Below are 115343 nucleotides of genomic sequence, written 5' to 3'. Positions count from 1 at the left end.
CACCCAATCCCGGACCACTTGGAGGAGAAATGAAACCACCGGTCCGCGATGGCGCTGCAGGATCAATTCTGGGTGCAACATAGCCGGACAAATCGCAGACATTCATGATGCCCTGGCGGGGAGTTGCGGCGGCGACATGAAGCGCTGAAGCTGTTGCGATGTCCGAACCCCAAGTATCCTCAACACACATGCGCGCGCCGGCATAAAGACACAGATCCCGGGCCTTCCGGAGTTCGGTAATCCCACCGAATTTGGACAGTTTCAGAGCTACCGCATCCATGCAGCCAAGTTCATAGGCCTTCAAAAGGCTGGTAGTGTCATGCGCGTTTTCATCGAGCTTCATCGGCAAACCGGTTGCAGCCCTGACTGCAGCGCACTCTTCCAGCGTTTGGCACGGTTGTTCCAGCATGATGTCGAGGTCGGCGACGGCACGCCCGACGCGGGTTGCGTCCATCCGGGTCGCACCGCAATTCCAGTCGCCATAGACGATCGGGCCAGGACCAACTGCTTCCCGAACGAGCCGCAAGCGGGCAACGTCTGCTTGCCAATCATCGTCCGCGCCAAGTTTGACCTGGATCTGGGTCATGCCAGCTGCAATCGCGTCTTTTGCGATCCGGACCATGTCGTCCGGCGCAATGCATGTGATGGAGTGATAGAGCGGGAGTTCATCTGTCTGCAATCCGCCAAGCAGGGTGTATATTGGCAGCCCGCAGGCCTTACCGGTCAAATCCCATAGCGCAATGTCGATGGCAGATTTTGCATAAACATGACCGATCAGGTGCTTGTTGCAGGCCGCCATCGCAGCCTCCGCGCCAATCGGGCTCCGCCCAATCAGGACGGGCGCGAGTTCTTCAAGGGCCGGAGCAACACCGTTGGCATAGGCGGGCAAGTAATGAGGGATCGGGCAGACTTCGCCCCAACCGGAGACGCCTTGTTTGGTCTCGATGCGCACAACCATGCTGTCCACGGTGGCACAGGCCTTGCCGGATGCCATGTAGTAGGTCTCGTGGCTTGTCAGTGGAACCCGCCACAGGGACAGACCCGAGATTTCAAGATCGGGCACGTTTTTCATGCGGCGTCTCCATATACCGCGATCGGGTCGCCAAGGATTTCAGGATCAGGTTCGACACCGATGCCGGGGCTCTGGTCGAATTGAACCGAGCCTTCGACATTGCGCGCGCCCTGGCCGGGAACTGGATCAACAGCAAGATGCGCATGGCACAGCCAGCTTGCCAGTCTGTTGGCCTCCGGCGTAGCAGCCGCCAGATGTAAGGCGGCTGTGTCCGCGAACGCGGTTCCGCCCGTGTCTTCTATGTGCATCTGCCAACCGACCGAGATGCCGAAATCCCGGATCTGTTTCGCCTTGGTCAGTCCACCGACACGGTTCGGCTTGACCTTGACGCCCTGACAGATGCCCGCCTTCCAGGCATCAAGATGATCTGCAAAGGAATGCAGACATTCATCCAGCATGATCGGCTGAGGCACTTTGGCGGCCACAAGCGCACACTCAGACAGAGTTTCACACGGCTGCTCGATCCAGTCGCGGGCGGCAACCGAGTTCAGCACCTGTAGAGCGACACCTGGTGTCCAGGCCCGGTTCACATCGAAGGTCACCTGTTCGTCCGGCGCCAAGGCTGCTGAGATTGCCTCAATGCGTTCGATGTCGGCCTTGAAATTGCTGCCACCGACCTTGGCTGAGTGGGTCTTGTAGCCCTTGGCACTGGCGGCCTGAATATCCGCGATCATTTCGTCTGGCGTACCAGTTGAAATTGACGAATTGATCGCGACCTCTGCTGGATTTTCCGCACCAAAGAGCCGCCAAAGAGGGGAGCCGCCTGATTTGCCAAGGATGTCCCAGCAGGCAATGTCCAAAGGTGCTTTTGCGTACGGGTGTCCGGGCAATTGCAGATCCATCGCCCGATTGACCGTCTCCAGAGCCCGCGGGTCCTTACCTATCAAAGCAGGTGCCAGGAGCTCCAGAGCCGCGCGCAAACCCGAACCATGGGCTGGCAGGTAAGTATGACCCCACGGGCACCCCTCGCCCCAACCAATCAGCCCCTCATCTGTTTCAACGCGCACGAAGGTGCTGTCGAGCCGCTCGAATTTCAGCCGCCCACCGGAAAGCCAGTAGGGTTTGGAGAGCGGCAGATCTATCTGCCAGACGGAGATCTTGATGATCTTCATGCGGCCTCTCCATAGGTGGCGACCGGATCTCCAAGGGCTCCAAAGTCTGGGGCAACGCCGAGCCCCGCCATGTCAGAGGCGAAGAGCTTTCCATACTTCGTCTTTGGGGCCGGTGTTCCTGTCGAACGGGTGTTGTAGTTACAAAGGTCCGTTGTGTTTTGCAGGTAATCCGCTGGAGTGGACGCTGCGAAATGGGCGAGCGTTGCGGTTGCGATTTCGCCGCCCCATGTATCTTCGGCAACAACCGGGATCCGGTTGTCGAGGAAAAAGTCCCGAACCCGCCGAGCTTTGGACAGACCGCCAAGATTCGATATTTTCAGGCACACCAGATCCGCACCCTGATCGGCAACAATCCGTTGTGCGGCCCGCATGCCGGTCACGCATTCGTCGAGCTTCATTGGCAGATCGATCCGCCGACGGACCTGAAGGCACTCCTCATAAGTCCGGCAGGGCTGTTCGAAGATGAAGTCGAGATCCCGTGTTGCCCGGGCCACCCGGAGCGCATTGTCTATGCGCCAGCCCTGATTGGCATCGGCCATCGCTTTTTCGCCGGGTTTCAGAAGCGGAACGGTTGCGCGGATGCGGTCTATGTCGCTGGACCAGTCCGCACCGACCTTGATCTGGAATTGCCGGTATCCCGCAGCCCGGTGCCGGTCCAGCTCGGCGACCGTCTCTTCGGTTCCTCTATGCGGCGCGACACGGTACATGGGCGCGCCGTCCGTCAGTTTTCCGCCGAGAAGAAGCCAAACCGGCGCATCGAGAGACTTTCCAAAAATATCCCAGCACGCGGCGTCGAACGGGGCCTTGGCATAGCCGTGGCCCTGAATGGTGTGATCGAGGATCTGCTCGATCCGGGCCACCTGCCTCGGATCTTCTCCGATCAGAACCGGCGCTACCAACCGCGCGAGCGCTTCAACCCCCTCAGAATGGGCGACCATGTAGTTCTCGCCGCAGGGCGTGAACTCGCCGCAGCCTTGCACACCCGCATCCGTGTCGATCACGACAACCGAGGCCTTTGCCACTGTAATGGCATTGCCCGCTCCCCAGCCGTATGCGCCATCGACATAGGGAAGATCTGTCTTGTAGACACGGATGCGGGTGATCTTCATGGGGTCACCACAATGTTGCCCGTGTGCTTCTTTTCGATAAAAGCGGTTTGTGCCGCGTGAAAATCCTTCAGCGGATAGGTTGCAGCCAAAGCCGGTTTGATTTCACCCCGCTCAATGTACCCGACGATGTCTGAGAAGATATGCGGAGCAATGACAGTCGAGCCGGTAAATGTCAGGTCACGCAGGTAGAAGGTCCTCAGATCGAGCTCCACGATCGGGCCCGCAATGGCGCCGGAGCACGTGTACCGACCACCGCGTTTCAAGACATTTATCAAGGTGCCCCAATAGGGCCCGCCAACAATATCTGCAACAACGGAAACCGTGCCTTTGCCGGTTGCTGCATTCAAAGCGGCTTTGAGATCCGCCGGTGCGCGTTCAAGAACGTGATCCGCGCCGAGCGCCTCAACTTCTGCATGTTTGGCGGGCGACGCCAGAGCAATAACAGTCGCGCCCCGACGTTTTGCGAGTTGGACCAGGGCCGATCCAACACCGCCCGAGGCACCAGTCACCAGAACCATATCCTTTGCACCGACATTGGCGCGGCTGAGCATCCCTTCTGCGGTTGTGTAGGAACAGGAAAATGTTGCCAGTTCTGCATCAGATAGTTTGCTGACGATGGGGCCGACATTCCGGGCATCAACAACCGTGTATTCGGCAAAGCCGCCGTTGCACTCGGAGCCGAAATAGCCGGTCTTGTCCATGTTGTCCGGATCGGACCAGTCGCGTAGCCAGCAGTCGACCATGACGCGCCTGTTCAGGAGGTCTTCAGAAACTCCATCTCCCAACGCGACGATCGTGCCGACCGTATCGGCGCCCTGAATCCGCGGGAAGGTAATGGGGCGTCCGCCCCAGGTCGGGTCTTCCTCTGCGACTTCCTGATAGGCTCCGCCGGTGGTCGCCTCGGAGACTGTTTTTGAATACCAGCCGGAGCGGGTGTTCACGTCGGTGTTGTTGAGGCCGCAAGCTCCGACTTTGATGAGGACTTGACCGGCTCCCGGTTCGGGTGTCGGCCAGTCTTCATGCCAGACGATCTTGTCCAGACCGCCATGCCCCTCCAGAACCATCGCTTTCATTGTGGCGGGAATGCTCATTCCGCAGCCACCCCGACTGGTGCATCTGTGCGCGGCAAAATGCTATCCGGATCGTAAGCAGGGACATCAAGAACCCGCGCGGATCGCGGCCCATTCATGACGACGACTTCCAACTCGGTTCCCGCGTTCGCAGCCTCCGGTTTGACGTAGGCAAAAGCCAGGATCTTGCCGACTGAATGACCGTAAGCAATCGAGCTTGTTGCCCCAACGACCTTCCCGTCCATCAGGACAGCTTCTCCGCCATGACCATCAGCAACGCCATCCGGCTCCACTACAAGATAAACACAGACCCAGGGAAGTGCGCTTTCCGCGCTTTTTGCGGTTTCTTCACGGCCGAGGAAGTCACCCTTGTCGAGTTTGACGAAGCGCATCACATCCGCTTCCGGCAAGGTGACTTCGTTTGTCAGTTCGCCGGCGCCCTTAAAGCCTTTTTCGAGCCGCAGGGCATTCATTGCAAAGGACCCGTAGTCCACGAGACCCAGACTTTCCCCGGTCACCCAAAGTGCGTCGTACACCGCCAGCATGTCTTCCCGGGGAACGTGGAACTCCCAACCAAGCTCGCCAGCATAGGACATGCGGAAGGCCCACAGTTTGCGGCCTGCCACTTCGATTTCTTGTGCCGTCAACCACCGGAACGACGCATTGTCCAGAGCGGCCGGGGTATTGGGAGCCAGAATATCGCGGGCCCGCGGCCCGTTCAGCGCCATCGCCCCCCAGTCGGTCGAGAGGTTTCGGACCATTACAGTTTCACCGTCAAGGTGTTGGGCCAAGTGATCAAGCAGACGCTGCTCGAAGAACGCCGCGCAGACGAGATAGAACCGGTCCGGGCCAAGCCGCACCACGGTCAGCTCCAGCTCAATCCGGCCACGCCGGTTGAGCATATGGGTCAAGGCGATGCCGCCAACTTTCCTGGGAAGCTTGTTGGCAACGAGACGATCGAGATAGGCTTCTGCGTCCGGACCGGACACTTCGATCTTGGTGAAAGCCGAGATATCCATGATGCCGGCAGCGTCCCGCACTGCCTTCATTTCCTTCGCCACGACGCCATGCCACTCAGGCCGGTTGAAGGAATAATAATCGCGCTGCTCCAAGCCGTCCTTTGCGAACCAGCGCGGCCGTTCATGACCATAGACTTCTTCGTAAACCGCACCCTTTTCTTTCAAACGTTCATAAAGCGGGCTGGGTTTGATCGGCCGGCCTTCCAGGCGGTTGAAGTGCGGGAACGGAATTTCGTGGCGCAGGCAATAGTCTTCCTTGGCCTTGATCACCTGCCAGTCCTTGTCGGCATAGTCGCCGAACCGGCGTGGATCAAACTCGCGCATGGAAATGTCGGCGGCGCCATGCACCATCCATCTGGCCAGTTCGCGTGTCAGACCCGGGCCCCAACCTATGCCGATCTGGGTGCCACAGCAGCACCAGTAATTCTTGACGCCGGGAGCTGGGCCAATCAGCGGATTGCCGTCCGGCGGGTGTGAAATCGCACCGTGAACTTCCCGCTTGATGCCGAGCTCAGCGAAGATCGGCATCCGGTCCATGGCGTTTTCCAGCCAGGGCATGATCCGGTCATAATCGGCCTCAAACAGCTCGTTTTCAGCTTCCCAAGGGCAATGGTCTTCCCAAACCGTGTTCGGGTTTTCCTTTTCGTAAATTCCGATCAGACCGGATTTCTGCTCCATGCGGATGTAGCCGGAGACAAGCTTGTCGTCGCGAATTACCGGGAGTTCTTTATCTAACTCCAGGAACTCCGGAACCGTGTCGGTAACGATGTAGTGGTGGGTCATGGAGGTCATCGGCAATTGCAGGCCACTCCATTCACCCATCTGGCGCGCATAGGTGCCACCAGCATTCACTACATGTTCGCAGGTGATATCACCAAGTTCGGTGAAGACTTTCCACTCCCCCGTCGGCAGCTGCTTGATGTCCTTCGCCCGGCAGCGGCGAATGATCTTCACACCCAGCTTGCGTGCACCGATTGCCAGCGCCTGGGTGACACCCGACGGATCCGCGTGTCCGTCATCCGGCGTGTGGAGTGCGCCGAGAACGCCGTCGAGATTATAGTATGGATGCAACTCCCGGATCCGGTCCGGCCCCACAAGTTCCATCGGAAATTGAAGCGCACGGCCAACGCTCATGGTGTGGCGCAGCCAATCCATTTCGTCTTCGGTGTAGGCGAGGCGGAAAGACCCGCAGCCATGCCAGGTTACGGATTGGCCTGTCTCTTCTTCCAGCTGCCCGGAATAAAGATCAATGTTGTAACCGACACATTTCCCAAGGCCGAAGCTGGAAGTGGAATGCGTGATCTGGCCCGCCGCGTGCCAGGTCGACCCGGATGTCAATTCCGCCTTTTCCAAAAGCACAACATCGGACCAGCCCTCATGCGCCAGATGGTAGGCAAGGCCGCATCCCATAATGCCGCCGCCAACAATGACAACACGTGCCGAAGACGGCAGTTTCGTAGCTCCAAGTTCTGACACGTCGCATCTCCATGGACCGTGATTTTTCGATGGACAGCGTAATTGTACAAATGTACTCTCGTCAATCATGAATGATATGAATGTACCAAAATCTGATTTGAAGGCACCGCAGACTGTGCTGGACGACCTGGCTGCCGAGCTTGAGGTGTTGACCCCAGAGCTGCGCAAGGCGGCAAGCTATGTGCTTGAAAATCCGAATGATGTCGGCGTCAGCTCAATCCGCGAGATCGCAGATGCTGCCGGGGTAAAACCCAACACATTTGTTCGCATGGCACGGTCTGTGGGTTTTGAAGGCTATGAGGACTTCCGGCAGCCGTTCCGCGAAGCGATCCGCAGCAGAGGTACAGATTTTCCGGACAGGGCCCGTTGGCTGCAGTCCCTATCCAAAGGCGGCCAATTGGGTGAGCTCTTTGCCGAAATGGCGGCCTGTGCAATCTCGAACATCGAGAATACTTTTGCGGCAACCAATGCGAATGCCATGAAAGCGGCGGCCGATGCGATCGTGAATGCACGGCACACCTATGTGCTCGGCGTTGGCGTCAACAACTCCAACGCTCGCAACTTTACCTACCTTGCAGACATGGCCGTTGATACGATTTGGACGATCCCGCGTATGGGATCTGTCGCAACGGACGACTTGGCCCGGGCAGACAAACGCGATGTACTGCTCGCAATGACCTGCAAACCGTATCGAACCGACGTGATTGAAGCGGTTGAGGTTGCCCGCGAACAGGGCCTGACAATCGTCGCAATCTCCGACAGCCCGGCTTCCCCCATCGTGGTCGGCAGCGATCACGCCTTCATCATCGACGCCGAGACTCCGCAGTTTTTCCCCTCGTCTGTGTCAACGATCGCGTTGTTGGAAACGCTGCTTGCCTTTGTCATTGCCGACGCACCACCCGATGTCGTTGCAAACATTGAGAAATTCCACACCCGCCGCCATGCCATGGGGCTCTATCAGGAAGAATGGAAGGACCGCTCATGAACGTTCACAGCCAGCTGATCCATTCGCTCGAAGCACGGTACTATACCGACCCTGCTCACTTTGAGCGGGAGAAGGACGGTCTGCTGGCACGAACGTGGCAGTTTGCAGGACATGCGTCTTTGCTGCAAAGACCAGGCGATTATTTCACGATCGATATCGCCGGTGAAAGTATTGTCTGCCTGAAGGATCGCGAGGGTGTGCTGCGAGCCTATTTCAACGTTTGTCAGCACCGGGCCCATCAGCTGGTTCAAGGCGAAGGCAACACCAAGCTGCTGGTGTGCCCTTATCACAGCTGGACTTATGAACTCACTGGCGGTCTGCGGTCCGGACCGAATGTCAAATCAGTCCCAGGATTCGACCGCAACCAGATTTGCCTGAGCACCGTCCAAATTGAGGATTTCTGCGGCTTCCTGTTTGTAAACCTGGATCCCAATGCCAAGCCTATGGACGAATGGTTTCCCAATGTTCGGGAAGAGCTAAGATCCTTTGTTCCGCATATCGATCGGCTACAGCCGCTCGAGTGGGTCGAAATCGAAGAAAACTGCAATTGGAAAGTCTCGGTCGAAAACTATTCCGAGTGCTATCACTGCCCCATCAACCACCCGACTTTCGCGACCGGTGTCATCAAGCCCGAAACCTATGATATCCAGCCGCAAGGGTATTGCCTGCGCCACACAACAGAATGTCAAAATCTGGAGCGCATGACCTATGAGATCGACCTCGATTCCAACGAACATGCGGGAGACTATTCTTCCTGGTTCTTGTGGCCGTTGTTCTCATTCCAGGTCTATCCGGGCAACATCTTGAACACCTATCACTGGCGCGCGGTCGGTGTGGATCACGTCGTTGTCTGGCGCGGTTGGTACACCATCGACGGTGTCGACAGTGAAGTGGCGCGCCGTCTTGCCGTGCAGGACCGCTCGACCACGGTCGAAGAAGACATTTACCTTGTGGAATCGGTACAGCGCGGTCTCAAAAGCCGCGGATACAAACCCGGACCTCTGGTGCTGGATCCAGCCTGCGGTGTGCATTCCGAACACTCGGTACAGGCACTCCAAAGCTGGATGCGTGAAGCATGACGAGCGAAACAGCGTCCAAGGCTTCCTGGCACATGCCGGACGTCTGGACGGCTGATCAGAAGCTGTTTCCGCATCAGGTTGGGTTTACCTGTCCGCCCCGGGACTGGGATGCTGCCCCATCAGACTTTCTGCGCATCGCACCCCCCTCAGTTGGAGTGCACGGATGGATGCTCCATGCGCCGGACTACGGTCACCAACTCGACCAGCGGAAGCAAAACTTTGCAATGCTGGAAGAATTTGCCGCGCTGATGGCAAACAATGGTGCGGACGTGTGCGGTCAGGTGGGGTCCAACTGGGTGCACGCCTCTGGCCTGGGCGTTGAGGGTATCTCTGACTTCTGCAAAAAGATGAGTGATAGACATGGTCTCGCGTTCCACATGGCCGGCTATGCGATGGTTGAAGCCTTGCGTGCCATGAACGTTGAAAAGGTGGCCTTGAACGCAGTCTATCACTGGCCAAAGTGGTGGCAGGGCACGGTCGGGTTCTTGAAAGATGCCGGGTTCGATGTGCTTTGGGCAGGCAATTTCGTGGACCAAGGCTGGTTTTCCACTCAGGACGACGTCAACAAACAACGCTGGATCTTTGATGGTAAACTTGCAGCAAAAAGCTTCGATTACATCGCCGAAAAGGCCCCGCAGGCAGATGCCTACCTTGCCAACGGCATGGTCAATTTCCGCACAGGTCCCAACCAGCAACCGCAACGGATGCTCCAACTCACAAGCATGCTTGAAGACCGCCTTGGCAAACCGGTAATCGCGCATGATACGGCTCTTTACTGGCGGATTTTCAAATCATTGGAGCTGGCTCCGGCTGGCGAGAACGGGCGACTCTTGAGGTCTTTGAATGCATAAGATCATTGCTCTATGGGCCGTGCCGCGCTCGACCTCCACAGCCTTTGAATGGATGATGCGCCAAAGGGGAGATCTGGATTGTCTCCACGAACCCTTTGGCGAAGCCTGGTATCAGGGAGAAGACCCGTTCTGGCCGAGATGGAGACCTGGCGACAAGACAACGCAGGGACTTACTCTGCAAAGCGTTTGGCAGGACATTCAAGAGCGCACTGAAAAAGGCCCGGTATTCATCAAGGACTTCCCCCATTACGTGAACCACATGTGGGATCCGGAGTTTCTATCGAACTTCACCCATGCCTTCCTGATCCGCGATCCAGCCCTCACCATCACTTCGATGTATGACAAGTGGCCGGATTTCGACGCCGCCGAAGTCGGGTTTCCAGAACAACGGGCCCTCTACGATCTGCTCACGGCCTTGAACGGCACACCTCCGCCGGTGATTGACAGCAATGACTTGCTTGAAACGCCGGAGAAAACGGTGGAAGCCTTTTGTGAAGCCGTCGGCATTCCGTTCATAAAGGAAGCCTTGTCTTGGGAGCCGGGTGCCGACACTGGACAATACAGCTGGTGGGATGGCGGGTCGTTTCATGAGAACCTGAAGCGGTCCACAGGCCTAACAACCCAGAAGAGGAAATACGTGGACATTTCAGAGGCTCCAGCAAGGGTCCAGCATGTCCACAAACGCATGAAGCCGCATTACGACCGGCTCTACGCCAACAGGATTATACCCTCGTGACCCAAGTACCAGCTTACTGGCAAAACTTCATCGACGGCACGTTTGTTGACGGTGGCGGAGGACGGCTCGACGTTCTCGATCCGGGAACCGGAGAGAAACTTGCCGAGCAGGCGCTGGCGGATGCCACTGATGTAGACCGCGCGGTCAAGGCTGCCAAACGGGTCAGCGATAGCCGCACGTGGATCGATCTTCGCCCTGTAGAGCGAGGACGGATTGTCCGCAAAATGGGTGTTTACCTTCTGGATCGCATCGATGAAATCGCCCCGATCCTGACCCGGGAAGCAGGAAAGCCACTCTGGGAAGCGAAGCTCGAAATCGAGGGCGCAGCCCGGTATTTCGAATACTACGGCAACCAAGCCGAAACTATGGAAGGCCGGTCGATCCCTTTGGGCGGCGGGTATTTCGACTTTACCGTCCACGAGCCTTTTGCCGTTTCCGCCCAGATCATTCCGTGGAACTATCCGATGGAGATGACAGCACGGTCTGTTTCCGCCGCGCTTGCGGTGGGATGTGCTGTCGTTGTCAAGACGCCGGAACTTGACCCGCTCACGAATAAATACTTCGCGGATGCTGCCCTCGCCTGCGGCCTGCCGGCAGGGGCATTGAACATCCTCTGCGGTCTTGGCAAGGAGGCAGGAGCGGCTTTGTCCGCCCACACTGACGTCAATCAGATCGTCTTTACCGGGTCTGTTGCTACAGGCTCGGCAATCGCAACGTCAGCGGCCCGGAACGTCGTGCCCTGTGTACTTGAACTTGGAGGGAAATCGGCTGCGATCGTCTACGATGACGCCGATCTCGACGCTTTCCTTTCGGATGTCCGCTGGGGCATCTACTTCAACGCAGGCCAAGTGTGTTCGGCCATGTCCCGCGTCATTGCCCATGAAGCCATCCATGACAGGTTGGTGGACGGCATCGTCGGTATGGCGGAAGGCCTCAAGGTCGGTCCGGGCCTCGAGTTTCCGGAATTTGGCTACAACATGGGCCCGATGATCTCTGAAGGCCAATGCCAGCGGGCGGCAGGCATGGTCTCTCAAGCGGAGCGCGAAGGTGCCCGGATCGCGACCGGTGGCCGGCGCATGAACCGCCCCGGTTATTTTCTCGAGCCGACGGTTCTGACCGATGTTTCACCTGACATGACAATTGCGAGCGATGAAGTTTTCGGTCCGGTGCTGTCTGTTCTGAAAGCACGGGACGAACGTGAAGCGCTCGAGATTGCCAACGGTACACCCTATGGCCTGGTGGCCGGGGTCTTCACCGCCAATGTCGACCGAGCCATGCGCGCCTCCCGGCAGCTCCGGGCAGGTCAGGTGTTCGTCAATGAATGGTACGCTGGCGGAGTCGAAACGCCGTTCGGCGGCTTTGGCAAATCCGGCTATGGCCGGGAAAAGGGCCGCGAGGCTCTGCTCAACTACGTTCAAACCAAAAACATTGCAATCAGGATAGGCTGATGGATCAGGATCTATTTGAAAAAGGACTTGCGCAACGCAAGGCAACCCTTGGCGCGGAGTATGTGGAGAAAAACCTTGCGGCCGCCGATGGTTTTACACGGCCGTTTCAGGAAGCAATGACGGCCTGGTGCTGGGGCTTTGGCTGGGGCGATGATGTCATCGACGCCAAGACCCGCTCCATGATGAACCTCGCCATGATCGGGGCGCTCGGCAAGATGACCGAGTGGGAAACCCATTGCCGCGGCGCTGTCACCAATGGCGTTTCCAAGGAGGAGATCCGCGCCATCATCCATGTGATCGGCATCTATTGCGGCGTACCACAGGCTTTGGAATGCTTCCGGGTGGCCAAGAAGGTTCTGGAAGAAGCGGAGCTCTGATAACGCCGCATAAACGTAATTGGAAAACGTGCACTTTTCTCGCGATCATTGAACCTTTTGAGAGACCGGGAGCCGATAGCCCCGGTCTCCAATCTAAATCAGTCGGCTTTTGGGAGCGGTTTGTACGCGACCGCATCGATCTCGACCTTTGCGTCGACCATCAGCTGGGAACGAACCGTCGAGCGGGCCGGACCACCAGTCGGGAAATAGCTGGCGTACACCTTGTTGAAGGTCCAGAAGTCCCGGGTGTCGTCCAGCCAGACGCCGACCTTCACGACATCATCGAGCGTGCAGTCCGCAAGAGCGAGCGCCGCGATGACGTTTTCCATGGTGCGTTTGGTTTGGCTTTCCACGCCGCCCGGTTCGATCTCGCCATTTTCCTTCATGGCGACCTGGCCGGAAATGAAGACAAAGTCCCCAGCGCGTACGGCTGTTGCAAAGGGAAGAGGTTGTCCGCCGGCACCTGTTTTGCGGCCGCCGAAACGTTCAATCGTGGCTTGGCTCATGTTCAAGCATCCTTTTTGGTTTTTAAGAGGAAAGGGTCATGTTCGGTGCAGTGACAGCACCGAAGGCAGTGGTCGAGCGCGCAGCGGCGCGATTGGCAATCGCCGCAGCTTCTACGGCATTGCCAGAACGCAGCCACACGGCCATGAAGACACCGTTGAAACAGTCTCCGGCACCGGTCGCGTCTACCGTCTCCACGGCTTCACCCGGGATCGTCTTAACTCCGTCCCCGCAAGAGACGGCAACACCATCGGCACCGAGCCTCAGGGCAACAACGCGCGCTCCAAGAGTGTGGTAGAACCGGACGATCTCTTCCGGGCTTGTGTGACCCGTCAGCGCACGGGCATCCTCAAGGCCCGGCAAGGCGATATCGCAGTGTTTCATGACCTCATGCGTCACCGCGCGGGCTTCGTCCAGCGACCAGAGCGCGGTCCTTAAATTCGGATCAAAGGCCGCTGTCCGGCCGTTTGCGACAGCGACTTCAATCGCGTGGCGCGTGGCGTCCCGCATATCATCCGATACCGCAAGGCTGATGCCCGAGGCATAAACCAGCGAAGCGTCCGCGATGGCGGATTGTGGAATGTCTTCTCGAGTCATACAGGATGCAGCCGAGCCCTTGCGGCGGTAGAGGAACCTGTGTCCGTTCGCATCATGCTGGACAAAATAGATCCCAGTATCCTCACCCGGTTTTGACGTGACGTACTTGGTGGACACACCTTCGCGCCGCCAGGTTTCCTGAAGGCTTTCACCAAAGGTGTCTGCGCCGATATTGGCGATCAATCCGACATAGGCCTGCTGACGCGCTGCCGCGATACAGACGTTGGAGACATCGCCGCCGCACCCGGGCACGAAAGAGCCATCGGGCTGCTCGTTGAGCTCATAGAGCGGTTCCCCGATACAAAGTATATCGACCATGGATCAGACCACCTTGCCACGGGCAGATACGGGCGACGGCCCCAAACCATGTTCACCGCGGACAAGCTGGACCTCGTCAACCATATTGCTGACCACGCAGGCGTGATTGGGCACGATCCGGATCCGGTCACCCACCTCAAGGCCAATGGTTTCGGCGCGCAGCACGCCGTGCTCTTCCGACAATGCGTCGACGGTTATGTCCGGGCGGCCAAGAACATGGCCATGACCGTTCAATCCGAGGAGATCGGAGGTGAGGACCTTGGTACCGGCATCAATGACAGCCCGGTCTGGAGCTGGTACAGACACAACCGTTGCAAGTACCGTCAAAGCGCAGTCGCCCCAGTCACAAACTCCCCGGCTCACTAGGGAGCGGTCGTTGTAAACGTATGTGCCGATCCGGTACTCGGTCGTAACCGGCACTTCTTCCGCCTGCCACATTCCCGGTGATCCACCGTTCGAGATTGTCGCGACCTTCAGGCCATCTGCCTCGATCATGTCCCGGGCTTTGGTGAGCCAGTCCTGAACCTCTGCTTCTCTACCAGCTGGTGGATAGGTCATCAGCCCGCCGAAGGTGAGGCCGGGGCTCTGGTTAATGATTTGCGCCAAGTCCCGCGCCGCTTCCGGACTGGTGACGCCGCACCTCTCTGCGCCGGTGTCACATTCAACCAGCACGGTAAGCAGGCTGGCGGTGTCTGAAAAAGCGTCCGACAAACCCGTCACGGTTGAGGTGTTATCCGCAACGACACTCAAGCGGACCTTCCCGGCCAGCGCCTTCAGCCGCTCCAGCTTCTCTGCTCCCAGGATATTGAATGTGATCAGGACATCATCAATGCCACCGTCCGCGATCATCGCTTCGGCTTCGCTGATCTTTTGGCATGTGATGCCAATCGCTCCCGACTCAAGCTGGCGCTTTGCCAGAAACGGCAGTTTGTGGGTCTTGATATGCGGGCGCAGGGCAAGACCATGTTTCGTGCAATAGGCCTGATAAGCGTCGATGTTTGCCTCGGCGATGTCGAGATCAACTAGAACTGCCGGCGTTTGGATATCTTCAAAAATCATGCAAGGGCCATTTCGAAGGGGTTGGAGACGATCGGCCACAGCGGGCGCGTCAAACGGGTATAGGGCGTCGTTTTCGGGTCATTGGGGTAAGGACCGTCAACAGAGGCATAAAGTACCTCCGCCGCAACCTTTGAAAATGCACCGTAGAAGTGGTTGGTCGACTTCACCACCAGAACTTTTTTGGCTGTGATGTCGATGCCGAGATTGGTGTACAGGTCCGGCGAAAATGCCTGGCTGCGATTGGAGTTCAGCACCACATCGATGCCGCCAAGTCGGATGACAGAACAGTCGCCCAGCGGAACAATCGATGTGCCGAAGCTTTGCACGGCATCCCGCTGGTTTTTCAGAACGTTCACGGTGGCGTCGACCGGATCGCCAGCGGTCGAGGACGTTTTGCCGCCGAAGCGCAAGTTGAGACGTGCCCCCTCCCCGGCCGCATGACAGAGCCGCACGGCCATCGGGTCCCAAATGGTTCCAAACGCCGCCGATTGGAGGTCCTGGGCGATAGCTTCGCGCAATATCAAGGTGGAATCACCGGCAACGCCACCACCTGGATTGTCCCAGACATCTGCAACGACCACTGGGCCCTTGTCCGCTCTGGCTGCCTTGGCCAAGGCAGCCGATGCTGTCAAAAACTGAGGTTTCGTTTGCCCCCGGAAGGAAAACAATTCCTCGCCCAGACGCGTCGCAATTTCAGTCCCCTTTGACCGGTCATTGTCGGTCACAACAACGATCTTGGCTCCGAGGTCCGGAGAATCTCCGGCCATGAACCCATGAATGGCCGACACGGAAAGGACGGTTCCGTCTTCTTCCAGCGCTTTCATGCGGTCGACAAAACCGCGCATTGGAGCCTGACTGGTCGGCAGGATATCGATCATGCGCACATCGTAGGCGGATACGACCGGTTTGATTTCGCCCCTCAAGGCCCGCAAGACAAGTGCGACACAGGCTTCGCCCGTTTCGGCAAAATCCGTATGCGGGAATTCCTTGAACACCGTGATGATGTCCGCATTGTCGACCCGCTTCTGGCTAAGGTGACTGTGCGGATCAAACGTGACACCGATGATCGTCTCTGGTCCGACAATGCCTCGAACGGCTTCCAGCAGAGCACCTTCGCAATCGGTGCAGCCGTCTGCGATCATCGCGCCATGTAGGCCCAGAACAACGCCATCCAGCGGCAAGGCTTCACGGACCTGCTCCAGAATCTCGTCACGCAAATAGACCCAGGTCCCGGCGTTCAAAAGCCCCCCAGGCTCGGCCCAGGTGGCAGTCCCCTCGATAAGGTCAAAATCAAGGTCCTGAGATGCCCGGCGAAGCGCGGGGAAAACACCGCTGCACAGAGTTGGCGTTTCCGGATGAGCACCGGGAGCTGCATAAAAACTCTGTTTGAAGTCAGAAAAGTCGGTCCGCAGAGGCGAAAACGTATTTGTCTCTGTGGCGAGCGATGCACAGAAGATCCGCATGGATTGGGTCCTGTCCGGGTTATTATTATATGCCGGAGACCATTTGGCAGCCTCCGGCAAGTTCTTCAGACGGCCATCCGGCCGTGCCGATCAGTTCAGATAGGAGGCTTCGTTTGCCTTGTTGACTGCATCGCGGAACTTCACCAGAAGTTCGTTGGCCTTCGGATCGAGATTTTCCGCAACATGCGTTTCGAATGCCGGCTGTGTGGCTGCAGCCATCTCTGCACGTTGCTCATCGCTGAGCGCGGTGACCTTGATGTCATCGGCGAGCCCTGCAAGACCGCGGTCGGAAGCTTCAATGATGCGAGAAAGACCCCGGCTGGCTGCAACACAGTTCTCGGCTGCAGTGTGCACGGTGGCTTTTTCGCTGTCGGACAGGCCCTCGTAGAAGGCACGGTTCATCAAGAACGTGTACGGCGAGAACAGGTGATTGGTTAGCGTCAGATATTCCTGGACCTCTGCGAAATTGGCGAAGGAAATGATCGGAACCGGGTTCATCTGACCATCAATCACGCCTGTTTGCAGGCCGGAATAAACCTCGCCCCAGGACAGCGGATAAGCTTCTGCTCCAAGCGCCTTGACGATGGTCTGGTGTGACGGAAGGGTCATCGTGCGGATGCGGATGCCGTCAAAATCGGCCAGGTTGGCAATCTCGCGCTGCGAGTTCGTGACGGCAAAGAACCCGCCCGTGTCGGGGAAACCGAGCACTACAACATCACCAAGTTCAGCCTCAATGTCTGCTGCAAGCGCCTTACCGAAATCTCCGTCGAAGACTTCATAGGTCGCAGCATTTCCGTTGAAGGCGAACGGCAGGTTCAGAACATCAATGCGCGGATAATAGCTGGCAAGCGCTCCGGTAGAGGTCAGCGTCGCCTGAAGCAGGCCATCACGCACCTGCTGAACATGTTCTGCCGCTGAACCAAGCTGGTTAGAGCCGAAGACTTCGACAGAAACACTGCCGTTGGTGCCGGAGGTGACGAGGTTGTCAAAGACGGCGGTGCAAGCATGAGCCGGATTTTCAAACGGGTCGGTCTTGTTATCGTGACCGAAGCGAATAACGCCTCCGTCCGCATAGGCGGTGCTGGCGATCAAGGTGGCGGCAAGCGCCGCAGATAATGCAGTCCGTTTCATGTGATTACCCTCTCTGGTGTTTGTTTTAGTTAGTTGGAAAAGCCAAGGAGTCTGGGCAGGAGCAGGGCGGCGTCCTCCCAGAAAGCGAAGATGAAGAGAATGGCGACCTCGGCGATCAGGAATGGCATCAACTTCACCGAGATGCGTTCCAGGCGCTCTCCGGTCACGGAGGAAAGAACAAACAGACAGGCGCCGACGGGCGGCGTCATCAGCGAAATGTTCAGCGCAAGAACGAAGATGATCCCGGCGTGGATCGGCTCGAGACCAACCTGCTCGGTCAAAGGCACAAGCACTGGCGCAAGGATGATCAGGATCGCGGTGATATCCATGACCATGCCGACAACCAGCAATAGACCGATGATAATCGCGATGACGGCATACCGGTTGTCTGAAAGGCTCAGGACCGTCTCCGCCATGAGCTGCGGAATACGTTCAAAGCTCATCCACCAGCCAAGCACGCTGGCAAAGGCGATGATGACGAAGATGACCCCGGTGATCCGTGCGGTACGAACCAGCATGGAATAGAAGTTCTTGAAAGTTAGCGTGCGGTAGACGACGGCGCCAATGAAGAGCGCATAGGCAACGGCAATGGAAGCTGCCTCTGTCGGCGTGACGATACCGCCAAGAATTCCGCCAAGGATGATAACCGGCATGGCGAGTGCCGTCAGGGAGGAGACGAATGTCTGCCAGACTTCCTTGAGGCTGGCCCCGCGCAAGGCTTGCGGCAGGTTTTCCCGCTTGCCCCCGACTACGATGACGCCCATGCATACGGCGCAGATCACGAGGCCCGGAAGGATGCCAGCCGCAAACAGCCCCGCGATCGAGACCCCCATAAGGGAACCATAGACCACCATCAGACCGGATGGCGGAATGGTTGGGCCAATGATCGAGCCGGCGGCAGTGACAGCGCAGGCGTAGTCCCGCTTGTAGCCTTCCTTGACCATGGCCGGAACGAGTGTCCGCCCGAACGCTGCGGCATCAGCGGTTGCAGATCCGGTCAGACCGGCAAAGAAGACGGATGCCAGCATGTTCGTGTGGGCAAGACCGCCGCGAAAGCGACCAACCAGGACCTGAGCGAGTTTCACCAAACGGGTTGTTATGCCCGTCCCGTTCATGATCTCACCGGCCAGAATGAAAAACGGCATAGCAAGGAACGGAAAGATGTTCAGTCCGTTGAAGATCTTGCTCGGCCCAATCGCAAGGAACGAACCGCCGCCCATATCGATCAGACCGATGACACCGGCAAGACCAATGGCAAATCCGATCGGCATACCAAAAAGGATCAGGACGACAAATGAGATGGCGACGATCATTGGCCGTCCTCCAATACAGGTTCGGCAAACACGGGTTTGTCGAGGTAACCGCCGAGGTCCCGCGAGAGGACAAGAACAAGCTGAACCGAACACAATGCAGCGGAGACGGGAATCGCCGCATAGAAGGGCGCCAGCCTCATGCCGAAGATCATGGCGTGCCGTGGAGCACCGCTTTGGGCAAAAGCTATTCCGTACCAGGTGACATAGAGGAAGAGTGCCAGCGACAGCAGATCCACCGCGATCAGCACTATTCGCCTGACGGAGACCGGAAAGATCATGACAAAGGCCGTAAGCCCAATATGATCGCGCCGGGCGATACCGGAGGAGACCGCGAGCATGGCGGCCCAGATCATCAGATAGCGGGCCAGCGTTTCCGGCCAGGGCAACTGCCAACGGAAGTAGTAACGGTCGACGACGCCGAGCCAGACGTCGAGCACGAGTGCGAGCATCAAACCCGCAACAACAAACTCAACAACCTTGTTCACCCGCTCGCTTGTTATGGCTGCCCAATCCTGAACCAACATATTCCTCCCAGAATGCGGCCTGTAACTAAGTTACGCTTATGACATCGAAAGACCTCAAGATCAACGCCGAAATGAAATTTAGTTACATTTCTAGTTTTGTTTCGCTTGATCATTCGGAGTTTCTTGATTGTTTAGACAGAGATATGTAATTTAGTTTCATGACAAATCACCCTGAAGTTACACTCGAAACTGAAACACCTGATGCGGCCGACGCTCCCATGCGGCCACCTCAAAAAGGCGGACCGGGTGTTTTTGACGTTCTGTCCGCACTGAACAATCTGGATGGGAACTTTGCCGCCCAGGAGCAAAGGGTCGCGACCTACGTCAAGAACCATCTTGATGCGATCAGCAACATGACAATCGGTGATTTGGCCGATCACTGTGCGGTCAGCAAACCGACGGTAATCCGGTTCTGCCGCAGTCTGGGATGTTCAGGTTTCCGGGACTTCAAGCTGCGCCTGGTGCAGAATCTGGCTGTGAGCGCTCAATACATGAGCGCGAACACAATACCCGACGTTCCAGACACCAACACGGCCATCGACCAGGTGATCGGCGCGCTTTATGCCTCTGTCGACACTCTTCGAAAGCAAGTCGAGACGGACATACTGGATGCAGCCAGGGACGTTATCCTGAATACACGGCAAATCCTCTTTGCCGGCATCGGCGGTGGCTCGTCCATGATCACGCAAGAAGCGGCAAACCGGTTTTTCCGGCTTGGTATACCGTCCTTCCATGTAAGTGACAGCTATCTGCTCCAGATGCGGGCCGCAACGCTCGGTCCCGGCGACACCCTGTTTCTTGTCTCGGCCAGCGGCGAAGCAGACGCCATCGTCGGCGCTGCCGAAATTGCAAATGGTTATGGCGCGACGACGATATGCATCACAAAACCGGGAACCAGACTTGCAGCCGCAGCCAAAGTTCCAGTCCTTATCGACGTCCCCGAAGACCGGGCGATCTTTAAACCGACAGCCTCACGATATGTGCACCTGGTGGTGATCGATGCATTGGCGACTGCAGTGGCGCAGGAATCTGCGGACACGACGAAAGAAAACCTCCGCCGCATCCGCGCCTCCCTCACCGCCTATCACGGCCGCACCGGCCCACAGCCACTTGGCGACTAGGGCAAGACCTGGCGTTGCGCTTCTGGAAATCTGCAAGGTTTCTTCACCAAGCGGCAACTGGAGCTGAAGCTTTCTTCCCCGCAGCTGACATTTGGGACGCGCGCCAAAACGCGCTCCCAATCAGCCGCGGGCAACTGTGATATCGATCTGTATACAAACATTCTAAATCCCGCGAATGCTGCCGCCGTCAATACGGATCTTGCTGCCCGTCACATAGGACGCACGCTCTGAACAGAGGAAAGTGACGACATCGGCAAATTCATCCGGCCGGCCATAACGCCCCGCCGGTATGGCGGCCGCAGACTGTGTTGCAACGTCCTCAACGCTCTTGCCAAGGCGTTTGGCCGCCGCTGCATCCAGCTCATCGACACGGGTCGTATGAATGCGCCCGGGCATTGCGACATTAACGGTGATCCCCTTCGACGCGACTTCCGTGGAGAGCGTCTTGGACCAGCCGACAAGCGCCGATCTGAGACCATTGGACAGGGCCAGATTCGGGATCGGCTGCTCAACACCGGACGAGGAAATCGTTACGATCCGGCCCCAGCCGGCCTCTTCCATTCCCGGCAGACACCGGTTGGCAATATGGATCAGGTTGGCGACCATGGTTTCGAAATGTGCCATCCAGTCGGCACGCGCCGGATCCGTGCTGCGTCCCGGAGGTGGGCCACCCGCGTTATTCACCAGAATATCAATGTTTCCAGCTTCCAGCAGGCTGTCGAGCACCGCATCGACTTCAGCGGCATTCGACACGTCCAGCTTTTGAGCCGTGACAGAGCCATCTGTCGTCTTTGCCCACTCTGTGATCGCATCCGCATTCCGGGCCGCGGCGATCACATCGGCGCCTTCTGCCGCAAGGCTCTTGGCAATGGCAGCCCCCAAACCGCGGCTTGCACCCAGAACAAGCGCCCGTTTTCCTTTGATCCCAAGATCCATCAGTTCAATTCCTTCAGTCTTTCTTCTTGACGTGACAAGAGCGCATCGACTTCGGCCTGCGCCGCTTTGGTGAGCCCGGCTCCTGGCCGCCGCAAGGCAGCGCTGCCGATCACACCCCGCTTGGCAAGCACGTATTTCCGCACGGCCAGGCCAAGACCCGGCTGCTGCTCGTAACGGGCCAGCGGCAAATAAGCGTTGAAAAGGTCACGCGCCCGCGCTGCGTCTCCGGCGTTCGTATAGCGCACAACGTCCCGCATCATTTCCGGGTAACAAAAGCCGGTCATCGCACCGTCTGCTCCACGGTCCATTTCCTCCGGCAGGAACAAACCGCCATTGCCGCACAGGATCGAGATTCGGCGGGCAAGCGTTCCTTCTGCCCGCAGTGCGGAGATCTTTTCAAGGCCCGGCCAGTCCTCATGTTTGAGGCACACACAGGTCGGGACGTCTTCAACGATCCTGGCAATGGCGCTCACCGGAATATGCACCCCCGTTGCCAACGGGAAATCCTGCAAGACAAACGGCACATCGCCAATGAATTCCGCTGCCTGGGTGTAATAGGTCACAACCTGGGCATCGGTCTTGAGGTTCCGGGGCGGTGCAATCATCACACCTCCTGCGCCAGCATCCATCGACGCTTTGCTGAGTTCCGCCATCTGAGCGAACCCCGGTGCCGAAACACCTACGACCAAAGGACTGCGGCCATTCAGGCGGGTCAGTATGCGCTTCACCACCTCAAGAGACTCCGCTGTTGTCAGCTTGGGTGCCTCTCCCATCATGCCCAGCGCCGTTAATCCGGTCGCACCGGCCTCCAGATAGAAATCCACCATCCGGTCGACACTTTCCAAATCGAGCGCGCCATTATCGTTGAACGGCGTCACAGCGATCACGTAGACGCCCTGCGCCTCTTCCGTCAGTCGGGTCATGCCCGATCCTCCCCTATTTATACGCAGGTTCTCAGCGCCAGTTGACCAATCGCGGCAGCTGTTGCTGCCTGGCACGGATCGACAACCGGCAAACTTGTCTTTTCTTCAATCAGTGTTCGATATTGCGCCATCCCCGCACATCCCGTGATGAGGACATCGGCGCCAAATTGATCTCTCAGCGTTTCGCCAACCTCTGCCAATCGGGCGACGGTCCTGTCCGCATGCGCGAGATCCAGAACACCAAGCCCGAGCGGCAGATCTGCGGCCAGCCGATCCCGAATGCCAAGAGCGCCGAGATACCGTATATGCCGCTGAATGGAAGCGCGCCCCAGAGACAAGATACCAAAACGTTGACCCAGCATCATGGCCTGGAGATAGGCGCTTTCAGCAATGCCGAGAACCGGCACGGTCTGCGCCTCCCGAAGCGCCGCCAGGCCGGGGTCCGAAAAGCAGGCCACCACAAAAGCAGATGCATCTTCTTGCAAGCCGCTGGCAAGCTTCAGGAGGGGACCAACAACGCCATCGACATGCGCCTGCGTTTCAATCCCCGGAGGACCCTCCTTAAGGGTGAGGCAGGAAATCGGCTCCGGTGATATCTGACGCATTGGAGCAATGGCATCATCAATCCCGTCTGTTAAATGTTCTGAACTGTTGGGGTTGATCACATAGATGGTCATGCGGGCATCTCCAGGCACCGGGGCGCGATTGCATCACTTTTGCGGCCCCAAATCACGCTCCTGGAACGCCTACTATCGCGCACCATCGCGGCTACACAAGAGCCTAATTTGGAGCTGCTGTGATGCCGTTTCATCAAAGGCTATTGCTACAACACTCTCCTTAATTGCTTCTTGGTATACCAACGGAACTCCAAGTGTCAATGCAGCAAAAACCCTCGCGAGAGACTTGCGCGGATCAAAAATTGGGTTTGACTAATATTTAGTCAGGAGAGCCGATGAATGTGCGCCAGGATCGCTTCGCGGGCATTTTCGATATGCCGGCGCATGGCAGCTTCGGCCGCACCCGGATCGCGGGCAAGAATTGCGTCTATGATTTCAAGGTGCTCACGAGCTCCAGGCTCAAAACGCGACGGGATTTCCCCCTGATCGAATATACGGGTTTTAAGCTTCAGGCCCTGGATCATCTCTGCCAGCAATTTGGATCCAGCGGTTTTGGCAATATGCATGTGTAAATCAAAATCAAAATCGGCATGAGTGACGGCATCCGGTCGATCGTTTGCAAGGAATTTCTCGATCGTAGCCTTGAAGTTCAGCCAATCCTCGGGGGCCGAGTTGACGCTGGCCGCCTGCCGCGCCGCCTCGCATTCCAACAAACGCCGCACGTGTAAGATCTCAACGATTTCGGAGACTGAAATCCGGGAAACAGTCGGCGTCCCCCGCGCACTCCGAGTGACAAGACCTTCCGTAATCAATCGGGTTATCGCTTCCCGAAGCGGTGTACGCGACACACCGAGACGCTCCGCAAAGGCGCGCTCTTGCAAAGGCGTACCAGCCGCGAGATCACCACAAAGGATCATCTTGCGAAGCCGTTCTAAGGTATACTCTGTTAAATTTGGCTCTGCTGCCTGTTGTAACGGCATGAGTTTCCTACACCTAAAATGCGCCTTTTGCAGGTCGTGTTTGCATCTTTGGTATACCAAGCGTATTCTGATTTTGCAAAGAGGAGCGATGCATGATCCCACCCGTTTACGACACAGTGATCCGCAATGGCGTTCTTGGAGATTCACTAGGGCACGCCGAGGGTGATATTGCCATTGTGAATGGGCGCATTGCAGCAACCGGCCTCAACTTACCAAGAGGAGACACGGAAATCGACGCCCGGGGGCGCATTATTTTGCCTGGCGGCGTGGATACCCACTGCCATATCGAACAGATGTCCGGAGCTGGCGTGATGAATGCCGACACGTTCGAAACAGCAACCCGGTCGGCACTCCATGGCGGCACAACAACCACAGTGTCCTTTGCCGCACAGCACCCGGGCATGCGCATTCGCGATGTCTTGGCCGACTACAGCAAACTTGCCGCTGCTGGCGCAATGACGGATTACGCCTTTCACATGATTGTTGCGGACACGTCCGGCGAGAACGTCAGCGATCTGAAGACAGCCATCGCTGACGGGCATCGGTCGATCAAGATCTTCACCACCTATGACAAGGTCCGCCTTCAGGATAGCGAAATCCTGACCACTTTGCGCACGGCGAGGGATGCGGGCGCGCTGGTATGTGTGCATGCGGAAAACGACGCCATGATCCGGGATGCGACAGCCACCCTTCTAGCGGAGGGCAAAACCGCGCCGCGATACCACGCCCAGTCTCACCCGCGGTTTGCGGAAATCGAGGCGATCGAGCGCATGTGCCGGTTCTCGGAATTCACCGGTGCGCGCGTGATGATTTTCCACATCTCAACAAAAGAAGGTGTCGAAATCGTCCGCAAAGCAAAAGCACGCGGCGCCAACATTCACGCCGAAACCTGCACGCACTACCTCTTTCAAACTGAAGAGATTCTTGATCGGCCGGACAGCGCAAAATTCCTCTGCAGCCCGCCGCAAAGACAGAAAGAAGATCAGGACGCCCTGTGGGCCGCACTCGGCCAAGAGCTCGAGCTCGTGACCTCCGATCACGCCCCTTACCGAATGGATGAAAGTGGCAAGTTCCGGCACGGGCCAGATGCCCCCTTCCCGAAAATCGCAAACGGTCAGCCAGGATTGGAGCTGCGCCTGCCTCTCTTGTTCGACGCGATAGTGTCGAACGGCCGGGGTGGTTTGGACAAGTTTGTCGAACTCACATCGGCAGCGCCCGCGAGAGTTTTTGGTCTCAAAACAAAAGGCTCTCTGGGCATCGGCAAAGACGCAGACTTTGTGATTTGGGATCCGGAACGGAAACACAAACTCCCCGACGCGCTGCATGACAACGTTGGCTATAACCCCTTTGCCGGCGAAACGCTCAAGGGATATCCGGAGAAAGTCCTAAGACGCGGCGAAATCGCCGTCGATAATGGCGAACTTTTTACACGGCCCGGTACCGGCCAGCATGTGAACATGACCGCCGTGCAGTGATCGGTAGAGGTTTTCGAAGAGTTACCGAAGAAGCGTGTGTTCGCTTCAGTTACAGCTTACAGAGCGCATAGCCATCTTGCGCCGCACTGTTACAAGAAACATCATAATCGATCGCTGACAGAGTAATGTTCTCCCACTATTCGGATATGTAGAAAACCGGACCTTGACCTTCCAGCGACTAGAAACTCCATCTTGGGTTTAATAACCAATTCAAAGATGAAGGATGGCGCGTCATGGCGGCCGACTCCAGTTTTCAGAAATCCATATCTCTACCAATTGAAGGCATGCATTGCGCGTCCTGCGTTGGCCGTGTCGAGCAGGCCTTGAAAAATGTTCCTGGCGTTGCGGACGCCAATGTCAATCTTGCTACCGAACGCGCGCAGGTTCGCTTTGACGGCGCAGTTGAAACCCAAACTCTGATCGCCACGATCGAGGGCTTGGGGTACGAGGTCCCAAGACAGACAACTCACCTTGCGATTGACGGGATGACCTGCGCCGGTTGCGTCCGGCGTGTGGAACAAGCGCTGCTGTCTGTTCCCGGCGTGTCTGAGGCCAGCGTGAACCTTGCCACAGAACGTGCAGAAGTGACAGGAAACGCCGATATCGCAACACTCATTGCAGCGGTCTCAGAGACCGGCAAATCCGCACGCCAGATCGGGCAAGACGACCATCCCGCGCAAGATACGGCATCGAAACGGGACGACGAAACACGCCACCTGAAGAACCGCGTGATACTCGCCGGGATGCTAACATTGCCGGTGTTTATCCTTGAAATGGGCAGTCATCTTGTCCCCGGGATGCATCACCTGATCGCGCAGACGATTGGCATTCAGGCCAGCTGGCTGTTGCAGTTTGCGCTTGCCAGTGCGGTGCTGTTCGGTCCAGGCCGGTCTTTCTACCGGCAAGGCCTACCGGCCCTCTTGAAGGGCGCTCCCGACATGAACAGCCTCGTGGCTGTCGGAACAGCCGCCGCCTATTTGTTTTCGGTGGTCGCGACGTTTGCACCATCCCTTCTGCCGGACGGAACGGTCAACGTCTATTATGAGGCGGCTGCCGTCATTGTTACGCTCATTTTGATCGGACGCTGGATGGAGGCGCGGGCCAAGGGACGCACCTCTGAAGCAATCCAACGGCTGGTGAAACTTGCTCCAAAGACGGCGCGCGTCCGGCGGGATGGCATGACTGTTGAGGTCGAGGTCTCCAACGTTGCAGCCGGTGAGATCATCGAAGTGCGTCCCGGCGAACGGCTCCCGGTGGACGGCGAGGTGATCGAAGGGGCAACATTTGTCGACGAGAGCATGATCACGGGCGAGCCTGTACCGGTTTCAAAAGAACCCGGAGCAACCGTCATCGGCGGGACGGTCAACCAGACCGGAAGCCTGGTGTTTCGTGCCACGGCTGTCGGCACCGACACGATGCTTGCCCAAATCATCCGGCTTGTAGAAGAGGCTCAGGGGGGCAAGCTGCCAATCCAGGCGATGGTGGACAAGGTCACCATGTACTTTGTGCCCGCAGTCATCACGCTGGCTCTTCTTACCTTCGGCGTCTGGATTGTGTTCGGGCCGGATCCTGCTCTGACGTTTGGTCTCGTGAACGCCGTTGCCGTCCTCATTATCGCTTGCCCGTGCGCCATGGGCCTTGCGACACCAACGTCAATCATGGTCGGGACGGGACGGGGCGCCGAAATGGGGGTCTTGTTCCGCCGGGGCGAAGCCCTGCAGGTCTTGAAGGAAGTGCGGGTCGTTGCCTTTGACAAGACGGGAACACTCACTGAAGGCACACCGAGCCTGACCGACCTTGAGGTCACGAACGGCTTCGATGCTAAAATGGCGCTGTCCCATATCGCAGCTGTTGAAGCCAAGTCGGAACACCCGATCGCACAAGCGATTGTGGAAGCCGCCGGGGCACAAGGTCTGGCATTTCCGTCTGTGCGTGATTTCGAAAGCCTGACCGGTATGGGTGTTGCTGCAAATGCAGGTGGGCGATTGGTTCAAATCGGTGCGGACAGGTACATGGCCGAGCTCGGACAGGATGTGTCGGTCTTTGATGACATTGCCGAACGTCTTGGCCATGAGGGCAAATCCCCGCTTTATGCCGCGCTGGACGGCCAGCTTGCCGCCATTATCGCCGTGTCCGACCCGATCAAGCCGACCACCCCCGCCGCAATAGACGCCCTGCATGCGCTCGGTCTCAAGGTTGCAATGATCACCGGGGACAACAGTCGCACGGCACAGGCAATTGCAAACCGGCTTGGCATTGACGATGTCATCGCAGAAGTTCTGCCGGAGGGAAAGCTGGAAGCGGTCAGAGCGCTGAAGGCCGCACATGGCCAGCTTGCATTTGTCGGTGACGGGATCAATGACGCGCCAGCCTTGGCCGAGGCAGATGTCGGCCTTGCGATCGGGACCGGAACGGATGTGGCGATCGAGGCGGCGGACGTCATTTTGGTGTCCGGCTCGCTCGCCGGTGTGTCGAACGCGATCGCTCTTTCCAAGGCGACGATCCGCAACATCAAGCAGAACCTCTTCTGGGCCTTTGCCTACAACACTGCCTTGGTCCCGGTGGCGGCAGGGATATTGTATCCGGCCTTTGGCATTCTCATGTCGCCTGTCTTCGCAGCAGGCGCGATGGCGCTCAGCTCCGTTTTTGTCCTCGGCAATGCATTGCGGCTGAGAACTTGTTCGCCGAAGATGCCGGACGCCTCCGGCAGCAGCGTAAATTCCGGAGCGCTGAAGGTCGCACCGGCCGAATAGAACGACGACCGAGACGGGGCACTTGGCCAAGTCGTGCCCCGCCAAGCATTAGAACCGGTCTCACCAGCGTTTCATGCAATGAGATTTGGTTCGGCCTGCTCACGGTCAAACAGCTTGTGCGCCATGATACCGGTGCGCGTTTCGATCGCTTCCAGTGCGTCAAGGATCATGTCCTCGCGAAAGCGTCGGCCAACCATCTGAACGGCAACCGGAAGTCCGTCATGCATGCTGGGTGACACGATGCCGGCCGGCAGGCCCATGTAATTCATGGCAAAGGACCAGATCCCACAACCGAGCACTTCCATGATGCCATCCTTGCCCTCCGCATCCCGGTTCCAGGCATAGGTCGGTGAGGGCAGGAAGGGGGTCAGCACAAGCGGGTAGTCCTCAAGCAAGAGGTTCCACTGGCGGATGAAATGCGAGCGCCGCGCCATTTGGCGGAGCAGCTCCTCCCCCTCAAACGGGGGGAAGAGTTCGAAGTACTCGTCAAACATGCGGTTGATTTCGGCGCTGCCATGCGTCCGGATATCGTTCAGCATCAGGACATTGATCTCGCCCATGAGTGCCCGGTATCCGGTCTCGCCGATCTCGCCAATGTCCGGCGTTTCGATCTCAACGACGTCATAACCGGCATCAACCAGACAATCGCGTGCTGCATCCAAGGCTTTTGTGACCGCAGGATGGGCTTCGAACTGATAGGTGTTTTTCGTAAAACCGATGCGAATTGGCTGGTCCAGAGCAGGGCCTTCAAACGGTACGGGAACCTGCCAGGGATCATGCGGGTCATATGTAACGGCGGACTTCATGGCGAGGCGTACGTCCCGCACCTCCCGGCAAATGACACCCTGGACAGACATCAGTTGCGCGAGCAAACCGCGCTCGGCGCTTTGAGAGGGGTTCCAGGCAGGTGTGCGGCCGAGCCCCGGTTTGACCGTCACCGCACCCGTGGCTGCAGAGGGAAACCTCAAAGAGCCGCCGATGTCATTGCCGTGGGCGATGGGCCCCATCCCGCTCATGACAGCTGTGGATGCGCCACCGGACGACCCGCCGGAGGAAGCCCACTCGTTCCAGGGGCTAAATGTGCGGCCATACAGGTCGTTTGTCGTTGTCGCCCGGAACGAAAATTCCGGTGTGTTCGTCCGGCCGATAGCGATTGCACCTGCATTGGTCAGGTTTTTGACGAACGGCGCATCATCTGGAGCCATGACCTCGGAGAATGCTTTTACGCCATTCGTGGTTGCCTTGCCCTTCTGGTCGACATTGACCTTGATGGTCACCGGCACCCCGTGGAGTGAGCCGACCGGTCCGGAGTTTTCCATGTGCGCATCCAGAGCGCGTGCACGCTCAAGCGCCTCATCGCCCATGTCATCGACGACGGCATTGAGATGACCGTTCACTGTCCGCATGCGATCGACGGTGGCTGCCGTGGCCGCTTCAGCCGTGATTTGGCCGTTGATGATTTCCGCGACAAGTTCGCTTGCGCTCAATTGCCAGACTGGTTTTTCCGCCATCCTTGGGCTCCCACTCACAACGGACATTTGCAACCGATCCGTTGGAAAAGCTTCTTTTGCCAATTGGTAGTGAAGCCAACCGATTGAAACAACACCGTAGGTGCACGGTTCCAAATGGCCAAGCTGTTGGGGTGAGCAGCCGAAATAGCTCTAAGATGTAGAAAGCCTACGTTAGCGAATTCACCTTCCAGCAGGTTGATTGCGCTCGAGTTGTGTTCCAATCAGCGTTCCGTTAGATCCAGATGGTCGGCAGAATGTCCGAATGAGCGAAGGGTAACACTTGATCGACTTCATGAACGCAGCGGACGCTTTGGCACACGAAATGGAGCTCCTGGATGACGTAAGCCACAATCTGGATCGCCGGCATTTGTGGTTTTGGGAAAGCCCGCAAAGTCTCGTCTCCCCCAAAAGCCTCAGCAACAAAAAGAACTTCGATAAAGCATCACGACAGCTCGAAGACGAAGGCTGGCCGATCAATTTGCGCAGCACGGGCGGTGACGTCACACCTCAGGGCGCGGGCATCTTAAATGTGACCCATGTCTACGCGACACAGCCTGGAAAAGCAGTTGATCTAAAGAAAGAATACGATCGCTTATGCTCTCCGATTGAACAAGCGCTGGGCAACGGGGCAAGCCGGGGATGGCAACCGGGCGCATTCTGCGACGGAGAATTCAACGTCCAATTCAACGGCCGGAAATTCGCTGGTACTGCCATGCGCATCCGCCGCGGAAAGGCAGACAGAACCCGCAGTGCAGTCCTTGCTCACGCGATCATGTTAATTGAACCTGTGTCTCTTGATGCGATTGCCGCCATCAATCGGTTTTTGCGATTACTGGATGAAGACAGACAGATCGATCCAGACGCTCATGCAAGTCTACCTGCTGGTTACGACAAGTCTGACTTCATAAGCGCACTGAAAGATGCTTTCGACGCGCAAACATAAAGTCTTTAACCCCGAAGCACGTCCAGCATTGGCTCTACCTCTGCAGTTCAGACGCAACCGCGGTTGGTTCAACGGAGCATTACGGCTCGGCTTAGCCGTTATTTTGGAAAAGATGTTTTGCACTTTCAATGCTGAGATAGCCAGAAACCTGAGAACCAATTCAATCAAAATATTGATTTCAAACACTTTTTCAAAAGAACCATCATCACGAACAGCCCCATAACCACCACAACTCGACTTCTAGGCAAAAGGTCGCCTTGAATGCACGCATTCAAATTGGTAAGAAAAGTATACCAATAATGAATTACCGATTTCGGACATAGGGAGTTCCGGTGTGAGACTGAGCGATTGCCATAATTTTCAAGACTTCCGGAAACTCGCAAAGAAGCGCCTCCCCGGACCCATTTTCAACTACATCGATGGTGCTGCCGACGATGAGGTGACCTACCGGCGGAACACAGAGGCCTATGAATCCTGTGATCTGGTGCCGAACGTGCTCGCAGGTGTTGAGAATGTCGACATGAGTGTCGAGGTTATGGGACAAAAACTCGATATGCCGATTTACTGCGCGCCAACGGCGCTGCAGCGGTTGTTCCACCACGACGGTGAGCGGGCCGTTGCTCGTGCAGCAACAAAATACGGCACAATGTTTGGTGTATCATCACTGGCGACCGTCACGGTTGAGGAAATTGCCAAAATCGCCAACACACCAAAGATGTTCCAGTTCTATTTCCATAAAGATCGCGGATTGAATGATGCGCTATTGGAAAGAGCGCGCGAAGCAAACTTCGAAGTCATGGCCCTCACGGTCGATACCATCACCGGCGGCAACCGCGAACGCGACCTCAGAACCGGCTTCACCTCACCTCCAAAACTCACACTCGGCTCGCTGATGAGCTTTGCCATGCATCCCATGTGGGCCTGGAACTTCTACACGAAGCCCAAGTTCGACATGCCTCACTTGTCTGGATACGTGAGCGAAGGAACGAACGTTGCCGTTTCTGTCGGCAATTACTTTTCAACCATGCTGGACCAGTCGATGAACTGGAAGGATGCGGAAGAACTGTGTGCAAAGTGGAACGGGCAGTTCGCTCTAAAAGGCATCATGAGCGTTGAGGATGCCAAACGTGCCGTTGATATTGGCTGTACAGGGATCATGGTTTCCAATCATGGCGGCCGGCAACTGGACGGTTCCCGCAGTCCCTTTGATCAATTGGCCGAGATCGTTGATGCGGTTGGCGACAAGATCGATGTGATTTGTGAAGGCGGCATTCAGCGCGGCACACACGTTCTCAAAGCCCTCTCGGTTGGTGCCAAGGCTTGTTCCGGCGGAAGGCTCTATCTTTACGCCCTCGCAGCAGCTGGGCAGCCAGGAGTTGAACGCGCACTTGGCAACCTGCGCACTGAGATCGAACGGGACATGAAGCTCATGGGTATCACAAGCCTGGACCAGCTGAGCCTGGAAAACCTTCGGTTTCGCGAAACAGCTTGATAAGATGATTACCCGGACCGGACCTGAATTCAGGAGACGATAATGCAGGCGAGTGAAACTGCGGGAAACGGCGAGCAACTGGTTGCCAAACTTAAGGCTATTGTCGGCAACCGGCATGTGATCACAAACCCGCGGTCGATGGAGCGCTTCTGCAAAGGCTTCCGGTCCGGCGAAGGTACCGCCCTTGCAGTGGTCCAGCCCGGCACACTCCTCGAACAGTGGCATGTTTTGAAGGCCTGTGTTGAAGCCGACAAGATCGTCATCATGCAAGCAGCCAATACCGGATTGACCGAGGGGTCGACCCCTAAGGGAAAATATGACCGCGAAGCCGTTGTTCTGAGCACCAAGCGCATGGACAAGATACAGCTTATCGACGGGGGTAAGCAGATCGTCAGCTTCCCCGGCGCGACTTTGTTCTCCCTGGAAAAGCTGATGGCTCCCCTTGATCGGGAACCGCATTCAGTCATCGGTTCGTCCTGCATCGGGGCGTCAATTATTGGCGGCGTGTGCAACAATTCGGGCGGGTCTCTGGTCGAACGCGGTCCTTCGTATACGGAATTGGCCCTGTTTGCTCAAATCCGTGAGGACGGGACTCTGGAACTCGTCAATCACCTTGGTATTGCACTTGGTGACGATCCGGAAACAATCCTTAGCCGTCTCGAGGCCGGCGACTACTCGGATAAAGATATCGAGGACACAAACCTCAAAGCATCCGACACCGAATATCACAGCCGAGTTCGCGAAATCGATAGCCCGAGCCCGGCTCGATTCAACGCGGACAAAAGACGGCTCCACGAGGCATCAGGCTGCGCAGGCAAACTCGCAGTTTTTGCGGCCCGGCTGGATACCTATCCAAAGCCCAACGCAGAAGCCGTTTTCTATATCGGAACCAACGACACACAGGTTCTGACAAGACTGCGCCGACATATCTTGGCGGAATTTGAAAATCTGCCCGTATCAGGCGAGTACATGCACTCGGAGATCTATGACATCTCCAAAAATTACGGCAAAGATACCCTGGTCCTGATCGACAAATTGGGCACGGACCGCTTGCCGGGCATCTTCGCCATGAAGGGTTGGGTTGACGCACGATTGTCGAAAATCCCACTGCTCCCCTCAAATTTGACTGATCGCTTCATGCAGGTCGTGACCAAACTATGGCCGAATGTTCTGCCCGATCGCATGGAAAGATTTCGGAACGACTACGAGCACCATCTCATCCTGAAAATGCGAGATGGTGGCGTTGAAGAGGCAGAGGCGTTTCTGGAAACCTTCTTTCAGAAAGAAGAAGGCAGCTACTTCTCCTGCACCCCTCGAGAGGGCAAAATTGCCGGCTTGCACAGGTTTGCTGCAGCTGGCGCTGCGGTTCGCTATCAGGCTGTACACTCCAACCAAGTGGAGGACATCCTAGCGCTCGATATCGCCCTACGCCGCGATGATCGAGACTGGTTTGAACAATTGCCCAAGGACATCGAAGACGGCCTGGTACACAAACTCTATTATGGCCATTTCTTCTGCCATGTCCTCCACCAGGATTACATCGTCAAGAAGGGCCACGACCCAAAAGCGCTGAAAGAAAAGATGCTGAAAATCCTCGATCAGCGCGGAGCAGAATATCCGGCAGAGCACAACGTCGGGCATCTTTACAAGGCCAAGCCGGACTTGGCTGATCACTACATGCGTTGCGATCCGACGAACACACTCAATCCGGGCATTGGAAAGATGTCGCGGCGCAAGTGCTACCACTAAAAACTGGGGCGCTAGATAAACTTCCAGAGCTGGGACGTAGCCCGCACAAGCGCAGCTGTGATTGGCTTTTCAATCATTTAAAACCGGCGCATCAGCATCGGTATCTTATGCAAATTGGCAATTTACCGCGAACCCGTTGCCCATAAGTCAAACCAGCCCGCTAGCACTGAAATCCGCTGCGGTGGGAGCCGTAATGCCTTGTGGGAGGCCGATTAGCAGGAAGTGTTCCATCGCGTTAGTGCCGCTATCAAGCCCTTGCTCGTTCCGGTACGCGGCAGTGTCAAAGTGGATCGACGCAGCTCTGCCTTCCTTATCGCCGTGGTCAAGGAAATGCTGATAAGCGCTGACGAACACACCGTTGGCAATCGCTTGAGCAACATCCGTGTTTTGCGCCAGATAATACTCAGGATCAAACAGCGGATTGACGGACCGGTTCTCGGAAGAACCGAACAACTCGTAATGCTCTGAGGCCGAAGAAAAGATACCAGCGGCAACCGCGGCTGCGACATCCGCATTGTCCGCGAGATAAAACTCAGCATCGAACAGAAGGTCCGCGGCACGGCCCTCAGAATTGCCATGCAATGCATAGTGTTGCGCACCACTTGAGAACGCGCCAGCTGCGACAGCTGCTGCAACATCCGCATGGCTGCTCAAGTAAGTCGCCTCGTTAAATCCGTAGGTTCCGGTTACCGTTGAACTGTCAGGATTGATGACCAGAACCCGGTCCTGACCGGTTCCGTTCGCACCGGTGAATACAACCAATTCAACCGCGACCAGCGTGTCTGTGCCATCCCCATCCGTAACCGTGACCCCGCTTCGGGTGCCCGACAGTCCCACGTCATCCGTCGTGCGGTTATAGACAACCGTGTCCAGTTTGTTGCCGCCATTCAGCGCGTAGTTGTTGGAGCTGCCAAGAAGCACATCATCATTGCCGCTGCCGGCGACCAAATCGTTTCCGGTCGCGCTCCGGCCTGTGTCAAACGCGATGACAAGATCTGCATAATCCGCGTCAGACCCGCTTGTTCCAGAGCCGTTTTCAAGACCGAACGTGTTCTCTCCCAAGATCCGGATCTGGCCAGCACCATCCAGCGTGCTGTCACCGATGAAATACGGCGACCCATCGTCGGCAAAGAAGATCGGCGCATAGAATCCTGTTGCACCCGATACAGTCCAGGCCGCCGTCGCAGCCGAGCCTGAATAGAGATATTCAAAACCGCCATCCACAAGGTCTTTGGCTTTGGCCCCCAATGCCCGGACTTCGGCCAGCGTTTTTCCGTCAATCTTCAAGCTGCCGTCGGTTCCAACATCGACGCGTACAAAACCGAACTTGTGTTGCAAAGTGCTGGTTCCCGACGCGGTGATATCATGGAGTGTGCCCTGTTCCAGATATATAAGCGGAATGTCGGTTTGCCGCTGCGCGTCGGCGAGGATCGCTGCTTCATCTAGGGTGTTTTGAACTGCCGCACTGAGCGTGACATCACCCAGGGTAATGTCATATCCGTCACCGCCGGCGGCCTGGAACGCAGCTGTCACGGAGGTGTCGACCGTGTCTTGACCGGTCAGTTGGGCGAAACGGATCTCCTGCCCCATCTCCAGATAAACAGATTGCTGGGCTGCAGCGGCTCCCGATTGCCCGGCACCCAGAACACCCCGGATGGCCTCCGCTAGGGTGACATCTCCTCCTGTTGAACCATCACGGCCGACATAATTGCCAGATGCATCCACGACATAGAGCAGAACGGCCGAGCCGGACGCTGGACCTTGCGCGCCAAGGGTAAACTCAATCCAATTGCCAGCAGATTGGCTGTCAGGATTTGACACGGTCTCAAAGGTCAAGCCTGCATTGGTCGACGACTGCACGAGAGACAACTCATCCAGAGCAACCGTGACTGTGAGTTCCTTCGACGTCCGGCCAATCTGACTGCCGACTTGATTGTCCGTGTTGAAGTATTCGGTCATCAGCACCGTGTAGATGCCGTTGCCGAGCGCCTTGCCGGTTTCTGTGCTCCAACGGCCGTCGATATCTGCAGTGGCGAGGACCGGTGCGAGGTCTGGACTGCCGGTCTGCTTAAAGGTGATTTGCGCCAGGTTTTGCGCGCTGATTTTGTTGGTGTAATTCTTCAACCACTCATTTGTGCCAGACGTGGCGTTCGGGTTCTCCCCGGTCCAGCCGAACACCAAACTTGACTGGTTGGTTGTCACAGCATTCGTATCGACACTGGTTTGTCCGGCGATTGCCTCGAAACCACTCTCGCCCAAGACACCTACAACCACCGCAGTCGGCTCTGCCAGTTGAGAAAGGTGGGTTTGATTAGAGTTCCAGGTAAACAGGGAAGGGTGCAACGTCGTACTGCCGCTGTAGAGAAAGTCCAAAGCAAAATTGACGATCGTGTCCTCGGTTGACGTTTCCGGGGAAACCATCACGAGGCCATCAGCTGCTACACTGCCACTCTGTCCCGAGACTGCAGGATTCACAAACAGGCTGTCCTGTGTCTCTGCGTAGACATTGACTGTCTTTGCAGTATCTCCCGAACCAATGACCAGCTGATACCAAACCGTCCCATTTTCGGCGATGGGCATGCTGGAGATGACCATGGCTCCTTCGGTTTGTGGCGGACCGGATTGAGCTTCCCATGCTCCCGTTGTGGTGTTTTCTGTAATCGTCCAATTCTGCCAGAGCGTTTCGTTGGCGCCTGGTTGAAACTCAATCGTGCGGAACGTCGGAATACCGTCCTCATTGCCAACAAACACTTTGAGGGCAACCGGGGTATCATCCTTCAAGATGATGTTCTGATTGAAAAAATTAAGGCTTATGTTTGCGCCTTTTAGGTTGCTCAAATCAGCAGGCGAATAGGATGTCTCATCGAACTGGTCACGAAACAGATCGCTGTGTCCGGGCGGGGCGATGTAATTGTAGATAACAGGCTGGGTGTACCCGGACGGCGTCTCACTATCATCGTAAATGGTCAGATCAATCGTCTCGACGTTGGCGCCATCGTAATACACTGGAATGAGAGGCCCGCCTTCCGCATAGGCGCTCATCAGATTGTCGGAGTAACCGGATCCGTATGAATTCGACTGGAAGAAAAAGAGTTCTGCGTACGGATCCTGAAAGACCGCAGCATCTCCGGAAAGGTTTTTCCCGAAGGCGTACGTCGGATCCCAGTTCCAGTTCTTGTTCAGATCAATGCTATCGGTGACATTGGAATTGAGCGATTTGCCTGATGTACCGTAGTAGCCAGCGGTAAACCCCGTCAGAAACTCTGTAAGAACTTCACCCCATTGATTGTTGGCCCCGGTGTTCATCTCCGCGCTAGAGGCGCCTTGGATTGTGTAAGGCGTTGCATCGTCGCGGTTTGAATAGATTTCGACATCGCCGAGGGTCGAATAGATGCTGTTGGCAAGTTGCTCAGCAGTGATCTTTATCGAGCCCTTGATATGACTTTCAGCAACCGGGTTCAGCCAGAACGCGTTATCTGTTGCAGACCACTCCAGCTCGTATCCGAAAAAGCCGCCATTGTGATAAATCCCGTTGGCATCGGCAGCTCCGTTGAAGAACCCCGACAGCATAATGCCTGTGTCTTTTTTCAAGCTGTCGACATAAGCAGTCCAGTCGGATTGGGAAAAGACATCCGGAATCTGGTTTTGCTCGGCCAGAGCAACCGCCTCAGCTGGCGAAATCGCAGCGCGATAGGTCCCGGCCAGCGGCCCGGTTGTGAATTTTTCAACTGCATTTGCGTGGATATCCGAAACTGACGTGAAAATCGTCTCGCCGTCTACATCGTACCCTCTGCTCTGCGTGATCAGTGCCCCGGAACTGTCCTGTCCATATGGGATGTAGAGCTCCATCGGCAGCCCGAAGCCCTGCACAGAGGTGAGGTTTCCAGCATCCCCTGTCTGGTTAAGCAGGGACACTTCAAAACTGTCGACGCGGTACTGATTGGTTTGCGCATTCTCCCAGTTGATATCGCTCTCTTTGGTGATGATATTTGTGAGATCGGTCTGCGTTGCGGTCGGTGATTGGCTTTGAACAAGAACGTAGACTTTGCCCCCATTATAAGGTTCTGGAAGGTCCAGTGTTGCAGAGTATCCTGACTGCCCTTCGAAAGAGCTCACTCCATTGACAACCCCGTTGTTGATGAGTGTTGTCCAGAAGGGTTGGATTGTTCCATCTGTTCCTGGTGCGAAGTAAACGGCATACGCATAAGCGCCGGGATTGGTGAGCTTGGTTGTAAGTGTCTCTGTCAGACTGATATTGAGGGCAGTCATAATAAGCTCCAATTCTTCCCGGCGTTGGCATCGAAGGTTTTAAAAAATCGCTTTAAATCCCAATCTGGCGCTCAGTCATAAGCGTCAACCAATGCTCTTCCCTACTTGATGTGCCTTTTCGGAAACTGACGTCCTTGCGCTCGAACTGCACACGGAACATCACTTGCCGACACTGTACCATCCGCATCCAAATCACTGTTTGCTAGTAAAAGAGTATCGGGGACCGACGTATCAGGAAGGTAAACACCGGTTTTTTATATTATCGTGAAACCCACACTCGGCTCGGGCGATCATCGTCTGCAATCCAACGGCAGCAAGAATTTAGAAAAAACGAGGCCCCAAAGCCGCTGCCATTGTGTCCAGCAACCCGATGACGAGTATTAGCGGTGCTTCGTATGAGCAGCTCAACCGTCCTTAAGGGTCTCGGAAATTGATAAGAATTATCACGCGCTGCGCGCATCTGAGAGTTGATTCCGAACCGCCTGGGTACGATCGTATTCAGATCGGATCTTGGCAATAAACGGGATAATTTCTGCTTCAGGTGTCTCAGCCTGACGATGATACTTTTCAGTCTCGGCGACAATAATATTTATGATGTTAGGAAAACAACTGCAGCATTGGCCGCGCTTCTTCATGGCGTGATACACCCGCCCCGGCGTAATCAACTGCCACTGATCCTCATCAAGCAAGCTCTGGATGACACTTTCAACGGCCGACTTTGAGATAACATTGCAACTGCAAACAAGCATATCTGAGGACTCTATAATCTGAGTTTTGCCTTCAGGTTATAGGACCACAATATTATCCGGAGCCTGCGAGTCAAGTTTTCTGAAATCAAAGATGAAAGCCCGGCATTAACAGTGGGGCACAAATGGTTCAGAGTGATTGGCAGACTACTTGGACATCAGATGCTGGTGTCATTTGGCTGGAGAGCAAACGAGACCAGCACTTCAGAACGGGCTTCACCCAAGTGATTGCAGCATTGCTTGTCAATATCATGCAATCACTTGAGTTCTGGCGAACACGAGACCGGCCTCAATTCGGATCTTGCACCGAGGCCTACTCGCCAGCTCCAGCTTCAAGACGATGGGACAACAACGTTAGCAGATCGATGTCCGCCCGTTCGGTCAGCGAAACATACGTGAATGTCATGGTTTCACGCTGCTCGACCATGGCACCGGGGAACGGCATGTAGACCAGTTCGCGCGATGCAAAGGCAGGCGAGGCAGTGCCGATCTGCCAATTGCTGACGATCTGCGCGTCGACAAGATGCTGCACTAAGCCGTCAGCACCTTCCTTGTGAAACGGGATACCGGCGATCCGGAGATAACTGGTCTTGTCCTCGGCTTGCCGGAAACCGTCGATGAAACTCGCTGACAGAGTTTGCAATTCCTCAGCGCGTTCAGACGCAGACGTCCCGTGGACATGGGAATGCAGATGATCCGGGCCCCCATGATTATGATCGTGCGGATGCGTATGATCGTGATCATGGTGGTGGTGATGGCCGTGGTGTGAATGGCTGTGACCCATGTCGTTACTCCACGTCCGGTCCGGCCGGGATCGAAACCGGCTTGTCGATGATGGATTTATGCGACCCCATCTTGCCATGAGAGACGAGAGTGCCCAGCACATCGACGATCACGCGCGTTGCCAGAAGAGCTGTGATGTCGGAGCAATCGTAAGGCGGCGAGACCTCAACGACCTCAAGCCCGCAAATGCCTTCCTTGGCAACGAGGGAAACCAGTTCCAGCGCCTCTCGCGGCAGGAAACCGCCCGGTTCCGGCCAGCCGGTTCCGGGAACGAACCCGCAGTCGACACTGTCGATATCAAAGGAAATGTAGACGGCATCCGCATCTTTCCAGGCGAGCTCCAAAGCCCTTGCTGCGGTTTCCGCCAAACCAAGTTCCTCAACATCGCGCATGGTGAAGATGTTGGTGTTGCGGTCGCGGGCAACTTCCACCCCCTCGCGCGGAACCTGCCAGCCGCCAATACCGATCTGGACCAGATTGACCGCAGGCACATTGACCAAATCCGTTGCATGGAACCACGGCGTGGTGTGCATGCGTTCATCAAGATCCTTCTCCTGGATATCAATATGCCGGTCGAAGTGGACAATGCCGATGCGCTTGGATGTGCACTGGGCAATGCCCCGAACGCATGGGAAGCCGATGGAATGATCGCCGCCAATCATGATCGGCAACGCACCTGATGAGGCAACGTGCGACACGGCCCGGGTAATCTGGTCGAAGGTCTTTTCGATATTGGCGGGGATCGTGAAGATATCGCCGACGTCGCACAGCGTCATTTGCTCGCGGAGATCGACACCCATCTCGTAATTGTAAGGCGTATAGAGCGCAGAGATTTTACGGACGCCTTGCGGGCCAAACCGGGTTCCTGGCCGGTAGGTGGTCCCGCCATCAAACGGAATTCCGATGACCGCGGCATCATAGGCACCAACCTGCGTGACGTCTTCGATGTACGGTGCCTTCAGGAATGTGTTGATGCCGGCATAGTGAGGCAGCTCCCCCCGTGCAAACGTTGGAATGGACTTGTCTGTGAGACTATCCGAGCCGGTCAGACCCATGCGCAAAGCCCAGGCCTTTTCCTTTTCCCAGGCAGCTGAGGGCAGCAATCCCTCTTTTTCCGCCGCCTTCCAGCCGCGCAGCTGGAGCTTGTCGAAATCAGGGTGGTGGTGACGTTCGGTCTTGGTTCGTCCCAGTAACCCGGCTGCGCGTTGCCGGGTAGATGGACCGTCTGGACGAAAGATGCTCATGGCGTTCCTCAATGCGTCTTTTGTGAAACCTGAATGTCGGGTATTGGGGCCGATCGGATGGTACTCGCGATATCAGCCGGTGCGTTTTGCTCGCCGCCGGACTGGTCGCAGAGTGGAAGGTCGTAGGTGATGGTTGCCCCGTAGGCCTCTGGCGCTTGCGGGTCGTGCCGGATCTTGTCGAAAACGAGCAGCCGTGTGCCGAGCTTGAAGGCCTCATGGATGTCGTGGGTCACCATGAAAATCGTCATGCCTGTCTCTTTCCAAAGACTAATCAGAAGGTCGTGCATGTCGAGGCGGATGCCGGGGTCGAGCGCGCCAAACGGCTCATCCAAAAGCAAAATTGAGGGCTTCTTGATCAAGGCCTGCGCGATGGCGAGACGCTGCTGCATCCCTCCGGAAAGCTGCGCTGGGTATTTGTCTCTCGCCGCTGCCAGACCGATCCGCTCAAGGACATCTTCAATCTCCTCAATGGCCACCTTCCGGCGCGCACCAAACAGTTTGCCTAGGCGCGGTGCTTGTTCGAACTCCTGGGCCAGGATCAGGTTTTCAACGACAGTCAGGTGGGTAAAGACCGAGTATTTTTGGAAAACGATCCCGCGATCCGGGGTTGGCTCCTTGGGCAGCAGCGTCCCGTCGAGCAGAATTTCTCCATGGGTCGGATGCTCCTGGGAAAGCAACATCCTCAAGAACGTGGATTTGCCACATCCGGACGCGCCTACGATCGTGCAAAACGATCCGGCATCCACCTCAAGAGCGATCCGCTCCAGGACGGGATTGCCGTCATAGTATTTCGACAACCCTTGAACGGAGAGTTTTGCAGAGGCGGTCATAGCGCGGCACCTCCCATGTGGTTCCAGCGGAAGGCCCGCTTGGACAGAAGGAGCAGCAGCCGGTCCAGTATGAATGCCAGCAGCGTGATCCAGACGACATATGGAAGGATGACATCCATCGCGAGATAGCGCCGAACCAGGAAAATGCGATAACCAAGGCCCGTAGTAGACGCAATCGCCTCTGCAGAAATGAGGAAGATCCAGGCCGGCACGAGCCCGAGGCGCAAAGCGGTGATCAGTTTTGGCAGGACTTGCGGCAACACCAGCCGGGTTATCATCTGCCAAACCGAAGCGCCAAGGGTCTCGGCCTTGATGATCATTTCACGGGGGATGTCGAGCACAGCTTGCGCCGTCGCACGGATCATCACCGGCGCAGTCCCGATCACGATCAGAGCAATCTTCGAAACCTCTCCAAGTCCAAACGTGATGAAAAGGATAGGCAGGATGGTGATCGGCGGAATGAGTGAAAACGTGGCGAGGTAAGGGGCAAGGGCACTTCGTATGTGCGGAATGAACCCGATCCCTATCCCGAAGAGGATTGCCAGGAGCGTGGAGACCGCCATTCCGGTTCCCAGGCGCATCAGACTGTCGAAGGTGTCGATCCACAACAACAGATCGCCGGATCGCCGATCCGGAACAGCAGCCATCCGCCAGAACGCCTGCCCCATGCTTTCAAGAGAGGGCAAAAGCTTATCGGCTGGATTGTCGAGCCGCCTGTAGTGACTGGCAATCGCGTAAGTCACGATAGTCGCTACAAAGGGAAGCAGTCCCAAGGCAAAAGCGGTAAACCGCGACGGAGTTCGGTTTATGAGGCGCATGAAGGGTCTCGAAGCCGGGCGAGGGAATTTGAGAACCTGTCCCGGCAAATACCGGGACAGGTTAAGACGGCCTTAGAGCGAGCCGCTGGCAGCCATTTCCATGAAACTCGGATCGAAGCGGAGTTTCACGTTGTTGCTGTCGCCATAAACCGACCCGTCAGCAAAGGAGACGCCGACAAATTCCGGGCTTGGCGCGCCCTCACCCAGGATGCCCTTGTCAAACAGGAATTCGGCAACGAATTTCATCGTCTTGGGCAGCTCAGCTGACTTGGCGAACTCCACAGCCTCGGCTGGCGTGTAGAACATCTTCGTTGTGGCGAGTTGCGCCTTGTAGCCCGCAAGGTCGGTCCCGGAAGCTTCGGCCATCGCGGTCAAGGCTGCTTCATCGCCCTCTGCCATGAGATCCATCACTTCGTACCAGGCACCGGTGAGTGCTTTGCCAAAGGCGGGATTGTCGGCCAATGTTTCCGTGTTAACCATCATGATGTCGATGATTTCGCCCGGGATCCCGGCACTGTCGAACACCTTGGTTGCGTTGGGCTGCGCTTCGATCTCAGACAAAAGCGGGTTCCAGGTGACAACAGACGTCACATCCGGCGTTGCATAAGCTGCGATCATGTCAGCGTCGGAGGTGTTAACGACGGTCAGATCCCGCTCGGTTAGCCCCACGGTGTCAAGAGCCCGCGCGAGCAGGTAATGGGAAACTGAAAGCTCGACCAAGTTGACCGTCTGACCCTTGATCTCGGCAAGCTCAGTCTTGTCTTTCAGGATGATCCCATCATTCCCGTTGGAGTAGTCACCGACAATCAGCGCCGTTGTGTCAACGCCACCGCCTGCCGGGATAGAGAGCGCGTCCATGTTCGTCATGGAGCAGCCATCATATTCACCCGCCGTATATTGGTTGATGGATTCCACATAGTCGTTGATCTGCACGATCTCGACATCAATTCCGTATTTATCGGCCCACTTCTTCATGATGCCGCTGTCCTGCAGATAGCCCCAGGGCATCCAGCCAACATAGATCGACCAACAGACTTTGAAGTCAGTCTTGACTTCCGCCTGCGCGGAAAATGAGAGGGGCATTGAAAGCGCTGCAGCGAGCAGGGAAGCCTTGGCGATTGATTTCAGCATCTGTGCGCGTCTCCTGTCTTGGGCCCTTGGAGATCCCGAGGGCTTCCGTCATGAGGCTTTTTGCGCACGTCCGGGAGGAAGGTTCGCGCGCGCGAAACCTCGTGCAGTTGTCTCCCGGGTTTTTGTCCCGCCGTGTCACCGGGCTATGTGAGATCCTCACGATCTGCTCGCCCGGCTTGCACCTCTCGGTCCTGCGTCATCTGACCGGATCCCTAGGCGCGCTGCACACTCACAACAAAGCAAGGGCGGTGCCAAGTACGGCAAAATTAAAGATATATAAACAAAAACAGCACATTAGGCGAATTGCAGGTCGCACCTCCTCAATAGACTAAATGCTAAAATCATATGCACGGTTAAAAATCAGGCACCAATGAGCGAGAAACAGGCAGAAGAGAAAGAGACGCAAACGCGTCATTTCAGAAAAGCGGCAACCTTTTCTTTGACCGTCTCAATATAATTCGTGCGGCTTTCCAGTGTTGAACTGTCCATCTTGTAGTGCGCCAAGTACCGGGTTTTGCATCCCGGTTTGGCAAGCAATTTGATGCCGCGCATGATCGTCTTGCGCCCGGGTTCGCCCACCAGCTTGGACACCCACCAACTGGCCCCGCAGGTCGTTACGATCGCGATGCGGGAAATGTTCTGCATGTTGGGCTGCAGCCCCTTCGTGTCCGTTGGCATGATGAAGGTTTCATGCGGCACCCAGACTCGCTCCAGCCACCCTTTCAACATGGCAGGCAAACCGAACCACCAAGTCGGATAGACAAAGACAATTGCTTCACACCACTTGATGTCTGCCAAATCATCGGCGACGGGGATGGTGTTGGCCTGAGGCGTATGATAGCCCCGCCGCTCCTGCGCGCTCATGACAGGGTCAAAGCCTTTGGAATAAAGATCCGTCAACCGGATGTCATGACCGCCCGCCTCGAGCGTCTTAACAACAGCTGTACACAGCGCCGCATTGAAACTTTCTTCGCAAGGGTGACAGAAAACCACTAGAACGCGCATGCGTTTGGCCTTTTAAATCGCTATTCGCCGGAGCACGGCCGGCATTTGAACTGAAACTTGGTATCAGGCCCGTTGCAGACCCGGAAACAGGAACACCTGACCGCTTTCGAAATCATAATCCGGATTTTCCCAAGCAATCATTTTGCCCGGATTGAGCAACCCCTTCGGATCGGCCTGCTTTTTGAAAGCGAGCTGGACTGCATCCGTCTGCTTCATCCCCCCCTCTTCAAGCGTATACCGGTGTGGGTTGAAAATCGGGCAGCCATTGTCTTCGTGAAGGCGGATGATTTCTTCGAGCCGGACCTCGTTGGAATAGCGAACAATCGGCAGGCCGAAGCATGTGACATTGCCATCAAACCGCACGTATTCGAGATGGCCCGGAACCTCATCTCCAAACATCTCATGCATCCTGCCAACCAGCTCGACCTGATTGGGAAATGGATAAAGAACCTGGAGATAGGTGATTGAGGGGTCCACTCTAAGCCCCCGCAAGGTCGTGTGGTTCCACGAAAGCTCGTAAGCCGGCGGGAGCCGTTTCAGATCTTCCTCGGACCCTTTGTCTGACCGATAGAGCACCTCCCCCTTGGACTGCCGCTCCATGAACGCATCGAATGCAGCCATCGCGAAAGGGGCGACCATCAAGACAGCAACGGACTGGTCCTTGCGGATGAATTTCTGGTGCCGGAGGAAATAGTCATGAGGAACTGGTGCTGCGATCGGCGCAATGTTCTTCGTCAGCAAACCATCCAGATTGGCCAGTTCATCTGAAAACCGCACCGCATCCATAAAGTCGTCAAACCCGACCAAAACATCCACCCAGTCGTAACTGGCGGTCAAAGGCATCTCGACTTCGGTGATAATGCCGTTCGTGCCATAGGCATGCATCACTTTCTGCAGTTCATCGCCCGTCATTTCAAGAACCTGCGGCTCAGCCTCCATCGTGACAACGCGCAAACGAATGACGTTTCCGAGATCCCTCAAGCCACCCCAGTTGATCGACCCAACGCCGCCGGACCCGCCCGCAATAAACCCACCGATCGTCGCGGTCCGGTAGGTTGATGGATGCATCCGCAATTCCTGTCCGCTCTTGGCTCGGGTGATCGCATCAATATCCGCTATTATGGCACCAGCCTCTGCAACGACAGATCCGGTGCGCACTTCCTTCACGGCGGTCATTTCGGCAAGGTTGAGCACGACCCCACCCGACAACGGCATGGCTTGGCCATAGTTTCCAGTCCCGGCACCGCGTGTCGTAACAGGCACATCAGCCGCAAAACACGCCTTAAGGATCCGGATGACCTCATCCTCGGATTTAGGAGTCACGATCAGGTCGCCCGTCACGTTTTCAAGCTGAGCCTTTAGCACTGGCGAATACCAGAAAAAGTCCCGGCTCTTCTGCTTCACGATTTGCGGGTTGTCCTCGATCTTGATCCCATCGAGATCGGCTATCAAAGCGGCAATGGCGCTCATGGTCAGGAGGTCCCTTTCTGAAGAAGTCGATCGAGTTCACGATAGTCGGGCAAGGTCTGATCAATGCTGCACCCTGCTCTCAGCACGCGGCGCGGGCCGGCGGGGCGGGACAGAAGCTCATTCCAGTTCCGCGCGTTAAAAAGCAGAAGATCGGCGGCCCCACCGACCGCAATCTGGCCCATGGTCAACCCCATGATATGCGCTGGCGTTGTCGTAACCGCACGGATCCAATCATCAACCGGATGATCAAGATGCAGGATCCGGGTTGCCTGGGTGTACACCTCGACAAGATCCATATCGCCATAGGCATAAAAGGGATCGCGCGTGTTGTCCGAGGCGACACACACTTGAATGCCGCGCGCGCGCATTTCATGCAAAAGTGTCACGCCGCGCATGCGTGGTGTCCGTCCTTGCATACGGTCCTGCAAATACATGTTGCACATCGGCAGTGAAACGACAGAAATCCCAGCTCCTGCGACCAAGTCCAGAGTTCTGGAAATGGCGTCATCGGAATGCACCGACAGGGAGCAGCAGTGTCCGCACAGGATCTTGCCATCAAACCCCAAGCGCAGCGCGACTTCGGCGATCCGGCGTAAAGTGTCCGCGACCGGATCAAGCGTTTCATCGACATGAAAATCAAGATCCAGCCCGCGATCCATTGCCGCTTTAAATACGGATTCCAGATGCTGATCCACATCCGGCACCATATACGTGACAGCCCCCAGGACCCCGCCGGCAGCTGAAACACGATCGGCAATGCTGTGAAGGTACCCATTGTCTTCGGCCAGCCGGTCAATGCCGAACAAGCACACACCTTGAAGCTCAATGCGTCCGGCCCACTCAGAACGTACTTCCGCAAAGACCGGCCACGTGATGTCATCTTGTGGAGGAAGACTGTCTAGGTGAGTGCGGATCGCGCCCGTCCCATGGGCATAGGCACACTCTAATGAGAAATCCATCCGGGCCCTGACATCCTCGGCGCACCAATACGCGGTCCGGTCTCGTCCCACCGCTTGAAGTGCACCTTGAAAGGTCCCGTCGGGATTGGGCTCGCGCGGCCAGATATGCCCCTTGTCCAGATGTGTATGCACATCCACGAGTGTCGGCAGGATAAGCCCACCATCGAGATCAAGGCCGCCCGCGCCTTCCGGCAGCGTCCCAGCTGGAGCAATCTTTGTGAGCTTCCCATTCTCGAACACGATATCACGAACCGTCAGCTCCGAGACCGAGGTTTGCTGCACACCCTCCAGAAGACAAACGGGCACAGTCGCATTTCTGATGATGCCGGTCCCTTTAAACCCGGCGCCCCACCCCGGCTTCATCTACATCTCCCGCTTCAACGCGCTTTCGTGCCACTTGCGCAGAAGCAGATGCGACAGAAGGTTCATGGAAAGGAATATCAATATACCGGTCACGGAAATCAGGATCAGCGCAGCAAACATGCGCGGCATGTTGAGACGATAGCTCGCCTCAAGGATTTGGTTGGCAAGACCGGATCCCGACCCCGCTGACCCGGCGACAAACTCGGCAACAATGGCGCCGATCAAGGACAAGCCACCTGCAATCTTCAAACCACCCAAAAAGTACGGCATGGACGCAGGCAATCTCAAGAAGCGCAGTGTTTGCCACCGGCTCGCGCCATAAAGGCGGAACAGGTTTTGAAGATTATGATCGGCTGAATTCAAGCCCAAAGTCGTGTTGGAAAGGATCGGAAAAAACGCAACAATCCACGCGCAGATCAAAAGCCCCGCGGTAATTGAATCCACGTAGATGAGAATCAAAGGCGCAATCGCAATGATCGGTGTGACCTGCAAAATGACCGCAAACGGAAAAAACGAAATCTCGATCCACTTGGACTGAGTGAAGAGGACTGCCAAACCAAGCCCACCGAGCGTGGCGATCAAAAGCGCACCAAACGTGATCTTGAGCGTGTTGATTAAAGCAATGCTCAAGATGCCCCAATCAGCAAGAAGCGTTTCAAAAACAAGCCCCGGGCGCGGCAGGATATAGTGGGGTATCTCATTCCAGACACACAGCCTGTCCCAAAAATATACCGACAAAACGAGGATAACGATCGGCAGGACCCAACGGCCAACAGCCTCCCGCCGTGCCGCGCGCGCCCGCTTGAGCTCCTCCGCATCAAGTGGAACAGACTGCGGGGCAGGTGCAATAGCTTGCTTGTCGGCGATCTCGAGTGTCATGAACTGCTACCGCCTTTGTTCAGTATGTATCGGGACAGACACATCAAAGATGATCTCCCACAATCATTGCCTTATGCAGCGCATCCGAAACATCCCGGCAAAAACCGGCGTAAACGGATGATGTCCGGAAGGACTCGTCCCTCGGGTAAGGCGCGTCGATCGCCATGTCGTTGACCACACGGCCGGGCCGCGCCGCCATTACCACGATCCGGTTGGACAGATAGACGGACTCAAATACCGAGTGCGTAACGAAGATGACGGTCCATCCAAAGGTTTCCCAAAGACGCAAAAGATCGTTGTTCAGTTTGAAGCGTGTAATCTCGTCGAGCGCAGCAAAGGGCTCATCCATCAAGAGCAACTTGGGTTTCGTGACCAGCGCACGGGCAATGGAGACCCGCATTTTCATGCCGCCAGACAGCTCGCGCGGGTAGCTGTCGGCGAATTGCTCCAACCCGACCCCCTGCAAGGCTTCCATAACCCGGTCATGCGCCGCTTTTCTGGAAACACCCTTCAAGCGGAGGGGCAGCCAGACATTGCCGAAAACCGTTGCCCACGGCATCAGCGTCGGTTCCTGGAACACGAAACTTAGCTCATGTTCCTTTTGCTTGCTTTCTTCGAGCGGCCATTCGACCCGGCCCGTTGTTGGACTGGTCAGGCTGGTGATGATCCGCAAGGCCGTCGACTTTCCGCATCCGGAGGGCCCGAGCAGCGAAACGAATTCTCCTTGGCGAATGTCGAGCGACATGTTGTTGAGTGCGACGGTTCCGTTGGAGAAGGTTTTTGAAATGCCCTTCAACGAAACGATCGGCGAACTCGAAACGATATCTGATTGCATATTTGTATTTACCATGGCCGTCATTGCATCAATCTCCGGCCATGGTTGCAACATTCCAATGAAACACGAAACAGGTCCGCCTCAGTTTCCAGCAAGTTCTTTCTTGAGGTCCACTCCGACCCCTTGGTTGACGAACTGAAGCGTGTACGACTTGGTGTAATCGACATCGCCATTCACCACACCGGCGGCGACCATCTTCTCAAAGAAGGATTTGTTGCGCTCGTCGGTCATCGCACCGATCCCCATGGTGAGCGCATCACCGCTGTCTACGATGCCGTACGACTTCAGCTTGTCGATGGAGAACGCCAGCTGTCCGTCGGTCATGCCCGGATTGTCTTTTTTGATCAGTTCCAAAGCTTTGGAGTTATCTCCATAAAGGAAATTGACCCAACCGATGGCAGACCCATCAACGAAACACTTCACAACCTCTGGCTTGGTTTCGATGAGGTCGAGCCGGGTCTCAACGGTGGTGGAATAGGTGTCGTACCCATAGTCTGCGATCAGGAAAATGTTGGGTTCAAACCCGCCCTCGGTCTCGATCGAATAGGGCTCAGAGGTAATGTAGCCCTGCTGGCCAAGCTTCTTGTCTGCAAGGAACGGCGCGGAGTTATAGGTATAGGGCCTAACCTGCTCATCCTTGAAGCCGAACTCAGCTTTCATCCATTGAAAATAGGAATTGAGGCCACCCTTACCGATGAGGAGATTGATATCCTTCAGGCTCTCCCAGGTGTCGAGACCCTGATCCGGGTGGGTCATCAAAATCTGAGGCTCTTTTTGGAAGTGCGCAGCCACCACAGTCGTGGGAATGCCCTGCTCAACGGCTGAGAACGCTTGCAGCATATTGCCGCCCATCAGGAAATCGATCTTGCCGACAGGCAACAAAATCCGATTGTTCGCCTGAGGTCCGCCGGGCTTGATTTCCACTTCGATCCCGCAGTCTTCGTAAGTGCCGTCGGCAACAGCCTGATAGTATCCGCCGTGCTCGGCCTGAGCGACCCAGTTGGTACCGAATGTCACCTTCTCAAGCGCATGCGCACTTGTCGACGCCATGACGGCAAGCGTTGCAAGTCCAATTTTCCGAGACAAATCCATTTCCGCGTTCCCCGTTTTCATCACACACCACGCAGGTCAATCCGCCCACCACAGGCCGAATGCTCTGCCGCTGTGCTCGAAAGCCCTGAGAGCGGAACAGGCAAGAAGTGAGCCTCTATATTAAGATCATGGCCCGCTTAAATTGCTACCAGGAAGTTTGCTCCCGGCAGCAAAAACAGACTTGCATATATCCCACAGCCTGTCAGCTCAAAAAATAGACATGCTTTCAATTTATGCAGAAGCTTGCAAATTACGCAGAGCGGGAAATTGCCTCTGCCCGAGCCGCGGGATAGGCTCCTGCGCAATTCCTCAAGGAGAAAAATATTGAAGAAGACTCACACACCGCCGGACATTCGGCCGCCGTTTGCACGCTACAGCCATGCGGTGGAAGTGCCACCTGGGCAACGCCTTCTTTTTGCCTCTGGCCAACTCGGCATTGATGCCGAGGATCAAATACCGACCGGCGTTGAGGGCCAAACAGCGCTCTGTTTTGATAACATTCGGGCAATTCTGGCATCAGCGGGCATGACTTTGGAGGATATTGTGCGCATCAACGCCTATGTAACCGGCCGAGAACACTTGCCGGGCTATATGAAAACCAGAGACCAATTCATCACTGACCCGCCACCGGCTTCCACGCTCATGATTGTGTCCGGATTTGCACGCGAAGAGTTCGTGGTTGAGATTGAAGTCGTTGCCGCTGCCGACTAGGCATAGATTGCAAATACAAGTTATTAGGAAGACGAATAATGCTGCCGAAACCCTATTGGCAAGATATGACAACAACGGACTTCGATCGTCCTGACGTCAAGGATTGGATCGCCGTTCTGCCAGTTGCAGCAATCGAGCAGCATGGGCCTCACCTTCCAGTCTATACCGACACCGCGATTGCGGAAGGGCAGATTAGCCGAGTGATAGAACTGCTTCCAAATTATATTCCGGCCAGCTTCTTGCCGGTCCAGGCGGTCGGCAAATCCAATGAACACATTTCGTCCGCCGGCACACTGACAATGACCTGGGAAACGGCCTTGCAGGCGTGGCTTGCGCTCGGCGACAGCATCCTCAGAGCTGGCGTGCGCAAGGTTGTTGTGGTCAACTCCCACGGCGGCAACGTTCCCCTGATTGGCATTCTAACGCGCGAATTGCGTGTCCGGCACAATATGCTGGCCGTCGGAACAGCCTGGGCAGCTTTTGGTCAACCCGACGACATGTTTTCAGATCACGAACTGACCTTCGGCATCCATGGCGGAGACGTAGAGACTTCAATCATGCTGCACCTCCGGCCTGACCTCGTAAACATGGACAAGGCTCAGAACTTTAGATCTGCACAGGAGGACTTTGCCTCCATGTTCAAACACCTTCGAGCGCACGGCCCTCATGCTTTTGGCTGGAAGGCTCAGGATCTCAACCCGGCTGGAACGGTTGGGGACGCCTCAATCGCGACCGCAGAAAAAGGCAAAGCGTCGTTGGATCACGCTGCAAGAGGATTTGTTGAACTGTTGCAGGACGTGCATGCCTTTGACTTGGCGCATTTTGATTAAGGCTAGATCTTCAACAACTCAGCTACACAGCTTGCTGATTGCCAGAAGCAGCTTCTGGTAATCCCGCTTTGCAGGTTTCCGCTCTTCAAAGAACACACGCATCCCGACACCTTCAATCAGATCCAAGACAAACTCCGCTGCGTCACGATCCGAAAGATTACTCTCAGCCCTCTCGCTGTTTCTCAGCTGGTCGAGCAGGCCCTCCAAACCTGCCAAAAGCTTCTCACGGTTTTCCATGAAACCGACCGTTATCTCCGGCTGCCGGATGGCTTCTGCTAGAATTTCAAGCGTCAACGCGGCATGGCTGGGGGCGCTGCAGGTCTTCAAGTATGCTTTCAAGAATTGATCAAGCGCCTTGTGCGGATCCTTGCCGTTTTTCTCAAACATTGATCCAAAGGCATCGATTTGCGCCGCTTCGAGGCTCGCAATTTCAGCAATGATCTCAGTCTTTCCGGGGAAGTGATTATAGATGTTTCCTAAGGAAACCCCCGCGCTGCGCGCGATGTCCCGAATGCTGGTTTGGTGAAACCCCTTCGCAATAAAACACGCCGCTGCGACCTCCACGATGTGTTTCCGCCGCGCATTTGTCGTCTCTTCCCGGGTCGGTTTTTCACTCATTCCTGTATCGGCTCCATTGCATTTCTTCAAAATCCGATTATGTAATTCAACGAACGAACGTTCACTCGATTCTTATTCGAAACAGATTTGTTTGTTAGCGACCTCTCAAATCTGAACTCAAGCACCTTGTGGGAAATGACCGTAAAATGCGGATGGCGATTGATCTAGATTATATCTTCCAGATGTTCAGGGCAAAAATCGCAATCACTTGGACAATTGTATTTGCCGAAAACTGCCTGATTGCCCTGATCCCGTTGTTGATCGGTCTATCGATTGACGGCTTGCTTGCAGGCAGGGTTTCCGAACTCGGCTGGATGATGGCCGTATTGTGTGGCCTTTGTTTCCTGGCTGTCGGACGCCGGATTTACGACACCCGCGCCTACGGCACAATACGGCTGCATCTTGGAGACGAACTCCATCAGCGATGCTCCTCGCTGCACGTTTCGAGACGAAATGCCCGGATCGACATGTCCCGCGAACTGGTCGACTTTTTGGAGCATGAAGCACCGCAACTGATCGCAGCGCTCATACAACTGGGCGTGAGCCTGACCATTTTGACTTATTTCGATATGTCGCTCGGTCTCTCATCGCTGTTGGTGCTGGCCGGGATGCTTCTGGTTTACGCCTGCTTTCACAGGCGCTTCTACAACGTCAACCGGCAACTCAACGAGCAGCGCGAACAGCAAGTGGATGTCCTCACACGGGGCGAGCGGCTCGGCATCTTCCGTCACCTGCGCGCCCTGCGCCGCCATGAAGTCGCAATTTCGGATACCGAGGCTTTTGTCTATGGCGGCATTTTCCTGCTTCAGGTCGGCTTCATCGTTTTCAATCTCTACCAGGCAGCAGGGCTGGCCGGCATCACCGCAGGACGCATCTTTTCAATCGCAAGCTACTCCTGGGAATTTGTGGAAGCGGCCCTCACCCTTCCAATCGCTCTGCAAAGCTGGTCCCGATTGAGCGAAATCACGCGCAGGATCAACTCAAACGGAGACCTTTCCCTTGGCTGAGTTCCCGTTTCAATCCCCACCAGGCATTGGCACCTGCGAGGAGGCCGGGCGCTGCCAAGCTATCAAAATGCCAACGCAGCCGGTCGCGGAAATTGCGTAAAAAAGGCCAGCAAATCATGAGAAAAGGCATCTGGATTGCACTCGCCTTCATGGCACTGCTTGCCGTGGCCGGGGCGTTGAGCGAGTTGGAAGACACAGCTGATGTCAAATTGACATCAGCCCCGCAACCACTTCCTCCAGTGACGGTAGTGAATGCTGAAATTGGCACTCATACCGGGGCGGTTACGGTGTTCGCAGAGGTTACTCCGCGTTGGCAAGTCGATCTGCGATCCCGCATATCAGGTGTTGTCAGCAATCAAACGCCCCCCGCTCTCGCCGGATCCCGAGTATCAAAGGGGGACGTCCTCCTGCAATTGGAAGATGCCCCTTACGTGGCCAACGTAGCGGATGCACGATCGGCTTACGAAAGCTCGAAACTTGATCTTCGAAAGGCACAAAACAAGCACCGCATCGCCATGAAGGACTGGACGGCTGCCAAACCCAGAGAAACACCCCCGGAAATGGCCGTTCACCTTCCGCAAGTTCATGTTGCCGAACGCGCCTTGAAAGCAACAGAAGCGCGCGTCGCGGCATCCGAATATGACCTGCACTCCACAACACTGCGGGCTCCCTTTGACGGCATCGTGATCCGGCGCAACGTCAGCCCTGGCGCAACGGTCAATGAAGGGGATGTGCTCTTTCAAATCCTGGACGACAGCCTGCTGGATACTCAAGCATCGGTGGGCCCACATGAGTGGGCACTGCTGTCCAAGGACTGGTCTGACCTGACCGTGGGCGTCTTTGATGAGCGTGGCGTAAAAATCGGCACTGCAGGAGTTCGAGAAAGCGGCGGCTTCCTGAATCCGCAATCTCGGAAATACCAGCTTTTTCTGGAAGTGAAACCTTTGAAAGAAGGTCGCATTCTACCAGGAGCTTTTGTGGAGCTGCACCTGCCCGTGCGCCCTATCGGAAACACTCTGCGGATTCCCGAAAGCGCTCTCACCCAGAATGGTTTCGTTTGGCATGTTGATCGCGGCAATCGGCTGCAACGCTTTGCGGCACAGCCTCTTTTCCGCGACATAGGAGACGTCGTGGTCGCCGCTCCGGAAGAGCTCGCGCAAGAAACTGGCCTCCGGATCGTTGCGTTTCCGATGAGCTCGTTTTTGCCCGGACGAAAGGTTGCACCGATGGATCTGGAGCAAGGCAAATGACTTGGCTCACAAACTGGTTCATTCGTAACCCCGTCGCCGCCAATCTTTTGATGGTGTTCATCCTCTTCGCCGGCATCACATCTGTCTTCACCGTGCGGATTGAAGGGTTCCCTAAGATCCCGGCCGACACGGTTACAGTGGCAACATCCTTGCCAAATGCGCACACCGCCCAGGTGGATGAGCAGATCACGCGCAAGGTTGAGAAAGCTGTCGAGGGTCTGGAGGGGGTGAAATCGATCAGGTCCCAATCTCAGCCTGGCCTCTCAGTGATATCGACCCAGAAAACCGACGGCACAAAGCTTACCAAGCTTCTCGATGACGTTCGGTTGAAAGTCGATGGCATCTACGATTTGCCAAAGGACGCCCGGCGCCCCGTGATCGAAACGAACGACTTCGACCTTCCCGCGCTCTACATCCAGATCTACGGAGACATTGACCTTAAATCCCTCCAAAAGATTGCCCGCGACCTGCGCGCCGATCTCTTAGCAAGCCCTGAAATTACCAGGGTCAATGAGTGGGGGCTGCGGACGCAGGAAATCTCGATCGAATTCACGCCGGGCACGCTGCAACGTCATGATTTGACGATTTCAGACGTCATGGAACGCATTCAACATTCGTCTCTTTTCTTCCAAGGCGGAACGCTGAGAACAGAGGGCGGTGACATCACCCTGCGCGCAGACAGTCAGGCTTATTCTGTTCGCGACTTCGAAAAGATCCCCGTTGCAACATGGCCGGATGGCACGACCACCCGCCTCGGTGAACTGGCAACCATCACAGACGGTTTTGACGAGGCTCCAATCGAGACACGCTTCAATCAAAAACCCTCTGTCGGGATGGAGGTTATCATTGGGCGCAAGGACAATCTTTTGCGAGTTTCGGATGCTGCAGAGGCCATTGTCGCCAAAACGCAGGAAAGCTTGCCGGAAAGTGTCCAGATTGCGATCTGGGGCAACTCACGCGACTACATATCTGACCGACTTCAACTGTTATCCAGCAGCGCTGTCCAGGGATTGATCCTGGTAGCGTTGATGCTCGCGCTGTTCCTGAACGTGCGGCTTGCCTTCTGGGTCGCAATGGGCATTCCGATTTCTTTGGCTGGCGCCTTTGCGGTCTCTACAAGCGGATGGGTCGACTATTCCCTCAATGACATCACGACATTCGGCTTTATCATCGTGCTCGGCATCTTGGTCGACGACGCTGTGGTTGTTGGCGAAAGTGTGCACGAGCAGCGGAATAAATTCGCCGATCCGATCAAGGGCACGGCAGTCGGCGTGGAAAAAGTGTCCGTTGCAACAGTCTTCGGTGTGCTGACCACAGTTGCCGCGTTTTTTCCTCTCCTTCTCATTACCAGCCCTTTGGGTAAGGTTCTTGGGGGATTTGCAGGCGTTGTCATTCTGGCGCTGCTGTTTTCCCTTGTTGAAAGCAAGCTCATCCTGCCAGCGCACCTGGCCCACATAAATCCAATCCCCGATGATAGAAGCGGATGGATGACACGCAGTTGGGGCTGGCTTCAAAAAGGTGCCAGGTCCGGATTGCTGGGCTTCCGTGATCGTATCTACGCGCCGATCCTGAGATGGGCACTTCTAAATCGTTACGCTGTTTTCATCACATTTGTTGCCGCGGCGGCCTTGGTTTTTGGGCTCATGGCGAAAGGTCAGATCAAGTCTATTTTTTTCCCGAACGTGCCGGGCCAGGTGATCTCGGTGTCCCTTCAAATGGATCAGAGAGCACCGGCTGCACTCACCCGGAAAAACGTTGCGATCCTTGAAGAAGCTGCTGTGGCGCTCAACCAGGATCCGGAGCTGACCACGGCCAATGGCAGTGGAGCCGTCGCGCATGTGTTTGCGTTTGTTACCGGCGCGACAACGGCTGAGCTTTATATGGAAGTGATACCGTCTGCCGACCGCCCTCTCCTGACAACCAGCGACATCCTGGAAGCATGGAAGTCGCGTGTTGCCCCTCTAGAAGGCGTCTCGGAAATCACCTTTTCTGCATTTGAAGACTTTGGTGGCGGTTTCCAGATCCGCCTTATGGCAAAGGATCAACAGGTGCTTGAGGCCGCAAGTCTGGAGGTCCGTGACCGGCTTGACCGTATTATCGGAGTTTCCAACACCCGGGACAGTCTGCTTACCGGCCAGCCGGAGCTGCGGTTACGCCTCAGGCCAGAAGCAAAGTCGCTGGGTTTTACTTCGGAGAGCCTCGCGCGTCAGATCGGATATGCTTTCGGCGGTGGAGAAGCTCAGCGGATCCAAAGGGGTGATGCCGAAGTCCGTGTGGTCGTCCGCAACGCATTGACCGCTCGGGATCGCATTGAAGACCTGATGGAGATGCAGCTCAAAAGCACCAAAGGCCAGTGGATCCCTCTCTCGACTGTCGCTGAGATCACGCCCAACTATGTTCCGGACCAAATCATAAGGCGCAACGGCTCATTGATTACGACCGTCATGGCGGACATCAACAGGAACATCGCGGCACCTGAAGAAGTCGCAGACACGGTCTTTGGAGAGTTTTCTGAAAGTCTCGAAGCAAAATATCCGGGCCTCAAGATCGACACTGGCGGGGAATTGGAAGAAATCGGTGAGATGCGCGGCGGGCTGTTGCGCGCCTTTCTGATCGCGGGTCTTCTGATTTACATCTTGATGGCAGTGCCGCTGAAATCCTACTGGAAGCCGGTCATTATCATGTCCGTTATTCCTTTTGGTTTCGTTGGTGCGGTAATCGGGCACGCAGTGATGGATCTGCCTTTTTCATTGCTGTCGTTTTTTGGCGTGCTCGCCTTGATTGGGGTCGTGGTCAACGATTCCCTGGTTATGATGACGCACTACGTGCAGGCTCGCGAGGAAGGTACCGAGCATGAGGATGCTGTCTTCAACTGCGGCGTTGCCCGCTTTCAGGCCATCTTCCTGACGACAGCGACGACGGTCGTCGGCCTCGTCCCCCTCATGAGCGAGACGTCCGAACAGGCGCGTTACTTGATACCAGCCGCCGTCTCCCTCGTATACGGAGAAGTCTTCGCGACACTGATCACCCTCATACTCATCCCGGTCTTGCTGTCCATTGGCAATGATATCCGCAAGCTGTTGAACCCGGCCAACGGCTTCACACGACCGAGACGCAGCCTCACGGAAAGCACAGCAATCACGGCAACAAATCACTGAGACGGCTCAAGAAGTAACCCAAGAGTGTGTCTCAAGTTGTTCGCACCCGGCCATTTTCACGGCTGATGCGCAAGTGGCTCTGACGCACTCTTGGTCGTATCGGCAATGGAAACACGAAAGACGCTGCGTCATGTCGGAAAATGCATAATTTGAACCACTTCGTAGATCTACTTAACCCTTGACTCCCACCAGCCATAGGGGTCTGTTACCGCCAGGATGCCGCAGGGTGGCTGGCGCTTAAAGCCAACTGACTAATGACCTTGCGAGTAAGTCCGTATAGGCAAACTGGGGATCATCATAAGATCACGCCGGGAAACGGCCCCAGTGACAACCGAAGGGGAAAAATATGACGAAGACTTTCCTGAAATTGACTGCTGCAAGTGTGGCCCTTTGTGCCGGGCTGAGCGCAGTAAACGCTGAAACACTTCGCTGGGCGCGTGCTGGCGACTCTCTCACTCTGGACCCGCATGCTCAGAACGAGGGCCCGACCCACACTCTTGCGCACCAGATGTATGAGCCGCTCCTGCAGCGCGACATGGAAGCACAGATCATTCCGGCACTTGCAACCAGCTGGGAGCCGACCGAAGATCCGACCGTTTGGGAATTCAAGCTCCGTGAAGGTGTGAAGTTCCATGGCGGCGAAGACTTCACTGCTGACGACGTTGTCTTCTCCTTTAAGCGCGCCATGATGCCGACATCCGCGATGAAAGAGTTGCTGAACTCCATCAAGGATGTGCGCAAGGTCGACGATTACACTGTCCATTTCGAGACAGATGGCCCGAACCCGCTTCTGCCGAACAACATGACGAACCTGTTCATCATGGATTCCGGCTGGGCAACCGACAACGGCTGTGAAGCACCGCAAGACATTGCGAATGGCGGTGACAACCCGTGTGTGCGCGCAGTCAATGGAACCGGCGCATTCGTTCTGGAGAGCCGCAAGCAGGATTCCGAAACAATCCTGAAGCAGAACCCGAACTACTGGGGCAAAGGCGAGTTCCCGCTGGAAGTTACTGAAATCATCTACACACCGATCCAGGAAGGCGCGACCCGCGTTTCCGCTCTTCTGTCTGGTGAAGTTGATCTGATTCAGGACGTTCCGGTGCAGGATTTGCCGATCGTTGAGCGGACCGACGGCTTGAAGCTCAACACTGCAGCTCAGAACCGGACGATCTTCTTCGGTATGAACCAGGGCGCTGACGACCTGACAAGCGACACGGTCGACGGCAAAAACCCGCTCGCCGACAATCGCGTTCGTGAAGCGATGAACATCGCTCTCAACCGTGATGCGATCAAAAAGATCGTTATGCGCGATCAGTCTGCTCCGACCGGTGTGATCATGCCTCCGTTCGTAAACGGCTGGACCGAAGCACTGGACGCATATCCGGAGTATGACGTTGCGAAAGCAAAGGCATTGATGGAAGAAGCTGGCTACGGCGACGGTTTCGGCATCACGCTGAACTGCCCGAACGATCGCTATGTCAACGACGAAGGCATCTGTCAGGCTGCCGTTGGCATGCTCGGCCAGATCGGTGTCAAAGTTAACCTGGACGCAAAGCCGAAGGCACAGCACTTCCCGCTGATCCAGAACAAGGAAACAGACTTCTACATGCTCGGCTGGGGCGTTCCGACGTTCGACTCTGAGTACATCTTCAACTTCCTGACGCACACCTCAACCGACAAGCTCGGTTCCTGGAATGCGACCGGCTACTCCAACCCGGAGCTCGATGCGAAAATCAAAAGCCTCGCATCTGAAACAGATCAGGAAGTCCGTAACGCCACGATTGCTGAAATCTGGGATACGGTGAAGTCTGAAAACCTGTACCTGCCGATCCACAACCAGGTCCTGAACTGGGGCATGGCTGACAAGATCAACTTCGCAGTACAGCCGGAAGATCAGCCGCACTTTAAGTTCCTGACTTTTAACTAAGTCTCGCGCTATCACCACCGTACCGTTTGAAGTTCATCCGGTACGGTGGTGATGTTTTTAGCTTGTCAGCCAAATGAGTTTTACGGCTTTTCCCGCCAGCATGACTGTTGAAACAGTGGAAAAACGGTAGACTCTGCGCATCGCGCAAGTATAAGCACGTCCTTATCGGAAGACTTAGCAGACTGTCGCGGACGCCACAGTCTCTCGATTGGCTTGAAAAATGCTCGCATTCATCATTCGCCGCCTCGGCCAGGCACTTCTAGTCCTGATGGCCGTCGGTTTTGTTTCATTTGCCATGTTCAAATTCATGGGCGACCCCGTGGAGAGCATGCTCGGTCAGGAAGCGACAGCTGCCGACCGCGCTGAACTTGAGGAACGGCTCGGACTGAATGATCCGATCATCGTTCAATATGTCCGCTACTTCCAACGAGCCATGTCTGGCGATTTCGGCGTCTCCTACCGCGTAGGATTGCCGGTTGGAGAGGTCATTCTGGAACGCCTCCCCGCAACGCTCGAATTGGCCTTCCTATCAGGCGTCATTGCGATATCGCTCGGCTTCGTTTTGGGGGTCTATACAGCCATACGACGAGATGGCTATGTGGCCAACTTCATCATGACCGCCTCGCTGATCGGTGTTTCGCTTCCAACCTTCTTGATCGGCGTTTTCCTGATCTGGCTGTTCGCGGTGAATCTTGGCTGGCTACCTTCCTTCGGGCGCGGCGACACCCGCAGCTTGTTCGGGGTCGACCTCGCTATTCTGACCGTGGACGGGCTGAAGTCCATGATCCTGCCGGCGATCACGCTTGGTCTTTATCAGATGACCTTGATTATGCGTCTGGTACGCTCAGAAATGCTTGAGGTCTTGAGAACAGACTACATCCGCTTTGCAAGGGCCCGCGGACTAAGCCAGAAGACTGTCAATTTCGGTCATGCAATGAAGAACACTATGGTTCCGGTCATTACCGTGACCGGTCTTCAGTTCGGTTCGATTGTCGCCTTTGCGATCATCACGGAAAGCGTGTTCCAGTGGCCAGGTGTTGGCCTTCTCTTCATCAATGCGGTGAACTTTGTCGATATCCCGGTCATGTCAGCGTATCTGCTACTCGTTGCCGTCATTTTCGTGACCATCAACCTGATCGTCGACCTGCTCTATTTCACCATCGACCCGCGTCTCAGTGTGGGCAGCAACTGAGGACAAGAGGCATCATGGAAACCCAATCCCCCAAGGGCGCAAGCGCCCGCCCGGAGTTTAAGGAAACGGTTGCCACATCGACCTGGCAACGTTGGATGGACTCCGATATCTGGCATTCCTACAAGTCCAAACCGGTGATCGTCGTTTCGTCACTCGTGTTTGTTACGCTTGTTCTAGGAGCGATCTTTTCGCCGTTTTTGTCACCCTACACACCGTTTGACCCATCCAGTCTCAATCTGATGAATGGCTTTACAAAGCCCTTCTCAGCGAACGATTTCACCGGTGACTACTTCTTTCTTGGTACCGATGATCAGGGGCGCGACGTTTTCTCAACCATCCTCTTCGGATTGCGCATCTCCTTGTTTGTAGGCTTGGTCGCGGTCCTATTCGCGATGACCCTAGGAGTGATCCTTGGTCTTTTGTCCGGCTATGTCGGCGGATGGGTAGACGGCATCATCATGCGCGTTGCCGACATCCAGATGACTTTCCCGTCCATCATGGTTGCCATGCTGCTTTACGGGATCGGCAAGGGCCTGATCCCGCCGGATCTGCGGGATGAAATGGCCATTTGGGTCTTGATCATCTCCATTGGTCTTTCTGAATGGGTACAGTTTGCCCGGACCGTCCGCGGTGCCACCATGGTGGAGCGGCAGAAAGAATATGTTCAGGCAGGTCACCTGATTGGCCTTAAGCGCTGGAGCATCATGGTTCGCCACATTTTGCCGAATGTCACAGGACCGATCCTCGTGATCGCGACGATCAGCCTGGCACTGGCCATCATTGCAGAAGCAACTCTGAGCTTCCTCGGAGTGGGTGCGCCGAAAACACAGCCATCTCTTGGCACGCTGATCAATGTCGGCCGGCAGTACATTCTCTCCGGTGAATGGTGGATCCTGCTGTTCCCGTCACTCACCCTTCTGGCCCTTGCGCTTTCCGTGAACCTTTTCGGCGACTGGCTGCGCGATGTGTTGAACCCGAAATTGCGATAATCCAGTGTCAGATACTCCACTTCTTAAAGTCTCCGACCTCATCGTCGAGTTTCCGACCCGCAATGGCGTGTTGCGTCCCGTCGACCGGGTTGGGTTCGAAGTTCGCGCTGGTGAGATCCTTGGTCTCGTTGGTGAGAGCGGCGCCGGCAAATCCATGTGCGGCTCTGCGATCATCGGCCTGATCGACCGCCCCGGGCGGATCAGCGGCGGAGAAATCCGCCTTGATGGTGAGCGCATCGACAATCTTCCCGAAGAGCGCATGCGCCGCATCCGGGGCAAGAAGATCGCGATGGTCTTCCAGGATCCGCTGACCAGTCTCAATCCGTTGATGACGGTCGGCCAGCAGCTGATCCAAACCATCCGCACCCACCTTCCCCTCTCCCAAAACGATGCTCGAGCAAAGGCCATTGCGCTGCTTGAAGAAGTGGGCATTCCGGCTGCGGCGACACGGATTGACGCTTACCCGCACCAATTCTCTGGTGGTATGCGCCAGCGCGTGGTGATTTCACTCGCTCTGGCAGCAGAGCCGGAACTCATCATTGCGGACGAACCAACGACAGCGCTTGATGTATCCGTTCAAGCGCAGATCATGGCGCTGCTCAAGCGCCTCTGCCGGGAACGTGGGACCGCGGTTATTCTGATCACGCACGACATGGGCGTGATCGCGGAAACAACAGACCGCGTTGCTGTTCTTTATGCGGGCCGGATTGCGGAAATCGGGCCGACCCGGAATGTTTTGAGCACACCGTCGCATCCCTACACTGTCGGCTTGATGGCCTCGACACCATCAACGACCGGATCGTTGCAGACGCTCAGCCAAATCCCCGGTTCCATGCCGAACCTTCGGGCCATTCCGAAAGGTTGCGCATTCAATCAGCGGTGCACCAAAGCCATTTCGGCTTGTTTCAATGACATTCCGGTTCTCGAACCTGTGAATGGCAGTGAAGTCGCCTGCTGGCTCTACGACCCGGCCTACAAACAAATCGAAAAAGAAATCTCCGGAGCGTCCGAATGACCGGCGAGACCCCTTTGATCAGTGCGCGGAGCCTGGGCGCAGTTTTTGACGTGTCCAAGCCATGGCTGAACCGCATGCTGGCTATGGAATCCAAGCGATTTCTGACAGCAGTCGACACCGTGGATTTCGACATTCCGAAGGGCAAAACGTTTGCTCTGGTGGGTGAAAGTGGATCAGGCAAATCAACCATTGGCCGGATGATCGTTGGTCTTCAAAAGCCGACCAGCGGCCAGGTTTTGATCGACGGGGAAGATTTCTTCGCCATCAAGGACCAAAAGCGCAAGCTGGCCATGCGCCGCCGCATCCAGATGATCTTCCAGAGCCCGTACGCCTCGCTCAACCCGCGCTGGCGTGTACGTCATATCATCGGTGAACCGATCCGGGCCTTTGAGCTGATGCCAGCAAGCGAAGTCGACAAACGGGTCGCAGAGTTGCTTGATCAGGTGGGTCTTGCGAAATCCGATGGCGAGAAGTTCCCACACGAGTTTTCCGGCGGCCAGCGGCAGCGGATCGCGATCGCGCGAGCGCTTGCATCCAATCCGGAATTCATCGTCTGCGACGAACCGACCTCCGCGCTTGATGTATCCGTGCAAAGTCAGGTCTTGAACCTGATGAAGACATTGCAGCGAGAACTCGGTCTAACTTACCTCTTCATCAGTCACGATCTTTCCGTGATCCGCTATATGGCCGATGAAATTGGTGTCTTGTATCTCGGTCGGCTGGTCGAAGTTGCGGACCGTGACTCGCTATTCGAAAACCCGCGTCATCCCTACACGCGCATGCTTATGGATGCCGCTCCGCATATCGACGCTTTTGGGCGGACCGCGGAGATTGTGTCCGGTGAAATTCCGGATCCGATCAACAAACCTTCGGGGTGCAGCTTCCATCCCCGGTGCACGTTGACCGAGGACCGCTGCCGTCAGGAACGTCCGGCCGTGCGCGAGTTCGACAATGGCAAGGCCAAAGTCGCTTGCCACCTCTGTACCGCTTAACTTGCACAGGCCTTCGCATTCCGTTTCCTTGAGAGCTAAGCTGTTTTTCAGCTAGTCTAACCTCCAAGCAGAATGACGAAGGCCTGATCATTCAATCTGACGCACACAACCAAGCCGCTACCAAGAAACCGCTTCAGCAGAAAAGAAGCGCGGTAACCCGCACCAAAATATTGTGCGCTGCTGTCGAGGTTCTCATCGAACTCGGCCTTTCCAAAACAACAACCTTGGAAGTCCAAAAACGCGCTGGTGTCAGTCGTGGCGCGTTTCTGCACCATTTCCCAACACACGCCGATCTGTTGTCCATGACGATCAGCCAGTTAATTGAACTCAATGAGAACGCGGTCTGGAGCGAAGCTGAAAAGCTCAAAGATATAGCCGACCCACTCACAAGATCCGTACGGACACTGGCCAACGCCTACGCGCATCCTTCCTTTGTTGCCGAACTCGAACTCTGGATTGCCTCCCGCTCGGACCCAGCGCTCCGAACCGCCCTCAGATCTGCCGAACAAGACGCCATCGCAGACCGCGATCGCGTCCTGGCACAGCTTTTTGAGGGCCTGCTTGATCACCCCGTGGGCACGAAAGCAATCGGTTTGACGATCGAATTTGTCCGGGGCCTCACCATTTCCTCCCTGCTTAGGAATGACCAAACCCTCCGCAATCAGTTGATCGAAGACTGGATCGAGACCCTCAGGAATCTGCTGTCTGCAGATCGCGCATAACCAGACGAACCCAAAATCAAAGAAGAAACAGTCAGTATTGACTGTTTCTTCTTTAGTTGCAAACATGAAGCCTGCTCTACGGTCTTGGGAGGAGGATTACATGCCCGCGTTTTCAACACTGCGTATTGACCTGTGTCCGGGAAATGAACGTGTTGCGAGGCTGCTGTTGAACCGGCCTGAGCGGTTCAATGCGATCAACGACGACACCCCCCGGGAAATCCGCGCTGCTGTCGAGTGGGCTGAGAGTAACAGGGACGTCCATGTCGTTATTGTTGAGGGCGCAGGCAAGGGCTTTTGCGGTGGCTACGATCTGACACACTATGCTGAAAATGAAGTCGACCACCCCTGCCAGCAGGAGAGCGATCCCTGGGATCCAATGGTCGATTATGCGGTGATGAAGCGGAACACAGAAGACTTCATGTCCCTTTGGCGCTGCCGAAAACCAACAATCGCTAAAGTCCACGGCGCTGCCGTTGCCGGTGGCAGCGATATCGCGCTTTGTTGCGATTTGCTGGTCATGGCAGAGGATGCCCGTATTGGATACATGCCGACCCGCGTCTGGGGATGCCCGACCACGGCAATGTGGACTTATCGACTTGGTCCCGCACGAGCCAAACAGTTGATGTTCACCGGGGACCTGATCACAGGCACAACGGCTGCCGAGTGGGGACTGGCCAACATCTCATGTCCGTCGGTTCAGTTGGATGAAAAAACAAATGCGCTCGCGGCGCGGATCGCAGGCGTTCCATCCGGCCACCTTGCCATGCACAAGATGGTCGTCAATCAGATCATGCTGACCATGGGACTTGAACAAGCTCAGATGTCAGCAACGATCTTTGACGGCATCACCCGGCACAATCCGGAAGGCCTGTGGTTCCGGCGCTACGCGCAAACAGAAGGTTTCAAGGCGGCAATCGAATGGCGTGACAGCGGTCGCCCAATCCCCGAGGGCGATGAAGCCCGAGCGCTCATCCGTGAAATGGACGAAAAACTACAGACCCGATAGCCGACCTGGTTCAACGTGCTCCAATTGGCAAGGTGAACGTCCAAGAGGCGCGTTTGGCGGCCGCCGGGATCGCGGGGTAAGGCGCAGCACGTTGCACGGACTTGAGGGCTGCCTGGTCGAACGTTTTGTTTCCAGAAGATCTGACAAGACGCACGCCAGTTACACCGCCATTAGCTTTAACCGTGAAACGGACGTGTGCGTCCTTGGCCAACCGCCCAAGGCTGCGCGGTGTGCGTACGGAGCGCAGCACCTTGCGATGGACCTTGGCCGGATAGTTGGTAACCTCCGAATTCCCGGCAGCCTTTGCTTTCCCTTTGCGCGCTGATCCCCCCTTTTGCGCTGTTCGATTGGATTGCCCCCCCGCACCTGCACGACGTGCCGTTTGCGCCTTTTCTTTTTTGTCTTTCGCAGGTTTTTTTGCTGCTTGCTTTGCAGGTATTTTCTGTGTCTTGGGAACCTGCGTCTTTGGCGGCGAAGGTTTCCGGCGGGGCGATGAAACAACGGTTTCAGAGGGCTCAACCGGCTTTGCCGGTTCCGCCGGAGTTACCACCTCTAGTACCGGGTCAACTTCCTTTATGGTCTGCGTGTCGTTTGCCGGGACTGCTTTGACACGGTCCTTTGGAACCGTTGCAACATGGTTCTGTGGCGGCTCTGCCTCCGGGGCGACAGCATCGGCCGGCGACTTTTCGGGAGCAGGCTCCTCGGTGATTTCAGCAACGGATTTCTGTTCTGTCACCGCTTGAAAGCTGCCATTTAACTCTGCGATCGGAACGGCCACTGCTGCTGGTGCACTATCCACTGGCGATGCTGGCTCTATCTCCGGCACAGAAACAGGTTCAGGCGGTGGTACGACCTCAGCTACGGGGACAGGCTGAACCGGAGCTGCCTTTTCGACTGCTGGTTCGGCCGTTGGAGAGGCTTCTGCTTGCGGCATTGAACCTGCTGAGATTGTGCTAAAGGGAGCGTTCCCAAGCGTGATCGTGATCGTCTCGCCTGCCCCGGCAACCTCCACTTCCGGTTTGGCCTTGAGTGTCAGCGCGACGGCACCGACATGAACTGCAAGTGAAACACAGATGGCTAGCCCGAGTGCGTTTCGGAATGAGCTCATGGATCTGCCTTGCGGGTTACAATCAGCACCTTGCGCGCTCCGGCAGCATAGAGTGCCGCGACATGGTTCAGCAGCATATTTGCTGGCAATGCTGCATCTGCGCCCAAACGCACAATCCCGTCTCCGGTCGGGGCCTGGCGCCCCAGAAATGCTTCTGCACTAATCTCCTCGTCTCGATAAACCAGAAGTCTATCGGCCCGAGCGTAAAGCGCATCAGGCGGCGGCAAAGGCGGCGCCTTCTCAGACTTTGCCAGGTCGACTTGCCCGTCCAGAGGCGGTGCCAATTGTCCGGCGACCAGAAAGAAGATCAGCATCAAAAACACGATGTTGATCAATGAGATCGTGGTCTCAAGCGGTCGCTTCTCGGATTTCCGGGGCAGTGTGATCATTTGGTCCCTGCAACAGTGACGTTCAGCCCGGACACCGATTTCAAGTCCGACATGACCGTAACAAGCCGCTGCGTGCTGCTCGATCCTTGAATGTAAACAAGAAGGTTGTCGTTGCCGGTCTCAGTGAGAGCAGAGACTTTAGTTGCAAGATCGTCTTGCGCGACAACTGTCCCATTGAGACGCAAACGGTCCGGCTCGACCGTCAAAATCGCCTTTGGCAAGGCCTTCGATCCGCCTGCAGCTGCAGGCGCACCAATTTCCACTTGCCCAAACTGCGTGAACGTCGATGACAGCATGAAGAACAACAGCAAGAGGAAAATCACGTCCACCAAGGGAGTGAGCGAGATTGCGCGGTGTTTTTTGGGAAGCGGTTCAACGCGCATAGGAGAGCGCAGCTCCTGCCGGCAGACCTTCCGATTGCTCAATACCGCGATCTATGGAGGGCAGAAGCAAGGCTGATGTCAGTGTCTCAATCGCGACCCGTTCTGCTTCAAGCCGTCCCTCCAACCAAGTCACAACCAGCGACACGGGCATTGCAACGGCGAGCCCGGCTGCCGTGGTCATGAGGGCAACCCAAATTCCACCGGCAAGCGCGGATGGGTCAACGTTGCTACCGGCAGATTGCAATGCTTGAAAGGCCTCGATCATGCCAAGCACCGTCCCGAATAGACCAATGAGTGGTGCGATTTGTGCAATGGCCTCAAGGGCACGAACACCCTTTGCAAAGTGGTGCAAGTCGCCAGCCGCCTGGACCCCGACCCGCTCCTCTATTTCCGATTTGCTGTTCCGGCTTTCCAGGAGCTTGCAGGCAGTCAGGACGGCCTTGTCAGCCGCACTTTTCGGCACACCGATCGCCGCGAGTGCGTCCCCTGGCCTGTGTGCCAACCAAAGCTTTACCCCTGCCTTGGCACGGCGGTTCGACCCGACACCCAAAACCAAAAACTCAAACGCTTTGACCAGGATTAAAGCCAAAGCGATCACTGACAATCCAGCAATGACGGTAACCACGGGCCCGCCAAGCTGAAGAAACGATGCGATTTGATGGGTTAGTTCTGAGATCATGCCGTCAACCTTTCTAGAGTGAGCCCAGCTCAGCATCTTCCGCAACAATTCGTCGACCGGAGATGCTGAGCTGGCCAACAATTACCTCACCAGCTGATTTCCTTGTTCAGGGTGAGTTTGAAGGTCCGGCCGCGGCCTCTGTCGCCGGCCAGATTGTTTTGGTAAGACTTGTCAAAGATGTTCTCGACCGCCGCCCGCAGCTCCATGCCGGCAAAGTGACCTTCCTGGGGCTTCCAGCTGGCAAAGACATCGTGAACGGCATAGCCGGCAAAGGGCCCTGCGGTCGCGCCTGTGTCGATGCTCGCGGCAAAGAGGCCGCGCCATCCAAAATCAAGATCATATTGCGGCACACGTCCGCCCAGCGTCACGGCAAGCGTGTCTGCCGGAATGGACGTCAGCGTTTCGCCGGTAGCCTTGTCTTCACCCCGGACAATGCTGAAGGCGACGGTGCTGTAAACGTACTCGGAGTTATAGGCCGCCTCCATCTCGACACCATAGATCTCTGCCTCATCGATATTGACGTAGTAGCGGACCGGCGAGGTCTGGCCCCGGTCGGGATTGGTCGAAATCAGGTCTTTCAGGTCGTTGTAGAAGGCCGTGGTCTTCAGCTGCAGACCGTCTCCGTCCTGAACAAGATCATAAGCTGATACGGAAAACCCGGCTTCAACGGCGTTCGACTGTTCCTTGTCAAGATTCAGACTCGCAAGCCGGCCGCCCGGATACGTGCTTGTGGAACCGGATGTGGAGAACATCTCATCCAAAGTCGGCGCACGTTCGGTATGGGCAACCGATCCGAAAATGGAGAACGTGTCGTTGAACTTGTAGAGCGCAGCAAGTTTTGGCGAGAAAGCAACCTCAGACTGATCCGACGCGCCATCAATCATACTATCTGGCGACAGGTTGATCGAATCCACGCGGACACCAGGAATGAGTGTCAACCGATCCTGCCAAATGAATTCGTCCTGTACGTAAACCCCAATCTTGGTATCTGTGCCTTCCGGATGAAATCCGATGGCACCGCTTCTCGTCTGTGCCGTGCGCTCTTGATAAGAGAGCTGGGTCCCGACAGTCAGGAAGTTCTCAAAGGCTGATCCGGAATGCTCGAATGTGTTCTCGACCTTTCCCTGCCAGGTACGATAACCGTACTTTCCATCTTCAAAGAGCTGAGATGGTGAGAACGCCCCGAGCGACGAGTTTTTCTGCTCAACTTGTGTATCCGAAAAAGACAGGTTCACAGCCAGGTCGAGATAGGGATTGTCGCTCGCCGGATTTTCATAATTCAGGACAACAGTCTGGTCAGTGATATCCCGATCGATCGTACCGAAACCTGCCGTGTTGGTTTGTGAGTATTGGGTATCGTCGGCGTCACTTTGCCAGCGTTGGTAAGACAGGCGGACAGCCTGTTCCTTGTCTTCGCCGAAATGGTGCACAACCTTGGCTAGACCAGAGAACGAAGAAAACGCAGATCCGGGGATTTCAATCCCGTGTCCATCCTCAATGTCATTCGACTTCCGGAAGAGGCCATTGACCAAAAACTCTGTGTTTTCTGAAAGGCGCACCGCGCCAACAGCCGAGGTCATGAAGCCCCACTTGTTGGAGTCGTACATGCCCTTCAGCCGCAAAACAGCTGTATCTTCCGGTTTCAGAAAGTCGCTCGGGTCCTTGGTGGTGAAGTTAATCACGCCACCCAGTGCCCCCGCACCATAGAGCGTAGATGAGGCAGGACCTCGCAACACCTCAACCTGCTTGTAGAGCTCTGGGTCGGAGAAGAAGGACCCGAGCCGGTATTGCTCGTAAAACTTTGTCGCACCATCCACGGTCACAATGATTTTGGACTCATCGGACGACGCCAAGTCGCCAATCCCGCGAATGTTGAAAGACTGCCCGCCAATGCGATCACTGCCGATGACCGTCACGCCCGGAATATCCCGGAACAACTCGCCGATCGTCGCTGCCTGTTCGTTGTCAATCGCTTCCTGATCCAGAACCGTCACCGCTTGCGGTGTATCAATTGCGACTTTCTCAACACCTGTTCCAAGAACGATCCGCTGGAGTGGCGTTGCCACTTCATCTTGTGCGAACGCCGCCCCACCAAAAGCAAACATCCACAGTGCAACACCGCCCAATAGATCGGCGCGAAGGGTATTTCTGAGCCCCATAAATTTCTCCAAGAGTGCGCGTTTTCGCGTCCTTTTATGCTGCCTGCCAAATAGCATTTTTAACTTGAGTCAGTGACTCAGGTATTGCGTTCACTACAAAACATGAGTAGTGGAGTCAAGTATCAGTCTAAGCCTGAATCGAAAAAGAGCCTCTTTGGAAAGGTTCTAATTTTTGAAACAGAGACAAACACTTAGTCACGCTATCACATTCAAGACGGGCCCGATGGATCGAACGTCTATGGCAAAGGAAGAGGAAATTCAGATGACGGCAAATGGCTTAGAAAGCGCCTCTCGACCCACTGCAGCCGAGATCAGAAAAGCCCGTGCGCACGAACCCAAAATGCGGGAAAGGGATCTCGCTCGGACCATTGGTATTTCCGAAGCTGAACTGGTTGCGAGCTTCGTTGGTCATGGCACCAGTCGGATTGATCCGAGGTTCGACGATCTTTTTGCCGGGCTTCAAAATGTTGGGCCCGTTATGGCTCTCACGCGGAACGAAAGCGCCGTGCATGAGAAGATCGGCGAGTTTGAAAAATTCATAAATGGGAAGCGCGCCGCACTCATGCTGGGAGAGCAAATCGACACGCGTATGTTTCCTGCAAATTGGGTCCACGGATTTGCCGTTGAAAAAAGAGAGGGAGAGGAAGTTCGTCGCTCCCTGCAGTTCTTTGATTCCCATGGCGATGCGGTCCAAAAAATCCATGCCCGGCCAGAGACAAACAAAGACGCTTGGGATCAACTCGTCGCGCTTCTAACGCTTCCAGATCAACAGCCAGAGATCTTGCCGGATGTAACACCGGCTCCGGTCTTTTCACGAAAATTGCCGACTGTTCACGCGGAGATGCATCTCCGCGACCGCTGGCAATCCATGACAGATCCCCACCAGTTCCATGGCATTTTGAAAGACCTCGAACTGGACCGGTTAAGTGCCTTTGAACTTGCCGGTGAAAGCTGGGCATGGCCACTCGATAAAGGTTCAGTTCCAGCTCTTCTGCGCCTGGCAGCCTCAGAGCAAATCCCGATCATGTGCTTCGTTGGCAACCGCGGATGCATCCAGATTCACTCAGGTCAAATCGCAAAAGTCCTGGAAAAAGGCCCTTGGATCAACATCATGGACCCAACCTTCCATCTGCATCTTCGGACCGATCATATTCACGACGTTTGGGCGGTTCGCAAACCTGCAGATGTCGGGCATGTCACTTCGATTGAAGCTTATGACAGCGCCGGCCAGCAAATCATTCAGTTCTTCGGAGTGCGCGGCGAAGGAAATGCCGAACGATCCGACTGGCGCGGCCTTGCCGAAAACCTCCCAAAACTCGATTACGCTATCACGTTAGGAGCCGCCGAATGATCACCAGACTTCGTTCTCTCTATCTTGAGTGCGTCGCTGCGGCACTCCTGACGGCAATGGCACTTGGCCTCACGCTTCATCCGCTCTCAGCGGATGAGGCCTCAAAACGGGTAATTGCAGTTGGAGGTTCCGTGACCGAAGTGGTTTTTGCGTTGGAAGAGCAGCACCGGCTGGTTGCGAGAGATTCAACAAGTGTTCATCCGCAAGCAGCCCATGACTTGCCAGACATTGGCTATATTCGCGCCCTGTCTCCAGAAGGAGTTCTTTCGGTCGATCCTGATCTCCTTTTGATGCTGGATGGCAGCGGCCCGCAGGAGGCGGTCGACGTTTTGGAGAAATCAGGGATCGCAATTGCCAACATTCCGAACGAATTCACGCCAGAAGGTATCGTAGCCAAAATACGGACTGTTGGCGCGGCCCTTGGCGTTCCGGAAAAAGCCAACGCTCTTACGCAGAAGATTGAAGCCGACCTCAAAACTGCGCAAGAACAAGCCGCTGGCCGGAACGATAACGTCCGCGTCCTGTTTGTTTTGTCCACGCGCGGTGGGCGGATTATGGCTGGCGGGGCTGACACCGCAGCCGACGGTATTATCACCCTAGCCGGCGCAAAGAACGCAGTCAGTGAGTTTTCGGGCTACAAACAGCTCAGCGACGAGGCGATCCTGAGCGCGATGCCGGACGTCGTCTTGATGATGGACCGGGAAGGAGATCACAGCGCGTCGACAGATGACCTCTTCTCTCACCCAGCTCTTGCGCAAACACCTGCAGGCAAGGCCAACCGTCTCTTAAAGATGCCAGGAGACTATCTGCTTGGCTTCGGACCACGCACCGCGGACGCAATCCAGGATCTTGCTCAGAACCTCGCTGAAATCCGGAGTTAGGTAGGATGACCGATGCGTCTTTATCGCTGCAAGAAAGAGGACTGGCCGCCATTTTTGGGCTCACAGCCTTGAAACACGGAGACCGGGCAAGCGTTGCCCGTTGGGTGATTGCAGCACTCGCTGCTCTGTTGATTGCAACCATGATCGGCAGCTTGGCAAGCGGGCCCATCCCGGTTCCGGTATTTGATCTACTTACTCATATCCCGAGCCATCTGGCGGATCCGTCTGCACCGTTGCCGGAGACTGTGTCCGCACGGGACTGGATCGTTGTGATGGACATTCGGTTGCCAAGGATCACTCTCGGCGCGCTGATCGGTGCGGCGCTCGCGGTCTCCGGTGCAGTGATGCAGGGATTGTTTCGCAATCCCTTGGCAGACCCGGGAATCGTCGGTGTCTCTGCAGGTGCGGGTTTAGGCGCTGCTCTGTTCATCGTTTTGGGCAATGCCGCGCTGGCACCAGCCATGGCGGTCCTCGGCATCTATGCTATCCCGTTTGCCGCGTTTGCAGGCGGGCTAATCAACACTTTGCTGCTCTACCGGATTGGCACAAAGGGCGGCTTCACATCTGTTGCCACACTCCTGCTCGCCGGGATTGCTCTTGGCGCATTGACCGGCGCGATCACCGGCCTCCTCGTCTATGTGGCCGACGACAATCAACTCCGCGACTTGCAATTTTGGGGGCTTGGCTCGCTTGCCGGAGCAAACTGGGAAAAAGTGGCATCAGCTGCGCCGATCATCCTGACCATGCTCTTGGCGACACCCTTCCTTGCCAGAGGCCTCAATGCGCTGATACTGGGCGAAGCAGCGGCCGCTCACATTGGCATCCGGGTTCAGCGGCTAAAAAATATCAGCATTCTTCTGGTAGCAGCGGCGACCGGCGCATCGGTCGCCGTGAGCGGCGGGATCGGATTTGTCGGGATCGTCGTGCCACATCTGTTGCGTCTATCGATTGGTCCGGATCACAAATACCTCCTGCCCGCAGCCGCGCTGCTTGGAGCTATCCTGCTGATTGGCGCAGACACACTGGCGCGGACAATCGTTGCCCCTGCAGAACTACCGATCGGAATCATCACCGCCTTTGTTGGCGCACCTTTCTTCCTTTGGATATTGCTGCGGACCAGAGGACTGACCGGCTTATGAACAACACTTCAATCCTCGCTGAAGAATTACTCACCTCTGCCCAAGCCTTGGACGTCAGGGACGTGCAGATCACCTTGGGTAGCAGCTGCATTGTAAACGATATGTCCTTCAGTGCGCACGCTGGAGAGCTGTTGGCCATCATAGGACCCAGCGGGTCGGGCAAAACCACACTTTTGAAGGCGATTACTGGAGAGCGGCCTTATTCAGGCAGCATTCAGCTGGGCGGACACGAAGTTGCAAGCCTGTCGCCGGAAACTCAAGCGCTGGCAAGGGGTGTTTTGCCCCAGGCGAGCCACCTGTCGTTTCCGCTCACCGTTTCGGAAGTTATTAATCTCGGCATTCTGGACCGGAGGCAAGGCCGCCTTGCACGGGCTCACCGTATTGCCGAAGCCTTGGCCCTTGTTGGTCTTCCGGGTTTTGAGGCCCGCACCTACCAAGACTTGTCCGGCGGTGAACAACAACGGGCGCAATTGGCCCGTGTACTCTGCCAGGTTTGGGATCCCGTCGCAGAAGATGGAACGCCGCGCTGGCTATTCCTGGATGAGCCGGTGTCGAGCCTCGATATCAAGCATCAGTATCAGATCATGAAACTTGCAAAAGACTATGCCCGGTGCGGCGGCGGCGTGATCGCAGTGATGCATGACCTGAACCTGACGGCCGCTTTTGCCGACAAGATCCTTGTCATGAAAAATGGGTCGAAGGTGCGGCACGGTTCGCTTGATGATGTCTTTTCGGAAAAGACACTGACCCCGACCTTCGAAATGCCGCTGGCAATCACCCGGTCAAAGGAGGGAACGTTTCAAGTGACCCCTCAATTGGCCGAGCTCGTTTGATATGTGGAAGCCTGCGCAGAATCTATGACGCCTCAGCGCCAGGCTCTTCCGTTTCCGGGCTAAGGTCCTGATCGGCATCTTCGGTCGGTTGTGTCGTGAAGCCTTTCATTCCCGCGAATTCCCGCGCATCCCGTGCGATTTCAACAGGGCTGAGCGCATAACCGGTACATAGTTCGGCGAGAGAGCGAAGCGCGTGCATATGGATCCGCTCGTAGCCGTGGCTCGCATCGACGCCGAAGGTTATCAGTGCCGTGCGAACATCTGCGCCAGCTTCAATCGCAGAAGCTGCGTCCGACCGATAATACCGGAAGACATCCTTTTGGAATTTTATCTCGTTGTCCCGGCATAGCTGAGCCATTTTGCGGGTCAGATGGTAGTCAAACGGACCGGTTTGATCAGCCATCGCAATCGTTACGCCGAATTCATCGGAGTTTTGCCCCGGTGCGGATGTTCCGTTGTCGATGGCAACAAGGGATGCAATGTCTGGCGTCAAAATCGAAGTCGCGCCGTGCCCCGTCTCTTCCGCGATTGTGAACAACCAGAAAATATCGACCGTCGGCTTCGTCTCGGATTCCACCATGGCCTTGAGTGCCGCCAGCATCACCGCGACCCCGGCTTTGTTGTCCAAGTGCCGAGAAACGATGAAGCCGTTTTCGAGAAACTCCGGGGCTGGATCGATGGCAACGATATCACCAATGTCGATCCCAAGGCGGTGCAGGTCGTCAGCTGATTTCGAATAGGCATCAACTCTCAGCTCAACGTAATCCCAGCCGACCGGAAGATTGTCGATGCCTTCATTAAACGTATGGCCGGAAGCCTTTAATGGCAGGATCGTTCCGGTATAGGCGCCGCTTTCAGAGAAGATCGTCGTCCGGGCACCTTCTGCAAAGCGTGCAGACCAGTGACCGATGGGCACCAGCTCAAGCCGCCCGTTTTCCTTCAGCGTTTTGACTTGTGCTCCGAGGGTATCCAAGTGTGCAACGAAAGCCCGGGCGGGCTTGGATTTCGCGCCATCCAAACGCGCTCGGATGGCGCCGCGCCGCGTCACCTCATAAAAGACCCCGAGACGCTCAAGCTCTTTGGAAACAAACCGCGCCAACTCGTCCGTGTAGCCCGTCGGGCTCGGAATCCCGAGCAGGCTTTTCAGCGTCTTGGCCAGATAATCGATATCGATGGTAAGCAATGTCATGAAAACTCACGTTGCAAGGTGTCCCGCGCCGGCTTTGGCATGGATAGCGGAAACAGGAAATCGACAAAGCGTTCAGCCGTTGGCTGCGGTTCATGGTTTGCCAGACCCGGACGTTCATTGGCTTCAATGAAATTGTACTCCGGCTCCCGTGGGCTCTTCACCATCAAGTCAATCCCTGTCACTGGGATCTGAATCGCCTTTGCAGCCCGCACAGCCGCCTCAATCAATGTGCTGTGCGTTTCGCCGGTAACATCATGAATAGTTCCGCCGGTGTGCAAATTGGCCGTCCGTCGGACCGCCAAGCGCTGCCCGTCGGGCAGGACATCTTCCAGCGTCAAACCGGCTGATGCCAAACACCGCTCGGCTTCGTCGTCAATCAGGATGCGGGATTCCCCGCCTGTTGCGGCCGCACGGCGGCGGGATTGCGCATGAATGAGATCCCTCACGGTGCTTTTGCCGTTGCCCATGATTTCAGCCGGTTTGCGGATCGCCGCGGCCACTACCTTGTAGTCGATCACCACGAGCCTGAGATCAGATCCTTGAACGCATTCTTCGACCAGAACTTCATTGGAAAAGGTTCGGGCAACATCGATCGCAGCTTCGACATCTTCAAGCGTTTCCAGACCTATGGCGATTCCCTTGCCTTGCTCACCGCGGGTCGGTTTCACAACGACAGAACCATGCCGCTGCAAAAACGCTTTCAAGTCGCCCTCGCCCACCGTCATCTGGTCTGGAACGGACAGGCCTGCAGCGTCCACGATGCGCCGTGTAGAAGCCTTATCATCGCAGATCGACATGGCAACTGCGGTGGTAAACTCACTCAAGGATTCCCGGCAGCGCACAGACCGGCCGCCGTAAGACAACCGGAAGAAACCGCCTTCTGCGTCAATGATCTGGGCATTGATCCCACGGCGGCGTGCTTCATTGACGATCAATGTTGCATAAGGATTGAGTTTTTCTTCCGTCGCAGGCCCCGCGTAAAGCGCTTCGTTGATCGGGTTCTTGAGCTTCACGGTGAAGACCGGAACCCGTTCAAAGCCGAGCTTTTCGTAAAGCGCAATAGCCATGTCATTGTCGTGCATCACCGAGAGATCCATGTGCGGGTTGCCCCGCGCCTGAAACACTTCGGCGAGCCTGCGGACCAACGCTTCTCCGGTGCCGGGAAAGCGCGCCTGGGCGGAGACCGCAAGGCACCAAAGTGATGACCCGAGCTCCGCACCACTTGTCGCGCGTTGGTGATCAACGCCCATTGCTGTCCCGACGATGTTGCCGGTTTCGTCTTCCTCCGCGACGAGTACAGTGATTTCCCGCGGATCAAGCTGTGACCAAAAGAAGTCTTCAGAAACCGGAACCATGCCCCGGCTTGCATAGAGCGCGTTGATCTGCTCCGCGTCACTGCGTGAGGACAACCGGCGAACCGTGAAGCCCCGCCGAGTGTCCTTTGCTGATCTGTAGGTCGATAGGTTCAACCGATAAGTATGCGAAGGATCGAGGAACAGCTCCTGCGGCGCAAGCCCGACCACCACATGCGGATCACGCACATAAAACGCGATATCCCGCCTGTCCGGGCGCTCGTCGCGAAGCGCCTCCACCAACGCTTCCGGCTCAGCGAAGGTATTGCCGAACAACAAACGTCCCCATCCGCAATTGATGGTTTGGTTGACAGGCATGTCCGTCTCATCGGCGCGGTACTCCGGTTTCATGCCGTGATCCCGCATCCGCTTGAGACGATGCTCCAGTGCCCCCTTGACCCGGGACGGTGTTTTTTCTGACACGCGTTAGGCCTCCTGCTCCTGCAGCCACATTTCCAGCAGAGCAACCTGCCAGAGCTCAGAGCCCCGCAGCTTAGTGATGTATTGTGTCGGGTTCTCGAACAGCTTTTCCAGATATGCCGGGTTGAACAAACCCCGGCCTTTGGCTTTGCCGTTCGTCAGCGTTTCACGCACCATATCCAGGTAAGGGCCCTGAATGTATTTGAGCGCAGGCACAGGGAAGTACCCCTTCGGACGGTCGATAACTTCAGATGGTACAACAAGACGCGCAGCTTCCTTAAGGACGCCCTTGCCGTCCTGGGCAAGCTTGTGCTCCGACGGAATGCGCCCTGCCAGTTCAACCAGTTCATGGTCAAGAAACGGCACACGCGCCTCAAGTCCCCAAGCCATGGAGTGATTGTCAACGCGCTTCACCGGATCATCGACCAGCATGACATTGGTGTCGAGGCGCAAAGCCTTGTCCACCGGATCATCAGCACCTGGCAAGCCGAAGTGACTTTCAACGAACGCGATACTCTCATTGCGGTCGCAGTGATAGTCCGGCGAAATTGCTTCGTTCAATTGTTCTTCGGATCGGTCAAAAAACGCGTCGGCATAGTCGGCAACTGGCTGGTTCGACCCGGTCAGTTTCGGATACCAGTGATATCCGCCGAACACCTCGTCCGCGCCCTGCCCCGATTGAACAACCTTGATGTGTTTGGAGACTTCGCGAGACAGCAAATAGAACCCGATGTTGTCATATGACACCATCGGCTCCGACATCGCGCCAATGGCGCCCGGCAGATTGTCCAAAAGCTCAGACGACGGAATGAAGATCTTGTTGTGGTTGGTCCCGTAGTGATTGGCGATCAGGTCCGAATACTGAAATTCGTCGCCCTTTTCTCCATTCGCTTCCTCGAAGCCGATCGAGAACGTCGCGAGATCCTTCTGGCCCTCCTCTGCCAGAAGACCAACAATCAAGCTGGAGTCGACCCCGCCTGACAGCAAGACGCCGACCGGGACGTCCGCGACCATCCGGCGGCGGACCGCTTTGCGCAAACCTTCAAGAACAAGGTCGCGCCAGTCGTCTGCCGACCGGTTTACATCTTCTTCTGATTTGCGGAAATCCGGCTCCCAATAGACTGCATCTTTAAAAGATCCATCTGTCTCGTATGTCCGCACGGTCGCAGGGCCCAACTTCCGTACACCATTCAAAATGGTCCGCGGTGCCGGGACAACAGAGTGCCAACTCATGTAATGCTGAAGCGCGACCTTATCGATCGACCGATCGATGTTACCGCCCTTGAGCAGCGCCGGAAGCGACGAGGCGAATGCCAAACGGCCGTCGGCCTCTGAAACATAAAGGGGCTTGATACCAAAACGGTCGCGAGCCAAGTGAATGCGGCCGCTGTCATGTTCGTGGATCGCAACGGCAAACATGCCGTGGAATCTTGTGAAACAGTCAGGGCCCCACTCCTTCCATGACTTCAGAATGACCTCTGTGTCACTGGTAGAGAAAAACCGGTAGCCTTTTCCAGAGAGCTCCGCCCGCAGCTCTTGATAATTATAGATGCAACCATTGAAGACTAGCGAAAGACCCAGTTCCGGATCTTGCATCGGTTGCGCGCCCTGGTCACTCAAATCAATGATTTTCAAACGCCGGTGTCCGAACGCGACCCGTCCGCGCATGGTAACACCCATCGCATCGGGACCGCGAGCGGCCATTGCTTGCGCCATTCGGTCGACCCGGCTTGTATCGGCTTGCCCTGACGAGAAAACAACTTCACCGCAAATGCCACACATAAATCTAAAAAATCCTCTTTCCAGTTCGCTGGTAGGAGGTATATAGACTTCTTATCATTAGAGTTCAAATGATCAGAGCTAAAATTATGAACGCCAGCGAAGCAGCTCAGATTTTCAAGTCAATTCGGCGGATCGTCAGGGCCATTGACCTGCGATCCCGAGAAGTCGCAAGGGTGTCCGGACTGACAATTCCGCAGATCGTCGTTCTACAGGGCGTCAATGATTTGGGAGAGGTCACCACAAAGGTTCTCTCAGACCATGCAGATCTGAGCTCTGCGACAGTTGTGACAATCTTGGACAAGCTGGAAGAGAAGAAGCTGATCGAGCGTTACAGATCTCCCTCCGACCGGCGCATCGTTCACACCATGCTCACGGAACGTGGCAAGGAAACCGTTGCCTCGCTGCCCGGGCTTCTTCATGACGAATTCGAAGCCAAGTTCGATAAACTGACGGATAAAGACAAGGTCAGACTGGTGGAGAGCATTTCCGAAATTGCTGAAATGCTAAATGCCCACAAACTGGATGCCGCGCCAATTCTCACCACCGGCCAGGTTACGAACGAAATCACGTCTCAAGAGTGAAAAGAGGCTCTCTAGTAGCCAGAGTTATCCATGGCAGCGACCATTTGCTTGACGAGGTCCTCTGATGTTTCCCTGCATCCGCCCGGGGGACAAAACAGCCCACCGGCATCCTCATCTATCACGATGACCGAACACGATGCATGAACTTCAGTGACACCCGTCGACTGGATGATGCTGGCCACCATGTCGGGCCGCAGGCCTGCACCCGGCATGATGCTCGTGCGGCCGCCGACAGTCGCGACCATTTCTTGAATAATGGCCCGCCCAGCCTCAGCCGTAGCTTGACCTCCTGATGTGAGAACCCGCTCAAACCCGAGATCAATTGCCGTTTCCAGCGCGGCAAACGGGTCCGGCACAACATCGATCACACGGTGGAGCGTCCGACCCAAACCGGATGCCCGGTCTGACAAACGGGCCAGTAGCTCCCGGTCCAACGTGCGATCTTCACGCTGCACACCCAGGACAACACCAGCAAGTCCAAAGTCTTTAGCCAGCTTAATATCGCTGACCATGATCTTTTTTTCCGTTTCAGAAAAACGAAAGAGACCGGCGCGCGGCCGGACCATGGCATAGACCGGAACAGGTAATTGGGCAGCGGCTCGCATCAGTCCTGCGGATGGCGTCAGTCCGCCTTCAGACAATGAAGAGCAAAGTTCGATACGCCCGGCCCCACCACGAACAGCAGCCCAGGCACCTTCAATCGTATCAACACAGACTTCGAGCAGCATTTGGTTTGTTAATCAGGTTTCAGTCAATGGACCGAGGGAGTGAAGGTCCTTCGAGATGCGAACAAAATCGTCTTTCGACCGGCCCAAGATCTTGAATCGCTCTCCCGCTATCAGTTCGGCCGGCGTTTTTGTGGCCGCACGCAGAGCATCTGCCATCGGAAAACCGACTTGGCTCACCAAAACTCTGACAGCGGTCAACAGGTCCAGATCCGCACCTGCCAACGTCCCGTCCTCTAGGGTCAGCCTCCCATCTGATCGGAGAATTTTTCGCCCATCCAGCTCGAACGAAGTCTCAGATGTTCCGGCAACCGCCATGGCATCGCTAACCAGAAACACCTCTCCTGGGCCGCATTTTGCAGATAATGCAATCCGCATCATTTCCGGATGAACATGGATCCCGTCAGCAATAAGACCGGAGGACAAGGCGCCCGTCCCAAGGGCGGCTCCGACGACACCGGGCTCCCGGTTGCTCATTTGGCTCATCGCATTGAAGAGATGTGTGACGCACTTGGCACCAGCCGCCGCATAGTCTTGAACAGTCGCATAATCAGCATTCGAATGACCAATTGAAACGAGCGCACCCGCCTGGCTCAGCTGCCGAACCTGTTCGATCGTTGTGTTTTCCGGCGCAATGGTCAGAAGCAGTGCCGGCAACGTACGAGCCGCTGCTATAAGGAAGTCCAGATCCTCATCGTCCATCGGGCGGATATAGGCAGCGTCATGCGCCCCTTTGCGGGCAACTGACAAATGCGGCCCTTCCAAATGCAATCCAGCCACCCCAGGAACGCATTTCTCGACAGCCTGAGCTACCGCTGCAATTGCCGCCTTGGTTTTTTCACGCGTGTCCGTGATCAAAGTCGGCAAAAAAGCCCGAGTGCCCAAAGACCAATGTGCTTCGGCAATCCGACGAACGGTCTCAACATTTGGATCATCGTTGAGCATGACACCGCCGCCGCCATTCACCTGAAGATCAACGAAACCCGGAGAGATGATCTCACCTCCAAGATCAATGACTTCAGCGCCGCTGAAAATCTCAACGCCGGCACCAAATGTTTCAACTCCATTCGCGCCGAACCGGACAGCGGCGCGCTCATGAAGTTTGACCCCGTCAAAAACCGCAGCCGCCTTGAAAACGATGGCCTGTGTCATACGGTTTCCGTGACCTTGTTCAAATGCCGTGGGGCATCCGGGTTGATCCCCTGGAGCCCCGCAACATGCTCCACCAAGCCGTAGAATGACACAATCGACGCAATCGGATCGGTCAGCCAATGATCCGTGCGGACGATCGGCAAGACATTTGCTCGCTGCGCTTTTTCACTGTTGACGAAGACAGCCGCTCCCATTTGCGACAGTTGATCAGCAACATCAACAACCGCTTGCTCGGCGGCATCGGCGGCGGCAAACACAATGACCGGGAAACCATGGGATACAATGGAAACAGGGCCATGCAAGACTTCTGCTGAGGAATAGCTCTCTGCATGGATCTGGCAAGTTTCCTTGAACTTCAGAGCCGCCTCATTGGAAACAGCCCATGAGGGGCCGCGCCCCAACGTGAACAATGATCCGATGTCATTTTCCGGTGCAGCTTCACGCCAATCGCAAGCAACAGCGTCCTTCAAATGCGCTGGCAAGTTCCGGATTGCAGCCAAGAGACCCGTGTCTGCCTTGAGCTCAGCGAGCAACCACAGGCCGGCAACCAGCGATGTGACAAACGTCTTGGTCGCAGCGACTGACAGTTCCGGCCCGGCGTGGATCGGAACAGTCGCGCTTGCTGCTTCACTCAAGGGCGACCCCGGATGGTTGGTGATGGCCAGCGTGGTTGCGCCTGACTTGGTCAAGGACCGGGTCATTCGGGTGATGTCCGGGCTTTTGCCGGACTGAGACACCGAAAAACACAGCATGCCGTCTGCCTTGAGACTGGATCCGTAGACAGAAGCAAGTGATGGCCCGACAGATGCCATTGGCAGACCCAAAAGCAACTCGGCAGCATACTTCAGATATGTGCAAGCATGATCGGAAGACCCCCGCGCAACAGATAAAAGGCAGCGCAGGTCGCTGTCCCGCACCTCCGAAGAAATTCGCTTGATATCCGCATCCCCGGATGTCAGCAAACGATCGACCGCGGTGGGAATTTCCGCAATCTCCTGTTTCATTTTTGTGGGAGAAGATATCACCGGCGGGTCCTCATCGATCAGACAGCCGGAGCTCTGCAACAAAGTCATAGGCGTCTCCGCGATAGATGGATTGTGTGAATTCCGCGACCCGTCCGCTTTCCAGGTAAGAAATGCGCTGGATTCGAAGACCTGCCGTGCCTTCTGGAACGCTCAAGAGGTGAGCGTCGGCAGGCTCAAGGTTGACGGCGGCGATTTTTTGGACAGCCCGAACAGGACGATGGCCATGTTTTGCAAGCACTTCGTAAAGCGACGTCACCACTTCGAGCGGATTGGGCAGAATGTCCAAAGGAAGGGCTGCGCGTTCCAGGGCCATCGGCTGACCACCCGCCTCCCGAAGGCGGTAAATGCGCGCCACTTGATCGTCCGGCGTTAAGGACAAAGTCGCGATCTCTTCCGCATTCGGCATGAAAACCCCGCGCTCCAGCCATCTGGAAGTCGTTTGCATGCCGCGGTTGGCCATATCCTCGGTAAACGATGTTAGATGGGACAGGGACTGCTCCACCCGTTGCGTTGCTTCCCGAACAAAAGAGCCAGAGCCCTGGCGCTGCTCGATCGCCCCATCCTTGACCATTTCCTGAATGGCCTTGCGCACCGTCACCCGTGAAAAACCAGTAAGTTCTGCGATTTCCCGCTCTGGAGGCAACGAACTGTTGGCCGGTAGCAACCCGGTTTCGATAGCTTCTTCAAGTCGATGCCGAAGTTGCACGTATCTCGGCCCGGCATTTTGAGAAAACCACTGATCAGGCATCAGGAAATCATTCAGCATGCGACCTGCACCTCTTTTGCAAACTCCCGCGCGATGGCAATTGCACCCTCGATCGGCGCCCCGGCTGCTGAGCGTAGATTTTTGCGAACAGGTTCCGTGAGAAACGGCGCCAGATGAGGCGCAAGACCACCCGTCAAACACACAGGCATTCCTGCGGACCATCCGAGATGCAGAAGATTTCCCTCAAAATGTACCACTGCCTGGTCTATCAGGCGCCCAGATATCGGATCATCGGATTGCGAGAGAACTTCTGGCGCCAGAGCACCAAAATCAGCAGGCCTTGCTCTGGTTGCAAACGCCAGTATTCCAGCGGCTCCCCCATACCGATCTTTCAATGTCTCGGTCAGGACAGTCTGTTCAATAAGGCCATCTTCAGCATCAAGTACGAGAGCCAATGCGGATTTACCGAACCATGCCGCCGATCCGAAATCTCCAAGGACCGCCCCCCAACCGCCTGAAAATCTCTTCTTTGCATCAACCTGGACCCCGAAAAAAGAGCCCGTCCCACTGTGGATCAAGGCACCATCCAGTAGCCCAAGCGCGCCCCGCAATGCTGCCGGCCGATCATCTTCAACCTTTATTCGCCTAAGCGGAACACCGTCTAGCAACCGTTCGCGGTCTCGGTCCGCCTGAAAGCCAGCCAAAGCGAAATAGGCGGGAACACGGGCAAGTTCGCCCGGAGCAAGATCTGCTTTGCCTGCGAGAGCCTTCAATCCAACGTTGATCTCCGAGAGCGCTGCATAAATGTCCGTTGTCACATTGGCAGAGCCGACTTCGACACGAATATCCGCAGCTGGCGAACTCAACGCCAAACGGCAGCGCGTACCGCCGCCATCAACCGCCAAAACCCACTGATCCGCGAAATCAATCATATAATACCTATATAATACCTTTAGATAAAATCAACAAAAAAAGAGATACCAAACTCCGAATTGGATTTAGATTTGTTCGCCAGCCCACTAATTTCGATTAACTTCTGGACAAATGGTATTACAAAGGTATTATAGCGAAAATTTACGGAGGATCGCGTGCCTGAGACAACCACGGAAAAACTGCACAATCTTGCTTCTGGATTGGATTCACGTCCTTCAGAAGACGTTGCAGCGATCCTTATTGATGGTCAGATCTCGGCCGCTCAGGCAACCTCTGCAGCAACGGAACTCATCGCCGCAGCTGCCGACGACATGGCCACGTCAATACGCACCGGCGGAGCCCTCTACTATGTCGCCGCAGGCTCATCCGGCTTGATGGCGGCGGCTGACGCGATGGAACTTGGCGGCACGTTCGGCATTCCGGAGCATCAGGTCCAAATCCTTATGGCAGGCGGCATTCCCACATCCGCGCATATGCCGGGCGACACAGAAGATGCAACGGCCAGCTTGGCTGCAGATCTCTCAAAACTTTCGAAAAACGACACGATCATTGTCGTCTCCGCCAGTGGCTCCACACCATACACTCTTGAGGCCGCACGTCTTGGAAAAGAAGCCGGCGCGACCGTAATCGCAATCGCCAACAACCCGAACGCGCCGCTTTTTGCATTGAGCAAACACACCATTTATCTGCCAACCGCGCCCGAAGTCGTCTCCGGTTCGACCCGCATGGGAGCAGGAACGGCCCAGAAGATCGCTTTGAATGCGCTTTCGACACTGATGGCCCTGAACCTGGGTCACATCTACGACGGCATGATGGTGAACTTGCGCGCTGACAACATCAAACTCCGGGATCGTGCCGTGCGAATGGTGACAACGATCACTGGAACTTCTGATGAAGGTGCCGCCGGTGCACTCAAGTCAGCGGATGGCAATGTCAAGACAGCCTGCCTTTTGGCCGCTGGCGCGAGTTCGATCGAGCACGCAATCAGTCTTCTGGAAAAAACTCGCGGGCATCTGCGCCCAGCGCTGGAACAAATCCGGGCGGAGACCCGGAAGAACAAACCATTTCTTCAAACAGAGGGGAAAGCATCATGAAATTGAGAACCCTGGGCATTGCACTTGCAAGCACCGCACTGATGACAACTGCCGCGATGGCCGAAGATGTCACGCTGACAATTGAAAGCTGGCGGACAGATGATCTTACACTTTGGCAGGACAAGATCATCCCCGCCTTCGAAAAGGACAATCCTGGCATCAAGGTCGTCTTCTCTCCGACAGCTCCGACCGAATACAATGCGGCGCTGAATTCAAAACTCGAAGCTGGCAGCGCGGGCGACCTGATCACTTGCCGCCCGTTTGATGCGTCCCTCGCACTCTACGAAGCCGGTCACCTCGCTGCGCTTGATGACATGGACGCAATGTCCAACTTCTCCGATGTTGCAAAGTCTGCCTGGCAGACTGACGACGCCTCGGCGTCTTTCTGCGTCCCGATGGCCTCCGTCATTCACGGCTTCATCTACAACAAGGATGCTTTTGAAGAGCTTGGCCTGGAGGCTCCAACCACGGAAGCCGAGTTTTTCGCGGTTCTGGATAAGATCAAGGACGACGGCAGCTACATCCCGATGGCCATGGGCACCAATGACCAGTGGGAAGCAGCCACCATGGGCTACAACAACATTGGCCCAAACTATTGGAAGGGCGAAGAAGGCCGTCTCGCACTGATCAAGGGCGAGCAGAAACTGACCGATGAGCAATGGGTTGCCCCATACGCAACGCTTGCCAAATGGCAACCTTATCTTGGGTTCGGCTACGAGGCACAAACCTACCCCGACAGCCAAAACCTGTTCACTCTGGGCCGCGCAGCGATTTACCCTGCCGGCAGCTGGGAAATTGCAGGCTTCAACACACAGGCTGATTTTAAAATGGGCGCGTTCAAGGCACCTGTGAAAGCTGACGGCGATACCTGCTACATCTCGGATCACACGGACATCGGAATTGGTCTCAATGCAGCAAGTCCGAATGCCGATGCCGCAAAGACGTTCCTCGCTTGGGTTGCCAGCCCCGAATTCGCATCGATCTTCGGTAACGCTCTGCCGGGTTTCTTCCCCTTATCGAAAACACCTGTGGAACTGGAAGACCCGCTTGCGCAAGAGTTTGCAAGCTGGCGCGGGGAGTGTGAGTCCACCATCCGGTCGACTTACCAGATCCTATCGCGCGGGACGCCAAACCTGGAAAACGAAACTTGGGGCGCAAGCGTGGCCGCAATCAAGGGGACCGAGACACCGGAGGCGCTTGGAGCGAAGCTTCAGGAAGGCCTATCCAGCTGGTACGCACCGCACCAATAAGCCTGTCCCATTCTAAACAAGCAATCCGGGTAGCCATCTGGCTACCCGGGTCGGAACCGGAGGCCGCATGAACCGCCCCCGCATACGCTGGCATATTGCCGTTTTCCTGGCACCCGCCGTGCTGGTCTATACGACAATCATGATCTTGCCGCTGTTCAACACCCTGCGTCTGGCGCTCTACAGCCGGATCGACCAGGAGCGGATTTTCGTCGGCCTGCAAAACTTCATGACGCTGTTTGGCGATCCGGTCTGGGCGGACCAGTTCTGGAATGCACTCGGCAACAATGTCTGGTTCTTCGTGATCCACATGCTGGTGCAGAATCCGATCGGGATTGCACTTGCAGCGATGCTGTCTCATCCCAAACTCCGTTTTGCAGCGCTCTACCGTTCCGCAATCTTTATCCCGACCATCCTCTCATTCGTAATCGTTGGCTTTGCGTGGAAACTCATCCTGTCGCCAATCTGGGGCATCGCTCCGACAATGTTGGGTTCTGTCGGTCTCGGTTTCTTGTACCAGCCCTGGCTCGGCAAGGAAGAGTATGCGCTGACAACCCTGTCGCTGATCTCCGTCTGGCAGTTTGTCGGCATCCCGATGATGCTCATCTACGCAGCGCTTCTAACCATCCCGGAAGAGATTGTGGAGGCTGGGGAGATTGACGGCATCACGGGCATGACCGCTTTTTGGAAGATCAAGCTGCCGCTCATCCTGCCATCGATCGGGATCATCTCAATCCTCACATTTGTCGGCAATTTCAACGCGTTCGACCTGATCTACGCCTCGCAAGGTGCCCTCGCCGGCCCGGATTTCTCGACCGATATCCTCGGCACATTCTTCTACCGGACTTTCTTCGGCTTCCAGCTTCAGCTCGGTGATCCGCATATGGGTGCAGCCGTTGCGAGTGCCATGTTCGCCATCATTCTTGTCGGCGTCTGTGTCTACCTCTTTGGCATTCAGACCCGGCTCCGCCGGTATCAGTTGTGAGGTCAAGACCATGAGCCAGGCCCGCACAAATCCATTCAATTCTGCAGCCATGCACGGCGCGTTGATCCTCTACACGCTGATCGCGCTCTTCCCAGTATTCATTATTCTGATCAACAGCTTCAAAAGCCGGAAATTCATCTTCCGGGAGCCCCTGGCCCTGCCAAACGCCGAGAGCTTTTCAATGATCGGTTACCAGACGGTCATGAAACAGGGAGACTTCTTTCTCTACTTTCAAAACTCGATGATCGTCACCGTGGCATCGCTGTTCTTCATTTTGCTCTTCGGTGCGATGGCCGCCTTTGCCCTCAGCGAATACCGGTTCCGCGGCAATATGATCCTTGGCCTATATTTGGCGCTCGGCATCATGGTTCCGATCCGGATCGGGACTGTTGCCATCCTTGAGATGATGGTCTCCACCCGGCTGGTCAACACGCTCTGGGCGCTGATCCTTGTTTACACGGCCCAAGGTCTCCCGCTCGCGGTTTTCATTCTTACCGAGTTCATGCGTCAGGTCTCTGACGACCTGAAAAACGCTGCTCGTGTGGATGGTCTCAGCGAATACACGATCTTCTTTCGGCTGGTGCTGCCGCTAGTCCGGCCGGCCTTGGCAACGGTCGCGGTCTTCAACATGATCCCGATCTGGAATGATCTCTGGTTCCCCTTGATCTTGGCACCTGCGGAAGAGACCAAGACGCTAACACTCGGCAGCCAGGTGTTCATCGGGCAGTTCGTAACCGACTGGAACGCGGTTCTCTCCGCCCTGTCCATGGCAATCCTTCCGGTACTGATCCTCTATGTGATTTTCTCTCGCCAGTTGATCCGCGGCCTAACCTCAGGAGCAGTTAAATGATCCGTGCTGTCATTGCAGGCCTCGGCAACATGGGCCTGTCCCACGCACTCGCTCTTCATAGTCTTCCCGGCGTGGAAATCATTGGCCTCATCAATCGCTCCCCAGTCGAGCTCCCTGAGGAACTGCAGTCCTATCCCCGCCTGAAAAGCTTCTCAGACGGATTGGAACTGAAGCCGAATCTCGTCGTGATCGCCACCTACTCCGACAGTCACGCAGACTATGCCTGTGCGGCCATGGAAGCCGGGGCGCATGTGTTCGTCGAAAAACCTTTGGCCACGACGGTGTCCGAAGCCGAGCGTGTTGTTGCAAAGGCGAGAGAGACAGGCCGCAAACTGGTGGTTGGTTACGTCCTGCGCCACCATCCGTCCTGGATCCGTCTGATCAAGGAAGCACGCGGCCTCGGCGGTCCCTTTGTCTTCCGCCTCAATCTCAATCAGCAATCCTCCGGCGCTGAATGGGAGACCCACAAGGCCTTGATGCAGACCACAAGTCCGATCGTGGATTGCGGTGTGCATTATGTCGATGTCATGTGCCAGATCACCGACGGCAAACCGCTTCGTGTCCATGGCATGGGCATAAGGCTCTCCAATGAAATCGCCGAGGACATGTACAATTACGGGCAGTTTCAGGTGGTCTTCGACGACGGATCCGTTGGCTGGTATGAAGCTGGCTGGGGACCGATGATGTCGGAAACCGCCTTCTTTGTGAAAGACATCGTCTCACCAAACGGTTCGGTCTCCATTACTGACGGCAACAAGGGCGCTTCAGCAGATATCGACGGCCATACCAAGGTCGGCAGCATTCTGGTGCACCGGCCAGACGGGGATGTGTCCATCGATATGCCCGATGAACCCGGCCACCAGGAGCTTTGTGATGCAGAGCAAGCCTACATGGTGCGTGCCATTACAGAAAACATCGACCTGAAACGTCACATGCAGGACGCTGTTCAATCCCTCGCCATTTGCCTAGCGGCGGACGAAAGCATCCGCACGGGCCAACCGATCACCTTAGGAACAGCGCAATGACCGCTCTTTCTCTCAAAAATGTCTACAAATCCTTTGGCGCTGTTGAGGTTCTCAAGGACATCAACATTGAGGTTGAAGAAGGCGAATTTGTAGTTTTTGTCGGACCATCTGGTTGCGGCAAATCCACGTTGCTGCGGATTATCGCCGGATTGGAAGACGCCAGCTCAGGCGAGGTGAACATCGGCGGGAATGTCGTCAACACCACCCCGCCCTCGAAGCGCGGCATCGCCATGGTGTTCCAAAGCTACGCGCTTTACCCGCATCTCAACGTGCGCGGGAACATGTCTCTTGCCTTGAAGCAGGAAGGCCATAGCAAGGCAGAGATCACGAGCCGCATTACGGAAGCAAGCCGTATGCTCAATCTGGAAGACTACCTCGACCGGTATCCATCAGAACTCTCCGGCGGCCAGCGTCAGCGTGTGGCGATCGGGCGGGCGATTGTCCGCCAGCCGAAGCTGTTCCTGTTTGATGAACCGCTGTCGAACCTTGATGCTGCACTCCGGATGAACACGCGGCTGGAGATTGCCAACCTGCACCAGCAACTCGGCACCTCCATCGTCTATGTGACGCACGACCAAACCGAAGCAATGACACTGGCCGACAAGATTGTCGTACTCCGGGCCGGACGCGTGGAACAGATCGGCAGCCCGATGGAGCTCTACAACAACCCGGTCAACCAGTTCGTTGCAGGTTTCCTTGGATCTCCGTCAATGAACTTCCTGCCGGCAGAAACCGTGACACCCGGCGACACCCGGACACTCGGGATCCGGCCGGAAGATTTGGTTCTGTCCGCTGAAGGCCCGATTAGGGCAACTGTTCAGCACGTTGAACATCTGGGCGGGGACACCAACGTCATCGCGATGACCGGAGACAAACAGATCACCGCACGGTTTTTCGGACAGCATGACATACCCGCAGGCCAGCAGGTCGCACTCGGGTTTGCGCAAGAAAAGGCCCGCTACTTTGATGCGAACGGTATGCGCCAAGCTTAAGCGGAGCGGTTTTCGTCAGCTGGCGAGATCGCCATTTTGGCGTGCCCATACCAAGAGCTCGTCAGATGGCATTGGCTTCGCGATGAAATAGCCCTGAACGACATCGACACCCAACTCAGCAATGAGGTCCCATTCCGCCTGTGTTTCGACACCTTCAGCAACCGTGGAAAGGCCCAGCTTCTGCGCCAACGACACGCTGGATTCGAGCATTGCGCGGGCTTCTTCGTCTTGGGGAGCGCCGTCAACGAACGCCCGGTCGATCTTCAGCTCTGTGAACGGGATGCGTTTTAACTGCTGCATTGACGAAGCGCCGGTGCCGTAGTCGTCAATGGCAAGTCCAACGCCCTTCATCCTCAAACGCGTAAGGATCTCGAGCGGCGCTGCAACATCCTCCATGATCCGGCTTTCGGTTACCTCGATGATGACGGAATGCGGATCGATGCCTTCTTTGGCGATCGCTGCAATGACCAGATCGAACACCTCGTAACGCGTCAGGGAGTCGACGGAAAAATTCACCGCCACTTTGATGTCGAGCCCCTCTTTTTGCCAAGTAGCTGAGGTAACCATCGACTTCTCGAACACCTGACGCGTCATTTCGTCTATCAGACCATTTTCTTCAATGACCGGAACAAACGCAATCGGTGGGATCAACTTGCCATCTTCACCGCGCCAGCGGACCAATGCTTCAACCCCGATCAATTTCCGGTCCGGTACTGCGACCTTCGGCTGGAAAAAGACATCTATCGCTCCGCTCTCCAACCCAGCTTTGATTGTCTCAAGCGGAAGACTTTCAACCGGTCCGCGTCTCGCAGCGGATTGTTGGGCAACGTGCTTGTCGAGCAAGACCTTCAGCGGGTCGGGTTTGATCGGCTTTTGAATGGCCCCAAGAACTTTGAGCCGATGCGCCTCGGCAAGCTGCGTTGCTGTCTGAAGGATCCGCTTGTCCTCGCCGCTCACCAGGATAATCGCGCAGGGCGCATCCCGTTCGGCAAGGTGGCGAAGAAACTCTAGACCGTCCATGCCCGGCATGTTCAGGTCGCAGAGAATGACATCGGGCGCATGGGCCTCCACAGCGTCCAGGCCCTTGGCACCGTCCTCCGCCGACAGGACCGTGTCATATCCAATTCTGGTCAGTATCTTGGTCGTTAAGGTCGTGATGAACGGGTCATCATCGACGATCAAAACCTTGGCCATGCCCATATCAGGGGTCCAGTTCTCGTCAAAGGTCGGCAATGTGAGCCGCAATCTGCTGCATTATTGGCCTAAGCTTTGGAAACTCCACGTTAATGGCGGCCCAATCGTCGGATTTTCCAGCCTTCTCCAGGCTGAGACTAAGATCAGCGAGTTCATTGGCGCCGACGGCGCGCGCCGAGGATTTGAGTTTATGGCCGGCCGCACCAACTGCGGCCGCATCCTGTGCTTCAACAGCGTCTGCAATTTCTCCAACAACATGCCAGGCAGGATCAACAAAATCAGCCAAAACCTCATGGATGGTCTCGCGGTCATCGCCAAAGATCTCTTCCAACGGCGACAGGTCAATCGGCGCATGTTCGGCGGTGTTCATTGGTGAAACGACGGCGGCAGCCTCACCGTCTTGGCAGCCAATTTCTGCAACCACATCAACACAATTGACCGCTGCGTGCGGCAGCCAGCGGTTCAGCATGTCCTTGAGTTTTTTCATCTCAAGCGGTTTAGGTAGAAAATCATCCATGCCGGCTTCAAGGCAACGGTCGGCTTCTCCTTGAAGCGCATTTGCCGTGATTGCAATGATCGGAACCCGGGGTGATCCATTGGTCTGGTGCGCACGGAATTGCCGTGTCATTTCCAATCCGTCGAGCTTCGGCATGTGCACATCTGACAAGACACTGCCGAAACGGCCGGATCGCATCGCTGCCAGCCCGGCCTCACCGTCTTCCGCAACCTCGCATTGGTAGCCAAGGAGCCGCAACTGCCGCTGGATGACATCCTGGTTTGTCTTGTTGTCCTCAATCACCAGAACCAATTCACCGTTTGCCATAGCTTCGTCTGCGCTCGGCGCGATACATCCGCCCGCCTCAACAGAGGGAGCATGTCTGATAGCGCTGGGTGAGGCCCGGCCCATCGCAACACAAAGAGCGTTCAATAAGTTTCGGCGGGTAAGCGGGGTGGCTGGCACCACCGTCGTATCCGGCAACTCTATCGGCGTTCCGAGATCGGCCATCCGGCGTTCGACCAAAAACCGCGTCTGCTTGAGATGATCATCGGCGCGGAAACGCTCCCGGAGATCCGCTCTGACCGCTTCCTCATACCCGAGACCTAACAAGACGGTGTCATATGGAGCCAACTTTTCATGCGCCTCAATTGCGCTTTGAAAAAGAAGTTCCGGCTCGCTCACGACGTCAACGGCAATGCCTGAGCAACCAAGGTAGGTCTCAACAAGAGTCCTCCGTGTTGGGTCATCAGGCACAAGTGCCAAAACCTTCACACCCGCCAGATCATGGCCAGTTTCGACACCTGCCTCTTCTACGATCTCGTGTGTCAACGTGACTGTGAATGTGCTGCCGTCCCCTGGAACACTCTCCACGTCGATTGTTCCCCCCATCATGTCAACCAAGCGCCGCACAATGGTCAGCCCCAGACCCGTGCCGCCAAACCGGCGGGTGGTGGACACATCGGCCTGCTGAAATGGTTGGAAGAGGTTTGCCGTCTGTTCCGGGGTCATACCGATCCCGTGATCTTGCACTTGATACCGGACGGTAGCGTGGCCTTCCGAAACTTCATGCAAATCGACCCGCAGCGCGACCTGGCCAGCTTCGGTGAACTTCACTGCATTGCCGAGGAGGTTGAACAGGATCTGGCGCAGCCGCACTTGGTCTGCAGCAACTTCAGCCGGAATCCTTGGGTCGCAATAGGCGATGAAATCGAGCCCTTTTGCACAGGCGTTCGGCCCCATGGTTTCACCAACGCCTTCCACCACATCAAGAATGGACATGGGGATCATTTCCAGATCCATCTTGCCGGCCTCGATCTTGGAGAAATCAAGGATGTCATTGATGATGGTCAGAAGCGCAAAGGCAGAGTCCCGGACAGTCGAGGCCATTTGCATCTGTTCGTCGTCGAGATCGGTGTGGGTCAACAGGTCGATCATACCGACAACACCATTCATTGGCGTGCGGATTTCATGGCTCATGGCAGCCAGAAACATGTCCTTGGCCCTGGTGGCACTTTCGGCCTTTTCCCGTAGCTCTTCCGCGCGCTGACGGTTCGCCTCGGCCTTTTCCATCATGTCCAATGTGGCCTGACGCGCCTCTTTCAGCTCTTCCATTTGCCGAAGCAGCTGATGCCGCGCCGCAACCCGTTCGGTAATGTCGGAATAGGTGCTGACGAACCCACCGCCCGGCAACGGTCCGCCCTTGACCTCCATGTAGCTGCCGTCCGGTCGGGCGCGTTCAAAGGCATGTTCCTCGAAACACCGCACTTTCTGCATCAAGCCCTGAACAATCTCGTCCACATTTCCAGGCCCGAACTCACCGTGCTCGGCGTCAAAGCGAATGAGAGCTTCAACACTTTGCCCCTCAAAAACCAGCTCATCGGGGTAATGGCGCATGTCGCGGAACTTCTGGTTCCAGGCGAGAAGCTTCAGCTCCTCGTCGAACACAGCAACGCCCTGGATCATGCTGGAGAGTACGCTTTCGAGCAGTCCGTCCCTGTTCATCCGCATGCTCCCTAATGCCCCATTCGATCAATCCGTCAGGCTCAACCCAGCATGGACCCGTTCGATCAACGCCAGCGCCTGGCGTTGGCATTTGTGCTCCATCAGCCACGTGAAAACGGCACCAGGCCCGGCTTGCCGCAGGTCTTCCGGCGCAACGATCAAAGCCAAGTCCCGGAGTTCACCGTCGATCGAAACCATCAATCTTCCATCCGCCGCGAATTCGTTCGGCAGCGCCATCACGTGTTCGTCCGCCGGCCAAGCGACATCCGTCAGCCGACCTGCGCTGCTGCGAATAGAGATATCTGTGCCCTGTCCGGCATCCCGGCGCCATAAGGCCACAGTATCCGGCAAGGTGCACCGTGGACCGGAACTGTCGACGCTGACATGCCAGATGCTCGGCGGCACCATGAACGCACCATCAGTGACCCTAGATGCGCCCATAACATCGGATCGCGCGTCCGGATCACCGACAAGTGCAAGGACCGCCGACCAACCCGCAGCGTCACTTTTTTGAGTTGAGGCCTCATTATTAGCCGCCGGTTCACCAGAGTACGGCCCCTTGAGGACTTGCATTTCACCGCTTTGGGATAGGAGAGTGAGTTTGGCGCCCTCCGGCAATTCGATTGCCTGCCCGGTTACCAATCTCGTTCCCGGCGCGATTTCGTCTGTACCGCTCACCGCGACAACAACGATCTCCGCATGCGCTGGCACCAACATCATCGCCAATGCTGCCAGGCAAATCCAAAGTCTTTTCGCCATCTTCACTCCTCAGGCGCTGGTGAAGCGTCACTTCTCCGACAAGACAACCTTCGTGCCAGACAGCCCTTTTTCCAACCGGTCCAAATGAAACCGGGACGGCCCGTCATCTGACTTGATAGCCAAAACCCGTTCAAAAAGTGTTTTTGCAACCTCTGAATCTTCGTTCAGCTGATCGTAAGCAGCGATGTAATCCTGAAACCAGGTTTCCTCGGAGACGCTTTTGGGACTTGGTTCGAAACAGCCAAGGGTCTGCTGCCGCCCCTTCAGAACAACTTCGCCGAGGGGCCGGAAGACAAAATCAGCATTCCCTCCAAGCCGGTCCAGAACAGTCTGACTAACGCAGGTGCGAGAGCCAAGATATTTGTTGGCACCTTCCAATCGTGACGCTGTGTTCACCGTATCTCCAATACCGGTGTAATCGAAGAAACGGTGACCACCGAAATTCCCGATCACCGCATCGCCGCAATGCGCCCCGATGCGGGTCACACCCAGCGACACACCCTGGTCCAACAAGGATTTCCGATACCGCTCCGCGGTCTGATCCAGCTCTACAGCGAGGGCAACTGCGTTTTTCGCTTGCGAAGGATCGTCTTCGGGTGCGCCCAGGAAGCAGACAACCGCGTCACCAATGAGCTTGTCGAGTGTTGCCCCATGACGGAAAACAACGTCACAGACTTCATCCAGATATCCATTCAGGATTTCTGCGACGCGATCCGGCGGCAACTCCTCTGACAGGGTTGTAAACCCGGCCAAGTCTGTGAATACGTATGTGACCAAGCGCTTCTCACCGCCCAGCGCAAGTTCAACTTCACCCGTTGCCAAACGTCTGACCACTTCGGGACTGACGTATTTCTCAAAAGCCGACACCACGAACGCACGCTCCAGCCGGTCCTGCCGCCATCGCACAAGAGCCAGCACAAAAACACTTGCTGATGCAGCGGTCACAGGGCCGAGAACCGGGAGTAAAGCGGTCCCCGCCTGCATCAATCCCCAAGCCGCCACCCCATAAAAACTGAGGCAAATCACGAAACCTGTGAAAAACACCTTTGGCTGCCGGAAAATTGTAAAAACAAGAGCCGAAACGCCGGCGAAAAGGACAAGCAATCCTATTGACTGCGCAAAGGTTGGAACGGCAAGCGCGCGTCCGGACAACAACTGCGCCAGCACATGAGCATGGATCTCTATGCCTGGCAGGTCCCCAGCCTCGACACCCTGAAGGGAGGCCAAAGGCGTCGCATGGCGGTCCGTGCCCGGAAGATCCGTTCCAATCAGAACATATTTGCCGGAAAACCAGTCTTGAGGAAGAAAGGCAACGGTATGGGCGGGGTAGCGCGGGAACGGCCCCGCCTCATCAGCCGAAAACGCGGGGTACAGGATCCGGCTGTCAAAAGGCGTCTTTTCAAAACGCTGATTTGCAAGCGCTTCGGTGAATAGCGGTGTCTCGCCATCATTGACGGGCAGATGCCGCAGAATGCCATCTGCATCGTCTCTCTGCAAAATCACAGACCCCGGTTGCCGGCGTTCCACTACGGAAGACAGATAAGCAGCTTGTTTTTCCGTCAGAAGACTGGCGGGGACGGTCGCCAGCACAACAGGGGCCTTAAGGTCATCGAGAATCCGAAACAGTCGGGCGTCTTTTTCCGGTTCGCTCGGGCTGTCAAACAGCACGTCGATGCCAATCCCTGCCGGTCTGGCCGCATCGAGGGAGACCAGCAATTCGGCCAGAAATCCGCGGTCAATCGGCGAGCGGTAGGGGAAAGAAGCCAACGTATCTTCTGTGATCCTAACAATCACAATATCCGTGTCGGAGACTTGCTCGCTGGGCATGAACTCCAAGACGGCAAGGTCGCCAACGATCGGGTCAAGTCGGCTGGCAACCGGTATGGCAATCAGCACTGCGAGCAGCGCTGCGCAAAAAGCACTGCCCCAGCGCCCCAGAAAACTGGTTTCAGGTCTGCCAGGCGGCGACGAGGTTGTCATCGCACGCCGCCAAATGTGTTTTGCCAGTCGACAGCTGAGAACACCTTAGTTCGGTGCATCAAATCGTTGGACTTCTGATTGCGTGCCATCAGCATAAGTCAACTGCACAGATATGAACTGCGTCGGCTTCGGAATGGTCGCATGAACGGTCGACCCAGGCCCGCTGGAAGGGATTGCATGCGGATTGTCAGGATCGCAAGCACCGATCTCAAACGTCTGATCCGGCGCATCCGTATCCAATCCATAACGCACTTCATCAATGGCGCACCGGTAACTGATCAAATGGGTGAAATAAACCAGCCGCTTGCCGTCATAGTCCCGGTAGCTGAGCCAACCATTCGGCATGCGTTCAAGGATATCTTTTTGCCCTGCGATAAGGGCCAGGCCCGGACTGAACTTGATCTGGAACGGTCCCTGTTCTTCGCCGCGAATGTCGGTGTATTTGACAACGATATCCATTTCGCCAGCATTGCCCGGCAGCTCGATCATCGGATAAGCGATCGGCCGGCCAGTCGTTGGATCCATGGAATTCGCCATGAAACCGGTCGACTTGAAATCCTGATCCGGCAGTTTGACGAAGATCTCTTGCGTACGGTCGGCAATCGCGAGATTGATCATCCATCCCTGATTGCTGCGCATGGCATTGATTTTAACCGGATTGCTGAGGGCAGCGGTGTTCATGACCGATAAGGCCGCCAACCGTGTCTTGGCATCTTCCTGCCATTGGGCCGCCATCTGCTGGTCGATGAAGTACCTCAGGAACCGTCCTTCATCGACGCGTTCCTGAAATTTCTGCAACAGCTCCAGTTCCTGCGTCTTGTCAGCGAGCGATTGCTGACCAACTCGCGCCGCAGAAAAATCCTGGCTCAGAGCGTAGTAGGCCGGTGTGAAATCCGGATATGCATCAATGAACGCAGTCAAGCGGCGAACGCGTTCCTCGCGCTCTTCCAACAAGATCTCGGCAAAGAGTGTCGTTGGATCGCGCCGGCCTTGCGAAAAGGCATTATAGACTTCTCGCGCGCCTGCCCGCCCTTCCTGAATTTTCAACACCGATTGGAACCGGACATGCGGATCGACTTGCGGTTCGCCGAACGCAAAATACTTCAGGTAATCCTGACGAGCTTTGGGATAATCGCCTTTGATCTCCCGCAAACGCGCATTGGCATAAAACTCATGCGGACGCTGCGGATTTTCGACCAGCAACGACCGGCTCTGTATCTTGGCAAACAGTTGCTCGATGCCTCCAGATGCTCCTGAGCCGATTTGGGCAAGCCTTGCCTTGGCAAGTTCAGAGAATGCCCCTTGGGGGAACCGGTCCAGATAGGCCTGGATCTGCTGGCGATCATCGGAGTCCTTGACATCGTTCCAGAACTGCAGTTCGACTTGAATGGCATCAGCACTGAGTGGGGCTGCCGATTGTGTCCCGGTGTCCTGCGTTGCTCCGCCAGGCAGCAGCACGATATCCTGCGTCAAAGAGGAATGGTCCCACGGCACCTGTTCGCCGCCAGTTGCCTCGACCACTTGCTGGCGAACGCGCTTGAAGACCGTTTCAATCGACGCGCCAGGAACAAGCATTTCGCGAGCAATTGCAGCGGTGTAAGGGCTGTTCAATCCAGCTCCGTCTGTCGCGGTGCTGCCAGGGGCGGTCGCGAAGGAAATGAAGCTTCCGCGCGGCGTGCTGGTCAGAAGGGAAAAACCACCGGCCGTCCCGCCCGCAGAGCGTGTCAGAGCTGTGTTGCGGCACGCATCCAGAATGACGATGTTTGCGCCTTCATGTGAGCTCTCAACTGCGGTGAGCACCCAGTCGACTGAAAGAGCCTCGAACTCAGCATCAACTTCATCCCGCAAATCCGCTTCAAGCGGCGCTAGATAGTTCTTTCCACCCGCTTCAAACCCATGCCCAGAATAGTAGAACGCCGACAAGGAGCCCTTCGGCGCTGCTTTCAGTTTGTCGGAAAAGTCCCGGACCGAGCGTTTCATGGTGCGCAAGTTGGCATTCAACACGAGCTCTACCGTAAACCCGGCGGATCTGAGACTGTCCGCAACCAGCGCGGCATCATTTGCCGGGTTTTTCAACGCAGTCAGTGTCTTACTGTCATAATCGGCATTACCAATCACTAAGGCGTGCCGCTCGCTTCCAACTGCAGAACCGCATATGGTCAAAATAAGCACAAACGCCAGAAACATGGTGTTTTTGAAAAGACTTCCCGGCAATGTCAGGGCCATCTCACGCCTCCGTTGACGGATATGTTCCGATAATTTGATATGAGAAAGAACCTAACGTCAATTCCAGGCGCATGCAGTGCCCGACCTTTTTGAAATTCGACGTCAACTGACCCGCCAACAGTGTTGAGCCGACAGCTCATGCTTTTATCTCAGGACTCTATCTATTGAAAAACGCTTTCGTTTTCGCAGCGAGTTCTGATTTTGGATGGTAAGTGCACCCGTCAATAACCTCCAGATCACCCACCTTGTTCAGAGTATGCAATTTGCGTCCAGGCCACAACGGTCCCGGTGTCAGCGTTTCATGGACCGACTGCTGAAACGTTGTCGGGCTTAATTCGTCAACACGGGCAAAGGCAAGTGCCGCACCATAGCCGTGCCGGCAATCCTGAACCGGGCGCCATAACTCTCCGCCCTGCGAAAAGAACCGTCCTGCTGGCCGAGCGGCGCGGTCATCAACGAGGACAGGATTTTGCTCGTGGGCATGCCAAGGGCCCAACAAATCATCTGCATAATAGACGCTCAGACAGTCGGAATACCCGCCGACACCGTTTCGGGTGACGGCAAACATCCAGAACCGCCCCTCAAACTCAATGATGGTCGCATCTGCCGCTTCTACACCGGTTAACAGCACAGTGTGCCGCTCCCATTGGTCGGGAAATCTTGCTGCCCTGTAAAGCACGACTTCCATATTCGTAGAACTTTCCGGGATCATCCAAAATTCTCCATCCCGTTCAAAAACAAAAGGATAAGAAAGATGCCACGGTTCTTCCAACACCGTTGATACTTCGCCGATCGGACCGTCTTTTGTCATCTCCACCATAGAGATGACACCCTTTTGGGTGTCGTGCGGCAGGGCTTCGAAAAACAGATAATATCGGCCATCCGTTTCGATTGGAAAAGGATCGGCGAAGAACGTGTCATGCGGGCTTTTGAGAACGTGCCAAGGCTCTCCGCTCAGGTCACGGGTGCCCGCAACGCCTTCACCGTCAACAAATCTCCAGCCCACCCGCCAATGGGACGTGTAGAAAAACGCTCTGTAGACAGATCGGACCAGCGTGACCGCCGTTTCCCGCAACACCCGGCTCAGGACCTGTTTCTGCGTGACCACTTGAAGTGCCTCTGCCTTCATTGGTGTGCCGTGCGCGTGAGACCCTTCAACGACCTTCTTGATCAGAACTGCCACTCTCGAATAGACGGCGTCCATTGCACCGCCAAGTCCTCGTGCGGCCTCGAGCGAGGCGGTTCCGCAGGCCGCAACGGTGCCAGCTTGCCGATCGATAACTTCTATGAGTGGTGTCCCTTTGCTCATCAAGGCAGAGAACAGGGCTTCCTCACCGCAAGCTCCGTTGTATCTGACCTCAAAAGTCTTGGAGCCGCTGCTGCCACTTCCACTAGCGGTGAGATCGAAAACTAGATCAGTATCTTTTCCGCTGGTCTGAGGCAGCTCCAAAGGATCCAGTTCGCTCATGCCGGAGAACGGATCTGTACCGAGAACACGTTCCTCAAGCTGAAGGGCCGTTTGCAGTTCCCTGGATACTGGAGGCGATGGTTTTATCAGCTGATACACCACTTCCTCTGACTGAGACGTCTTCAAAAGCTCGGATAGATGCAACAACCAGCGCCGGCACCGGTCTGTTTCGACAACGATCCCGATCCTCATGAGACCGCCTTAACCTGATGCTTGTCCGCGGCTGGGTCTTTGCCAGTCGCAAGGGCTTCATACGCATCCACCATGGCTTTCAGCGAATACCGCTCTTTCAAATCACCGCTTCGATCACGAAGTGTCTGCGCCACTTTCGGGTTATTCAATACCGTCGCGATGGCACTCGCGAATGCTTCGGGGTCCATTACGTCAACGAACAGCGCACATGGTTTGCCGTTGGCTTGAAGCACTTCCTGCAAGACCGGCAAATCGTTGGCAACAACAGGAACACCCGCCTGCGCTGCTTCAATGGCTGCAAGCCCGAAACTCTCCGCAGCAGACGGAAATGTGAACACGTCCAGACAGGCGAGAAATTCACCGATCTGGCTGGGGGCAAACTCACCCAGGAAATGAACACGGTTCGTTATTTCAAGTTTAGCGGCTTCATTTTGCAAACGCGTAAAGTCCGGTCCTTGACCAGCGATCGCGAAATGCCATTCCGGCTGCCTGGCAAGAATGGCTAAAACCTTGTCGATTTGCTTGGCCGGGTTCAACCGTGCGGAAACACCGAGAAGCGGCACACCGTTAGGCAAGCCAAGTTCCTCACGTGCCGAGGCTTTGTCCACCGCCCAGTCTTTGGTTTCAAATCCTTGCGGTATTAAGTCCAATCTCGACACATAGCGGTGTGGATAGCGGCCATAGGTATCGAGCAGGAAGTTGGAATTCACAGTGACCCGATCATAAATCCCGGCCATCCCGAGACTCTTGTCGAGAAGGGCAACCACTGGATTGATCAAGCTGGGTGCCGTTACCTGGTTGGCAACGATGACCGGACAGCCCGCAAGCCTGGCAACCGGTGCCCCGATCACATTTCCAAAATGTTGAAAGCAAAAGACGCAGTCCGGTTTGAAGTCCCGGATGGCATTGTAAAGCTCGCCCAAGAAAGAAAAGAAGCGCCACATGGACGGCCGGGTCTGACGCACGATAATGGTTTCCGGTGGCGCCGAAAAATCTTCCGACTTTTTGTAAAAGAAAAGATGCCGGACTGTGTGACCACGGTTTGTCAGGTGTTCCCCGAGCAGACGGGAAACTTCCTGAGCACCGGCATTTTCCGCCTGCGTCTGGACAAAGAGAATGCGTTGCCCACTCATTCTCACGATTCCTTCGCGTTCATACGATCCGGTGCCAATCCGCCCAATATACGCGTTGCCGTGACATTGTAGCCTGTCGCTGTTCGTGACCGGATGCTGACGAGAACGGCCATTGCAACAAGCGAAACAGCCGTGGTCGCAGCTGCACCGACAATCCCGAACATTGGAACAATCAAAAAGAAGCCAGCCACTCGAATGAAAACGCTGAGCGCTACGATCCGCAGATAAGCCCCCTCATGCCCCGTTAACATCAAGACAGGCGCCGCAGGACCGGTTGCTGCCATTGCGGCGCTTCCGAGACACAGGATCACCAGAACATGATAGTAAGCCATGTATTCTGAGCCAAAGATCATCAGCAGCCAATGACCGGCGACACCGACAACGAAAAGACCGCCGACAACCGCAAGCGCTGTCAGGATGGCAAGGGTCTGCAGCAACCGAAGCAAACCGCCCTCATCCGCTTTATAATAGAGCTCCGGAAATTGCCGCATGGCAAACATGTTGAACGCGTCCGCAACGGACGCAAATCCGTTGGCAAGGCGTGTTGTGACAAAATAGGCGCCCGCTGCAATCGGATCGAGCAAATAGCCGACCAGAATGACGTCGAGATACTGATTGGAAGACTCCAAAATACTGGCGAACCAGAGCCGCGTAGAAGATGGCATCCAGCGATCAACGGCAAACTCCGGTTTGGCTGCAAATATCTCCGGATACATTCGGCGCAGCACCCGGGTCAGGAAAAAAACCTGCAGGGCAATCGCAACGACTTTTCCGAGGACGATCAAATTGACAACAGATGTGACGGACGAGCTCCAGTCAAAAACAAGACAGAAGATGAGCACAACGTTTGCAAACAGCAATGCGGTCAGCTCTCTTTGTCCGTCGCCGACCAGTATGCTGACAATCGACCGGGCAAGACTGGAGAAAAACAGAAGGAAGACAGCAGCAGCAACAAACAATCCAGCGCTCAAGGCTGCCGCCCAGTTGCTGTAGAAATAGACCATCCCCGCCATCACTATGGCGCCCAGAGTTGCGCCCAGCGCCGAGATCAACAACCCAAATACGATCCCGCCTTTGGCAACAGAAATGCGGCCGGCGGCAACATTTTCGTTCCAGATCCGGATGATCAGCATTTCCTGACCGAAAGCTGAGGCAACAGCTGCCATGGAAGCCGCACTGAAAAACAGCGCAAACTGGCCGAACTGCTCCTCGCCCAATACGCGTGCGCTCAAGGTGAAGAGGGCGAAGGCCGACAGGATAGAGGCAGCCTTGACCATCATCGAGATGATCACGCCTCGAGTTTCCGACCTAAGGGCGAACGATGCCAGAGAGGCGAACAGGTTTTTCATGCCTATGGAACGAAGCCCTTTCGGATGGCTTGGCCAAGAACCATGCCATTTAGAGAAATCAATAGCCCGAGGGCGAGTGGCGAGAATAAAGCCTCTTCCTGAAAAATTCCGTTCACAAGAACGGTTAACAAAGCAAAACTCGCGGCAATGTGAAGAGATGCACCTGTAAAGGAAGCCACCCTAAGTGTTTGCCACCCGAGCCAGATGTATACTCCAAGTAGAAAGAACGCAGCTGGCCCCATTTGATAGAGCAAAACTCCAACCGCACTCTCGATTGCGACCGGCGTGCGCCCAGCGGCCTGATAAGCCGGCCAGTCCAGCTGAGAAAAGTCGGTACCGAGGTTGCCTCCCACACCGATGCCATGTCCGAAGGGGAAACCAAGAAAATTGTATAGCCCGCCCATGAAGCCAAGCACGTGAAAGTCGCCGATATGAAGCCCGACCAAAATTCCAGCGACGGCATAGAGTGCTAATACAAACCCAGTGACCCAAAGGCTCATCCGCGCGCCAAAGAGCTTGAATGCGAACCATGCTCCGAGCACCAGAATGAACAGAATCAAGGCGCCTTTCGCATTGGCAACGACGAGCAAAGGGAACAGCAACAACGCCATGATAACAGAACCACGAAACAGCGCGAACACAAGCAGAAAAGCCACCGCGTACGAATAACTGATCGCGTGCATGTTTGGCCCCATGAGACGTGTAACCCTCAGGTCCAAGCCGTCGAGCAAGGGTGTGTTGAACAAATCGACACGAAAGGCATCGAGAAAGCCCAGCATGACGTAACCGGTTTCCCGCGCTTCCTGGTCCCATTCAAGTGACAAACGCGCCGATCGCATATCCAGCTCCCAGTAGCTTTCGCCTCCGGTGAAGTAGAGCCAATCCTCCCGGAAAATCAGTTCGATATATCCCATTAGAAGGAAGATCGTACCGACGATGAAGAGCGGTACGGTAAGGCCAAATTCAAACCGCCAAAAGGTGATCAAGGCAATTTGGAAGATGAGGATCGGCGTCAGAATGTTCCGGAGGTAAATGACAGCGGGGGTCGGGTTTTGAACAAAACCGATCAGAAAATAAAAAAAGACGAGCCCAACTGCGCCAAAGGTCAGGTTCATGATGAGATCGATGGACCTGTTTTGTCCGCGAAACCGGGTCCAGTAACTGGCGAAAAACGCGGACCAAATCGATACGAGTATGACAAAGTTGTATCCTCGAATGATTTTGAATTCATCCGGGCCGCTGAGGTTAGACGAAACCATTGACACAAAGAAATTCTGGAACAACAGGGCAATGATGACGCTGATCAATGCAGTGCGCGGTGCGTAGTTCGCGAGGAGAACACTGAGGACCAGAGCCATAGGAACCGCGATCAGCGGGCTTAAAATGTGCCCCGCAACCGGCAGTCCGATGAGCAAAAAACCACCTATTACTGCAGCCACCGAGCCCATCGGCTCCCGGCTCCAGTCAGGCCCCTCAGAAACCAGGCCATAGAGTTGATTTTTATCGACAGTTCTCACGCAAATACCAAGCTCTTCGGGGCTGTCGTGCTATGCATTTCGTCATACCGAAGGCGGTTATGTTTAACGGATAGTTATTGATTGATTGCTAAGTTTTTGCCAGCCGACGAACCCGCATACGAACCACTGCGCCAAACCTAGTTTTGATTAGAGTGCTTTTCGATACGACTGGAGCGCCTTGACATGACCGCCATTCCAGGTGGAGCTTGGAACCAAGAGACTCCGGAAGGTCCGTTTTCACAAGACGGAAAACAGCGATACGGCGCATTCAACCAGGGTCTGATTGAATTCTCGCAAATCATCGGGTTCTTCCGCCGGAACCTTTTGCGCATCACGATCATCACAGGCGTTTTGACAGCGATCGCGCTTGTCCTGTTCTCGCTTTATCCGTTCCCGTACAAAGCGACTGCACTTGTTCTGGTTGACCCGCGCGAGCGCAGAGTGACACTTACCGAAAACGTTTTGCCGGGCATTGGATCAGATGCCGCTTTCCTGGAAAGTATCGTCCAAATCGTTCATTCCGATGGGTTTCTGCGCCCAGTGTTGGAAGATCTGGACGCCAAGACCGATCCGGTTTTTGCGCGTTCTGTAGGTCCTGACGACCGTGAATTGCTCGCAGCCTTCAAGCGGCGTTTGCAAGTCAATCGGGTGGGCGCGACTTTCATTGTAGAAATATCGTTCTCATCCAACGACCCAGATAAATCCGCTCTTTATGCCAATGCAGTCGCGCAAGCCTTCGTAGACAGCCAGACCGATGCTTTGGTGACCGCGAACGCCACTGCAGCTTCGTCCCTGGAAGAACGCCTGAACGACTTGAGGTCAAACCTTGAAACTTCTGAAAAAGCCGTTGCGAGCTTTAAGGCAGAGAACGGCATCATCGGCGTCACTCAAGACAGCACTTTGTTACAACGTGAGCTCATCACACTGAACGAACAGATTGTTGCTGCAAAGGCCGAAACAGAGGCCATCCGTTCAAGGGTTGAAAAGATCAGCACAGGCGCGGGTCTTCCGTCCACGACCGAACAATCGGACGCGGCACAGCTTGCAGAGCTGCGCCGTGAACGAGGCCAAATCCTCCAGAACCTCTCCGAGTTCAGCCGGGTCTACGGCGACCGGCATCCCCGTGTCACCTCAGAGCGCAGCAAGCTAGCCGGAATCGAACGGCAAATCTCTCTGGAACAAAGCAGGCTTCTTGCGATCCAAAAAGAGCGGCTTGAAAGCGCCAATTTCACTCTTCAAGCTTTAACCAATGAGCTCGATCAGAGAAAACAAACGGCCCTTCGAACCGAACGCGCCATGGTTCAGCTTGCAAGCCTGGAGCGTGAAGCAACCGCAAACCGGCAGCTGTATGAAGAGTTTCTGGCTCGGTTCAAGGCAACAGAAAAACAGAGTGGTCTGGAACTGGGGCAGGCTCGGATCGCATCGCCGGCCTTGCCTCCGCTGAAACCAAACCGGCCAAGTCGGGTTCTTGCTGGGCTTGTTTTCCTGGTCTTTTCGGGAGGCTGCGCGGTTCTTTATGCGTTTGCACGTGAGATGACAGGTGCTCCTGCAGAGAAAAAACGCGCGCCAAAGACGATGTCTCAATCGCTGTTTGGTTTTGGAAAACGTAAACAGACCAGACGCAAATTCAAAGAGGGCCACAAGCGATTTTCGGCGCCTGTTGGCAGATTGAATGAGACCATTCAGAAGATGGGCTTCCAGGAAGTCCCCGATCGCCCAATCCGCGCACAAAGACATGCCCGCGCGAAGGATCACGACCATCACCGGGCCCAGACCCAAACTCATGAAAGGTTCGATCCGAATAAAACTGCGCAGTATCTGAAGCGCGGTCCGCTGCGGCGTGACGTGAAGACCCTCCAAAGCAGAGGGGCAGTCGTGGTTGTAAGCTCACTTGAGCCGAACCTGGATCTGAGTGACGTCGTTCTCGGGATTGCAGCGCTTGCAGGACAGCGCGGGCTTCCCGTGTGGCTGCTGACTGAGAACCAGAACCTCATTGATACTCATCGGACAGCGCCCGGCTCCTTAGGCCTGCCTGCAGCTCGCGCAATTTCAATTGTTGATCCCGGGGAGATCGCAGCGAATCACTTCCGGAACCGGCGTTCTATCCTGGAGGTCGTTGAGGGCTTTTCAGTCAGCAACACAGCTCGTGATGCTTGCATGATCATTGACGCTCCGCCGGTGCGCAATCACGGCCAAGTCCAGCGCCTGTCAGAGTTTGCAGATCTGTTCGTCGTTGTAGAGGAAGAATTCGAACCGCACTCAATCAACGACGACCTTCTCTCTGGAATATCGTTAGAAGTGGAAGAAAAGCTACGTTGGGTAACGCTCTAATCTATTTCTACCAACCAGCATTTCTGTTTGCTGAACGTTAATTCCCTGACGTTATCTTGCACACTGCGAAAATTCCGGAGCCTGGCAAATAGACAATGAGTCCGCAGCGTCCAAGACATACTCAGAGTGACCAAAAAAAACATGGTCAGTGGGACGCCCGGCAGCTCGCTCAGCTAGCCCAGTCCTATCATGTCGTTGAGGTTCTCGGTGGGCTTCCAATCACATGGACGGATCGAAAAACCGCGGCCGAGACGCTGATCGCGCAAGCGCTCGCCAAGCGGGGTTCAGCCGAGAACCCCTATTATTCCACGTCTGCAAACGGACAAGTCATCGTCATGTGCAACGAGGACAATGCCGTGCGCCAGGAATTCCTCCAAGCAGACCAGATCCTTGCCGATGGGATGCCGATGGTTTGGATCGCTCGGATAAAACATGGTTTGCAGAATATCGAACGTGTCGCAACGACTGACCTTTATCACGACGTCGCGCTTGTGGCTCAAGATGTCGGCGCATCCTTCTATTTGCTCGGCGCCGATGAAAAATCCAACGCGGCGGCAGTCAGCAACACCCAGAAATTCTATCCCGATCTACACGTCGTTGGCCGGAGAAACGGCTATTTTGGGGCGAACGAAGAAGATGCAATTGTCTCGGAGATCAACGACCTCGCACCAGATATTTTATGGATCGGCATGGGGGTCCCCCGAGAGCAGCAGTTCGTATCTCGGAACCTCAAGAAACTGACCAATGTCGGTGTCATAAAGACCTCAGGCGGGCTATTTGATTTTCTGTCACTCAAGAATCCTCGCGCGCCGGAATGGATGCAAAATCTTGGTCTGGAGTGGCTCTACAGGACGATGCAGGAGCCACGCCGTCTCGGGCCCCGCTATCTTCAAACCAATCACAAAGCATTTTTTATCATGCTGAGAGACTGAGCGTATGTGGGTGCGCACTCTGGCAAGGCTTGTGCTGCCCGCATGCCTGGCAATGACTGCCTTCGGAGGTTCAAATGCCAGTCCACAAAATGCTGATCATTGTTTTTCCGCTCAGGCCTTTCCGGCATTTGAAAATCCTGCGCTTCTCGAAGCGATGGCGCGCGGTGTGAACCTACCCAATTGGGATGCTAATGACATTGCTTACCGTCCTGATTTGAGCACTCTTAGGCTGCTTTATACAAACGGCTTTACGCACATCCGCCTCCCCGTTTTTCATAAAGCGTTCAATACGGGCGACTGGGGATCCGAGGATCTTTCCAAGTACTCCGACGAACTCTTGGCTATGTTGCAAAACCTGCTTGCCACCGGTTTTACGGTAACGGTCGATTTTCACCCGGACGGGACGTTCAACCACGTCTATCGAACGGCACCGGACGAAGGATACCGACGTCTCGAAGACAGTTGGCGCTATCTTTCATCAGTTCTGGAAAGCACCAATCCAGCAAAGGTCGCCGTTGAGTTTCTAAATGAACCGGATACATTGCAAGAAATCTGGGAGGACCACATCCGACGGCTCTCCAGCCAACTAAGGGAATGGCTTCCAAATCATACGTTCGTCGTTGGCCCACACGGCCCCATGCGCCACGAAAGTCTTGTGAACTTTCCGCCACTGACCGACGCGAACACCGTTTACGCAATTCACTTCTACGATCCATTCATTTTTACCCATCAGGGCGCCGAATGGCATCCGCCGGACGATACGGCACGCCTTGCCACTGGCGTCCCTTTTCCAACGAAAGAAAACGATGCCCGGATCAGATCGCTGGTCTCCCGGCTCCAGGCGGAAGGGCATGACCAAGCCGCTGAGGAAATTCACCGGGTTTTCGAAGAGCCATGGACCAAAAAAGACGTCCAGAACGCCTTTGCGACAATTGAAAACTGGTCGCAGAAGTATGGGCTGCCGGTAGTCATAAATGAGTTTGGCGTTCTTTCCTACGATGCGCCGCGAAACGACCGCCTCTATTGGCTACAGACGGTTACAAAGGAAGCCGAAGCCCGTTGTATCGGCTGGACGCACTGGGATTATTCGGACGGTTTCGGTATTGTCGACTCGCGCACACAAGCATTGGACGAGGACGCGATAAACGCCCTGCTCCACCGTCCGGCTTCTCGAACAGCCGACTAGGAAACGCTGTTATGGATCATCAGAACATCAGTGTTCATTCCGGCTACCGGATCGAAGTCTGTAAGGAATACGATTTTCTATCCAATGAGTATTCAACTCTTTTCGAAAGCGCGGCGGCAACGGCCTTTCAAAGTCCGCTTTGGCTTCATGAATTCTACAAAACCCTTGTCCCAGGTTCCGGCGCAGAACCGATAATCATGAAAATCTATCGCGAGGGTCAGGAGCAACCAGAGGTAATTCTGCCGCTAGTGCGAGAAACGTATTTTGGAATTCAGATCATTCAACCGGCGGATCTTGGAGTGGCCGATTACAATGCGGTCATCGGATCGCCAAAAAGCCTGGAAGACGTCTGTGCTGTTCCTGGGCTCGCGAGCAAAATCCTCACGGCCATGAAGCCATATCATATTCTGCTCTTCCGCAAGCAGCCACCGTCCACCTTTGACGCGTCGAAGTTGTTTTCCAAAGCAAGAAAAACCCCGAACATCAGCAGCTCCTATGAAGTCGAAATCGAACAGACGCACGATCATTGGCTGAAGACGCATGTCTCCAAAAACATGCGCAAAGGATTGAGGCGAAAGCTGAGCGGGTTCCAGAAAGATCATGGCCCGCTTGAATACAGCGAACTCTCCAATGAGGCTGACATCGTGAACGCGTTCGAGATCATGCGGGATCTTCGCGCTGGCCGCTACGAAACAGACTTGTTTTCAAGGCCGGAGTATTTCGCTTTCTACCGGAACCTTGCGGTCAAGGGCGCTCAAACCGGCATGACTTCAACCTTCGTCGGCAAACTCGAAAATCGGATCATGTCGATCGATTTCGGCGTCCGTCACAAGGGCCGTTTCCTGTTTTTGCTGGCAGCTTTTGTCGATGATGAGGACATGAAGCGTTACTCGCTCGGGCTGCTCGGCCTTAATGAAAAGATCCGGCATGAAGCCGATTTGGGGACCACGATTTTCGATTTCACAATCGGTGACGAGCCCTATAAGCTCTCCTTTGGGGCAGAGCAAATTCCCCTTACAAATGTCACAGTCACAGCAGGCCCGATTGGCCAATTGGCATTCACCGCCTATCAGTCCCGCGGACCGTTCCGCAGGACTTTGAAGAAACTGATGCCAAAATTCAGCTGATGTCCTGGTTTGACCGCAGCATCAGCTGCGGCCTTTCCACGGAACGAGCCAGTTTTCAGCGCGGCGCATCAAGACATCAATGGCAAACCCAATCACACCGATCAATATGATCCCCATAATCACAATGTCGGTCAGCTGAAACTTACTGGCTGCGACGATCATCTTGCCGGCGCCCTTTTCAGCAGCCACCAGTTCAGCAGCAACCACCGTCCCCCAACAAACGCCCATCGCAACCCGGGCACCGGTGAAAATCTCGGGCAATGAATTGGGCACGATCACGTGCCACAGGATCTGCGATTTGGACGCTCCGAGGGAATAAGCGGCATGAACCTTGGATATATTGACGCCCGAAACCCCAGCACGCGCGGCAATCGTCATAATCCAAAGAGCGGCAAGGAACAGGAGGATAATCTTGCCGGACTCGCCGATCCCGAACCAGATGATCACCAGCGGGATCAAGGCCAAGGGCGGCACGGGCCGCATAAACTCGACGATCGGATCAAACCACCCCCGGAACCAGCCGGACAGTCCCATAGCATACCCAAGCGGGATGCCAATCAAGCTGCCAAGAAGGAACCCAGCGCATACTCGCAGCAGCGACCAGCCCAGATGGTCAAGCAAGGTAATGCCCTGATAGCCATCCCCGAAGATCTCAACATACCGGTGCCAGACAGCCTCTGGTGATGGAAGCCATATGGGCTCCATCTGCATGCCCTTGTCCGGGGTGAAGTTCAGCGACCCCTTTGCTGTCAGTGCGACCGAACCATCTGCTACAGATACAGGTGATCCAACAGCAATTGGCTGACCATCGATGGCGGTGATCTTGAAGCCTTCGTCCTCACGGCCCTCATCGTTACGGTTGACCCTGATCAGACCACTCCGCCAAGCGGCAACACTGTCGACATCGTTTTGCGCAAACCCACTGCTCGGGGCTGGTTCAGGCAGCTCCACATCTTCCCCGAGCTTGTGCACCACGACGGTCACGGTCGCGCTGTCGGTTTCTCCGGCCGAATTTTCAGCGGTGTAGGTAAACTCGGTGGTGCCCATATATGGTCCGGGCACATGGATTGGGGTCAGTTTGGAACCTGTGAAGGCCCCCCAGATAAAGAAGACAGCAAGGACCGAAATGACGGAGGCGATCCGGTTTGCCTTAACGGCGCTCTCATCGCCGAATGTCACGGTCTTCAAGCTTGTGAAATCGTTCCGGTGAACAATCCTGAGCGTGAAAAAATGAACGATGAAAAAGGCGGCCGCAAAAATCGCGATATAGGCAATGAGAATGGTCATTGGGCAGCCTCCGCGCGGCCCATGATTTCCTCTTCCATTTCCCAAATCATATTGAGGATTTCATCGCGTGTTTCTGAAAAGCCTTGTTCCCGCTTGACCTCACGAAGATCTGCATTCACGGCACTGTCTGCGAAGGGGAGCTGATACTCCTTGTGTATCCGTCCGGGCCTTGGCGCCATCACCAGCAGGCGTTCACCCAGCAAAAGGGCCTCCTCAACAGAGTGAGTAATCAGGATCACGGTTTTGCCGGTCTCCTTCCAAAGCTTCAGAACGAGCCCCTGCATCTTCTCGCGTGTCAACGCGTCCAGTGCTCCAAGTGGCTCATCCATCAAAATGACATCGGGTTCGTTGGCCAGACACCTTGCGAGCGCAACCCGCTGCTGCATCCCGCCAGAGAGTTCATAAACCGCTTTTTCCTTGAAGTCCTGCAGACCGACGATTTCCAGGAGATGATCAGTAATCTCATCTCTTTCCGTCTTCGCCATTCCCTTCATTCGGGGGCCGAAATCGACATTATGGCGCACGTTCATCCATTCAAACAAAGCGCCTTTTTGAAAGACCATGCCCCGTTCCGGCGCCGGTCCTGTTACCGTCTCGCCATTCAGAACAACCTGACCGTCAGTTGGCGCCAGAAAACCAGCGATTATATTCAAAAGCGTTGTCTTGCCGCACCCGGAGGGACCAAGAACGGAGAGCAATTCACCGTCGTTCAGAGTGAGGGAAACATCTTTAAGCGCCTGGATCGAACTGCCATTTGGCAGGTCAAAGCGCATGGAAATATTGTCTAATAGAAGCGGCACTTCACTCTCCCGGTTGCCCAGCCTGGATGGGCAGCGAGCTTCCCGCCCGCTGCACCGTTTTCGCGAAACCGCAGTTTACATGTTGGCGGCAGCACCGAGCGCAGACGTGTCGACCGCGCCGTCATAGGAATCCCGTGCAGACGGGATGCTGCCGGCATTCACGAACACTTCCGCAACGCCCTTCATGAATTCCTGCGACCCGCCGCCGAGCCACTTGGCGCTAAGCTGATCTTCAACGCTCGGAAACACGAAGGTTGCCATGGTGCTCGAGGTGTCATCTTCGGACATACCTGCGTCTTTTGCGATCACAGGAAGCATTTCAGCGGTGTTGTCGCCCGAGTTCCACATTGCATTGGCATCGGCCGTCACTTTCAGGAACTTGGCCAGGGTGTCACTTTCCTCTGCGATAAAGTCTGCAGGCGCAGATGTCACATCAAAGACCAGAATGCCGAGCTCTTCCTTCTCCGCACCTGTAAGAAGGACATTGCCATGCTCTTTCATGCGCCGGAGCGCACCACCCCACCCACAGACCATGTCGAGGCTACCCTGGGCAAAAGCCGCAGCGCCATCAGGCGGTGCCATGTCGACAATATCCATTGTGCCGATATCGACACCGAAATGCTCCATCTGCTTCAAGAAGCCATAGTGAGCTGCCGTACCGATCGGAACACCGACCTTCTTGCCCGCAAGCTCGCTGGCGCTGTCCTTGTCGATTTCAAGCTTCTCAGCAACGACGCAGTTGTCGTTCTCCGAGTAGCTCACAGCCACATCGACGATTTGCAGGTCCTGACCAGCGGATGTTGCGACGACGAAAGGTGGAACACCCTGGCTGACTGCGATCTGAACATCTCCGGAAGCCATCGCTGCCGACATCGCGGTGCCTGTGTCGAAGGAAACCCAGTTCACTTTCATGCCCAGCGCTTCGTCATAGAGGCCCTTTGCCTTGGCGTACTGGAACGGCATCGGCCATTCTAGAAAATATGCAACTGTCAATTCCTCTGCTGCTGCAGGCTGGAACGCCCCCATCAGGGCCAGAAGCCCAACTGCACCACCAAGTTTCGATTTCAACGCCATGGTTCCACTCCGTTATGTTTGTGGGTCTGCCAAGCACTAACAACAGGTATTGCTCACAAGCGCGCTGGCATTTGGTGACCGTCTCATTCCACTGGGTTTCAGGCAGTTCTGTCGCCGCCTTTTGTTTCCGGAAAAAGCGTATGAGCTGCGATTTCAGCTGACAAGCAACGGAATCCGTCTGGACCTATATCTGGCAAATCACTGGCCCTATTGCGTGATTGGTGGCTGTGCACAGTGGCGCATGATTGTGCATTGCGATGGGTTGCCCTCACTGTTTCGGCGGCGAACCACAAGCGCACGTTTTCAGCCGGATACCGGCAGGTTTTCCAATCAACTCTGGGGATGTGGCCATGGATGCTGTTCTTGCGAAAAACGACAATTCCGACGTCATTGCCGCCGACAAGGCGCATGTTTGGCATCATCTCATTCAGCACAAGACGTTCGAGACCGTAGACCCGCGCATCATCGTTGAAGGTAAGGGACTGCGCGTTTGGGATGCCGCTGGCAAAGAGCACCTAGACGGCGTCTCCGGCGGTGTCTGGACCGTAAACGTCGGTTACGGTCGGGAGACGATTGCTGACGCCGTCCGCGACCAGCTTGTGAAGATGAACTTCTTCGCAAATACGCTTGGATCTGTTCCAGGGGCCCTTTTTGCTGAAAGGCTAATCTCCAAGATGCCGGGCATGAGCCGAGTGTTTTATTCAAACTCGGGCTCGGAGGCGAACGAGAAAGTCTTCAAGATGGTCCGCCAGATTTCCAAGCAGCACCATGGCGGCAAAAAATCGAAAATCCTCTATCGTGACCGCGACTACCACGGCACCACAATTACGGCCCTGTCCGCTGGTGGTCAGGGCGAGCGTTCGGCTCACTACGGGCCGTTCACGCCTGGATTTGTCGCAGTTCCACACTGCCTTGAATACCGGAACCAATATGACAGCGCGGAAGCTTATGGTGAGCGCGCTGCTGACGCCATCGAAGAAGTCATCCTCCGCGAAGGACCGGATACGATCGGTGCGATCTGCCTTGAAACCATGACAGCGGGCGGCGGTGTCATTGTGCCGCCGGAGGGCTATTGGGAGCGTGTCCAGGAGATCTGCAAACGGCACCAAATCCTGATCCATCTCGATGAAGTCGTCTGCGGTGTCGGACGCCTTGGAACCTGGTTCGGATATCAGCAGTTCGGCATCAAACCTGACTTCGTTACAATGGCAAAGGGCGTGGCCTCCGGATATGCCGCAATCTCCTGCACCGTGACCACCGAAGAAGTCTTTGACATGTTCAAGGATTCGTCCGGTGATCCTTTGAGCTATTTCCGAGACATTTCAACTTATGCCGGTTGTGCCGCAGGTCCTGCCGCAGCGCTTGAAAACATGCGCATCATCGAAGACGAAGGCCTTCTAGAAAACACGCTGTCGATGGGCGCACGCCTGATGGAAAACCTGGAAGGCCTGAAGGAGAAACACGCCGTAGTTGGCGACGTGCGTGGCCGAGGATTGTTTGCAGGCGTCGAACTTGTGTCCGATCGTGAGACCAAGGAACCGGCTAATGAAGCCAAGGTTCAGGCCGTCGCAGGGCACTGTATGGCCCAGGGCGTCATCATCGGCATGACCAATCGGGCGCTTCCTGGCTTCAACAACACTTTGTGTCTCGCACCGGCATTAATCGCGACTGCCGATGACATCGACCACCTCACAAGCTCGATTGATGAGGCACTCACAGCG

96 protein-coding genes and 1 riboswitch (2 of these 97 cut by a window edge) are annotated in these 115343 nt (G+C 55.7%); of the genes, 40 read left to right on the top strand and 56 right to left on the bottom strand.

Going from position 1 to position 115343, the window contains the following annotated elements; translation table 11 throughout:
• The 5 genes in view from AC0J4F_RS10285 to AC0J4F_RS10265 are tightly spaced (each overlapping or abutting the next) and all read right to left on the bottom strand, a layout consistent with a single transcriptional unit that may run on beyond the window.
• A protein-coding gene (locus AC0J4F_RS10285; protein WP_473026165.1) for a mandelate racemase/muconate lactonizing enzyme family protein crosses the window boundary here: on the bottom strand, positions 1-1072 show its 5' portion. Its footprint begins 53 nt before the window's first position; 1072 of the gene's 1125 nt are visible here — the first part of the coding sequence; it begins with the start codon at positions 1070-1072; the stop codon falls past the left edge of the window.
• Positions 1069-2184, bottom strand: coding sequence for a mandelate racemase/muconate lactonizing enzyme family protein (locus AC0J4F_RS10280; protein ID WP_473026164.1), 1116 nt, complete (start codon positions 2182-2184; stop codon positions 1069-1071). The genes AC0J4F_RS10285 and AC0J4F_RS10280 overlap by 4 nt, the downstream gene beginning before the upstream one ends.
• Positions 2181-3293: a mandelate racemase/muconate lactonizing enzyme family protein gene (locus AC0J4F_RS10275; RefSeq protein WP_473026163.1), complete on the bottom strand. Its 1113-nt coding sequence runs from the start codon at positions 3291-3293 to the stop codon at positions 2181-2183. The genes AC0J4F_RS10280 and AC0J4F_RS10275 overlap by 4 nt, the downstream gene beginning before the upstream one ends.
• A complete protein-coding gene (locus AC0J4F_RS10270) occupies positions 3290-4384 on the bottom strand; it encodes an alcohol dehydrogenase family protein (RefSeq protein WP_166672880.1) in 1095 nt (364 codons plus the stop codon). Before AC0J4F_RS10270 ends, AC0J4F_RS10275 begins: the two co-directional genes overlap by 4 nt.
• A complete protein-coding gene (locus AC0J4F_RS10265; RefSeq protein WP_473026162.1) occupies positions 4381-6858 on the bottom strand; it encodes an FAD-dependent oxidoreductase in 2478 nt (825 codons plus the stop codon). Before AC0J4F_RS10265 ends, AC0J4F_RS10270 begins: the two co-directional genes overlap by 4 nt.
• Positions 6859-6934: 76 nt before the next feature.
• Between AC0J4F_RS10265 and AC0J4F_RS10260 the strand changes: the two genes are divergently transcribed.
• The 6 genes from AC0J4F_RS10260 to AC0J4F_RS10235 are packed head-to-tail and all read left to right on the top strand — an operon-like array spanning position 6935 to position 12334.
• Complete coding sequence (locus AC0J4F_RS10260) at positions 6935-7843, top strand: MurR/RpiR family transcriptional regulator (protein ID WP_133953127.1); 909 nt, start codon at positions 6935-6937, stop codon at positions 7841-7843.
• Positions 7840-8922 carry an aromatic ring-hydroxylating oxygenase subunit alpha gene (locus tag AC0J4F_RS10255; protein ID WP_473026161.1) on the top strand — a complete coding sequence of 361 codons (1083 nt, stop codon included), beginning with the start codon at positions 7840-7842 and terminating at the stop codon, positions 8920-8922. Before AC0J4F_RS10260 ends, AC0J4F_RS10255 begins: the two co-directional genes overlap by 4 nt.
• Complete coding sequence (locus AC0J4F_RS10250; RefSeq protein WP_473026160.1) at positions 8919-9773, top strand: aspartate racemase/maleate isomerase family protein; 855 nt, start codon at positions 8919-8921, stop codon at positions 9771-9773. The genes AC0J4F_RS10255 and AC0J4F_RS10250 overlap by 4 nt, the downstream gene beginning before the upstream one ends.
• Positions 9766-10509, top strand: a complete 744-nt coding sequence (locus AC0J4F_RS10245; RefSeq protein ID WP_133953123.1) for a sulfotransferase-like domain-containing protein — start codon at positions 9766-9768, stop codon at positions 10507-10509. Before AC0J4F_RS10250 ends, AC0J4F_RS10245 begins: the two co-directional genes overlap by 8 nt.
• Positions 10506-11957, top strand: coding sequence for an aldehyde dehydrogenase family protein (locus tag AC0J4F_RS10240; RefSeq protein ID WP_133953121.1), 1452 nt, complete (start codon positions 10506-10508; stop codon positions 11955-11957). The genes AC0J4F_RS10245 and AC0J4F_RS10240 overlap by 4 nt, the downstream gene beginning before the upstream one ends.
• Entirely contained in the window at positions 11957-12334 is a 378-nt protein-coding gene (locus AC0J4F_RS10235; protein WP_133953119.1) for a carboxymuconolactone decarboxylase family protein, read from the top strand. The genes AC0J4F_RS10240 and AC0J4F_RS10235 overlap by 1 nt, the downstream gene beginning before the upstream one ends.
• 98 nt (positions 12335-12432) lie before the next feature.
• On the opposite strand, the gene AC0J4F_RS10230 is transcribed toward AC0J4F_RS10235, so the two are convergent.
• The 7 genes from AC0J4F_RS10230 to AC0J4F_RS10200 form a co-directional block, all read right to left on the bottom strand.
• Entirely contained in the window at positions 12433-12840 is a 408-nt protein-coding gene (locus AC0J4F_RS10230) for a RidA family protein (protein WP_133953117.1), read from the bottom strand.
• A gap of 22 nt (positions 12841-12862) precedes the next feature.
• The gene (locus AC0J4F_RS10225) at positions 12863-13753 is read right to left on the bottom strand and encodes a sugar kinase (protein WP_473026159.1); all 891 of its coding nucleotides are present in this window, start codon (positions 13751-13753) and stop codon (positions 12863-12865) included.
• A 3-nt stretch (positions 13754-13756) separates the two neighbouring features.
• A complete protein-coding gene (locus tag AC0J4F_RS10220; protein WP_133953113.1) occupies positions 13757-14812 on the bottom strand; it encodes a D-TA family PLP-dependent enzyme in 1056 nt (351 codons plus the stop codon).
• A complete protein-coding gene (locus AC0J4F_RS10215) occupies positions 14809-16275 on the bottom strand; it encodes a M81 family metallopeptidase (protein ID WP_133953111.1) in 1467 nt (488 codons plus the stop codon). The genes AC0J4F_RS10220 and AC0J4F_RS10215 overlap by 4 nt, the downstream gene beginning before the upstream one ends.
• Positions 16276-16365: 90 nt before the next feature.
• Positions 16366-17406, bottom strand: coding sequence for a TRAP transporter substrate-binding protein (locus AC0J4F_RS10210; protein ID WP_473026158.1), 1041 nt, complete (start codon positions 17404-17406; stop codon positions 16366-16368).
• A gap of 29 nt (positions 17407-17435) precedes the next feature.
• Positions 17436-18719, bottom strand: coding sequence for a TRAP transporter large permease (locus AC0J4F_RS10205; RefSeq protein ID WP_473026157.1), 1284 nt, complete (start codon positions 18717-18719; stop codon positions 17436-17438).
• On the bottom strand, positions 18716-19243 hold the full coding sequence (locus tag AC0J4F_RS10200; protein ID WP_473026156.1) for a TRAP transporter small permease: 528 nt from the start codon (positions 19241-19243) through the stop codon (positions 18716-18718). Before AC0J4F_RS10200 ends, AC0J4F_RS10205 begins: the two co-directional genes overlap by 4 nt.
• A 158-nt stretch (positions 19244-19401) precedes the next feature.
• On the opposite strand from AC0J4F_RS10200, the gene AC0J4F_RS10195 reads away from it, so the two are divergent.
• Positions 19402-20364, top strand: a complete 963-nt coding sequence (locus AC0J4F_RS10195) for a MurR/RpiR family transcriptional regulator (RefSeq protein WP_473026155.1) — start codon at positions 19402-19404, stop codon at positions 20362-20364.
• A gap of 162 nt (positions 20365-20526) precedes the next feature.
• Here AC0J4F_RS10195 and AC0J4F_RS10190 read toward each other — a convergent pair whose 3' ends face one another.
• The 4 genes from AC0J4F_RS10190 to AC0J4F_RS10175 all read right to left on the bottom strand — a co-directional run bounded on the left by AC0J4F_RS10190 (position 20527) and on the right by AC0J4F_RS10175 (position 23757).
• The gene (locus AC0J4F_RS10190; protein ID WP_473026154.1) at positions 20527-21300 is read right to left on the bottom strand and encodes an SDR family oxidoreductase; all 774 of its coding nucleotides are present in this window, start codon (positions 21298-21300) and stop codon (positions 20527-20529) included.
• Positions 21300-22223 carry a dihydrodipicolinate synthase family protein gene (locus AC0J4F_RS10185; protein ID WP_473026153.1) on the bottom strand — a complete coding sequence of 308 codons (924 nt, stop codon included), beginning with the start codon at positions 22221-22223 and terminating at the stop codon, positions 21300-21302. The genes AC0J4F_RS10190 and AC0J4F_RS10185 overlap by 1 nt, the downstream gene beginning before the upstream one ends.
• Before the next feature lie 17 nt (positions 22224-22240).
• Complete coding sequence (locus AC0J4F_RS10180) at positions 22241-22900, bottom strand: aspartate/glutamate racemase family protein (RefSeq protein WP_133953097.1); 660 nt, start codon at positions 22898-22900, stop codon at positions 22241-22243.
• Positions 22901-23163: 263 nt separating this feature from the next.
• Entirely contained in the window at positions 23164-23757 is a 594-nt protein-coding gene (locus AC0J4F_RS10175; RefSeq protein WP_209002771.1) for a GntR family transcriptional regulator, read from the bottom strand.
• Between the two features lie 155 nt (positions 23758-23912).
• Here AC0J4F_RS10175 and hydA point away from each other — a divergent pair, with 155 nt between their 5' ends.
• Together hydA and AC0J4F_RS10165 are read left to right on the top strand one after the other, a co-directional pair.
• Positions 23913-25295, top strand: a complete 1383-nt coding sequence (gene hydA, locus AC0J4F_RS10170) for a dihydropyrimidinase (RefSeq protein ID WP_473026152.1) — start codon at positions 23913-23915, stop codon at positions 25293-25295.
• Positions 25296-25528: 233 nt separating this feature from the next.
• Complete coding sequence (locus tag AC0J4F_RS10165) at positions 25529-28048, top strand: heavy metal translocating P-type ATPase (protein ID WP_473026151.1); 2520 nt, start codon at positions 25529-25531, stop codon at positions 28046-28048.
• A gap of 71 nt (positions 28049-28119) precedes the next feature.
• Here the strand turns inward: AC0J4F_RS10165 and AC0J4F_RS10160 are convergent, their stop codons facing one another.
• The gene (locus AC0J4F_RS10160; RefSeq protein WP_473026150.1) at positions 28120-29559 is read right to left on the bottom strand and encodes an amidase family protein; all 1440 of its coding nucleotides are present in this window, start codon (positions 29557-29559) and stop codon (positions 28120-28122) included.
• 292 nt (positions 29560-29851) lie between these two features.
• Here AC0J4F_RS10160 and AC0J4F_RS10155 point away from each other — a divergent pair, with 292 nt between their 5' ends.
• The 3 genes from AC0J4F_RS10155 to dld all read left to right on the top strand — a co-directional run bounded on the left by AC0J4F_RS10155 (position 29852) and on the right by dld (position 33743).
• Entirely contained in the window at positions 29852-30502 is a 651-nt protein-coding gene (locus AC0J4F_RS10155) for a lipoyl protein ligase domain-containing protein (RefSeq protein ID WP_473026149.1), read from the top strand.
• Positions 30503-30836: 334 nt separating this feature from the next.
• Complete coding sequence (locus tag AC0J4F_RS10150; protein WP_473026148.1) at positions 30837-31994, top strand: alpha-hydroxy acid oxidase; 1158 nt, start codon at positions 30837-30839, stop codon at positions 31992-31994.
• 42 nt (positions 31995-32036) lie between these two features.
• On the top strand, positions 32037-33743 hold the full coding sequence (dld, locus tag AC0J4F_RS10145) for a D-lactate dehydrogenase (protein ID WP_473026147.1): 1707 nt from the start codon (positions 32037-32039) through the stop codon (positions 33741-33743).
• Between the two features lie 147 nt (positions 33744-33890).
• On the opposite strand, the gene AC0J4F_RS10140 is transcribed toward dld, so the two are convergent.
• The 13 genes from AC0J4F_RS10140 to AC0J4F_RS10080 form a co-directional block, all read right to left on the bottom strand.
• Positions 33891-38012: an autotransporter outer membrane beta-barrel domain-containing protein gene (locus tag AC0J4F_RS10140; protein WP_473026146.1), complete on the bottom strand. Its 4122-nt coding sequence runs from the start codon at positions 38010-38012 to the stop codon at positions 33891-33893.
• Positions 38013-38455: 443 nt separating this feature from the next.
• Positions 38456-38761, bottom strand: a complete 306-nt coding sequence (locus AC0J4F_RS10135) for a (2Fe-2S)-binding protein (protein ID WP_133952019.1) — start codon at positions 38759-38761, stop codon at positions 38456-38458.
• A gap of 310 nt (positions 38762-39071) precedes the next feature.
• Entirely contained in the window at positions 39072-39542 is a 471-nt protein-coding gene (locus AC0J4F_RS10130) for a hypothetical protein (protein ID WP_473026145.1), read from the bottom strand.
• A gap of 4 nt (positions 39543-39546) precedes the next feature.
• Positions 39547-40785 carry an agmatinase family protein gene (locus tag AC0J4F_RS10125; protein ID WP_166672811.1) on the bottom strand — a complete coding sequence of 413 codons (1239 nt, stop codon included), beginning with the start codon at positions 40783-40785 and terminating at the stop codon, positions 39547-39549.
• Positions 40786-40793: 8 nt separating this feature from the next.
• Positions 40794-41615, bottom strand: coding sequence for an ABC transporter ATP-binding protein (locus AC0J4F_RS10120; RefSeq protein WP_473026144.1), 822 nt, complete (start codon positions 41613-41615; stop codon positions 40794-40796).
• Entirely contained in the window at positions 41612-42433 is an 822-nt protein-coding gene (locus AC0J4F_RS10115) for an ABC transporter permease (protein WP_420339989.1), read from the bottom strand. Before AC0J4F_RS10115 ends, AC0J4F_RS10120 begins: the two co-directional genes overlap by 4 nt.
• A gap of 72 nt (positions 42434-42505) precedes the next feature.
• A complete protein-coding gene (locus tag AC0J4F_RS10110) occupies positions 42506-43564 on the bottom strand; it encodes a putative urea ABC transporter substrate-binding protein (RefSeq protein WP_306147507.1) in 1059 nt (352 codons plus the stop codon).
• A 109-nt stretch (positions 43565-43673) separates the two neighbouring features.
• Positions 43674-43791: riboswitch (guanidine-I (ykkC/yxkD leader) on the bottom strand.
• A 184-nt stretch (positions 43792-43975) separates the two neighbouring features.
• A complete protein-coding gene (locus AC0J4F_RS10105) occupies positions 43976-44569 on the bottom strand; it encodes an NAD(P)H-dependent oxidoreductase (protein WP_473026143.1) in 594 nt (197 codons plus the stop codon).
• 63 nt (positions 44570-44632) lie between these two features.
• Positions 44633-46039, bottom strand: coding sequence for an FAD-binding oxidoreductase (locus AC0J4F_RS10100; protein ID WP_473026142.1), 1407 nt, complete (start codon positions 46037-46039; stop codon positions 44633-44635).
• A gap of 2 nt (positions 46040-46041) precedes the next feature.
• Positions 46042-47361: a cytosine deaminase gene (locus tag AC0J4F_RS10095; protein WP_473026141.1), complete on the bottom strand. Its 1320-nt coding sequence runs from the start codon at positions 47359-47361 to the stop codon at positions 46042-46044.
• A complete protein-coding gene (locus tag AC0J4F_RS10090; RefSeq protein WP_133952002.1) occupies positions 47362-48240 on the bottom strand; it encodes an ABC transporter permease in 879 nt (292 codons plus the stop codon).
• Between the two features lie 43 nt (positions 48241-48283).
• On the bottom strand, positions 48284-49099 hold the full coding sequence (locus AC0J4F_RS10085) for an ABC transporter ATP-binding protein (RefSeq protein ID WP_133952000.1): 816 nt from the start codon (positions 49097-49099) through the stop codon (positions 48284-48286).
• Between the two features lie 57 nt (positions 49100-49156).
• Complete coding sequence (locus tag AC0J4F_RS10080) at positions 49157-50167, bottom strand: ABC transporter substrate-binding protein (RefSeq protein ID WP_133951998.1); 1011 nt, start codon at positions 50165-50167, stop codon at positions 49157-49159.
• Positions 50168-50488: 321 nt separating this feature from the next.
• On the opposite strand from AC0J4F_RS10080, the gene AC0J4F_RS10075 reads away from it, so the two are divergent.
• On the top strand, positions 50489-50878 hold the full coding sequence (locus tag AC0J4F_RS10075) for a Rid family hydrolase (protein ID WP_208326775.1): 390 nt from the start codon (positions 50489-50491) through the stop codon (positions 50876-50878).
• A 38-nt stretch (positions 50879-50916) separates the two neighbouring features.
• A complete protein-coding gene (locus tag AC0J4F_RS10070; RefSeq protein WP_473026140.1) occupies positions 50917-51708 on the top strand; it encodes a creatininase family protein in 792 nt (263 codons plus the stop codon).
• An 18-nt stretch (positions 51709-51726) separates the two neighbouring features.
• On the opposite strand, the gene AC0J4F_RS10065 is transcribed toward AC0J4F_RS10070, so the two are convergent.
• The gene (locus AC0J4F_RS10065; RefSeq protein WP_473026139.1) at positions 51727-52326 is read right to left on the bottom strand and encodes a TetR/AcrR family transcriptional regulator; all 600 of its coding nucleotides are present in this window, start codon (positions 52324-52326) and stop codon (positions 51727-51729) included.
• Between the two features lie 152 nt (positions 52327-52478).
• Between AC0J4F_RS10065 and AC0J4F_RS10060 the strand changes: the two genes are divergently transcribed.
• From AC0J4F_RS10060 to AC0J4F_RS10015, 10 genes are all read left to right on the top strand, one after another.
• The gene (locus AC0J4F_RS10060; RefSeq protein ID WP_209002533.1) at positions 52479-53333 is read left to right on the top strand and encodes an ABC transporter six-transmembrane domain-containing protein; all 855 of its coding nucleotides are present in this window, start codon (positions 52479-52481) and stop codon (positions 53331-53333) included.
• Between the two features lie 116 nt (positions 53334-53449).
• On the top strand, positions 53450-54583 hold the full coding sequence (locus tag AC0J4F_RS10055; RefSeq protein ID WP_133951988.1) for an efflux RND transporter periplasmic adaptor subunit: 1134 nt from the start codon (positions 53450-53452) through the stop codon (positions 54581-54583).
• The gene (locus AC0J4F_RS10050; protein WP_473026138.1) at positions 54580-57741 is read left to right on the top strand and encodes an efflux RND transporter permease subunit; all 3162 of its coding nucleotides are present in this window, start codon (positions 54580-54582) and stop codon (positions 57739-57741) included. Before AC0J4F_RS10055 ends, AC0J4F_RS10050 begins: the two co-directional genes overlap by 4 nt.
• Before the next feature lie 346 nt (positions 57742-58087).
• Positions 58088-59671 (top strand): ABC transporter substrate-binding protein, encoded by a 1584-nt coding sequence (locus tag AC0J4F_RS10045; RefSeq protein ID WP_420339978.1) that lies wholly within the window; start codon positions 58088-58090, stop codon positions 59669-59671.
• Between the two features lie 220 nt (positions 59672-59891).
• Positions 59892-60863: an ABC transporter permease gene (locus tag AC0J4F_RS10040; RefSeq protein ID WP_133951982.1), complete on the top strand. Its 972-nt coding sequence runs from the start codon at positions 59892-59894 to the stop codon at positions 60861-60863.
• A gap of 14 nt (positions 60864-60877) precedes the next feature.
• Entirely contained in the window at positions 60878-61852 is a 975-nt protein-coding gene (locus AC0J4F_RS10035; RefSeq protein ID WP_133951980.1) for an ABC transporter permease, read from the top strand.
• Between the two features lie 4 nt (positions 61853-61856).
• Positions 61857-62867 (top strand): ABC transporter ATP-binding protein, encoded by a 1011-nt coding sequence (locus AC0J4F_RS10030; protein ID WP_133951978.1) that lies wholly within the window; start codon positions 61857-61859, stop codon positions 62865-62867.
• Positions 62864-63859 (top strand): ABC transporter ATP-binding protein, encoded by a 996-nt coding sequence (locus AC0J4F_RS10025; protein WP_133951976.1) that lies wholly within the window; start codon positions 62864-62866, stop codon positions 63857-63859. The genes AC0J4F_RS10030 and AC0J4F_RS10025 overlap by 4 nt, the downstream gene beginning before the upstream one ends.
• Before the next feature lie 170 nt (positions 63860-64029).
• Positions 64030-64581: a TetR/AcrR family transcriptional regulator gene (locus AC0J4F_RS10020; RefSeq protein ID WP_473026137.1), complete on the top strand. Its 552-nt coding sequence runs from the start codon at positions 64030-64032 to the stop codon at positions 64579-64581.
• 100 nt (positions 64582-64681) lie between these two features.
• Positions 64682-65587 (top strand): crotonase/enoyl-CoA hydratase family protein, encoded by a 906-nt coding sequence (locus AC0J4F_RS10015; RefSeq protein WP_473026136.1) that lies wholly within the window; start codon positions 64682-64684, stop codon positions 65585-65587.
• A 10-nt stretch (positions 65588-65597) separates the two neighbouring features.
• Here the strand turns inward: AC0J4F_RS10015 and AC0J4F_RS10010 are convergent, their stop codons facing one another.
• From AC0J4F_RS10010 to AC0J4F_RS09990, 5 genes are all read right to left on the bottom strand, one after another.
• Positions 65598-66695: an energy transducer TonB family protein gene (locus tag AC0J4F_RS10010; protein WP_473026135.1), complete on the bottom strand. Its 1098-nt coding sequence runs from the start codon at positions 66693-66695 to the stop codon at positions 65598-65600.
• On the bottom strand, positions 66692-67084 hold the full coding sequence (locus AC0J4F_RS10005) for an ExbD/TolR family protein (RefSeq protein WP_473026134.1): 393 nt from the start codon (positions 67082-67084) through the stop codon (positions 66692-66694). The genes AC0J4F_RS10010 and AC0J4F_RS10005 overlap by 4 nt, the downstream gene beginning before the upstream one ends.
• A complete protein-coding gene (locus AC0J4F_RS10000; RefSeq protein WP_473026133.1) occupies positions 67081-67467 on the bottom strand; it encodes an ExbD/TolR family protein in 387 nt (128 codons plus the stop codon). Before AC0J4F_RS10000 ends, AC0J4F_RS10005 begins: the two co-directional genes overlap by 4 nt.
• Complete coding sequence (locus tag AC0J4F_RS09995; RefSeq protein ID WP_473026132.1) at positions 67457-68146, bottom strand: MotA/TolQ/ExbB proton channel family protein; 690 nt, start codon at positions 68144-68146, stop codon at positions 67457-67459. Before AC0J4F_RS09995 ends, AC0J4F_RS10000 begins: the two co-directional genes overlap by 11 nt.
• A gap of 86 nt (positions 68147-68232) precedes the next feature.
• The gene (locus tag AC0J4F_RS09990) at positions 68233-70305 is read right to left on the bottom strand and encodes a TonB-dependent receptor domain-containing protein (protein WP_420339972.1); all 2073 of its coding nucleotides are present in this window, start codon (positions 70303-70305) and stop codon (positions 68233-68235) included.
• A 223-nt stretch (positions 70306-70528) separates the two neighbouring features.
• Between AC0J4F_RS09990 and AC0J4F_RS09985 the strand changes: the two genes are divergently transcribed.
• From AC0J4F_RS09985 to AC0J4F_RS09970, 4 genes are read left to right on the top strand one after another with little or no spacing between them, the layout of a single operon-like run.
• Complete coding sequence (locus AC0J4F_RS09985) at positions 70529-71656, top strand: hemin-degrading factor (RefSeq protein ID WP_473026131.1); 1128 nt, start codon at positions 70529-70531, stop codon at positions 71654-71656.
• Positions 71653-72537, top strand: a complete 885-nt coding sequence (locus AC0J4F_RS09980; RefSeq protein WP_473026130.1) for a heme/hemin ABC transporter substrate-binding protein — start codon at positions 71653-71655, stop codon at positions 72535-72537. Before AC0J4F_RS09985 ends, AC0J4F_RS09980 begins: the two co-directional genes overlap by 4 nt.
• A 5-nt stretch (positions 72538-72542) precedes the next feature.
• A complete protein-coding gene (locus AC0J4F_RS09975; RefSeq protein WP_473026129.1) occupies positions 72543-73676 on the top strand; it encodes a FecCD family ABC transporter permease in 1134 nt (377 codons plus the stop codon).
• Entirely contained in the window at positions 73673-74509 is an 837-nt protein-coding gene (locus AC0J4F_RS09970; RefSeq protein WP_473026128.1) for a heme ABC transporter ATP-binding protein, read from the top strand. The genes AC0J4F_RS09975 and AC0J4F_RS09970 overlap by 4 nt, the downstream gene beginning before the upstream one ends.
• 22 nt (positions 74510-74531) lie before the next feature.
• Here AC0J4F_RS09970 and AC0J4F_RS09965 read toward each other — a convergent pair whose 3' ends face one another.
• Genes AC0J4F_RS09965 through AC0J4F_RS09955 form a run of 3 tightly spaced genes read right to left on the bottom strand, consistent with a single transcriptional unit; the run spans position 74532 to position 79252 of the window.
• Complete coding sequence (locus AC0J4F_RS09965; protein ID WP_133951958.1) at positions 74532-75698, bottom strand: osmoprotectant NAGGN system M42 family peptidase; 1167 nt, start codon at positions 75696-75698, stop codon at positions 74532-74534.
• A complete protein-coding gene (ngg, locus tag AC0J4F_RS09960) occupies positions 75695-77473 on the bottom strand; it encodes an N-acetylglutaminylglutamine synthetase (RefSeq protein ID WP_473026127.1) in 1779 nt (592 codons plus the stop codon). The genes AC0J4F_RS09965 and ngg overlap by 4 nt, the downstream gene beginning before the upstream one ends.
• Positions 77474-77476: 3 nt before the next feature.
• The gene (locus AC0J4F_RS09955) at positions 77477-79252 is read right to left on the bottom strand and encodes an N-acetylglutaminylglutamine amidotransferase (RefSeq protein WP_133951954.1); all 1776 of its coding nucleotides are present in this window, start codon (positions 79250-79252) and stop codon (positions 77477-77479) included.
• Between the two features lie 86 nt (positions 79253-79338).
• Here AC0J4F_RS09955 and AC0J4F_RS09950 point away from each other — a divergent pair, with 86 nt between their 5' ends.
• Positions 79339-79833 (top strand): MarR family winged helix-turn-helix transcriptional regulator, encoded by a 495-nt coding sequence (locus AC0J4F_RS09950; RefSeq protein ID WP_473026126.1) that lies wholly within the window; start codon positions 79339-79341, stop codon positions 79831-79833.
• Between the two features lie 11 nt (positions 79834-79844).
• On the opposite strand, the gene AC0J4F_RS09945 is transcribed toward AC0J4F_RS09950, so the two are convergent.
• The 5 genes from AC0J4F_RS09945 to AC0J4F_RS09925 are packed head-to-tail and all read right to left on the bottom strand — an operon-like array spanning position 79845 to position 84373.
• Positions 79845-80561 (bottom strand): copper homeostasis protein CutC, encoded by a 717-nt coding sequence (locus AC0J4F_RS09945; RefSeq protein ID WP_473026125.1) that lies wholly within the window; start codon positions 80559-80561, stop codon positions 79845-79847.
• A gap of 12 nt (positions 80562-80573) precedes the next feature.
• Positions 80574-81710, bottom strand: a complete 1137-nt coding sequence (nagA, locus tag AC0J4F_RS09940) for an N-acetylglucosamine-6-phosphate deacetylase (protein WP_473026124.1) — start codon at positions 81708-81710, stop codon at positions 80574-80576.
• Entirely contained in the window at positions 81707-82714 is a 1008-nt protein-coding gene (locus tag AC0J4F_RS09935) for an SIS domain-containing protein (RefSeq protein ID WP_473026420.1), read from the bottom strand. Before AC0J4F_RS09935 ends, nagA begins: the two co-directional genes overlap by 4 nt.
• Before the next feature lie 31 nt (positions 82715-82745).
• A complete protein-coding gene (locus tag AC0J4F_RS09930) occupies positions 82746-83501 on the bottom strand; it encodes a GntR family transcriptional regulator (protein WP_473026123.1) in 756 nt (251 codons plus the stop codon).
• On the bottom strand, positions 83495-84373 hold the full coding sequence (locus AC0J4F_RS09925) for a glucosamine kinase nucleotide-binding domain-containing protein (RefSeq protein WP_473026122.1): 879 nt from the start codon (positions 84371-84373) through the stop codon (positions 83495-83497). Before AC0J4F_RS09925 ends, AC0J4F_RS09930 begins: the two co-directional genes overlap by 7 nt.
• A gap of 156 nt (positions 84374-84529) precedes the next feature.
• On the opposite strand from AC0J4F_RS09925, the gene AC0J4F_RS09920 reads away from it, so the two are divergent.
• From AC0J4F_RS09920 to AC0J4F_RS09895, 6 genes are all read left to right on the top strand, one after another.
• The gene (locus AC0J4F_RS09920) at positions 84530-85468 is read left to right on the top strand and encodes an N-acetylmuramic acid 6-phosphate etherase (protein WP_473026121.1); all 939 of its coding nucleotides are present in this window, start codon (positions 84530-84532) and stop codon (positions 85466-85468) included.
• Entirely contained in the window at positions 85465-86718 is a 1254-nt protein-coding gene (locus AC0J4F_RS09915) for an ABC transporter substrate-binding protein (protein ID WP_473026120.1), read from the top strand. The genes AC0J4F_RS09920 and AC0J4F_RS09915 overlap by 4 nt, the downstream gene beginning before the upstream one ends.
• A gap of 67 nt (positions 86719-86785) precedes the next feature.
• Positions 86786-87700, top strand: a complete 915-nt coding sequence (locus AC0J4F_RS09910; protein ID WP_473026119.1) for a carbohydrate ABC transporter permease — start codon at positions 86786-86788, stop codon at positions 87698-87700.
• Between the two features lie 10 nt (positions 87701-87710).
• Positions 87711-88550, top strand: a complete 840-nt coding sequence (locus AC0J4F_RS09905) for a carbohydrate ABC transporter permease (RefSeq protein ID WP_473026118.1) — start codon at positions 87711-87713, stop codon at positions 88548-88550.
• A complete protein-coding gene (locus tag AC0J4F_RS09900) occupies positions 88547-89575 on the top strand; it encodes a Gfo/Idh/MocA family protein (protein ID WP_208326765.1) in 1029 nt (342 codons plus the stop codon). Before AC0J4F_RS09905 ends, AC0J4F_RS09900 begins: the two co-directional genes overlap by 4 nt.
• A complete protein-coding gene (locus tag AC0J4F_RS09895) occupies positions 89572-90567 on the top strand; it encodes an ABC transporter ATP-binding protein (protein ID WP_133951933.1) in 996 nt (331 codons plus the stop codon). Before AC0J4F_RS09900 ends, AC0J4F_RS09895 begins: the two co-directional genes overlap by 4 nt.
• Positions 90568-90582: 15 nt before the next feature.
• On the opposite strand, the gene AC0J4F_RS09890 is transcribed toward AC0J4F_RS09895, so the two are convergent.
• The 9 genes from AC0J4F_RS09890 to AC0J4F_RS09850 form a co-directional block, all read right to left on the bottom strand.
• On the bottom strand, positions 90583-91767 hold the full coding sequence (locus tag AC0J4F_RS09890) for an EAL domain-containing response regulator (RefSeq protein ID WP_473026117.1): 1185 nt from the start codon (positions 91765-91767) through the stop codon (positions 90583-90585).
• A 19-nt stretch (positions 91768-91786) separates the two neighbouring features.
• Entirely contained in the window at positions 91787-94261 is a 2475-nt protein-coding gene (locus tag AC0J4F_RS09885) for a PAS-domain containing protein (protein WP_473026116.1), read from the bottom strand.
• A gap of 27 nt (positions 94262-94288) precedes the next feature.
• A complete protein-coding gene (locus AC0J4F_RS09880) occupies positions 94289-95020 on the bottom strand; it encodes a hypothetical protein (protein ID WP_133951927.1) in 732 nt (243 codons plus the stop codon).
• A 27-nt stretch (positions 95021-95047) separates the two neighbouring features.
• On the bottom strand, positions 95048-97000 hold the full coding sequence (locus AC0J4F_RS09875) for a CHASE2 domain-containing protein (protein WP_473026115.1): 1953 nt from the start codon (positions 96998-97000) through the stop codon (positions 95048-95050).
• Positions 97001-97045: 45 nt separating this feature from the next.
• Positions 97046-99226 (bottom strand): caspase family protein, encoded by a 2181-nt coding sequence (locus AC0J4F_RS09870; RefSeq protein WP_473026114.1) that lies wholly within the window; start codon positions 99224-99226, stop codon positions 97046-97048.
• 157 nt (positions 99227-99383) lie between these two features.
• Positions 99384-100886 (bottom strand): glucosamine inositolphosphorylceramide transferase family protein, encoded by a 1503-nt coding sequence (locus tag AC0J4F_RS09865; protein WP_473026113.1) that lies wholly within the window; start codon positions 100884-100886, stop codon positions 99384-99386.
• The gene (locus tag AC0J4F_RS09860) at positions 100883-102019 is read right to left on the bottom strand and encodes a glycosyltransferase family 4 protein (protein ID WP_473026112.1); all 1137 of its coding nucleotides are present in this window, start codon (positions 102017-102019) and stop codon (positions 100883-100885) included. The genes AC0J4F_RS09865 and AC0J4F_RS09860 overlap by 4 nt, the downstream gene beginning before the upstream one ends.
• A gap of 2 nt (positions 102020-102021) precedes the next feature.
• Positions 102022-103368, bottom strand: a complete 1347-nt coding sequence (locus AC0J4F_RS09855) for an oligosaccharide flippase family protein (RefSeq protein WP_473026111.1) — start codon at positions 103366-103368, stop codon at positions 102022-102024.
• A 2-nt stretch (positions 103369-103370) separates the two neighbouring features.
• Entirely contained in the window at positions 103371-104885 is a 1515-nt protein-coding gene (locus tag AC0J4F_RS09850) for a hypothetical protein (RefSeq protein WP_473026110.1), read from the bottom strand.
• 183 nt (positions 104886-105068) lie between these two features.
• Between AC0J4F_RS09850 and AC0J4F_RS09845 the strand changes: the two genes are divergently transcribed.
• The 4 genes from AC0J4F_RS09845 (at position 105069) to AC0J4F_RS09830 (ending at position 110461) form a co-directional block, all read left to right on the top strand.
• A complete protein-coding gene (locus AC0J4F_RS09845) occupies positions 105069-107216 on the top strand; it encodes a GumC family protein (RefSeq protein WP_473026109.1) in 2148 nt (715 codons plus the stop codon).
• Between the two features lie 335 nt (positions 107217-107551).
• The gene (locus tag AC0J4F_RS09840) at positions 107552-108148 is read left to right on the top strand and encodes a WecB/TagA/CpsF family glycosyltransferase (protein WP_473026108.1); all 597 of its coding nucleotides are present in this window, start codon (positions 107552-107554) and stop codon (positions 108146-108148) included.
• Between the two features lie 4 nt (positions 108149-108152).
• Entirely contained in the window at positions 108153-109334 is a 1182-nt protein-coding gene (locus AC0J4F_RS09835) for a glycoside hydrolase family 5 protein (RefSeq protein ID WP_473026107.1), read from the top strand.
• An 11-nt stretch (positions 109335-109345) separates the two neighbouring features.
• Positions 109346-110461, top strand: coding sequence for a GNAT family N-acetyltransferase (locus AC0J4F_RS09830; protein ID WP_473026106.1), 1116 nt, complete (start codon positions 109346-109348; stop codon positions 110459-110461).
• 21 nt (positions 110462-110482) lie between these two features.
• Here the strand turns inward: AC0J4F_RS09830 and AC0J4F_RS09825 are convergent, their stop codons facing one another.
• From AC0J4F_RS09825 to AC0J4F_RS09815, 3 genes are all read right to left on the bottom strand, one after another.
• Entirely contained in the window at positions 110483-111748 is a 1266-nt protein-coding gene (locus AC0J4F_RS09825) for an ABC transporter permease (protein ID WP_133951908.1), read from the bottom strand.
• Positions 111745-112521, bottom strand: coding sequence for an ATP-binding cassette domain-containing protein (locus AC0J4F_RS09820; RefSeq protein WP_473026419.1), 777 nt, complete (start codon positions 112519-112521; stop codon positions 111745-111747). The genes AC0J4F_RS09825 and AC0J4F_RS09820 overlap by 4 nt, the downstream gene beginning before the upstream one ends.
• A gap of 102 nt (positions 112522-112623) precedes the next feature.
• The gene (locus tag AC0J4F_RS09815) at positions 112624-113622 is read right to left on the bottom strand and encodes a taurine ABC transporter substrate-binding protein (protein ID WP_209174582.1); all 999 of its coding nucleotides are present in this window, start codon (positions 113620-113622) and stop codon (positions 112624-112626) included.
• A 350-nt stretch (positions 113623-113972) separates the two neighbouring features.
• Between AC0J4F_RS09815 and AC0J4F_RS09810 the strand changes: the two genes are divergently transcribed.
• Positions 113973-115343: the 5' portion of an aminotransferase family protein gene (locus tag AC0J4F_RS09810; RefSeq protein ID WP_133951902.1), read on the top strand. 12 nt of this gene lie beyond the right edge of the window; 1371 of the gene's 1383 nt are visible here — the first part of the coding sequence; its start codon is at positions 113973-113975; its stop codon lies off the right edge, out of view.

This window comes from Roseibium sp. R5, assembly GCF_055755305.1.
Note: the sequence above shows the minus strand (reverse complement) of the source record. Positions and strands in the feature narration are given on the sequence as shown.

What these genes read in the sequence shown, in the direction of transcription:
- AC0J4F_RS10280 (WP_473026164.1), bottom strand. Translation starts at nt 2,184, where the DNA reads ATGAAGATCATCAAGATCTCCGTCTGGCAGATAGATCTGCCGCTCTCC.
- AC0J4F_RS10275 (WP_473026163.1), bottom strand. Translation starts at nt 3,293, where the DNA reads ATGAAGATCACCCGCATCCGTGTCTACAAGACAGATCTTCCCTATGTC.
- AC0J4F_RS10270 (WP_166672880.1), bottom strand. Translation starts at nt 4,384, where the DNA reads ATGAGCATTCCCGCCACAATGAAAGCGATGGTTCTGGAGGGGCATGGC.
- AC0J4F_RS10260 (WP_133953127.1), top strand. Translation starts at nt 6,935, where the DNA reads ATGAATGTACCAAAATCTGATTTGAAGGCACCGCAGACTGTGCTGGAC.
- AC0J4F_RS10255 (WP_473026161.1), top strand. Translation starts at nt 7,840, where the DNA reads ATGAACGTTCACAGCCAGCTGATCCATTCGCTCGAAGCACGGTACTAT.
- AC0J4F_RS10250 (WP_473026160.1), top strand. Translation starts at nt 8,919, where the DNA reads ATGACGAGCGAAACAGCGTCCAAGGCTTCCTGGCACATGCCGGACGTC.
- AC0J4F_RS10245 (WP_133953123.1), top strand. Translation starts at nt 9,766, where the DNA reads ATGCATAAGATCATTGCTCTATGGGCCGTGCCGCGCTCGACCTCCACA.
- AC0J4F_RS10235 (WP_133953119.1), top strand. Translation starts at nt 11,957, where the DNA reads ATGGATCAGGATCTATTTGAAAAAGGACTTGCGCAACGCAAGGCAACC.
- AC0J4F_RS10230 (WP_133953117.1), bottom strand. Translation starts at nt 12,840, where the DNA reads ATGAGCCAAGCCACGATTGAACGTTTCGGCGGCCGCAAAACAGGTGCC.
- AC0J4F_RS10225 (WP_473026159.1), bottom strand. Translation starts at nt 13,753, where the DNA reads ATGGTCGATATACTTTGTATCGGGGAACCGCTCTATGAGCTCAACGAG.
- AC0J4F_RS10220 (WP_133953113.1), bottom strand. Translation starts at nt 14,812, where the DNA reads ATGATTTTTGAAGATATCCAAACGCCGGCAGTTCTAGTTGATCTCGAC.
- AC0J4F_RS10215 (WP_133953111.1), bottom strand. Translation starts at nt 16,275, where the DNA reads ATGCGGATCTTCTGTGCATCGCTCGCCACAGAGACAAATACGTTTTCG.
- AC0J4F_RS10210 (WP_473026158.1), bottom strand. Translation starts at nt 17,406, where the DNA reads ATGAAACGGACTGCATTATCTGCGGCGCTTGCCGCCACCTTGATCGCC.
- AC0J4F_RS10205 (WP_473026157.1), bottom strand. Translation starts at nt 18,719, where the DNA reads ATGATCGTCGCCATCTCATTTGTCGTCCTGATCCTTTTTGGTATGCCG.
- AC0J4F_RS10200 (WP_473026156.1), bottom strand. Translation starts at nt 19,243, where the DNA reads ATGTTGGTTCAGGATTGGGCAGCCATAACAAGCGAGCGGGTGAACAAG.
- AC0J4F_RS10195 (WP_473026155.1), top strand. Translation starts at nt 19,402, where the DNA reads ATGACAAATCACCCTGAAGTTACACTCGAAACTGAAACACCTGATGCG.
- AC0J4F_RS10190 (WP_473026154.1), bottom strand. Translation starts at nt 21,300, where the DNA reads ATGGATCTTGGGATCAAAGGAAAACGGGCGCTTGTTCTGGGTGCAAGC.
- AC0J4F_RS10185 (WP_473026153.1), bottom strand. Translation starts at nt 22,223, where the DNA reads ATGACCCGACTGACGGAAGAGGCGCAGGGCGTCTACGTGATCGCTGTG.
- AC0J4F_RS10180 (WP_133953097.1), bottom strand. Translation starts at nt 22,900, where the DNA reads ATGACCATCTATGTGATCAACCCCAACAGTTCAGAACATTTAACAGAC.
- AC0J4F_RS10175 (WP_209002771.1), bottom strand. Translation starts at nt 23,757, where the DNA reads ATGATCCTTTGTGGTGATCTCGCGGCTGGTACGCCTTTGCAAGAGCGC.
- hydA (WP_473026152.1), top strand. Translation starts at nt 23,913, where the DNA reads ATGATCCCACCCGTTTACGACACAGTGATCCGCAATGGCGTTCTTGGA.
- AC0J4F_RS10165 (WP_473026151.1), top strand. Translation starts at nt 25,529, where the DNA reads ATGGCGGCCGACTCCAGTTTTCAGAAATCCATATCTCTACCAATTGAA.
- AC0J4F_RS10160 (WP_473026150.1), bottom strand. Translation starts at nt 29,559, where the DNA reads ATGGCGGAAAAACCAGTCTGGCAATTGAGCGCAAGCGAACTTGTCGCG.
- AC0J4F_RS10155 (WP_473026149.1), top strand. Translation starts at nt 29,852, where the DNA reads ATGAACGCAGCGGACGCTTTGGCACACGAAATGGAGCTCCTGGATGAC.
- dld (WP_473026147.1), top strand. Translation starts at nt 32,037, where the DNA reads ATGCAGGCGAGTGAAACTGCGGGAAACGGCGAGCAACTGGTTGCCAAA.
- AC0J4F_RS10140 (WP_473026146.1), bottom strand. Translation starts at nt 38,012, where the DNA reads ATGACTGCCCTCAATATCAGTCTGACAGAGACACTTACAACCAAGCTC.
- AC0J4F_RS10135 (WP_133952019.1), bottom strand. Translation starts at nt 38,761, where the DNA reads ATGCTTGTTTGCAGTTGCAATGTTATCTCAAAGTCGGCCGTTGAAAGT.
- AC0J4F_RS10130 (WP_473026145.1), bottom strand. Translation starts at nt 39,542, where the DNA reads ATGGGTCACAGCCATTCACACCACGGCCATCACCACCACCATGATCAC.
- AC0J4F_RS10125 (WP_166672811.1), bottom strand. Translation starts at nt 40,785, where the DNA reads ATGAGCATCTTTCGTCCAGACGGTCCATCTACCCGGCAACGCGCAGCC.
- AC0J4F_RS10120 (WP_473026144.1), bottom strand. Translation starts at nt 41,615, where the DNA reads ATGACCGCCTCTGCAAAACTCTCCGTTCAAGGGTTGTCGAAATACTAT.
- AC0J4F_RS10115 (WP_420339989.1), bottom strand. Translation starts at nt 42,433, where the DNA reads ATGCGCCTCATAAACCGAACTCCGTCGCGGTTTACCGCTTTTGCCTTG.
- AC0J4F_RS10110 (WP_306147507.1), bottom strand. Translation starts at nt 43,564, where the DNA reads ATGCTGAAATCAATCGCCAAGGCTTCCCTGCTCGCTGCAGCGCTTTCA.
- AC0J4F_RS10105 (WP_473026143.1), bottom strand. Translation starts at nt 44,569, where the DNA reads ATGCGCGTTCTAGTGGTTTTCTGTCACCCTTGCGAAGAAAGTTTCAAT.
- AC0J4F_RS10100 (WP_473026142.1), bottom strand. Translation starts at nt 46,039, where the DNA reads ATGAGCGCCATTGCCGCTTTGATAGCCGATCTCGATGGGATCAAGATC.
- AC0J4F_RS10095 (WP_473026141.1), bottom strand. Translation starts at nt 47,361, where the DNA reads ATGAAGCCGGGGTGGGGCGCCGGGTTTAAAGGGACCGGCATCATCAGA.
- AC0J4F_RS10090 (WP_133952002.1), bottom strand. Translation starts at nt 48,240, where the DNA reads ATGACACTCGAGATCGCCGACAAGCAAGCTATTGCACCTGCCCCGCAG.
- AC0J4F_RS10085 (WP_133952000.1), bottom strand. Translation starts at nt 49,099, where the DNA reads ATGACGGCCATGGTAAATACAAATATGCAATCAGATATCGTTTCGAGT.
- AC0J4F_RS10080 (WP_133951998.1), bottom strand. Translation starts at nt 50,167, where the DNA reads ATGGATTTGTCTCGGAAAATTGGACTTGCAACGCTTGCCGTCATGGCG.
- AC0J4F_RS10070 (WP_473026140.1), top strand. Translation starts at nt 50,917, where the DNA reads ATGCTGCCGAAACCCTATTGGCAAGATATGACAACAACGGACTTCGAT.
- AC0J4F_RS10065 (WP_473026139.1), bottom strand. Translation starts at nt 52,326, where the DNA reads ATGAGTGAAAAACCGACCCGGGAAGAGACGACAAATGCGCGGCGGAAA.
- AC0J4F_RS10060 (WP_209002533.1), top strand. Translation starts at nt 52,479, where the DNA reads ATGGCGATTGATCTAGATTATATCTTCCAGATGTTCAGGGCAAAAATC.
- AC0J4F_RS10055 (WP_133951988.1), top strand. Translation starts at nt 53,450, where the DNA reads ATGAGAAAAGGCATCTGGATTGCACTCGCCTTCATGGCACTGCTTGCC.
- AC0J4F_RS10050 (WP_473026138.1), top strand. Translation starts at nt 54,580, where the DNA reads ATGACTTGGCTCACAAACTGGTTCATTCGTAACCCCGTCGCCGCCAAT.
- AC0J4F_RS10045 (WP_420339978.1), top strand. Translation starts at nt 58,088, where the DNA reads ATGACGAAGACTTTCCTGAAATTGACTGCTGCAAGTGTGGCCCTTTGT.
- AC0J4F_RS10040 (WP_133951982.1), top strand. Translation starts at nt 59,892, where the DNA reads ATGCTCGCATTCATCATTCGCCGCCTCGGCCAGGCACTTCTAGTCCTG.
- AC0J4F_RS10035 (WP_133951980.1), top strand. Translation starts at nt 60,878, where the DNA reads ATGGAAACCCAATCCCCCAAGGGCGCAAGCGCCCGCCCGGAGTTTAAG.
- AC0J4F_RS10025 (WP_133951976.1), top strand. Translation starts at nt 62,864, where the DNA reads ATGACCGGCGAGACCCCTTTGATCAGTGCGCGGAGCCTGGGCGCAGTT.
- AC0J4F_RS10015 (WP_473026136.1), top strand. Translation starts at nt 64,682, where the DNA reads ATGCCCGCGTTTTCAACACTGCGTATTGACCTGTGTCCGGGAAATGAA.
- AC0J4F_RS10010 (WP_473026135.1), bottom strand. Translation starts at nt 66,695, where the DNA reads ATGAGCTCATTCCGAAACGCACTCGGGCTAGCCATCTGTGTTTCACTT.
- AC0J4F_RS10005 (WP_473026134.1), bottom strand. Translation starts at nt 67,084, where the DNA reads ATGATCACACTGCCCCGGAAATCCGAGAAGCGACCGCTTGAGACCACG.
- AC0J4F_RS10000 (WP_473026133.1), bottom strand. Translation starts at nt 67,467, where the DNA reads ATGCGCGTTGAACCGCTTCCCAAAAAACACCGCGCAATCTCGCTCACT.
- AC0J4F_RS09995 (WP_473026132.1), bottom strand. Translation starts at nt 68,146, where the DNA reads ATGATCTCAGAACTAACCCATCAAATCGCATCGTTTCTTCAGCTTGGC.
- AC0J4F_RS09990 (WP_420339972.1), bottom strand. Translation starts at nt 70,305, where the DNA reads ATGGGGCTCAGAAATACCCTTCGCGCCGATCTATTGGGCGGTGTTGCA.
- AC0J4F_RS09985 (WP_473026131.1), top strand. Translation starts at nt 70,529, where the DNA reads ATGGATCGAACGTCTATGGCAAAGGAAGAGGAAATTCAGATGACGGCA.
- AC0J4F_RS09980 (WP_473026130.1), top strand. Translation starts at nt 71,653, where the DNA reads ATGATCACCAGACTTCGTTCTCTCTATCTTGAGTGCGTCGCTGCGGCA.
- AC0J4F_RS09975 (WP_473026129.1), top strand. Translation starts at nt 72,543, where the DNA reads ATGACCGATGCGTCTTTATCGCTGCAAGAAAGAGGACTGGCCGCCATT.
- AC0J4F_RS09970 (WP_473026128.1), top strand. Translation starts at nt 73,673, where the DNA reads ATGAACAACACTTCAATCCTCGCTGAAGAATTACTCACCTCTGCCCAA.
- AC0J4F_RS09965 (WP_133951958.1), bottom strand. Translation starts at nt 75,698, where the DNA reads ATGACATTGCTTACCATCGATATCGATTATCTGGCCAAGACGCTGAAA.
- AC0J4F_RS09955 (WP_133951954.1), bottom strand. Translation starts at nt 79,252, where the DNA reads ATGTGTGGCATTTGCGGTGAAGTTGTTTTCTCGTCAGGGCAAGCCGAT.
- AC0J4F_RS09950 (WP_473026126.1), top strand. Translation starts at nt 79,339, where the DNA reads ATGAACGCCAGCGAAGCAGCTCAGATTTTCAAGTCAATTCGGCGGATC.
- AC0J4F_RS09945 (WP_473026125.1), bottom strand. Translation starts at nt 80,561, where the DNA reads ATGCTGCTCGAAGTCTGTGTTGATACGATTGAAGGTGCCTGGGCTGCT.
- nagA (WP_473026124.1), bottom strand. Translation starts at nt 81,710, where the DNA reads ATGACACAGGCCATCGTTTTCAAGGCGGCTGCGGTTTTTGACGGGGTC.
- AC0J4F_RS09935 (WP_473026420.1), bottom strand. Translation starts at nt 82,714, where the DNA reads ATGAAACAGGAGATTGCGGAAATTCCCACCGCGGTCGATCGTTTGCTG.
- AC0J4F_RS09930 (WP_473026123.1), bottom strand. Translation starts at nt 83,501, where the DNA reads ATGCTGAATGATTTCCTGATGCCTGATCAGTGGTTTTCTCAAAATGCC.
- AC0J4F_RS09925 (WP_473026122.1), bottom strand. Translation starts at nt 84,373, where the DNA reads ATGATTGATTTCGCGGATCAGTGGGTTTTGGCGGTTGATGGCGGCGGT.
- AC0J4F_RS09915 (WP_473026120.1), top strand. Translation starts at nt 85,465, where the DNA reads ATGAAATTGAGAACCCTGGGCATTGCACTTGCAAGCACCGCACTGATG.
- AC0J4F_RS09910 (WP_473026119.1), top strand. Translation starts at nt 86,786, where the DNA reads ATGAACCGCCCCCGCATACGCTGGCATATTGCCGTTTTCCTGGCACCC.
- AC0J4F_RS09905 (WP_473026118.1), top strand. Translation starts at nt 87,711, where the DNA reads ATGAGCCAGGCCCGCACAAATCCATTCAATTCTGCAGCCATGCACGGC.
- AC0J4F_RS09900 (WP_208326765.1), top strand. Translation starts at nt 88,547, where the DNA reads ATGATCCGTGCTGTCATTGCAGGCCTCGGCAACATGGGCCTGTCCCAC.
- AC0J4F_RS09895 (WP_133951933.1), top strand. Translation starts at nt 89,572, where the DNA reads ATGACCGCTCTTTCTCTCAAAAATGTCTACAAATCCTTTGGCGCTGTT.
- AC0J4F_RS09890 (WP_473026117.1), bottom strand. Translation starts at nt 91,767, where the DNA reads ATGGGCATGGCCAAGGTTTTGATCGTCGATGATGACCCGTTCATCACG.
- AC0J4F_RS09885 (WP_473026116.1), bottom strand. Translation starts at nt 94,261, where the DNA reads ATGAACAGGGACGGACTGCTCGAAAGCGTACTCTCCAGCATGATCCAG.
- AC0J4F_RS09880 (WP_133951927.1), bottom strand. Translation starts at nt 95,020, where the DNA reads ATGGCGAAAAGACTTTGGATTTGCCTGGCAGCATTGGCGATGATGTTG.
- AC0J4F_RS09875 (WP_473026115.1), bottom strand. Translation starts at nt 97,000, where the DNA reads ATGACAACCTCGTCGCCGCCTGGCAGACCTGAAACCAGTTTTCTGGGG.
- AC0J4F_RS09870 (WP_473026114.1), bottom strand. Translation starts at nt 99,226, where the DNA reads ATGGCCCTGACATTGCCGGGAAGTCTTTTCAAAAACACCATGTTTCTG.
- AC0J4F_RS09865 (WP_473026113.1), bottom strand. Translation starts at nt 100,886, where the DNA reads ATGAGGATCGGGATCGTTGTCGAAACAGACCGGTGCCGGCGCTGGTTG.
- AC0J4F_RS09860 (WP_473026112.1), bottom strand. Translation starts at nt 102,019, where the DNA reads ATGAGTGGGCAACGCATTCTCTTTGTCCAGACGCAGGCGGAAAATGCC.
- AC0J4F_RS09855 (WP_473026111.1), bottom strand. Translation starts at nt 103,368, where the DNA reads ATGAAAAACCTGTTCGCCTCTCTGGCATCGTTCGCCCTTAGGTCGGAA.
- AC0J4F_RS09845 (WP_473026109.1), top strand. Translation starts at nt 105,069, where the DNA reads ATGACCGCCATTCCAGGTGGAGCTTGGAACCAAGAGACTCCGGAAGGT.
- AC0J4F_RS09840 (WP_473026108.1), top strand. Translation starts at nt 107,552, where the DNA reads ATGTGCAACGAGGACAATGCCGTGCGCCAGGAATTCCTCCAAGCAGAC.
- AC0J4F_RS09835 (WP_473026107.1), top strand. Translation starts at nt 108,153, where the DNA reads ATGTGGGTGCGCACTCTGGCAAGGCTTGTGCTGCCCGCATGCCTGGCA.
- AC0J4F_RS09830 (WP_473026106.1), top strand. Translation starts at nt 109,346, where the DNA reads ATGGATCATCAGAACATCAGTGTTCATTCCGGCTACCGGATCGAAGTC.
- AC0J4F_RS09825 (WP_133951908.1), bottom strand. Translation starts at nt 111,748, where the DNA reads ATGACCATTCTCATTGCCTATATCGCGATTTTTGCGGCCGCCTTTTTC.
- AC0J4F_RS09820 (WP_473026419.1), bottom strand. Translation starts at nt 112,521, where the DNA reads ATGCGCTTTGACCTGCCAAATGGCAGTTCGATCCAGGCGCTTAAAGAT.
- AC0J4F_RS09815 (WP_209174582.1), bottom strand. Translation starts at nt 113,622, where the DNA reads ATGGCGTTGAAATCGAAACTTGGTGGTGCAGTTGGGCTTCTGGCCCTG.